This window comes from Geobacillus sp. 47C-IIb (assembly GCF_014679705.1).
Taxonomy (GTDB): Bacteria; Bacillota; Bacilli; order Bacillales; family Anoxybacillaceae; genus Geobacillus; species Geobacillus thermodenitrificans.
Map to the genome: position 1 here is coordinate 3,230,803 of NZ_CP061473.1, position 115,343 is coordinate 3,346,145.

General features: G+C 49.9%; 99 protein-coding genes, 1 tRNA gene, 8 pseudogenes and 1 riboswitch (2 of these 109 only partly in view). Of the genes and pseudogenes, 84 read left to right on the forward strand and 24 right to left on the reverse strand.

All coding sequences use genetic code 11. The features are described 5' to 3' along the window. Both mutL and IC804_RS16350 read left to right on the forward strand, forming a co-directional pair. On the forward strand, nucleotides 1-757 hold the 3' end of the coding sequence (gene mutL, locus IC804_RS16345) for a DNA mismatch repair endonuclease MutL (RefSeq protein ID WP_081157111.1). 1,181 nt of this gene lie to the left of the window's left edge; the window shows 757 of its 1,938 coding nt (coding positions 1,182-1,938); the start codon falls outside the window, past its left edge; its stop codon occupies nucleotides 755-757. A 292-nt stretch (nucleotides 758-1,049) separates the two neighbouring features. Then, nucleotides 1,050-2,093, forward strand: a complete 1,044-nt coding sequence (locus IC804_RS16350; RefSeq protein ID WP_029760502.1) for a C40 family peptidase — start codon at nucleotides 1,050-1,052, stop codon at nucleotides 2,091-2,093. A 235-nt stretch (nucleotides 2,094-2,328) separates the two neighbouring features. Here IC804_RS16350 and IC804_RS16355 read toward each other — a convergent pair whose 3' ends face one another. Continuing rightward, nucleotides 2,329-3,849, reverse strand: coding sequence for a glycine betaine uptake BCCT transporter (locus IC804_RS16355; RefSeq protein WP_029760503.1), 1,521 nt, complete (start codon nucleotides 3,847-3,849; stop codon nucleotides 2,329-2,331). Between the two features lie 197 nt (nucleotides 3,850-4,046). Here IC804_RS16355 and IC804_RS16360 point away from each other — a divergent pair, with 197 nt between their 5' ends. The 13 genes from IC804_RS16360 (at nucleotide 4,047) to IC804_RS16420 (ending at nucleotide 20,421) form a co-directional block, all read left to right on the forward strand. Beyond that, nucleotides 4,047-5,396 carry an MDR family MFS transporter gene (locus IC804_RS16360; RefSeq protein ID WP_008879549.1) on the forward strand — a complete coding sequence of 450 codons (1,350 nt, stop codon included), beginning with the start codon at nucleotides 4,047-4,049 and terminating at the stop codon, nucleotides 5,394-5,396. Nucleotides 5,397-5,509: 113 nt separating this feature from the next. After that, entirely contained in the window at nucleotides 5,510-7,201 is a 1,692-nt protein-coding gene (locus IC804_RS16365; protein ID WP_008879548.1) for a methyl-accepting chemotaxis protein, read from the forward strand. A 200-nt stretch (nucleotides 7,202-7,401) separates the two neighbouring features. Continuing rightward, nucleotides 7,402-8,349, forward strand: coding sequence for a tRNA (adenosine(37)-N6)-dimethylallyltransferase MiaA (miaA, locus tag IC804_RS16370; RefSeq protein WP_029760505.1), 948 nt, complete (start codon nucleotides 7,402-7,404; stop codon nucleotides 8,347-8,349). Between the two features lie 34 nt (nucleotides 8,350-8,383). Next, nucleotides 8,384-8,611: an RNA chaperone Hfq gene (gene hfq / locus IC804_RS16375; protein ID WP_008879546.1), complete on the forward strand. Its 228-nt coding sequence runs from the start codon at nucleotides 8,384-8,386 to the stop codon at nucleotides 8,609-8,611. Between the two features lie 320 nt (nucleotides 8,612-8,931). Beyond that, nucleotides 8,932-9,864, forward strand: coding sequence for a stage V sporulation protein K (gene spoVK / locus IC804_RS16380; protein ID WP_008879545.1), 933 nt, complete (start codon nucleotides 8,932-8,934; stop codon nucleotides 9,862-9,864). 133 nt (nucleotides 9,865-9,997) lie between these two features. Continuing rightward, nucleotides 9,998-11,548, forward strand: coding sequence for an IS1182 family transposase (locus IC804_RS16385; RefSeq protein WP_013399800.1), 1,551 nt, complete (start codon nucleotides 9,998-10,000; stop codon nucleotides 11,546-11,548). 262 nt (nucleotides 11,549-11,810) lie between these two features. Continuing rightward, nucleotides 11,811-13,385 (forward strand): fatty acid--CoA ligase, encoded by a 1,575-nt coding sequence (locus IC804_RS16390; protein WP_011887180.1) that lies wholly within the window; start codon nucleotides 11,811-11,813, stop codon nucleotides 13,383-13,385. Nucleotides 13,386-13,406: 21 nt separating this feature from the next. Beyond that, entirely contained in the window at nucleotides 13,407-14,555 is a 1,149-nt protein-coding gene (locus IC804_RS16395; protein ID WP_216367167.1) for an acyl-CoA dehydrogenase family protein, read from the forward strand. A 15-nt stretch (nucleotides 14,556-14,570) separates the two neighbouring features. Next, the gene (locus IC804_RS16400; RefSeq protein ID WP_008879542.1) at nucleotides 14,571-15,644 is read left to right on the forward strand and encodes a CaiB/BaiF CoA transferase family protein; all 1,074 of its coding nucleotides are present in this window, start codon (nucleotides 14,571-14,573) and stop codon (nucleotides 15,642-15,644) included. Nucleotides 15,645-15,647: 3 nt separating this feature from the next. Beyond that, nucleotides 15,648-17,267, forward strand: coding sequence for a long-chain fatty acid--CoA ligase (locus IC804_RS16405; protein ID WP_011887183.1), 1,620 nt, complete (start codon nucleotides 15,648-15,650; stop codon nucleotides 17,265-17,267). A 13-nt stretch (nucleotides 17,268-17,280) separates the two neighbouring features. Next, nucleotides 17,281-18,126 (forward strand): 3-hydroxyacyl-CoA dehydrogenase family protein, encoded by an 846-nt coding sequence (locus IC804_RS16410; RefSeq protein ID WP_011887184.1) that lies wholly within the window; start codon nucleotides 17,281-17,283, stop codon nucleotides 18,124-18,126. Nucleotides 18,127-18,237: 111 nt separating this feature from the next. Further along, nucleotides 18,238-19,386, forward strand: a complete 1,149-nt coding sequence (locus IC804_RS16415) for a thiolase family protein (RefSeq protein ID WP_081157244.1) — start codon at nucleotides 18,238-18,240, stop codon at nucleotides 19,384-19,386. A 156-nt stretch (nucleotides 19,387-19,542) separates the two neighbouring features. Continuing rightward, a complete protein-coding gene (locus IC804_RS16420; RefSeq protein WP_060475767.1) occupies nucleotides 19,543-20,421 on the forward strand; it encodes a DMT family transporter in 879 nt (292 codons plus the stop codon). Between the two features lie 56 nt (nucleotides 20,422-20,477). Here IC804_RS16420 and IC804_RS16425 read toward each other — a convergent pair whose 3' ends face one another. Both IC804_RS16425 and IC804_RS16430 read right to left on the reverse strand, forming a co-directional pair. Next, nucleotides 20,478-20,939 (reverse strand): YjdJ family protein, encoded by a 462-nt coding sequence (locus IC804_RS16425; protein WP_223812832.1) that lies wholly within the window; start codon nucleotides 20,937-20,939, stop codon nucleotides 20,478-20,480. Between the two features lie 530 nt (nucleotides 20,940-21,469). Continuing rightward, complete coding sequence (locus IC804_RS16430) at nucleotides 21,470-22,075, reverse strand: trimeric intracellular cation channel family protein (protein ID WP_008879536.1); 606 nt, start codon at nucleotides 22,073-22,075, stop codon at nucleotides 21,470-21,472. A gap of 152 nt (nucleotides 22,076-22,227) precedes the next feature. Here IC804_RS16430 and hflX point away from each other — a divergent pair, with 152 nt between their 5' ends. From hflX to glnA, 4 genes are all read left to right on the forward strand, one after another. After that, nucleotides 22,228-23,475: a GTPase HflX gene (gene hflX / locus IC804_RS16435; protein ID WP_008879535.1), complete on the forward strand. Its 1,248-nt coding sequence runs from the start codon at nucleotides 22,228-22,230 to the stop codon at nucleotides 23,473-23,475. A 13-nt stretch (nucleotides 23,476-23,488) separates the two neighbouring features. Further along, the gene (locus tag IC804_RS16440) at nucleotides 23,489-24,760 is read left to right on the forward strand and encodes a methionine gamma-lyase family protein (protein ID WP_008879534.1); all 1,272 of its coding nucleotides are present in this window, start codon (nucleotides 23,489-23,491) and stop codon (nucleotides 24,758-24,760) included. 76 nt (nucleotides 24,761-24,836) lie between these two features. Then, nucleotides 24,837-25,238 (forward strand): MerR family transcriptional regulator, encoded by a 402-nt coding sequence (locus IC804_RS16445; RefSeq protein ID WP_081157245.1) that lies wholly within the window; start codon nucleotides 24,837-24,839, stop codon nucleotides 25,236-25,238. A 39-nt stretch (nucleotides 25,239-25,277) separates the two neighbouring features. Beyond that, nucleotides 25,278-26,612 carry a type I glutamate--ammonia ligase gene (glnA, locus tag IC804_RS16450; RefSeq protein ID WP_060475769.1) on the forward strand — a complete coding sequence of 445 codons (1,335 nt, stop codon included), beginning with the start codon at nucleotides 25,278-25,280 and terminating at the stop codon, nucleotides 26,610-26,612. Nucleotides 26,613-26,675: 63 nt separating this feature from the next. On the opposite strand, the gene lexA is transcribed toward glnA, so the two are convergent. Next, on the reverse strand, nucleotides 26,676-27,299 hold the full coding sequence (lexA, locus tag IC804_RS16455) for a transcriptional repressor LexA (RefSeq protein WP_008879531.1): 624 nt from the start codon (nucleotides 27,297-27,299) through the stop codon (nucleotides 26,676-26,678). A 157-nt stretch (nucleotides 27,300-27,456) separates the two neighbouring features. Here lexA and yneA point away from each other — a divergent pair, with 157 nt between their 5' ends. The 8 genes from yneA (at nucleotide 27,457) to IC804_RS16495 (ending at nucleotide 35,513) form a co-directional block, all read left to right on the forward strand. Further along, the gene (gene yneA, locus IC804_RS16460; RefSeq protein WP_008879530.1) at nucleotides 27,457-27,762 is read left to right on the forward strand and encodes a cell division suppressor protein YneA; all 306 of its coding nucleotides are present in this window, start codon (nucleotides 27,457-27,459) and stop codon (nucleotides 27,760-27,762) included. A gap of 18 nt (nucleotides 27,763-27,780) precedes the next feature. After that, complete coding sequence (locus IC804_RS16465; RefSeq protein ID WP_008879529.1) at nucleotides 27,781-28,434, forward strand: YneB family resolvase-like protein; 654 nt, start codon at nucleotides 27,781-27,783, stop codon at nucleotides 28,432-28,434. A gap of 133 nt (nucleotides 28,435-28,567) precedes the next feature. Further along, nucleotides 28,568-28,798 (forward strand): DUF896 domain-containing protein, encoded by a 231-nt coding sequence (locus tag IC804_RS16470; protein WP_008879528.1) that lies wholly within the window; start codon nucleotides 28,568-28,570, stop codon nucleotides 28,796-28,798. A 119-nt stretch (nucleotides 28,799-28,917) separates the two neighbouring features. After that, a complete protein-coding gene (tkt, locus tag IC804_RS16475; protein ID WP_060475771.1) occupies nucleotides 28,918-30,924 on the forward strand; it encodes a transketolase in 2,007 nt (668 codons plus the stop codon). A 187-nt stretch (nucleotides 30,925-31,111) separates the two neighbouring features. After that, nucleotides 31,112-31,549 (forward strand): sporulation inhibitor of replication protein SirA, encoded by a 438-nt coding sequence (gene sirA, locus IC804_RS16480; protein WP_008879526.1) that lies wholly within the window; start codon nucleotides 31,112-31,114, stop codon nucleotides 31,547-31,549. Nucleotides 31,550-31,637: 88 nt separating this feature from the next. Beyond that, complete coding sequence (locus tag IC804_RS16485; RefSeq protein ID WP_008879525.1) at nucleotides 31,638-31,850, forward strand: YneF family protein; 213 nt, start codon at nucleotides 31,638-31,640, stop codon at nucleotides 31,848-31,850. Between the two features lie 125 nt (nucleotides 31,851-31,975). Continuing rightward, nucleotides 31,976-33,715, forward strand: a complete 1,740-nt coding sequence (locus IC804_RS16490; RefSeq protein WP_011887192.1) for an ABC transporter transmembrane domain-containing protein — start codon at nucleotides 31,976-31,978, stop codon at nucleotides 33,713-33,715. 19 nt (nucleotides 33,716-33,734) lie between these two features. After that, a complete protein-coding gene (locus tag IC804_RS16495) occupies nucleotides 33,735-35,513 on the forward strand; it encodes an ABC transporter ATP-binding protein (protein WP_081157246.1) in 1,779 nt (592 codons plus the stop codon). Nucleotides 35,514-35,535: 22 nt separating this feature from the next. Here IC804_RS16495 and IC804_RS16500 read toward each other — a convergent pair whose 3' ends face one another. Next, the gene (locus tag IC804_RS16500) at nucleotides 35,536-35,715 is read right to left on the reverse strand and encodes an aspartyl-phosphate phosphatase Spo0E family protein (protein WP_008879522.1); all 180 of its coding nucleotides are present in this window, start codon (nucleotides 35,713-35,715) and stop codon (nucleotides 35,536-35,538) included. Between the two features lie 170 nt (nucleotides 35,716-35,885). Between IC804_RS16500 and IC804_RS16505 the strand changes: the two genes are divergently transcribed. The 3 genes from IC804_RS16505 (at nucleotide 35,886) to IC804_RS16515 (ending at nucleotide 37,676) form a co-directional block, all read left to right on the forward strand. Beyond that, entirely contained in the window at nucleotides 35,886-36,593 is a 708-nt protein-coding gene (locus IC804_RS16505; RefSeq protein ID WP_011887195.1) for a cytochrome c biogenesis protein CcdA, read from the forward strand. Between the two features lie 62 nt (nucleotides 36,594-36,655). Continuing rightward, complete coding sequence (locus IC804_RS16510) at nucleotides 36,656-37,012, forward strand: response regulator (RefSeq protein WP_011887196.1); 357 nt, start codon at nucleotides 36,656-36,658, stop codon at nucleotides 37,010-37,012. A 181-nt stretch (nucleotides 37,013-37,193) separates the two neighbouring features. Then, complete coding sequence (locus IC804_RS16515; RefSeq protein ID WP_011887197.1) at nucleotides 37,194-37,676, forward strand: CcdC family protein; 483 nt, start codon at nucleotides 37,194-37,196, stop codon at nucleotides 37,674-37,676. Between the two features lie 267 nt (nucleotides 37,677-37,943). Here IC804_RS16515 and IC804_RS16520 read toward each other — a convergent pair whose 3' ends face one another. Next, entirely contained in the window at nucleotides 37,944-38,378 is a 435-nt protein-coding gene (locus IC804_RS16520) for a DUF2621 domain-containing protein (RefSeq protein WP_008879518.1), read from the reverse strand. A gap of 357 nt (nucleotides 38,379-38,735) precedes the next feature. On the opposite strand from IC804_RS16520, the gene IC804_RS16525 reads away from it, so the two are divergent. The 6 genes from IC804_RS16525 to IC804_RS16550 all read left to right on the forward strand — a co-directional run bounded on the left by IC804_RS16525 (nucleotide 38,736) and on the right by IC804_RS16550 (nucleotide 45,097). Further along, nucleotides 38,736-39,386, forward strand: coding sequence for a cell wall hydrolase (locus IC804_RS16525; RefSeq protein WP_008879517.1), 651 nt, complete (start codon nucleotides 38,736-38,738; stop codon nucleotides 39,384-39,386). Between the two features lie 119 nt (nucleotides 39,387-39,505). Continuing rightward, nucleotides 39,506-42,190: a sigma-54-dependent transcriptional regulator gene (locus tag IC804_RS16530; RefSeq protein ID WP_008879516.1), complete on the forward strand. Its 2,685-nt coding sequence runs from the start codon at nucleotides 39,506-39,508 to the stop codon at nucleotides 42,188-42,190. 156 nt (nucleotides 42,191-42,346) lie between these two features. Beyond that, nucleotides 42,347-42,649, forward strand: a complete 303-nt coding sequence (locus IC804_RS16535) for a PTS sugar transporter subunit IIB (RefSeq protein WP_008879515.1) — start codon at nucleotides 42,347-42,349, stop codon at nucleotides 42,647-42,649. A 16-nt stretch (nucleotides 42,650-42,665) separates the two neighbouring features. Continuing rightward, nucleotides 42,666-44,021: a PTS cellobiose transporter subunit IIC gene (celB, locus tag IC804_RS16540; protein WP_029760512.1), complete on the forward strand. Its 1,356-nt coding sequence runs from the start codon at nucleotides 42,666-42,668 to the stop codon at nucleotides 44,019-44,021. 15 nt (nucleotides 44,022-44,036) lie between these two features. After that, nucleotides 44,037-44,774, forward strand: a complete 738-nt coding sequence (chbG, locus tag IC804_RS16545) for a chitin disaccharide deacetylase (RefSeq protein WP_081157247.1) — start codon at nucleotides 44,037-44,039, stop codon at nucleotides 44,772-44,774. A gap of 11 nt (nucleotides 44,775-44,785) precedes the next feature. After that, on the forward strand, nucleotides 44,786-45,097 hold the full coding sequence (locus tag IC804_RS16550) for a PTS lactose/cellobiose transporter subunit IIA (protein WP_008879512.1): 312 nt from the start codon (nucleotides 44,786-44,788) through the stop codon (nucleotides 45,095-45,097). A 236-nt stretch (nucleotides 45,098-45,333) separates the two neighbouring features. Here the strand turns inward: IC804_RS16550 and IC804_RS16555 are convergent, their stop codons facing one another. Continuing rightward, nucleotides 45,334-45,480: a small acid-soluble spore protein P gene (locus IC804_RS16555; protein WP_080320012.1), complete on the reverse strand. Its 147-nt coding sequence runs from the start codon at nucleotides 45,478-45,480 to the stop codon at nucleotides 45,334-45,336. Nucleotides 45,481-45,607: 127 nt separating this feature from the next. Between IC804_RS16555 and IC804_RS16560 the strand changes: the two genes are divergently transcribed. After that, the gene (locus IC804_RS16560) at nucleotides 45,608-45,868 is read left to right on the forward strand and encodes a hypothetical protein (protein WP_011887203.1); all 261 of its coding nucleotides are present in this window, start codon (nucleotides 45,608-45,610) and stop codon (nucleotides 45,866-45,868) included. 71 nt (nucleotides 45,869-45,939) lie between these two features. Here IC804_RS16560 and sspO read toward each other — a convergent pair whose 3' ends face one another. Then, entirely contained in the window at nucleotides 45,940-46,089 is a 150-nt protein-coding gene (gene sspO / locus IC804_RS16565; RefSeq protein ID WP_008879509.1) for a small acid-soluble spore protein SspO, read from the reverse strand. A 234-nt stretch (nucleotides 46,090-46,323) separates the two neighbouring features. Here sspO and acnA point away from each other — a divergent pair, with 234 nt between their 5' ends. Then, nucleotides 46,324-49,044: an aconitate hydratase AcnA gene (acnA, locus tag IC804_RS16570; protein WP_008879508.1), complete on the forward strand. Its 2,721-nt coding sequence runs from the start codon at nucleotides 46,324-46,326 to the stop codon at nucleotides 49,042-49,044. Nucleotides 49,045-49,080: 36 nt separating this feature from the next. On the opposite strand, the gene sspL is transcribed toward acnA, so the two are convergent. Further along, nucleotides 49,081-49,218, reverse strand: coding sequence for a small, acid-soluble spore protein L (sspL, locus tag IC804_RS16575; RefSeq protein ID WP_008879507.1), 138 nt, complete (start codon nucleotides 49,216-49,218; stop codon nucleotides 49,081-49,083). Nucleotides 49,219-49,299: 81 nt separating this feature from the next. On the opposite strand from sspL, the gene IC804_RS16580 reads away from it, so the two are divergent. After that, entirely contained in the window at nucleotides 49,300-49,776 is a 477-nt protein-coding gene (locus IC804_RS16580) for a divergent PAP2 family protein (RefSeq protein ID WP_008879506.1), read from the forward strand. Between the two features lie 96 nt (nucleotides 49,777-49,872). On the opposite strand, the gene IC804_RS16585 is transcribed toward IC804_RS16580, so the two are convergent. Further along, nucleotides 49,873-50,799 (reverse strand): DMT family transporter, encoded by a 927-nt coding sequence (locus IC804_RS16585; RefSeq protein ID WP_060475776.1) that lies wholly within the window; start codon nucleotides 50,797-50,799, stop codon nucleotides 49,873-49,875. Between the two features lie 232 nt (nucleotides 50,800-51,031). Between IC804_RS16585 and IC804_RS16590 the strand changes: the two genes are divergently transcribed. Both IC804_RS16590 and IC804_RS16595 read left to right on the forward strand, forming a co-directional pair. Beyond that, nucleotides 51,032-51,697, forward strand: coding sequence for a ribonuclease H family protein (locus IC804_RS16590; protein ID WP_008879504.1), 666 nt, complete (start codon nucleotides 51,032-51,034; stop codon nucleotides 51,695-51,697). 6 nt (nucleotides 51,698-51,703) lie between these two features. Continuing rightward, nucleotides 51,704-51,919, forward strand: coding sequence for a zinc-finger domain-containing protein (locus IC804_RS16595; RefSeq protein WP_008879503.1), 216 nt, complete (start codon nucleotides 51,704-51,706; stop codon nucleotides 51,917-51,919). 227 nt (nucleotides 51,920-52,146) lie between these two features. Here the strand turns inward: IC804_RS16595 and IC804_RS16600 are convergent, their stop codons facing one another. Beyond that, entirely contained in the window at nucleotides 52,147-52,416 is a 270-nt protein-coding gene (locus IC804_RS16600; RefSeq protein WP_008879502.1) for a DUF2564 family protein, read from the reverse strand. 131 nt (nucleotides 52,417-52,547) lie between these two features. Continuing rightward, nucleotides 52,548-52,748 (reverse strand): cold-shock protein CspD, encoded by a 201-nt coding sequence (cspD, locus tag IC804_RS16605; RefSeq protein ID WP_003251474.1) that lies wholly within the window; start codon nucleotides 52,746-52,748, stop codon nucleotides 52,548-52,550. 322 nt (nucleotides 52,749-53,070) lie between these two features. On the opposite strand from cspD, the gene IC804_RS16610 reads away from it, so the two are divergent. The 6 genes from IC804_RS16610 to IC804_RS16635 all read left to right on the forward strand — a co-directional run bounded on the left by IC804_RS16610 (nucleotide 53,071) and on the right by IC804_RS16635 (nucleotide 58,504). Continuing rightward, nucleotides 53,071-53,322, forward strand: a complete 252-nt coding sequence (locus IC804_RS16610) for a hypothetical protein (RefSeq protein ID WP_008879501.1) — start codon at nucleotides 53,071-53,073, stop codon at nucleotides 53,320-53,322. Between the two features lie 198 nt (nucleotides 53,323-53,520). Beyond that, nucleotides 53,521-53,922, forward strand: a complete 402-nt coding sequence (locus IC804_RS16615) for a sporulation protein (protein ID WP_008879500.1) — start codon at nucleotides 53,521-53,523, stop codon at nucleotides 53,920-53,922. A 202-nt stretch (nucleotides 53,923-54,124) separates the two neighbouring features. After that, entirely contained in the window at nucleotides 54,125-54,949 is an 825-nt protein-coding gene (locus IC804_RS16620; RefSeq protein WP_081157248.1) for an MIP/aquaporin family protein, read from the forward strand. 66 nt (nucleotides 54,950-55,015) lie between these two features. Next, entirely contained in the window at nucleotides 55,016-56,509 is a 1,494-nt protein-coding gene (gene glpK, locus IC804_RS16625; protein ID WP_081157249.1) for a glycerol kinase GlpK, read from the forward strand. Between the two features lie 354 nt (nucleotides 56,510-56,863). Then, a riboswitch (SAM riboswitch) is annotated at nucleotides 56,864-56,968 on the forward strand. A gap of 72 nt (nucleotides 56,969-57,040) precedes the next feature. Continuing rightward, nucleotides 57,041-57,376: a hypothetical protein gene (locus tag IC804_RS16630; protein WP_008879497.1), complete on the forward strand. Its 336-nt coding sequence runs from the start codon at nucleotides 57,041-57,043 to the stop codon at nucleotides 57,374-57,376. Nucleotides 57,377-58,021: 645 nt separating this feature from the next. Continuing rightward, nucleotides 58,022-58,504 (forward strand): PaaI family thioesterase, encoded by a 483-nt coding sequence (locus IC804_RS16635; RefSeq protein ID WP_008879496.1) that lies wholly within the window; start codon nucleotides 58,022-58,024, stop codon nucleotides 58,502-58,504. Between the two features lie 183 nt (nucleotides 58,505-58,687). On the opposite strand, the gene IC804_RS16640 is transcribed toward IC804_RS16635, so the two are convergent. Then, nucleotides 58,688-59,104, reverse strand: coding sequence for a PaaI family thioesterase (locus IC804_RS16640; RefSeq protein WP_008879495.1), 417 nt, complete (start codon nucleotides 59,102-59,104; stop codon nucleotides 58,688-58,690). Nucleotides 59,105-59,247: 143 nt separating this feature from the next. On the opposite strand from IC804_RS16640, the gene hutG reads away from it, so the two are divergent. The 6 genes from hutG to IC804_RS18930 all read left to right on the forward strand — a co-directional run bounded on the left by hutG (nucleotide 59,248) and on the right by IC804_RS18930 (nucleotide 66,978). Next, nucleotides 59,248-60,216, forward strand: a complete 969-nt coding sequence (hutG, locus tag IC804_RS16645; protein ID WP_035499195.1) for a formimidoylglutamase — start codon at nucleotides 59,248-59,250, stop codon at nucleotides 60,214-60,216. A gap of 4 nt (nucleotides 60,217-60,220) precedes the next feature. Beyond that, nucleotides 60,221-61,696 (forward strand): helix-turn-helix domain-containing protein, encoded by a 1,476-nt coding sequence (locus tag IC804_RS16650; protein WP_081157250.1) that lies wholly within the window; start codon nucleotides 60,221-60,223, stop codon nucleotides 61,694-61,696. 169 nt (nucleotides 61,697-61,865) lie between these two features. Then, entirely contained in the window at nucleotides 61,866-63,521 is a 1,656-nt protein-coding gene (gene hutU, locus IC804_RS16655; protein ID WP_369802843.1) for a urocanate hydratase, read from the forward strand. A gap of 15 nt (nucleotides 63,522-63,536) precedes the next feature. Then, entirely contained in the window at nucleotides 63,537-64,811 is a 1,275-nt protein-coding gene (gene hutI / locus IC804_RS16660; protein ID WP_081157251.1) for an imidazolonepropionase, read from the forward strand. 96 nt (nucleotides 64,812-64,907) lie between these two features. After that, entirely contained in the window at nucleotides 64,908-66,236 is a 1,329-nt protein-coding gene (locus IC804_RS16665) for a YjiH family protein (protein ID WP_081157252.1), read from the forward strand. Between the two features lie 415 nt (nucleotides 66,237-66,651). Then, nucleotides 66,652-66,978 (forward strand): DUF4871 domain-containing protein, encoded by a 327-nt coding sequence (locus IC804_RS18930; RefSeq protein WP_255505862.1) that lies wholly within the window; start codon nucleotides 66,652-66,654, stop codon nucleotides 66,976-66,978. Between the two features lie 330 nt (nucleotides 66,979-67,308). Here IC804_RS18930 and mscL read toward each other — a convergent pair whose 3' ends face one another. Then, nucleotides 67,309-67,704, reverse strand: coding sequence for a large conductance mechanosensitive channel protein MscL (gene mscL / locus IC804_RS16675; protein ID WP_011887221.1), 396 nt, complete (start codon nucleotides 67,702-67,704; stop codon nucleotides 67,309-67,311). 147 nt (nucleotides 67,705-67,851) lie between these two features. Here mscL and IC804_RS16680 point away from each other — a divergent pair, with 147 nt between their 5' ends. From IC804_RS16680 to IC804_RS16690, 3 genes are all read left to right on the forward strand, one after another. Then, nucleotides 67,852-69,072, forward strand: coding sequence for a YeeE/YedE family protein (locus tag IC804_RS16680; RefSeq protein WP_190300627.1), 1,221 nt, complete (start codon nucleotides 67,852-67,854; stop codon nucleotides 69,070-69,072). Between the two features lie 123 nt (nucleotides 69,073-69,195). Beyond that, a complete protein-coding gene (locus IC804_RS16685; protein WP_223812834.1) occupies nucleotides 69,196-70,134 on the forward strand; it encodes a carbohydrate kinase family protein in 939 nt (312 codons plus the stop codon). Next, complete coding sequence (locus tag IC804_RS16690; protein ID WP_081157255.1) at nucleotides 70,134-71,039, forward strand: pseudouridine-5'-phosphate glycosidase; 906 nt, start codon at nucleotides 70,134-70,136, stop codon at nucleotides 71,037-71,039. Before IC804_RS16685 ends, IC804_RS16690 begins: the two co-directional genes overlap by 1 nt. 125 nt (nucleotides 71,040-71,164) lie before the next feature. Here IC804_RS16690 and IC804_RS16695 read toward each other — a convergent pair whose 3' ends face one another. Continuing rightward, nucleotides 71,165-71,932 carry a DODA-type extradiol aromatic ring-opening family dioxygenase gene (locus IC804_RS16695; RefSeq protein ID WP_029760528.1) on the reverse strand — a complete coding sequence of 256 codons (768 nt, stop codon included), beginning with the start codon at nucleotides 71,930-71,932 and terminating at the stop codon, nucleotides 71,165-71,167. 377 nt (nucleotides 71,933-72,309) lie between these two features. Between IC804_RS16695 and IC804_RS16700 the strand changes: the two genes are divergently transcribed. The 6 genes and pseudogenes from IC804_RS16700 to IC804_RS16725 all read left to right on the forward strand — a co-directional run. Next, nucleotides 72,310-72,849 (forward strand): cupin domain-containing protein, encoded by a 540-nt coding sequence (locus IC804_RS16700; RefSeq protein ID WP_008879483.1) that lies wholly within the window; start codon nucleotides 72,310-72,312, stop codon nucleotides 72,847-72,849. Between the two features lie 305 nt (nucleotides 72,850-73,154). Beyond that, nucleotides 73,155-74,413, forward strand: a pseudogene (locus tag IC804_RS16705) (MrcB family domain-containing protein); the annotation flags it as partial. Continuing rightward, a complete protein-coding gene (locus IC804_RS19145; protein WP_327997423.1) occupies nucleotides 74,403-74,759 on the forward strand; it encodes a hypothetical protein in 357 nt (118 codons plus the stop codon). The pseudogene IC804_RS16705 and the gene IC804_RS19145, both read left to right, overlap by 11 nt. Before the next feature lie 197 nt (nucleotides 74,760-74,956). Beyond that, nucleotides 74,957-78,203: pseudogene (locus IC804_RS16715) on the forward strand (helicase-related protein). Between the two features lie 71 nt (nucleotides 78,204-78,274). After that, on the forward strand, nucleotides 78,275-78,970 hold the full coding sequence (locus IC804_RS16720) for a DUF4391 domain-containing protein (protein WP_255505863.1): 696 nt from the start codon (nucleotides 78,275-78,277) through the stop codon (nucleotides 78,968-78,970). Nucleotides 78,971-78,983: 13 nt separating this feature from the next. Continuing rightward, nucleotides 78,984-79,679 (forward strand): annotated as a pseudogene (locus tag IC804_RS16725) (site-specific DNA-methyltransferase); the annotation flags it as partial. Nucleotides 79,680-79,763: 84 nt separating this feature from the next. Here IC804_RS16725 and IC804_RS16730 read toward each other — a convergent pair. Beyond that, the gene (locus IC804_RS16730; RefSeq protein ID WP_190300628.1) at nucleotides 79,764-81,431 is read right to left on the reverse strand and encodes an IS1634 family transposase; all 1,668 of its coding nucleotides are present in this window, start codon (nucleotides 81,429-81,431) and stop codon (nucleotides 79,764-79,766) included. A 142-nt stretch (nucleotides 81,432-81,573) separates the two neighbouring features. Between IC804_RS16730 and IC804_RS16735 the strand changes: the two genes are divergently transcribed. The 7 genes and pseudogenes from IC804_RS16735 (at nucleotide 81,574) to IC804_RS16760 (ending at nucleotide 90,680) form a co-directional block, all read left to right on the forward strand. Next, nucleotides 81,574-82,815 (forward strand): DNA methyltransferase, encoded by a 1,242-nt coding sequence (locus tag IC804_RS16735; RefSeq protein WP_223812959.1) that lies wholly within the window; start codon nucleotides 81,574-81,576, stop codon nucleotides 82,813-82,815. A gap of 3 nt (nucleotides 82,816-82,818) precedes the next feature. Further along, nucleotides 82,819-83,298 (forward strand): annotated as a pseudogene (locus tag IC804_RS18755) (DEAD/DEAH box helicase family protein); the annotation flags it as partial. A 114-nt stretch (nucleotides 83,299-83,412) separates the two neighbouring features. Next, nucleotides 83,413-84,648, forward strand: coding sequence for an IS256 family transposase (locus tag IC804_RS16740; protein WP_013400931.1), 1,236 nt, complete (start codon nucleotides 83,413-83,415; stop codon nucleotides 84,646-84,648). 255 nt (nucleotides 84,649-84,903) lie between these two features. Beyond that, on the forward strand, nucleotides 84,904-87,342 hold the full coding sequence (locus tag IC804_RS16745; RefSeq protein WP_223812837.1) for a restriction endonuclease: 2,439 nt from the start codon (nucleotides 84,904-84,906) through the stop codon (nucleotides 87,340-87,342). A 278-nt stretch (nucleotides 87,343-87,620) separates the two neighbouring features. After that, a pseudogene (locus IC804_RS16750) lies at nucleotides 87,621-89,278 on the forward strand (IS1634 family transposase). 156 nt (nucleotides 89,279-89,434) lie between these two features. Continuing rightward, complete coding sequence (locus IC804_RS16755) at nucleotides 89,435-89,953, forward strand: hypothetical protein (protein ID WP_060475782.1); 519 nt, start codon at nucleotides 89,435-89,437, stop codon at nucleotides 89,951-89,953. A 651-nt stretch (nucleotides 89,954-90,604) separates the two neighbouring features. Next, a tRNA-Arg gene (locus IC804_RS16760) sits at nucleotides 90,605-90,680 on the forward strand. Nucleotides 90,681-91,263: 583 nt separating this feature from the next. On the opposite strand, the gene IC804_RS16765 is transcribed toward IC804_RS16760, so the two are convergent. Next, entirely contained in the window at nucleotides 91,264-92,499 is a 1,236-nt protein-coding gene (locus tag IC804_RS16765) for an IS256 family transposase (protein ID WP_190300630.1), read from the reverse strand. Nucleotides 92,500-93,643: 1,144 nt separating this feature from the next. On the opposite strand from IC804_RS16765, the gene IC804_RS16770 reads away from it, so the two are divergent. Continuing rightward, nucleotides 93,644-95,158 carry a malate:quinone oxidoreductase gene (locus IC804_RS16770; protein WP_181372671.1) on the forward strand — a complete coding sequence of 505 codons (1,515 nt, stop codon included), beginning with the start codon at nucleotides 93,644-93,646 and terminating at the stop codon, nucleotides 95,156-95,158. 333 nt (nucleotides 95,159-95,491) lie between these two features. After that, nucleotides 95,492-96,040, forward strand: a complete 549-nt coding sequence (locus IC804_RS16775; RefSeq protein ID WP_011887232.1) for a YpiB family protein — start codon at nucleotides 95,492-95,494, stop codon at nucleotides 96,038-96,040. A 129-nt stretch (nucleotides 96,041-96,169) separates the two neighbouring features. Here IC804_RS16775 and IC804_RS16780 read toward each other — a convergent pair whose 3' ends face one another. The 3 genes and pseudogenes from IC804_RS16780 to IC804_RS16790 form a co-directional block, all read right to left on the reverse strand. Next, complete coding sequence (locus tag IC804_RS16780) at nucleotides 96,170-97,294, reverse strand: NAD(P)/FAD-dependent oxidoreductase (RefSeq protein WP_008879468.1); 1,125 nt, start codon at nucleotides 97,292-97,294, stop codon at nucleotides 96,170-96,172. 114 nt (nucleotides 97,295-97,408) lie between these two features. Beyond that, nucleotides 97,409-98,156: pseudogene (gene speD, locus IC804_RS16785) on the reverse strand (adenosylmethionine decarboxylase). A gap of 232 nt (nucleotides 98,157-98,388) precedes the next feature. Then, nucleotides 98,389-99,228, reverse strand: coding sequence for an MBL fold metallo-hydrolase (locus IC804_RS16790; protein WP_081157580.1), 840 nt, complete (start codon nucleotides 99,226-99,228; stop codon nucleotides 98,389-98,391). A 370-nt stretch (nucleotides 99,229-99,598) separates the two neighbouring features. On the opposite strand from IC804_RS16790, the gene IC804_RS16795 reads away from it, so the two are divergent. After that, nucleotides 99,599-100,324 (forward strand): DUF3784 domain-containing protein, encoded by a 726-nt coding sequence (locus IC804_RS16795; RefSeq protein ID WP_223812838.1) that lies wholly within the window; start codon nucleotides 99,599-99,601, stop codon nucleotides 100,322-100,324. 202 nt (nucleotides 100,325-100,526) lie between these two features. Here IC804_RS16795 and IC804_RS16800 read toward each other — a convergent pair whose 3' ends face one another. Continuing rightward, nucleotides 100,527-101,285: an SDR family oxidoreductase gene (locus IC804_RS16800; protein WP_011887236.1), complete on the reverse strand. Its 759-nt coding sequence runs from the start codon at nucleotides 101,283-101,285 to the stop codon at nucleotides 100,527-100,529. A gap of 583 nt (nucleotides 101,286-101,868) precedes the next feature. On the opposite strand from IC804_RS16800, the gene IC804_RS16805 reads away from it, so the two are divergent. From IC804_RS16805 to IC804_RS16830, 6 genes and pseudogenes are all read left to right on the forward strand, one after another. Then, entirely contained in the window at nucleotides 101,869-102,117 is a 249-nt protein-coding gene (locus tag IC804_RS16805; protein ID WP_216367225.1) for a hypothetical protein, read from the forward strand. Nucleotides 102,118-102,576: 459 nt separating this feature from the next. Continuing rightward, nucleotides 102,577-103,020 (forward strand): MarR family winged helix-turn-helix transcriptional regulator, encoded by a 444-nt coding sequence (locus IC804_RS16810; RefSeq protein ID WP_008879462.1) that lies wholly within the window; start codon nucleotides 102,577-102,579, stop codon nucleotides 103,018-103,020. Nucleotides 103,021-103,118: 98 nt separating this feature from the next. Then, a complete protein-coding gene (locus tag IC804_RS16815; protein ID WP_223812839.1) occupies nucleotides 103,119-103,781 on the forward strand; it encodes a class I SAM-dependent methyltransferase in 663 nt (220 codons plus the stop codon). Beyond that, nucleotides 103,778-104,335 carry a DUF6431 domain-containing protein gene (locus tag IC804_RS16820; RefSeq protein ID WP_087960120.1) on the forward strand — a complete coding sequence of 186 codons (558 nt, stop codon included), beginning with the start codon at nucleotides 103,778-103,780 and terminating at the stop codon, nucleotides 104,333-104,335. Before IC804_RS16815 ends, IC804_RS16820 begins: the two co-directional genes overlap by 4 nt. 140 nt (nucleotides 104,336-104,475) lie before the next feature. Then, nucleotides 104,476-105,725 (forward strand): annotated as a pseudogene (locus IC804_RS16825) (IS481 family transposase). Continuing rightward, a pseudogene (locus IC804_RS16830) lies at nucleotides 105,718-106,517 on the forward strand (ExeA family protein). The pseudogenes IC804_RS16825 and IC804_RS16830 overlap by 8 nt, the downstream one beginning before the upstream one ends. Before the next feature lie 913 nt (nucleotides 106,518-107,430). Here the strand turns inward: IC804_RS16830 and IC804_RS16835 are convergent. Together IC804_RS16835 and IC804_RS16840 are read right to left on the reverse strand one after the other, a co-directional pair. Next, on the reverse strand, nucleotides 107,431-109,092 hold the full coding sequence (locus IC804_RS16835; RefSeq protein WP_060475790.1) for a LolA family protein: 1,662 nt from the start codon (nucleotides 109,090-109,092) through the stop codon (nucleotides 107,431-107,433). Nucleotides 109,093-109,107: 15 nt separating this feature from the next. Beyond that, entirely contained in the window at nucleotides 109,108-109,692 is a 585-nt protein-coding gene (locus tag IC804_RS16840) for an RNA polymerase sigma factor (RefSeq protein WP_223812840.1), read from the reverse strand. 215 nt (nucleotides 109,693-109,907) lie between these two features. Here IC804_RS16840 and IC804_RS16845 point away from each other — a divergent pair, with 215 nt between their 5' ends. The 4 genes from IC804_RS16845 (at nucleotide 109,908) to IC804_RS16860 (ending at nucleotide 112,191) form a co-directional block, all read left to right on the forward strand. Then, complete coding sequence (locus tag IC804_RS16845) at nucleotides 109,908-110,390, forward strand: DUF2935 domain-containing protein (RefSeq protein ID WP_081157321.1); 483 nt, start codon at nucleotides 109,908-109,910, stop codon at nucleotides 110,388-110,390. Nucleotides 110,391-110,445: 55 nt separating this feature from the next. Beyond that, nucleotides 110,446-110,760 carry a YbjQ family protein gene (locus tag IC804_RS16850; RefSeq protein ID WP_029760937.1) on the forward strand — a complete coding sequence of 105 codons (315 nt, stop codon included), beginning with the start codon at nucleotides 110,446-110,448 and terminating at the stop codon, nucleotides 110,758-110,760. 181 nt (nucleotides 110,761-110,941) lie between these two features. Continuing rightward, nucleotides 110,942-111,250, forward strand: coding sequence for an ArsR/SmtB family transcription factor (locus IC804_RS16855; protein ID WP_029760936.1), 309 nt, complete (start codon nucleotides 110,942-110,944; stop codon nucleotides 111,248-111,250). A 14-nt stretch (nucleotides 111,251-111,264) separates the two neighbouring features. Then, nucleotides 111,265-112,191: a cation diffusion facilitator family transporter gene (locus IC804_RS16860; RefSeq protein WP_081157320.1), complete on the forward strand. Its 927-nt coding sequence runs from the start codon at nucleotides 111,265-111,267 to the stop codon at nucleotides 112,189-112,191. A 31-nt stretch (nucleotides 112,192-112,222) separates the two neighbouring features. Here IC804_RS16860 and IC804_RS16865 read toward each other — a convergent pair whose 3' ends face one another. Beyond that, nucleotides 112,223-113,119, reverse strand: a complete 897-nt coding sequence (locus IC804_RS16865) for a LysR family transcriptional regulator (RefSeq protein WP_008879453.1) — start codon at nucleotides 113,117-113,119, stop codon at nucleotides 112,223-112,225. A gap of 237 nt (nucleotides 113,120-113,356) precedes the next feature. Here IC804_RS16865 and IC804_RS16870 point away from each other — a divergent pair, with 237 nt between their 5' ends. After that, nucleotides 113,357-115,186: an assimilatory sulfite reductase (NADPH) flavoprotein subunit gene (locus tag IC804_RS16870; RefSeq protein ID WP_081157319.1), complete on the forward strand. Its 1,830-nt coding sequence runs from the start codon at nucleotides 113,357-113,359 to the stop codon at nucleotides 115,184-115,186. Between the two features lie 24 nt (nucleotides 115,187-115,210). Then, nucleotides 115,211-115,343 carry the 5' end (the start) of an assimilatory sulfite reductase (NADPH) hemoprotein subunit gene (gene cysI / locus IC804_RS16875; protein WP_081157318.1) on the forward strand. Its footprint extends 1,589 nt past the window's final position, so 133 of the gene's 1,722 nt are visible here — the first part of the coding sequence; it begins with the start codon at nucleotides 115,211-115,213; the stop codon falls past the right edge of the window.

Genomic DNA, 115,343 nt, shown 5'->3' on the forward strand with positions numbered 1-115,343 from the left:
TGATGCGCCTGCCGTTTCGGAAGAAGCCGAAGCGTCGGTGTTTTCGGAAAGAAGGACAGGCGCTGTCAACGATTTGCCTGCTGCTGAGTTGAAGCGGGATGCCGAGGTGGAGGAGGAACCGACCGAGGCGTGCCTGCCAGCTGATGAGCAAGCAGAGGAGAAACGAGCAGTCGACCGCCTCCCGCCGCTTTATCCGATTGGGCAGTTGCACGGCACTTATATTTTGGCGGAGAACGAACTCGGACTCTATATGATCGACCAACATGCGGCGCAAGAACGGATCAACTACGAATATTTCCGGGAAAAACTTGGCGAAGTCACCAATGAGGTGCAAGAGCTGCTCGTCCCGCTAACGTTTGAATATCCGGCCGACGAATATGAGCGAATCGCCGCTTGCCGCGACGAGCTCGCCCGTTGCGGCGTGTTTCTTGAACCGTTCGGCCCGCGGGCGTTTCTCGTTCGTTCCCACCCTGTGTGGTTTCCAAAAGGGAAAGAAAAAGAGATCATCGAGGAAATGATCGAACACGTACTGACCGCCAAAACGGTCGATATAAAGCAGCTGCGCGAGCAAGCCGCTATCGTCATGAGCTGTAAGCGCGCCATTAAAGCGAATCAACATTTGCGCACCGACGAAATCTTCGCCTTGCTCGAAACGCTGCGGCAAACGACCGATCCGTTCACTTGCCCGCACGGCCGGCCGATCATCGTCCATTTTTCAACATATGAAATTGAAAAGTTATTTAAACGAGTAATGTAAATGGCGAGGGTGTCTCAACAGCAACGAGCCCCCCTTTCTTCACTTGTATATGGGCGGCGAATGAATTCACCATTCTATTGCTTCACTAAAGGACAGGCTCCTTTTTGAGTCAGTCCTGTTTTTTTTGTAATCATTTTGTAATCTACTTTTATTCTTTCTGTTACAGACGAGTTGTTTTTATTTTACTATAATGGCTCATGTGCGGGAATACATGGCGATTTTTGTAGAGTGATAGCGAAATTTACCTAAGGAAATAGAGAAATGTCAAATTGATGTCATAGGGGGATATAAAATGAAAAAAGCACTTGTATTTACCGGGACATTGATCGGATCATTATTAGCCAGCCATGCGGCCTCAGCAGCAAGCCACACGGTGCAAAAAGGCGATACGCTCTGGGGAATTTCGAAGAAATATAATACGACCGTCGATCGATTAAAACAACAAAACAATTTATCTTCCGATCTCATTTTTCCAGGCCAAGTATTGCAAGTAAATGGACAAAGCGGAAGTGGACAAGTAGCTTCTCATACATACACTGTCCAGCTCGGTGACACATTAAGCGGGATTGCTAAGAAGTTTGGCACAACGGTAGAAGCGTTGGTCAAACTAAACCCAAGCATTACGAATCCGGACTTCATCCGCGACGGCCAAGTGCTCAAAGTAACAGGCGGACAAGAAAGCACCAATACATATACTGTTCGGCCGGCGGCCACGGCTGTGAACGGTCAGTACATCGCCCAAAAAGGGGATACATTATCGGAGATTGCGAACAAGTTTCAAACGACCGTTGACCGCTTGTTGTCGCTCAATCCGCAAATTACGAACCCGAATATGATTCGCGTTGGCCAAGCCATTAAAGTAACGGGTGGAACAACCGCTGTTCGCACCGAGCAACAAGGATCGACCGCCCAACAAACGAAACCGGCCGCTAAACCGGCTGCGTCTGAATCGTCTGCTTCACTTGCCGACAAAATCATCAAAATCGGCGAAAAATATTTAGGGGCGAGATATTTGTACGGAGCAGATCCATCGCGCACCGATGTGTTCGACTGCTCTTCGTTTACAATGCGTGTTTTTAGCGAAGCAGGCATTTCGCTGCCGCGTACATCGTCAGCCCAAGCACAAGCTGGCAAAGCGGTGTCGTTCAACCAATTGCAAAAAGGTGATCTTGTCTTTTTTGACACTGACTCGAACGGCACGATCAACCATGTTGGCATTTACGCTGGCAATGGGCAAATGATTAATGCGACTGTTTCGTTGGGCGTTACGTATTCGTCGCTCACTTCATCGTATTGGAAAACACGGTTTGTAAAGGCGGTTCGCGTGCTTAACTAACGGGATGCTTACGGACATTTTGCCTGTTGCTTAAACATAGCCGAATGCGACAGAAGGCTGCTCGCATAAAGCACATGTGAGGCTTTAGCGGGCAGCTTTTTCTTATGCATCCTGTGCAAAGATTTCGCTTCAGCTACTGATCGACAGAACTGAGGGAATCATAAGGCCTGTCAATCATTTCATCCATCCCATCATAAGAAAAGGTGTCCCGTTGCTTGAGGGACACCTTTGGTCATTATTGGATAGGTTTTTTCGCTTTTCGCGTCACTTCTTGCTGGAATGAACGGATAAGAGATAGAACGATCAAGATCATGATGATCGCAAACGGAAACGCAGCGATGATGGACGCTGTCTGCAGCGATTCAAGGCCACCTACAAAAAGGAGGATGGCCGCGGTCGCTGATTGGATAACGCCCCAGATGAATTTGACCGAGTTTGGCGGGTTTAGGCTGCCGTTGGTCGTCTGCATGCCGAGCACAAACGTTGCCGAGTCCGCCGATGTGACAAAAAACGTACAAATGAGCAAAATAGCGATTCCTGAAAGCAGCGTTGAGAGCGGGAAATGTTCGAATGTAAAGAACAAGGCTGTCTCCATTCCTTTTTCATTCATCACTTCACCAATGCCGGCATGTTGGAACTGTTCCAGATAAAGGGCCGAACCGCCAAAAACGGAAAACCAGAGGGCGCTGAAAATCGTTGGAACCGCCAAGACACCGATCATAAATTCACGGATCGTGCGTCCACGGGAAATGCGAGCGATAAACGTTCCCACAAACGGCGCCCACGCGATCCACCACGCCCAATAAAAAACGGTCCATACTTTCGGCCAATCATTTTGTTCAAACGGATTGAGCCGGAAACTCATCGACGGGAGGTTTTGTAAGTACGTTCCGATCGTCGCTGTGAACACATCCATAATAAAATTCGTTGGGCCGGCAAACAGCATGAAAAACATGAGCAGCAATGCGAGTGCAATATTAAGGTTGCTCAACAATTTTATTCCTTTGTTGAGACCGCTCTGCGCTGAGAGCATAAACAGCACAGTGACGACCGCAATGATGAGCAATTGCGTCGAAAAGCTGTTCGGAACGCCAGGAAACAGCTGATGCAACCCCCCGCCGATTTGAATGGCTCCCAATCCTAATGAAGTGGCGACGCCAAAAACCGTTGCATATACGGCTAATGTATCAACAGCGATGCCGAGGCCACCCTCTGTCCGCGCGCCAAACAGCGGGCGCAGTGTGCGGCTAATGATGCCGGCTTCCTGCTTGCGAAACTGGAAGTAAGCGAGCGCCAAGGCAAGGATGCCGTAGATCGCCCATGGATGTAGCCCCCAATGAAAAAATGAGTAGCGCATCGCCAAACGGGCCGCTTCCGCCGTTGCCCCTTCCCCTGTTGGCGGCGTGTAATAGTGGGACACCGGTTCAGCCACTCCCCAAAACACTAACCCGATTCCCATTCCGGCGCTAAACAGCATAGCAAACCATGTCATATAGCTGTATTCCGGTTCTTCTCCGTCACGGCCGAGACGGATATTCCCATAGCGGGAAAAAATGAGAAACAAACAAAACGCTAAAAACAACGAAGCGCTAAGCAAATAAAACCAGCCGAATTTATCGATCAGAAACGAGTGCACCGCGCTGCTGACCGCCTTTAAATTGTAGCGTGGCAGCAAAGACTCCGGAACGACTCCCCAAATAATAAACACAATGGCAATCACAATCGAGATCCAAAAGATGGCTGTTGTTTTCTTCATTTCTCTCCTCCTTATTCTTATTATGTGCTGATATGATGGGAACCATGTTAGCGGTTTTGGGGGGCCGCTTCTTAGAGTAACAAAATTCGACAACGAATACAAATGATCCAAATTTTTGACGCATATCATTTTGTGCCATGATTTTTTATCGTGTAAAATAAAATACTTGTAGTTTACTAAAAAAGGAGGTTATTTGCATGAACAGCCGTCTGTCGGTCATGGTCAGCATCGTGCTGGCGATGCTCGTCGCATCGATGGATACGACGATCATGAACACGACCATGCCGATCATCGCTAAGGAACTGGAGGGATTTTCCCTTTATGCGTGGACGTTTGCGTCGTACATGATTACGACAACCGTTCTGTCGCCGATTGCCGGTCGCCTGTCGGACTTATTCGGCCGCAAAAAAGTTTTCAGCTTTGGCATTATTTTATTTTTAATCGGTTCGCTTCTTTGCGGATTGTCGCAAAACATGGTGCAGCTCGTTTTGTTCCGCGCCTTGCAAGGGGTGGGGGCGGGATTTATGATGCCGTTTCCTGCGATTATTGCCGGTGATTTGTTCCCCGTAGAAAAGCGCGGAAAAATCCAAGCATTTTTTACTGCCATGTGGGGTCTTTCCGCTGTTTTAGCGCCGCTTTTGGGCTCGCTGTTTGTCGAGTATGCGACATGGCGCTGGATTTTTTATGTCAACATTCCGATTTGTGTGCTCTCGCTTTTAACGTTGCTTCCGTATAAAGAAGTGTATGAACCGAAGAGAGCGGCGATTGACTATGTGGGTGCAGCGCTGTTTGCGACGGCGATCAGCCTGCTTTTGCTCGTCACGGTCGTTGAACAGGGTCAATGGTGGTATGGTGCGGCTGGGGTGTTGTTGCTTGTCATCTTTTATTATTTCGAAAAACGGCAGCCATCGCCGCTCGTCCCGTTGTCGCTTGTTCATCACCGGACGCTCAAATGGATGAACATTAACGGGTTTGTCAGCTGCGTCGCCTTGTTTGGGACGTCAAGCTACATTCCGCTCTTTTTGCAAAATGTTGCCCACTTGTCGGTGTTTATGAGCGGGGTCGCTTTGCTCGGCTCGTCTGTCGGCTGGATGATCGCCGCTGTGCCGGCGGGGAAATGGATTTTGCGCTATGGTTACCGTTCTCTTCTCATCATCGGTAACGTGCTACTTGTCGCTTCCGGCCTTTTTCTCGCCTTACTCAACGAGAGCCATGGGTTTTGGTATGTCTTTTTCATCATGTTCTTACAAGGGCTGTCGTTTGGCTTGACATCGACCGTTGGCGTCATTGGCTCGCAACAGCTTGCGGATGCTCATGAAAAGGGGATTGCGACTTCCTTTTTTATGTTTTGCCGCAATATCGGCACAGCGATTGGCGTCACGGTGATGGGAGCGTTTTTGGCGCAGGCGTCGACATTTATGGCCGGTATTCGTCACCTGTTTTTATTTGGCTTAATCGGCAGCATCATCGCCATGATTACCTCACTTTTTATTCGTGATGAAACGGAAGCCGACCGGAACAACCAGCAGTCAGAAGGGATGGCATAAAGTCGGGCGGCATGCCACCGCATGGCCGCCAAAAAAACGGTTAAACATTGGCGGCCATCATCCGATACTATAAGTGGAACGACCGATTTCTTTTAAAAACGGGGGATGTATTAATGAAGATGACGGTTCGCAAAAAATTGTTGGCTGGCTTCGGTCTCGTCTACGTGTTAATCGCACTGCTGGTCGGTTTTGCCTGTTATGAGATGTCGACGCTTGACCGTACATACACAGACGTCATCGATAATCGGATGCCAAAACTTGTTGATGCGAAACAGCTCGAAGTGCTCATCCGCCGCCAAGTCGGCAGCATGCGCGGCTATTTGTTGAGCGGCGATGAGACCGAGCGGGAGAATTTTGAAAAGGCACATGAGGAGTATAAAAAAACAAGTGAAACGCTCGATGCTTCGCTAACACAAGAGAAAACGAAACAGTTGCTTGCCGAGCTCGATTTGCTTGAGCAACAGTTTTACGAGCTCTCCCAAAGAGCGTTTGAGTTAAAGGAGCAAAACAAACCGGAGCAATATAATGCGCTTGTCATAACAACAGGGCGCGATATAACGGCTCAATTTGATGTGAAAATGAACGAATTTGTCGCCCTGCAGCAACGAGAATTAGATCGGGCAAGCCATAACGCGAGCGCCTCAGCCGAACGTGTTCTTCGGCTTGTTCTTATCGTCAGTGTGTTGGCGGTGGCGGCTGGAGCGATCGTCAGCTACTACATCAGTCGTTCGCTTTCTCTCCCGTTGCTTGCGCTGTCAGAAGCGGCGAAGCGGATTGCTGCCGGCGACTTGACCGAGACGAAAACCGGCGTGCGCAACCGTGATGAAATCGGCGAGCTTGCCGCTTCGTTTGAACAAATGGCGAAAAATTTGCGCGGCGTGTTGCATGAAGTGGCGCAAAACGCCGAACAAGTCGCCGCTTCCTCGGAAGAGCTAGCGGCGAGCGCCGAACAGACGAGCAAGGCGACTGAGCAAATCGCCATGACGATCCAAGGTGTTGCTTCCGGTGTGGACAAACAAATGCAAAGCGTCGAAGAAACGTCCGCCGCTGTCAACACCATGTCTGAACAAATCGGGCAAATCTCCGAGCGGGCGCAAAGCGTAGCGGCCATCGCTGCCGAAACATCAAAACAGGCAGCGGATGGTGGGCAAACGATCGAGGCGAGCGTCGCACAAATGAACAAGGTGAACGGCACGGTTGAACAGCTGGCCGAAGTGATTAAAGGGCTTGGCCGCCGTTCCGAGCAAATCGGCTCGATTATTGAGGCGATCCGCAATATTGCGGCGCAGACGAACTTGCTCGCTTTAAACGCTGCCATTGAGGCTGCACGTGCCGGCGAGCACGGACGCGGCTTTGCGGTCGTCGCCGATGAGGTGCGGAAGCTGGCTGAGCAATCGGCCGAATCAGCGCGGCAAATCGCTGAATTGATCGCTGCCATTCAAGAAGAAACGGCTCACGCCGTCCAATCGATGGAGTCAGTCGTCAACGAAGTGACAGCCGGAACGGGAGTCATCCGCACTTCGGGCGAAACGTTCAGCCAGATCCGTGCTGCCGTTGACGAAGTGGCCAAGCAAATTCGCGACGTATCCGCTTCGGTTAGCGAGATGGCTGCCTCCTCGGAACAAATTGTGCGTTCCGTTCAGCTTGTCGCTGATGTCGCAGAATCGACATCCGCCGGCACGCAGGAAGTATCGGCGGCGACCGAAGAGCAGCTGGCGTCAATGGAAGAAATTTCGGCTTCTGCCGCATCGCTATCGAAAATGGCTGATGATTTGCAGGCGATTGTTAGAAAATTTTCGCTCTGATGAGGAACGCCTTTTACGGCGTTCATTTTTTTTGGGACAGTTCAGGGGGGTGAAAGGAAAGAACGGCGATTTTTCGTGTTGCTATGTATAAAACGGAGGGGGGATGGCGAAAACGTAGGAAAGAAATTGTTTCATGTGTTGCCGTTTTTATGTATAATGGTGTTTGATACGAGTTCAGCAACAGAAAGCAGTGGCACACCATGACAGAAAAAATTGTTGTCATTGTCGGACCGACAGCAGTCGGCAAAACGAAGCTCGGCATTGCATTGGCGAAGAAGCTAGGCGGGGAGATCATCAGCGGCGACTCGATGCAAATTTATAAAGGGATGGACATTGGCACCGCGAAAGTCAAGCCCGATGAAATGGAAGGAGTTCCACACCATTTGCTTGACATTAAAGAGCCGTGCGAACCGTTTTCCGTCGTCGAATTTCAGCGGCTCGCCCGCGCGCTCATCACCGATATTTCCGCCCGCGGCCGACTGCCGATCATCGTCGGCGGCACTGGGCTGTACATTCAAGCTGCCATTTACGATTACCGATTTTCCGACGCCCCTTCCGATGAAGCATACCGTCGGGCGCTTAGGCAGTTGGCGGCTGAACAAGGAGCCGAGGCGCTTCACGAGCAGCTTAAGGCGGTCGACCCGGAAAGCGCGGCGCGCATTCATCCGAACAATGTCCGCCGTGTCATTCGTGCGCTCGAAGTGTACCATTGCACGGGGAAACCGTTCAGTGAATGGCAGCGCGGACAGCAACGGCAACTGTTATACGAAACGGCCCTCATCGGGCTGACAGCGGAGCGGAGCGTGCTTTACCGACGCATTAATGAACGGGTTGATGAGATGATCGCTGAAGGGCTGATTGAAGAGGTAAGGTCGCTATACGATCGCGGCCTGCGTGATTGTCAGGCAGTGCAGGCGATCGGCTACAAAGAGCTGTACGACTATTTTGATGGCCGCGTCTCCCTCGACGAAGCGATCGAGCAGCTGAAGCAAAATTCGCGCCGCTACGCGAAGCGGCAGCTCACGTGGTTTCGCAACCAAATGCCGGTAGAATGGTTTGACATGACGGATCCCGAAAAGTTTGCCGTCAAGGTGGAGGAAATTTTTCGCTACATAGCAGGAAAGCTTCGACTTGAAGCGAATATATAACCATATCCTTAGAGAGAAAAGAGGAGGACGTTCCATGAAAAATACGATCAACATTCAAGACCAGTTTTTAAACCAGTTGCGCAAAGAAGGTATCCAAGTAACGGTGTTCTTATTGAACGGCTTCCAGCTGCGCGGATACATTAAAGGATTTGATAACTTCACCGTGTTGCTTGAAGTGCAAGGAAAACAGCAGCTCATCTACAAACATGCCATTTCGACGTTTGCGCCGGAACGGAACATCCAGTTTGAAACCGAGCAATGATGCCGCTGGTACATAAGCCGCGACAAAAAAGACGCCTCCTTTGGGGCGTCTTTTTCCGTATTTCTCGACTTGCACCGCCCTCTCTCCTGCTTTTTTGCCCCGACTCGCGTCGCTTTTTCATTTCCGATGCGTAAACGACCGCTGATCTGAATAAAAATATACAAACTTTCCCTTGCTACAATTGACCGACCGGCTGATCGTTTGGGTGATTGTCACGGATTGGCGGCGGCGTACGTATACTAATAAAGAAAAGGCGAGGCGTCGACAGCCAGGTCGGAATGGGTGCGGATGGCAGAAAACGGGAAGCGAGGTGACGCCCCTTGTCAGAATTGACGATGAACAAAGCGAAAGGGCAAATTAATATTGTGTTGAATTCGAAAACAGTGAATCATTTAGTGAAAGAAGAGCGAAACGACTGGCTTGATGGGGAAGAGCATCAGGCGCTTCGCAATATTCAAAAAGAACTAGACCAATTGATCGGGCTTGATCATGTCAAAAAAATCGTCAAGGAAATTTACGCCTGGCTGTACATTAGCCGGAGGCGCAAAGAAAACGGCTTAAAAGCAAACCGTCAAGCGCTCCATATGATTTTCAAAGGAAATCCCGGAACGGGAAAAACGACAGTGGCGCGTCTGCTTGGCAAACTGTTTTTTGAGATGAACGTGCTGTCGAAAGGACATTTCATTGAGGCCGAGCGGGCTGATTTAGTAGGGGAATATATTGGGCATACAGCAAACAAAACGCGCGACTTGATCAAAAAAGCGCGCGGTGGCGTTTTGTTTATCGATGAAGCGTATTCGCTCGCCCGCGGCGGTGAAAAAGATTTCGGTAAAGAGGCGATTGATACCCTCGTCAAAGGGATGGAAGACTACTGTGATGACTTGGTCGTCATTTTAGCCGGCTATCCGAGGGAAATGGATTATTTTTTGTCATTAAATCCCGGCTTGCCGTCGCGTTTTCCGTTGACGATTGAGTTTCCGGATTATACGGTCGAGGAGCTTGTGCAAATCGCCAAGCAAATGTTGCGTGAGCGCGAATATGAAATGACGCCAGAGGCGGAGCGGAAGCTGTACGTCCATTTAGAGGGGACGCTCGAGGCAGCAGGTCGGATGAAGTTCAGCAATGGTCGCTACGTCCGCAATTTAATTGAGAAAGCGATTCGCAAGCAGGCGGTTCGTCTTCTTCATGAAGGACGCTACGACAAAAAAGAGCTGATGACGATCCGCGATCGAGATTTAGTCATTTACTCTTAAAAAGAGGATGTCCCAAAAGTGTTCGCATAGCGTTCGCTTTTGGGGCACTTTTTTGGGCAAAAAAAGAAGAAAACCGTTCCTTTTTTGGTATAATAGAGTCACCACAACCCTACCAAGAAAGGACGGTTTTCTTATGTACATTTATTATAACCGAGATCAACTCATTTTGCCAATGGATCTTGAAATTCTCATTCCCAAACATCATCTTTGCCGGATCGTGGATCTAGCCGTGGAAAAAATGGATCCAGCTCTGCTCGTTTCCCTCTATCCCGGCGGAGGCCGCCCAGCCTATCATCCGAAAATGATGTTGAAAGTCATCCTGTATGCCTACGCCAATCGGATCTATTCCTCTCGCCAAATCGCCAAGCAATTGAAAGAAAACATTTATTTTATGTGGCTATCCGGCCATCAAACACCGGATTTCCGCACCATCAACCGATTTCGGTCGGAACGGATGAAGGACATCATTTACGAAACGTTTTTCTCCATTGTCGATCTTCTGCGTCAAGAAGGGTTGGTCAAACTAGAGGATTACTTTCTGGATGGAACGAAAATCGAGGCCAGCGCCAACAAGTACACGTTCGTTTGGCGCAAATCAACGGAAAAGTACGATCAGAAGTTGGAGGAGAAATTCCGGAAAATCGTAGCCTCGATCGAACAGGTGGTAAAAGAGGATGAAGAGTCGGAACAAGAAGGAGATTTTCAAGAAAAGCTGGAAGCTTCACCGATCACGTCTGAAAAGATCGAAGCCGTGATCGAACAAGTGGAAGAACATCTAAAGAAAGAGCCGAAGAATCGCACGTTAAAGAAAGCAAAACAGCAATTGGAACAAGACATTCTCCCCCGTAAGAAAAAATATGAAGAATACAAAAAAGTGTTAGGCGAACGAAACAGTTTTTCGAAAACGGACCCCGATGCGACGTTTATGCGGATGAAAGACGACCATATGAAAAACGGCCAGCTCAAACCGGGATATAATGTGCAGATAGGGACAGAGAACCAATTCATCACTGGATTTAGCGTGCATCAACGGGCGGGGGATGCCGGATGCTTCATTCCACATTTGGAGCAATTGGCCGCCTATGGGCGTCCCATGCCTAAACGAGCGATTGCGGATTCCGCCTATGGGAGTGAGGAGAACTACACGTACTGCGAGAAAAAGCAGATCGTCGCGCTGATCAAGTACAACACATTGGACCGGGAACAAACGAAAGCGTGGGCGAAAGAGATCGGCCGAATCGAGAACATGACGTACGATGAGGAATTGGATGAGTGGATTTGCGCGAAAGGGGAACGGCTGGTGTTTGTGTATAAACGGAAGGAAACGACCGACAACGGGTACGTCATCGTCAAACGGACGTATCGTTGTACAGCATGTGCCGGATGCCCGTTTCAAGCAGCATGTGCCAAAGGCAAAGACACGAAAACCATCCGCGTTTCCTTGAAAAATCAACAACAACGGCAAGAAATCCGGAAACGGCTGTCCACGGAAGAAGGGGCGACGACATATCGAAGACGGCAAATCGAAAACGAGCCGGTGTTTGGGCAAATCAAGCATAATCAGCAATTTCATCGGTTTTCATTGAGAGGCCTCCCAAAAATTACCTTGGAGTGGGGTCTAGTTTGTGCTGCCCACAATTTGAGAAAGTGGGCCACAACGACCGACCCAACAAGGAAAAAATAGGATAAAATTCGGAAATAAGGAGAAATTCCTGCCTCAAAAAAGGAATAAATAACCAAATGGTAAGAAAAAGAAACAGAGGCTACTCTCAAAAGGTCGGTTTAGACGACCTTTTGAGACAGCCTCTTTTTTTGGCTGCAAAAGAGGAATGTCGTTAAAAAGGGCGAATACATAAACAACGAGGGCTAATGTACTAATTAATCTGAATTATCTGTCTAGTGAACCTGCCTGCCCTATGTCCATTTGGAAAAAGGGGGAAAGGCGCTTGTACGTAACGATTGGGGACATGTTTTCCCAGACGGTAAGGAAATTTCCGATGCGCGAGGCGGTCGTAGAGGTGGCGACCGGACGCCGTTACACGTACGCAGAATGGGAGGTGGAAGTGAACCGATGGGCGAACGCCTTTCTTGAAGCCGGCGTCCGCAAAGGAGATCGCGTCTCGACAGTGCTATACAACACGCTCGAGCTCGCCACCGCCTTGTTTGCCTGCGCAAAAATTGGCGCGGTGTTCAACCCGATCAATTTTCGGTTGAAAGCGGAGGAAATCGCCTATATTTTGATGGACGCCGAACCGAAAATCGTCATATTTGAGCGGTCGGTCGAGCCGCAGCTTGCCGCAATCAGCAGCCGTTTTCCGCACGTGTCATTTTGGTCGATCGATGGCGATCCGCCGCCGTTTGCCAAAAACGCCTATGAGCAGGTAGTTCAGGCTACGGATGAAGCGCCGCACGTTCATGTGGAAGAAAGCGACCTTTACGCCATTATGTACACAAGCGGCACAACCGGGCGGCCAAAAGGGGTGATGCACCGGCATCGTGACATGATCGAACAAAGTGTCGTTTGCCAAGGCGTGATGCGCATCCGGGAAACGGACCGCGGGTTGGCGGCAGCGCCGCTGTTCCATTGTGCCGAGCTGCATTGTTGCTTGCTGCCGCGCGTGCATGCCGGAGCAGCGAGTGTCATTTTGCATCATTTTGACGCCAAGCTCGTTCTCGAAACGATCGAACGCGAACGAATTACCCTCATGTTCGGCGCCCCAACAATGTGGAATATGATATTGCAGGAGAATGTAAGCGGTTACGACATCTCTTCGCTCCGCCTCGGATTGTACGGCGCCGCTCCGATGGCTCCGGCGCTTGTAAGGCAATGTCAAGAGCGGCTCGGCATCGGGCTCATTCAAGCGTACGGTATGACGGAAATGGGGCCGGCAGTCACGTTTTTGTTGGAAGACGAGCAGCTGAAAAAAGCCGGTTCTGCTGGCCGTGCTTGCGTGAATCATGAAATTCGCGTCGTCCGCGCGCGGGAAGACGGACCGTCCGACCCGGACGATGTGCTGCCGCCAGGTGAAGTCGGTGAGATCGTCATGCGCGGGCCGTGCATGATGGCGGGGTACTACAAGCGCGAAGAGGCGACGGAAAAGGCATTGTACAAAGGTTGGTACCATTCTGGCGACCTCGGCTACGTTGACGAAGACGGCTACTTGTACGTCGCTGACCGGGTTGATGATATGATCATCAGCGGTGGAGAAAACGTCTATCCGCGCGAGGTGGAGGATGTGCTGTATGAGCATCCCGGCGTGCTTGACGTTGCCGTGCTCGGTGAGCCGGATGAGCTGTGGGGGGAAAAAGTCGTCGCCTTTGTTGTCAAAAAAGACGCTCTCCTCACTGCTGACGAACTTGAGCAGTTTTGCAAAACGAGCGATCGTCTCGCTCCGTACAAGCGGCCGCGCGCCTATTATTTCATCGACGTCCTGCCGCGCAACGCGAGCGGCAAAATTCAAAAGTTTTTGCTGCGCGAGCGGCTGAAACAGCAGGCGGCGGGCGGGACAAACAAGCAGTGACAGAACGGAAAAGAGGGATACATGGTGACAGCCCGCTATTTGCGAGAAGAGCACCACATCTTCCGCGAGGCATTCCGCAAGTTTTTGGAGAAAGAGGCATATCCGTATTATGACGAATGGGAACAACGCGGCATCATTCCGCGGTCGTTTTGGGCGAAAATGGGAGAAAACGGTTTTCTTTGCCCATGGGTGGATGAGAAGTATGGGGGGTTAAACGCCGATTTTGCCTATTCGGTCGTCATCAATGAAGAGTTGGAAAAAGTCGGTTCAAGCCTTGTCGGCATTGGACTGCATAACGATATTGTGACACCGTATATCGCGTCGTATGGAACCGAAGAGCAAAAGCAAAAATGGCTGCCGAAATGCATAAGCGGCGAGCTCATTACAGCGATCGCCATGACTGAGCCGGGAGCTGGGTCGGATTTAGCGAACATTTCGACAACGGCGGTCAAAGACGGTGACTACTACATCGTCAACGGGCAAAAAACGTTTATTACAAACGGCATTCATGCCGATTTGATCGTCGTCGCTTGCAAAACTGATCCGCACGCAAAACCGCCGCATCGCGGCATTAGTCTGTTGGTCGTTGAACGTGACACGCCGGGGTTTACGCGCGGGCGGAAGCTCGAGAAAGTCGGGCTGCACGCCCAAGATACGGCGGAGCTGTTTTTCCAAGATGCGAAAGTGCCGAAAGAAAACTTGCTTGGGGAGGAAGGAAAAGGGTTTTACTATTTGATGGAAAAGCTCCAGCAGGAGCGGCTCGTGGTCGCCATCGCCGCTCAAACGGCGGCCGAAGTGATGTTTTCGTTGGCGAAGCACTATGTAAAGCAGCGGTCAGCGTTCGGCAGGCGGGTGAGCGAGTTTCAAACCGTTCAGTTCCGCCTTGCCGAAATGGCGACTGACATCGCTATCGGGCGCACGTTTGTCGATCGTGTCATCGAGGAGCATATGGCCGGAAAACAAATTGTGACGGAAGTATCGATGGCGAAATGGTGGATCACGGAGATGGCGAAACGTGTCGCGGCTGAAGCCATGCAGCTCCACGGCGGCTACGGCTATATGGAAGAATACGAGATCGCTCGGCGCTATCGCGATATTCCAGTGAGCGCCATTTACGCCGGAACGAACGAGATGATGAAAACGATCATCGCCCGGCAGCTAGACTTATAGAAAGAGGGACACACCATGCTGAATGGCGTTGTTGTGCTTGACTTTTCTCATTACTTGCCCGGCCCGTTTGCGAGCTGGCGTCTTGCCCAGCTTGGAGCCGAAGTCATTAAGATCGAGCCCCCATCTGGTGACCGGCTGCGTCCGTTCGCTGGTGGGAAGTTGTTTGCCTCGTACAATACCGGCAAAAAAAGCGTCGCCTTGGACTTAAAGACGGACGGGGGGCGCGAACAAGCCAGGCGTCTCGCCGCTCGTGCCGATGTGTTGATCGAGAGCTTCCGTCCCGGAGTGATGGCGCGGCTCGGGCTTGGTTATAACGACATTTGCCGCATAAACGAGCGCATCATCTACTGTTCGATCAGCGGTTTCGGTCAACAGAGTGATCGCTCGTTGCTTGGAAGCCATGACGTAAATTATATGGCGCTTTCGGGAGTACTTGCGCAGTTGGTGGATAAAAGTGGCCGCCCGGTTCATCCAAAAGTGACGTTCGCTGATTTTATTGGTGGCATGGCGGCGGCCGAGCGCATTTTAGCTGCACTGTTTGCCCGCGAGCGAACCGGCAAAGGCGCACATTTGGATGTCTCGCTTGTCGACGGCTTAACAGCAATGATGGCCGGCCATTTTGCCATCGAGCATGGCGGAGGGCCAAAAAACGGCCTTATGGAGCTTGCCGGGGAGGTCGTCTGTTACCAGTTATACGAGACAAAAGATGGCCGCTATATGAGCTTGGCCGCGCTTGAGCCGCACTTTTGGCGCCAGTTTTGTGAAGCGGTTGGCCGCCCGGAGTGGACCGAAGCGCAGTGGGCGCCGGCTCGTCCGGGAGAGGCGGTATATGACGGGCTGGTCGCTTTGTTTCGCGAAAAAACGTTTTCTGAATGGAGCGCCTTTGCTGAAACGGTTGACGCTTGCCTCGCCCCAGTGCTCGAAACGGATGAAGCGAAGCAGCTGTTTGCCGACGACCGGCTTCGTCATCTTGTTCGGCTGCAGCCAGATGGCGTGTGGGCGGCCGCGCATGGGCCGGATGGGCAGTGGGGCGGCGGAGTGTCGCCACAAGTGAACGAACACGCATATTTATTGGTGGGGGAGGAATGACCGATGATGAAAACACCGTTAAACATTTCGATGATGCTTGAGCGGGCGGAAATGTTTTTTCCGAAAAAGCAAGTCGTCTCCCGCATGAAAGGCGGCATCGTCCGCCATACATATAAGGAGATTGGCGAGCGGACGCGCAGACTCTCAAGCGTGTTGAAGCGGCTTGGGGTGGAAGTTGGCGACCGCGTTGGCACGTTTGCTTGGAACCATCACCGCCATTTGGAAGCATATTTTGCTATTCCAGGCATCGGAGCGGTGCTTCATACGATCAATATCCGCCTCTCCGCGCAGCATATCGCTTATATCATCAACCATGCCGACGACCGCGTCTTATTGATTGACGACGATTTGCTGCCGGTCATTGAAGCGGTGAAAGACGAGATTCCAAATGTTCGTGCCTTCATTGTTATGACAGACGCCGACGAACTGCCGGAGACGACGCTGTCGCCGGTGTATCATTATGAGAAACTGCTCGCTGAAGGCGATCCGTCGTTCCCATTCTTAAAAGACCTCGATGAATACCAACCGGCTGGTATGTGCTATACGTCGGCGACAACGGGAAATCCAAAAGGGGTCGTCTACACGCATCGGAGCACCGTCTTACACGCGATGGCGTTAGGATTAGCCGATACACAAGGGCTTTGCGAGCGCGATGTCATTATGCCAGTCGTGCCGATGTTTCACGTCAACGCCTGGGGGTTGCCGTTTGCCGCTACGTGGTTCGGTTCGACAATCGTTATGCCGGGGCCGGCGTTTACGCCGAAAGTGCTTGCCGAGCTGATTGAGGCTGAGCGGGTGACAATAACCGCCGGTGTGCCGACAATTTGGCTTGGGCTGCTGCAAGAATTGGAGAAAGGAAGCTATGATGTGACAAGCCTAACGCGCGTCGTTTGCGGCGGTTCGGCCGCGCCAAAAGGAGTGATCCGCGCCTTTGAAGAAAAATACGGCATTCCGTTCATTCACGCCTATGGGATGACGGAAACGAGCCCGCTTGTGCTCGTCTCGCGCCCGAAAAGTTATCAAGACGCATTGCCATATGAAGAGAAACTTGACATCCGCGCCAAGCAAGGGTTGCTTGCTCCAGGGCTGGAGATGAAAGTCATCGGCCAAAATGGACCGGTTCGTTGGGACGGCCAAGAAATGGGCGAACTTTGCTTGCGTGGGCCGTGGATTGCCGCTGAATATTATAACGACGAGCGGACGAAAGAGGCGTTTCGTGACGGCTGGCTCCATACCGGCGACGTCGTCACCGTTGACGAAGAAGGGTTCGTCAAAATCGTCGACCGGACGAAAGATGTTATTAAAAGCGGCGGCGAATGGATTTCTTCCGTTGATTTGGAAAATGCGCTCATGGCCCATGAGGCGGTGTTTGAAGCCGCGGTCGTCGCCGTTCCGCATCCAAAATGGCAGGAGCGCCCGATCGCCTGCGTTGTGTTGAAAGAAGGAAAGAGTGTCACGAAAGAAGAGCTGTACGACTTTTTGCGCCCGCAGTTTACGAAATGGTGGCTGCCGGATGACATCGTCTTTCTTGACGAAATTCCAAAAACGAGCGTTGGCAAGTTTTTGAAGAGGAAACTACGCGATGAGATGGCGGCGCGCTACGCCGATGCGGCAACAGAATAAAGGGGGAGACGTTATGGCTGAAACGATCGCAGTGATCGGATCTGGGGTGATGGGAAGCGGCATCGCGCAAACAGCGGCGATGGCGGGAAAAACGGTGTATCTATATGATGTGTCCGAAGCGGCCTTGCAAAACGGGCTCACTTCGGCTGAAAAAAGCTTGCGCCGCTTTGTCCAATCCGGCCGCATGTCCGAACAAGAAGCACAGGCGGCGCGTGGCCGTCTCCGTCCTACGACGGATTTGGCAGAAGCGGTCCGTGAAGCGGACGTTGTCATTGAAGCGGTGCCGGAAAACTTGGCATTGAAAAAAGAGGTGTTTCAAAAGCTTGATGAATTGGCAAAGCCAAGCGCCATTTTGGCGACGAACACATCAGAGTTGAGCGTTACCGCGCTTGCGGCCGCGACCAATCGGCCGGAGAACGTCATCGGTATGCATTGGTTCAATCCAGCACCGGTGATGAAGCTAATTGAAATTGTTAAAGGTGAAACGACGGCTGACGAAACGGTCGACGCCATCCGCCGCCTGTCCACAGAGCTTGGCAAAGAGACGGTTGTTGTCAAAGACCGTCAAGGATTTGTGACGACGCGGGCGATCGCCGCCCACATGATTGAATGCATCCGCATGTACGAAGAAGGAATCGCTTCTGCCGAGGATATCGATAAAGCGGTGCGGCTCGGTCTCAATTACCCGATGGGGCCGTTGGAGCTCGCCGACATGGTCGGGCTTGATACGCTCTTGTTTGTGAGTGAAAACATGACCGAGGCGTACGGCGACCGCTTCCGGGCACCGCAGCTGCTGCGCAAGCTCGTCGAAGCCGGACATTTAGGACGGAAGACCGGGAAAGGCTTTTATACGTATTGACACCCATTCGTCGCCTTGAAGGGCGGCGTTTAACGAAAGGGATAGTTGTTGTGAGGCGGATAACGGGAAAAGGAGCAATGACGAAGCGAAGCAGAAGGAGGAAATGGCATCATGCGTGAAGCGGTGATTGTTGAAGCCGTCAGAACGCCGGTCGGTAAACGGAACGGCGTTTTTCGCGACGTTCATCCGGTCCATTTGGCCGCTACGGTACTTGATGAAGTCGTGCGTCGGGCCGGCATTGAAAAAGGGCAGGTGGAAGATATCGTCATGGGCTGCGTGACGCCAATCGCCGAACAAGGATACAACATCGGCCGGCTTGCGGCGTTGGAGGCTGGATTTCCGATCGAAGTGCCAGCCGTGCAAATCAATCGAATGTGCGGCTCAGGACAGCAGGCGATCCATTTTGCTGCACAGGAAATCCGTTCAGGCGATATGGATGTCACCATTGCTGCAGGAGTCGAAAGTATGACGAAAGTTCCGATTTTAAGCGATGGCAACGAGCGGACCATTCCGCCGTCGCTTCATGAAAAGCACGAATTCATCCATCAAGGCGTCTCGGCGGAGCGAATCGCCAAAAAGTACGGCTTAACGCGCGAACAGCTTGACGCTTACGCCTACGAAAGCCATCAGCGCGCTTTGGCCGCCTTGCGTGAAGGGAAGTTTCGCGCCGAAATCGTTCCGGTCAAAGGGCTGGACCGCGATGGTCGTGAAATCCTTGTCACCGATGACGAAGGGCCTCGTCCCGATACATCGCCGGAAGCGCTCGCCACGCTTAAGCCGGTGTTTCAAGAAGACGGCGTCATTACCGCCGGCAATGCGAGTCAAATGAGCGATGGGGCGGCCGCCATTTTGCTGATGGAGCAAGAGGTGGCGCGCCGATTCGGACTGAAACCGAGAGCGCGAATTATCGCGCAAACGGTCGTCGGCTCTGACCCGACGTATATGCTGGATGGTGTCATCCCCGCGACAAGGCAAGTGCTGAAAAAAGCCGGGCTCACGATCGAGGACATCGATCTCATTGAAATTAACGAAGCGTTCGCCCCAGTTGTGCTCGCCTGGCAAAAAGAAATCGGTGCTCCGCTGGAGAAAGTGAATGTCAACGGCGGCGCCATCGCACTCGGCCATCCGCTCGGCGCAACCGGCGTGAAGCTGATGACATCGCTCGTTCATGAGCTCGAACGGAGGAAGGGGCGCTACGGGCTGCTGACGATTTGCATCGGCCACGGCATGGCGACAGCAACAATCATCGAGCGTGAGTAAGGCGTGACAATACACATTGAGCTCGCACCATCAGCAGCGGGAGCGGCCAACAAGCCGCCAAGCCCGCTGCTTTTTTGCTTATGAAAAACCGTAGGACGGAGGGCGGGGATGTGATAAGATGAAGAAAAGCAGATAAAAAGGGGGGCGCTGCGCAAGATGAAGCAGCCCGTTCTTGCTTCCGTCTATTTGTCACTCGCTGCCAGCATTTGGGGCGGGATGTATGTCGTGAGCAAATACGTGTTGGACTACATCCCGCCGTTTACGCTCGTCTGGCTGCGTTATGCCATTGCCTTGGTTGTGCTTGTCGCGATTGTTGCGGCAAAACGGGAGCCCCTCCCAAAACATGGGCGCGACTGGGGGATGGTAATCGCAATCGGTGTCATCGGTTATATCGTTTCCATTTCGCTGCAATTTGTTGGCACGAAATGGTCGAATGCCCATACTGCTTCCCTCATTACCGCTTCAACACCGGCGTTTGTCGTTTTATTTGCCCGTTGGCTTCTTGGCGAAGCGCTCACATGGCGGAAGCTTGCCGCATTGTTGTTGGCGACAGCGGGGGTCATCGTCATCGTCGGCCTCGGGGGCGGTGGGGAGTCGACATTTGCCGGAAATATGGCGTTAGTTGGCGCAGCGGTCACTTGGGCGCTGTTGTCGGTGCTGGTGAAAATGGCATCGGCTCGCTTATCCGTCCTTTCCATCACGACATTCGCCATCTTGGTGGCGTTTATCGGCATGACGCCGATGCTGATGGTGGAAAGTCCAGAGCTGACCGCTGTTCACTGGAATGCACTCGTCGTGTTGGGCGTGTTGTACCTTGGCATCGTGTCAACAGCAGGCGCGTTTTTCTTGTGGAACAAAGGGTTGGAAATGATCGACGCCGGCATCGGCTCGCTCTTTTTCTTTTTCCAACCACTCGTCGGTTCGCTCTTTGGCTGGCTGTTTTTGCATGAGCAGCTTGACGTTAGCTTTTGGATAGGCGGGGTGCTGATTGTTGCTGGGGTCGTAGTGGCCGTGCGAAGCGAGCAAAGCGCGTAAGAAGGAATACGAAACAAAAAGCGAAGCGCCTGCGTTGGGCGTCTTCGCCTTCATGCTTACGATTTTGCTTGTCGAACGGAATGGTTTTTGATGGTCATTGCTCCGAGTGCCGCGCATACGAGGGCGCATCCGGACAAAACGATCGCTAGCCATGTTCCGCCCGCTGTCGTCGCATCCATGAAAGGAAGCGCAAGCCCAGGAAGCGTTGCACTGAAGACAAACAACACATAGGCAAATGTGCGTTGATTCAAATAAGATGCAGCGAGAATAAGCAAATAGACGGTGCAAACGATGAGCAAACTTGGAAAAACAGGGCGGAATTTGGCGGCATATACGAAATAGTCAAGCTGAGAAATGTCGTGCTCATGAACTACTGGGCCGGCGAGCCAGTGTGAAAATGGCGTTGAGTATTTCCATTCCCAAGGATCGTCGAGAATCGCGCTTCCTTCATACCAAGATACTAAAGCAGAAAAGAACCAAATCATCGCAACGACGCCGAATTGGATGAGTCGATACATATCGATGGTCTCCTCCTTTTCATATAAGCCATTTTGCTTCCATGCGCCTTTATTACGATGAACGCGCAGGGAGAAGACATGTGTCCGATTCGCCGAAATAATCATCCCTGCTGGATGTCCTAGAAACGATCAGATTGTGTCAAGATGGATGGGAGAACGATGAACCGACATCCAACAAGCGCTCTTGGAAGATCGTGCTTATGTGAAAGTCGAATGCACCGATGCCATTCGTCGGGCAAAGCCAGCCCGTTGTCATAAAGAAAAAGTTGCTTGTTGCTTGGAGTTATGCGGAGGTGTCCCAAAAGGAGCGGGACACCTTTTCTTGTTACCGCATGCAACACAATCAAGAAAGAACAGATGTTGTGTTTTGTTGAAAAAACATGACCGTTTCGGATCCGCCTTTTCTTTGGGCGTTGGTATGATTTTACGAGAATCGTATATCGTCATCACTAAGTGAAGGGGATGTTCGAATAAGGATTACAAAAATTGAAAAATGGAAGACAATATTGAAAGAACGGTCATGTTTTCAATCACTCTCCTCCAACCGCTCGGCGCGGCAGTTTCCAGCCATATGTGTACGACAAAATACGAAGGGCGGCGACGACAGTAAACAGTACATACAGTTCCACTGGCGACTCTGTCCATTTCAACCCGATAGCGAGACCGGCTAAAATCGCCCAGACGGCGTAGATTTCCGAGCGCAACACAAGCGGCTTTCTTCCCGCCAACACATCGCGGATGATGCCGCCGCCGCTACCGGTCAACACAGCGGCGACGATGACTGCGCTTAACGGATGTCCCATGTTCACGGCATACAGTGCTCCTTGAATGGAAAATGCTGACAGGCCGAGAGCATCAAAAAAGTTGCCCCATCGCTTCCACGGCGGGAGCATTTGTTTTGGGAACAAATACACAACAGTCATCGAAGCTAAGGCGACAAGAAAAAGCGGACCTTGTTGCCATAACGCGGATACAGGAATCCCGATCAACAAATTGCGCACTGCCCCTCCGCCAAAGGCGGTGACGATCCCTAAAATGTACACCCCAAGCAAATCGTACTCTTCTTCCATCGCAACGATCGCCCCGCTGATGGCAAAGGCAATGGTTCCGATGATGCTTAACACTTCCCACGTCATTCTCGCTGTTCCTTTCCATGCTGTTTTCCTGTATCATTGTAGGGGCAAAAACGGCGGGAAATCAATCATTTTTTGAACGAACTGGCAGGGTGGCAGCTGGATTTGGTATGATGAGAGCAGAGAAAAAGGACCGTTAGAAAGGAAGGGATGTCATGGGCCGAGAACAAGCGATCGTCGTCGGCTGTCAACTCGCCGGTGTTGATGACGAACGGTTCCGCTATTCAATGGAGGAGCTCGCTTCACTCGTTGCGACAGCGAGCGGCGAAGTGGTGGCGGAACTTGTGCAAAAACGCGAATCGCCGCATCCGGCAACGTATATCGGCAAAGGGAAAACAGAAGAGCTTGCCGCCATCGTCAAGCAGCTGGAGCCGGATCTCGTCGTCTTCAACAGCGAGCTGTCGCCAAGCCAAGCCCGCAATTTGACGAACATGCTTGGTGAGGTGAAAGTCATTGACCGGACGCAGCTCATTTTAGATATCTTTGCTCAGCGTGCCCGTTCGAAAGAAGGAAAGCTGCAAGTTGAGCTCGCCCAGCTCGAGTATATGCTGCCGCGCCTTAGCGGCCAAGGGGCGGCGTTATCTCGCCTTGGTGGCGGCATCGGCACGCGCGGCCCGGGGGAGACGAAGCTTGAAACGGATCGCCGTCACATTCGCCGCCGCATCGATGACATTAAAGGCGAGCTGCGGCGCGTCGCCGAGCATCGCGGGCGATATCGGGAGCGTCGGCAAAAAAACCGCGCATTTCAAGTAGCGCTTGTCGGTTATACAAACGCTGGCAAATCGACGCTCTTTAACCGGTTGACCGCTGCCGACTCGTTGGAAGAAAACTTGCTGTTTGCCACGCTCGATCCGCTGACGCGCAAGTGCATTTTGCCGTGCGGGTATACGGTGCTTCTCACCGATACGGTCGGATTTATTCAAGATTTGCCGACGACGCTTGTCGCCGCGTTTCGCTCAACGCTTGAAGAAGTGAAAGAAGCGGATTTACTGCTTCATGTCGTCGACTCGTCGCATCCGGATTACGCCGAACATGAGCGTACCGTATTGCAGCTTTTGGCGGAACTAGGAGCTTCTTCGATTCCGACCGTCACCGTTTACAATAAAAGCGACCGGCAAGCGCCACAATTTCTCCCGACAACAACTGATGCAATCGTGATGAGCGCACTCTCGGCCACCGATGTTGACCGGCTCCGCCGCTTTATCGAAGAAGCGGTGAAACAGCAAATGAGTCGTTACGACGTATCAATTCCGAGCGGAAAAGGAAAATTGCTTGCTCAGTTAAAAACGGACACAATTTTGCAGGAATGGCATTATAATGAACAAGGGGGCACGTACGAGTGCCAAGGGTACGTGCTGCCGACGCACCCGCTATATGGGGAGCTTCAATTATTTCAACGATAGAAAGGGTTTATCTATGTTTTGGACACAGTGGAGATACGGAGAAACAATCGCTGCTCTCATCGAGGAAGTTGAAGCACAAATTGCGCCGATCCACCGCTCCATCGATGAACGTGTCGAGGCGAACCAATATCGCGTGCTCGACAGTTTTCGCCGCCATCAAGTGAGCGACGGCCATTTCATCCCGACGACTGGCTACGGTTATGACGATACAGGGCGCGATACGCTTGATCGCATTTACGCGGATGTATTTGGCGCAGAAGCGGGCCTTGTCCGTCCGCAAATCATTTCTGGCACGCACGCGATCGCCATCGCGCTGTTTGGCGTGCTGCGCCCGGGCGATGAACTGCTTTACATCACCGGGGCTCCGTACGACACGCTTGAAGAGATCGTCGGCGTTCGCGGCAGCGGCGTCGGCTCACTGAAAGAGTTTGGGATTCGTTATCGGAGCGTACCGCTTACGGCGGACGGAGCGGTTGATTTTCCAGCGGTGCGTGAAGCGATGAACGAACGGACGAAAATGATTGGCATTCAGCGCTCGCGCGGCTACGCGACACGTCCATCGTTTACGGTCGACGAAATCGCCGAGATGATCGCTTTTGTCAAGGCAATCAAGCCAGATGTCGTCGTGTTTGTCGACAACTGCTATGGCGAGTTTGTCGAGGAGAAAGAGCCATGCCATGTCGGCGCTGATCTCATGGCCGGCTCGCTCATTAAAAACCCAGGAGGGGGACTGGCAAAAACGGGTGGCTATCTTGTCGGAAAGCGGAAGTATGTCGAAGCGTGCGCCTATCGGATGACTTCACCGGGCATCGGCGCCGAAGTCGGCCCGTCGCTGTACAGCCTGCCTGATATGTACCAAGGATTTTTCCTGGCTCCACATGTTGTCGGACAGGCGCTCAAAGGAGCGGTGTTCACCGCCGCAATGCTTGAGCGGGTGGGACTCGAGACATCGCCGGCATGGGACGCCAAGCGCACCGATCTTGTACAGTCAGTTCGTTTTGACGATCCAGAGCAAATGGTTGCTTTTTGTCAAGCCATCCAAGCTTCTTCCCCGGTGAACGCCCATTTTACTCCATACCCGAGCGAGATGCCCGGCTATGAGGACAAAGTCATCATGGCCGCTGGTACGTTCGTGCAAGGAGCGAGCATTGAGTTGACGGCAGACGGGCCACTGCGCCCGCCATATGTCGCATACGTTCAAGGCGGTCTTACGTATTCACACGTGAAAATCGCTGTTTGTTCGGCGGTTCACCGCTTGCTTGAACAGCAGTTGATTTGTTTGTGAGAAAATGTAACATCTCATTGACTCATTTCTTAACATTATGGTAAAATAAAGGTATCAAAAGCGAGGAGGAATTGGCATGAGCAGCCACATTCGTCGTTCCATGCCATTGTTTCCGATTGGGATCGTGATGCAGCTGACGGACTTATCAGCGCGCCAAATCCGCTATTATGAAGAGCACGGCCTCGTTATGCCAGCGCGCACCGAGGGCAACCGGCGGCTGTTTTCGCTCAATGATATCGACCGTTTGCTTGAAATTAAAGATTTAATTGACCAAGGTGTCAACCTTGCCGGCATTAAGCGAATTTTTGCCGCTCAGCAAGAGGGGCACCATGAACCGTCAGAAAAAGTTGGAAAAACAGAAAAACCGAAGCTGTCGGACGAGGAGTTGCGCGAAATGTTGCGGACGGAGTTGCTGCAGGCCGGACGGTTTCAGCGCGCATCGCTTCGCCAAGGAGATCTCGCTCGCTTCTTTCATTAATGATGGAAAATGATTTCGGAGCCGGGGAGGAGTTTAGATATGGCAAAATATACGCGCGAAGACATTATGCGCATCGTCAAAGAAGAAAACGTCAAGTACATTCGCCTGCAATTCACCGATATTTTGGGTACGATCAAAAACGTCGAAATTCCGATCAGTCAGCTTGAGAAGGCGCTTAACAATAAAATGATGTTTGACGGATCATCGATCGAGGGATTTGTCCGCATCGAAGAATCGGACATGTATTTATACCCTGATTTAGATACATTTGTCATCTTTCCGTGGACCGCGGAAAAAGGGAAAGTCGCCCGCTTTATTTGTGACATTTACAATGCGGATGGCACACCGTTTGAAGGCTGCCCGCGCTACAATTTAAAACGCGTGCTGAAGGAAATGGAAGCGCTCGGCTTTACGGCGTTCAACTTAGGGGCGGAGCCGGAATTTTTCCTCTTTAAGCTCGATGAAAATGGGCGTCCGACGATGGAATTGAATGACCGCGGCGGCTATTTCGATTTGGCGCCGACCGACTTGGGAGAAAACTGCCGGCGCGACATCGTGCTTGAGCTTGAGGAAATGGGGTTTGAAATTGAAGCATCGCACCACGAAGTCGCCCCGGGGCAGCACGAGATCGATTTTAAATATGCCCATGCTATTAAAGCATGTGATGACATTCAAACGTTTAAGCTCGTTGTCAAGACGATCGCTCGCAAACATGGGCTGCACGCGACGTTTATGCCGAAGCCGATTTTCGGCATTAACGGTTCGGGAATGCACTGCAACTTATCGTTGTTCCGCAATAACGAAAACGCCTTTTTTGATCCGAACAGCGATTTGCAGTTGAGCGATACGGCGCGGCAGTTTATCGCCGGTGTGCTGAAACATGCGCCAAACTTTACGGCGGTGACGAACCCAACGGTCAACTCGTATAAGCGGCTTGTTCCAGGCTATGAGGCTCCATGTTATGTTGCTTGGTCGGCGCACAACCGCAGCCCGCTCATCCGTATTCCGTCTTCGCGCGGCATGAGCACCCGCATTGAAGTGCGCAGTGTCGACCCGGCGGCGAACCCGTACTTGGCGATGGCCGTGCTGTTGGCGGCTGGGCTTGACGGTATTCGCAACAAGCTCACTCCTCCGGCGCCGGTTGACCGAAATATTTACGTCATGACAAAAGAAGAACGGCTTGAAGAAGGGATTGTCGATTTGCCGGCGACGCTGATCGAAGCGCTCGACAATTTAAAATCGGATGAGGTGATCATCCAAGCGCTTGGCAAACATTTATTCGAGCATTTCGTCGAAGCGAAAGAAATCGAGTGGGATATGTATCGGACAACGGTCCATCAATGGGAATTGGACCAATATATGGAGCTGTACTAATCATAAAAGCTGCCCCGACAAACGGGGCAGCTTTTGTTATGGAGCACGGCGCTGAACGGACTTTTAGTTGATCAGACGATAGACGCCAATCACTTTACCGAGAATCGTGCAGTCACGGACGATGATCGGTTCGAGATGGACGTTTTCCGGCTGCAGGCGGATATGGTCTTTTTCTTTGAAAAATCGTTTCACCGTTGCTTCGTTTTCCTCCGTCATGGCAACGACGATGTCACCGTTGTTAGCGGACGACTGCTGGCGGACGATCACGTAGTCGCCGTCCAAAATGCCGGCCTCGATCATGCTGTCGCCCATCACTTCAAGCATAAACAGCTGTTCTTCGCCGGCAGCAAGCCGTTTCGGCAGCGGGAAATAGTCCTCAATATTTTCAACGGCGGTGATCGGCTGGCCGGCTGTCACCTTGCCGATCATCGGCACGGAAATGACCTCCTCTTTTTCCCTTTCTTTTGTCAGATCGCTGTCCAAAATTTCAATGGCGCGCGGCTTCGTTGGGTCGCGACGGATGTACCCTTTGCTTTCTAGACGCGCAAGGTGGCCGTGGACGGTTGAACTCGATGCCAAACCGACTGCTTCCCCGATTTCCCTTACCGACGGAGGATAGCCTTTCGTTTTCACTTCTTGCTTGATAAACTCTAAAATTTGTTGCTGCCGTTTGGACAGTTTCGTCATCCTTTTTCACACCCTCTTGCCACATCATTTGTTTTCATTATAGCACGGGCGAAATGGAAAAACAAACATAAGTTCGAGTTTTTATTGACGAGAACAAACGTTCTTGATTATAATGAAAGAAAAGGCGAACACACATTCTAGAAAAAGGGTGGGGGAAATGAAGAAAACGTTGCTGCATTACCTCATTTTTTCGTGTTTGCTCGCACTCGTCTTGGTAGGATTCGTCTACGCCAGCAGCCCGATTGACAAAAAACAATACATGACGGTAACGGTCGCCTCCGGCGATACGCTTTGGGGGCTCGCGAAGCAATACGAGCCGGCGCACGGCTTGTCGCCGGACGAATTTATTCGTTGGGTGGTCGATGTCAATCGTTTGCCGAGCTCGCGCCTCACCGCCGGTGAACAAATCGTCATCCCTGTGTTAAAATCAAAGCAGGACGGCTCATTGGCCGTCAAGCGGTGATAGAAAGAAGGGATGGTCATGAAGGCGGTCATTTACTGCCGTGTCAGCACGGATAAAACGGAGCAGGAAACATCGCTTGCACGGCAGCGCACCGAACTGGAGAAGCTGGCGAAAGAGTGCGGCTTTGACGTCATCAAAGTGATCGCCGAGCAGGCGAGCGGCTACGAAGCCGACCGTGACGGAGTACTCGAGCTGCTTGCGCTTTGTGAAGAAGAGGAGGTCGACGCCTTACTCATTCAAGATGAAACACGACTCGGGCGTGGCCATGCGCGCATGGCAGTGTTGCACTGCTTGAAAAAAAGAGGGGTGAAAATATACAGCGCCAGCCACCATGGAGAGATGCCGCTGTCAGAGGCTGATGAGATGGTGCTGTCGATTATTGCCATCGTCGAGGAGTATCAACGGAAAATACATAATGCGAAGATTAAGCGCGGGATGCAGCGGGCCATTGCCCGTGGTTACCGGCCGGAGCGGAACTTAACGCGCCGTGGGGAAAACGCTGGGCGCGATCGGATTGAGCTGCCAGTCGAAGAGATCGTTCGCCTGCGCGAGCGCGGCTTGACGTTTGCGGACATCGCTGCGACGCTCCGGAGCTTTGGTTACGAGGCGTCCAAAGCGACCGTCCATCGCCGCTATCAAGAGTATATGGATGAACAGCAAGGGCGGCATTGACTGCGTGTTGTCCTTGGCTCTGAAGGTGCGGATCGGCAAAGAAAGAAGGTCAAGATGTCATCGTTGCCATCTCCCCGTGTCATCGGATAAGATAAAACAGAACGATAATATGGTAGATAGGAGAAGATGCTCAATGCTTGCCAAACATAAATTGGCCCGCATCAATGAGCTGGCCAAAAAGGCAAAAACGGTCGGCTTGTCGCCGGAAGAAGTGATGGAGCAGGCAAAGCTGCGCCGCGAATACATTCAGGCGTTTCGCAAAGCGATGACCGATATGCTTCACACGGTGAAGGTCATCGACCCGAACGGCAATGACGTGACGCCTAAAAAATTAAAGGAAAGCCAGCGCCATCGCCTCCATTAACCGGCAGTTAAGAAAGGCGAAGGCTCCTTGTTTTTTGACAGCGAAAATAACGTTGTACAAAGAAGTCAATTTTCTATATGATAGTAAATGACACCATATTGACGAAGGGGAGGAAAATGATGGCGCATTCGATTGAACAACTAGCGATTACGACGATTCGAACGCTGTCGATTGACGCGATCGAAAAGGCGAAATCCGGGCATCCGGGCATGCCGATGGGCGCGGCGCCGATGGCGTACACCCTTTGGACGAAATTCATGAATCATAATCCGGCGAATCCAAACTGGTTCAACCGCGACCGGTTTGTCTTGTCAGCTGGGCACGGGTCGATGCTGCTTTACAGCCTGCTTCATTTAAGCGGCTACGACGTATCGATGGACGACTTGAAACAGTTCCGCCAATGGGGAAGCAAAACGCCAGGGCATCCGGAATACGGCCATACGCCGGGAGTGGAAGCGACGACCGGCCCGCTCGGCCAAGGAATTGCGATGGCAGTCGGTATGGCGATGGCTGAGCGGCATTTGGCGGCTACATACAATCGTGACGGGTTTGATATGATTGACCATTATACGTACGCGATTTGCGGCGATGGTGATTTAATGGAAGGAGTAGCGAGCGAAGCTGCATCACTCGCTGGTCATTTGCAGTTGGGCCGCTTGATCGTTCTGTATGATTCGAACGACATTTCCCTGGACGGAGAGCTCAACCTATCGTTCTCGGAAAACGTCGCTCAACGGTTCCAAGCGTACGGTTGGCAATATTTGCGCGTCGAAGATGGCAACAACATCGAGGAAATCGCCAAAGCGCTTGAAGAGGCGCGGGCTGACCTCAACCGGCCGACGCTCATTGAAGTGAAAACGACGATCGGCTACGGCTCGCCGACGAAAGCAGGCACATCGGGCGTTCACGGCGCTCCGCTCGGTGCAGAAGAGGCGAAATTGACAAAAGAAGCGTATCGCTGGACGTTTGCCGAAGATTTCTATGTGCCGGAAGAAGTGTATGCCCATTTCCGGGAAACGGTACAAGAAGTCGGGGCGAAAAAAGAAGCCGAATGGAATGAACGATTGGCCGCTTACGAGCAGGCGTATCCAGAATTGGCCGCCCAGCTGAAGCAGGCGATCGAAGGGAAACTTCCAGACGGTTGGGAAGCTGCGCTGCCAGTGTACGAAGCTGGAAAAAGTTTGGCGACTCGGTCGTCGTCCGGGGAAGTCATCAATGCCATTGCCAAAGCGGTGCCGCAGTTGTTGGGCGGTTCAGCGGACTTGGCAAGCTCGAACAAAACGCTTATTAAAGAAGGCGGCAATTTCTTGCCGGGCAGCTATGAAGGGCGCAACATTTGGTTTGGTGTGCGCGAATTTGCCATGGGAGCGGCGTTAAACGGCATGGCGCTCCATGGTGGGGTGAAAGTATTTGGTGGCACGTTCTTCGTGTTCTCCGACTATTTGCGTCCGGCGATTCGATTAGCAGCGCTCATGGGGCTGCCGGTTACCTATGTTTTGACGCATGACAGCGTTGCTGTCGGTGAAGACGGCCCGACGCACGAGCCGATTGAACAGCTCGCTTCCTTAAGAGCGATGCCGAATTTGTCAGTCATCCGACCGGCTGACGCGAACGAAACGGCGGCGGCATGGCGTCTGGCGGTTGAATCGACGGACAAGCCGACCGCGCTCGTTCTGACGCGTCAAAACATACCGACGTTGCCGACAACGGCTGATTTGGCATATGAAGGCGTGAAAAAAGGTGCGTACGTCGTCTCGCCGGCGAAAAACGGTGCTCCGGAGGCGCTGCTTTTGGCAACCGGTTCGGAAGTCAGCTTGGCGGTGCAAGCACAAGAAGCGCTCGCTGCCGAAGGGATTCACGTCTCGGTCGTCAGCATGCCATCGTGGGATCGCTTTGAAGCGCAGCCAAAAGCGTACCGTGATGAAGTGATTCCGCCGGCGGTGACGAAGCGGCTGGCCATTGAAATGGGCGCCTCGCTCGGTTGGGAACGCTATGTTGGTGCGGATGGCGACATTTTAGCCATCGATCGGTTTGGCGCCTCCGCTCCGGGAGAAAAAATTATGGCGGAATACGGCTTTACCGTCGATAACGTCGTTCATCGCGTGAAAGCGTTGCTTGGCAAGTAATTCAATGACCGTGAGAACAGGTTGCCCTTGTGCTGTTGCAAGGGCAACTTTTTTGCCCTATTTGCGGCCGCTGGTCACTATAAACAAAAATCGACAATGTTAGTGAAAAAAATTGCCGTTAATAGACATATTTTTCTCCCCTTCTTTTCTATAATAGAGATAGATGAGATGAAATGGGGGATGGGGCATGGTTCGGTATTGGATTTATTTATTAAATGACGAAGTGGCGGCGCACTATCGCCATCGGACGGAAAAAGTTGTCGAATTGCTTCGGGAACATCAATATGCCAAAGCGCCGTTAAAAACGATTTGCCGCAAACAAGTCGAATTTATTACCGAACGGTTGTCGTTTTCACGTCTTGAGTTAGGCTTAAAGCAATATTTTAGCGGGCATGTCGGCAAAAATTTAGAGCGCAACATGTTCATTTTGCGAAATGACGTCGGTGAGGAAGCGCTGCTTGTCGTGCAAAAGCGCCGCCTGCTCCTTGTTGCTGATAGCGCGTCGCTGGCGGCTGACATCGGACAGGCGCTCGCACAATTAGCGCCGTCGTTTTTGGCGGTTGCTGCTGATTTTGCCGACTACCATTGGTTATCTGCGCCGGCGCAAGGAAGAAAATTCGCGTAACGTGAAGATTTTTGGCGCGAAATATTGTCTAATGGCACATCGTTTAGTACACTGTTAGGGAGACAACAAGAAGGAGGAAAATCGCTGTATGTGGGACACGATTCTCGTTGGTGTACTAGCGCTTATCGCTGGTATGGCGCTCGGGTTTTTCATCGCCCGCAAAACGATGATCAATTATTTGAAAAAAAATCCGCCGATCAATGAACAAATGATTCGCATGATGATGATGCAAATGGGCATGACCCCGTCGCAAAAGAAAATCAACCAAATGATGAAAATGATGAACAACCAGCTGAAATAAACGAAACAGACACTCGATCGAGAGTGTCTTTTTATTTTAGAAAAATGTTCTTTCTAAATTTTCCTAGTTTTGCTACAATGGTATAGCGGTTGTTCATTAGCGAAAATGAAAGGGGGGATGGCCGCATGAGCGTGTTCCGCGATTTGTTTTGGTTTTTTCGCCAAGAGAAAAAGGCGTATATCACCGGTATTCTATTACTCGTGATCGTTGCCTTTTTGGAAACGATCCCGCCGAAAGTGATCGGTATTTTAGTTGACCATATGAAAAACGGCACGATGACGAAAGAGGTGCTCATTCGTTGGATGGTTGCCCTTGCTGCCATCGCGGGGGCGCTCTATGTGCTCCGCTACGTTTGGCGTATTTGCATTTTCGGATCAGCCGTCAAGCTTGCCCGCCAGCTGCGCAACGAGCTGTACGCCCATTTTACGAAAATGGCGCCGTCGTTTTACCAGCGGAAGCGGATCGGTGATTTGATGGCCCATGCGACCAATGATTTGCAGGCGATTCAGCAAACGGCCGGAAGCGGCATTTTAACGCTTGTTGATTCGTTGACGCTCGGCGGGGTTGTGCTGGCGACGATGGCGTTTTCGATCAGCTGGAAGCTGACGTTGATCAGCCTGCTGCCGCTGCCGGTGATGGCTATAGCGACAAGCCGCTATGGAACGATGCTTCACCGGCGATTTTTAACAGCGCAAGAAGCGTTTTCGGCGCTAAATGATAAAGTGCAAGAAAGCATGAGCGGCGTCCGCGTCATCAAAGCGTTCGGCTATGAAGAAAAGGATGTCGAAGCGTTCCGCCGCCAATCGGAAGACGTCGTAGCGAAGAACATTGCGGTTGCTAAAGTGGATGCGCTCTTTGATCCGACGATCGGGTTGCTTGTTGGGCTGTCGTTTTTCCTCTCCGTTGCGTTCGGCAGTCAGATGGTCATTGCCGGCGAGTTGACAATCGGAGAGCTCGTGTCGTTTACGACGTATCTTGGCTTGCTCATTTGGCCAATGCTGGCGTTTGGCTGGCTGTTTAACATTGTCGAGCGCGGGCGCGCTTCATACGACCGCGTGCGGGCGCTGCTTGCCGAAGACGATGAAATCAAGGAAATGCCAGGCGCGCTTGCCGTTCCGCCGCAAGGGAGCATCGAGTATGATATCCGCCGGTTTGTCTATCCGGGCGAGACAAAACCGGCGCTTGTCGATGTTCGTTTCCGGCTTGAACGCGGGGCGACGCTCGGTGTCGTCGGCAAAACTGGATCCGGGAAAACGACGCTGCTGCGCCTATTGTTGCGCGAGTTTGACAACTATGATGGTGACATTCGCTTCGATAACCATGACATTCGACACTATACGCTTTCTGCCTTGCGGATGGCGATCGGCTATGTGCCGCAAGACCATTTCCTTTTTTCCGCCTCTGTCCGCGACAATATCGCTTTTGCTAAGCCGGAGGCGAATGAGAAGGAAATTGTCAAAGCAGCAAAGCTGGCTGACATTCATGATGACATTCTCCAATTTCCGGACGGTTATGAGACGGTCATCGGTGAGCGCGGCGTCTCGCTGTCAGGGGGGCAAAAACAACGGCTGTCGATCGCCCGCGCCTTGCTCATGGAACCAGAGCTGCTCATTTTAGATGATGCATTGTCGGCGGTCGATGCAAAAACAGAGGAACGGATTTTAACGACGCTGAAGCGCGAGAGGCGTGGGAAAACGACGATTATTGCCGCTCATCGTTTAAGTGCGGTCGAACATGCTGATTGGATTCTTGTCCTTGATGGCGGCCGCGTCATACAAGCGGGGACGCACGAAGACTTGATGGCTGAAGACGGCTGGTATCGTGAAATGTATCGGCGCCAACAGCTTGAGGAGCTTATGGAATGACATGGATAGGAGGGAGCGTATGAACGAACAAATATTGACGTCCAAAGAGCAACGGCGCATCTTGTGGCGGTTGCTCGCTTATATGGGGCGATACAAAAAAGAAGCTGTGCTCGCTTTTGCGCTCCTTCTATTGGCGACCGCGGGGGAGTTGGCCGGCCCGTATCTAGTGAAAGTGTTTATCGACGACTATTTGATGCCGAATCATCTCGCTCCGGGCCCGGTGGCGGCGCTAGCTGCCGCCTATATCGGCGTGCTCGTCGGAAAAACGATCATCGGGTATTTCCAGCTGATCGGGTTTCAGAGGCTCGCTTTATATATTATCCAAGCGTTGCGGATGGACGTCTTTTCCAAGGTACACCGGCTCGGGATGAGCTACTTTGACCGGACGCCGGGCGGAAGCATTGTCTCGCGGGTGACGAATGATACGGAAGCGATCAAAGACATGTTTATCAGCGTTTTAGCGGTGTTTGTGCAAAACGGTCTGTTTGTCATCGGCGTTTATATTGCTATGTTTTCACTCAACGCTCAGCTTGCGCTGTTTTGCCTGTTCATTATTCCGGCCATCGGATTGATTATGAAAACATACCGCCGTTACAGTTCGGTATTTTACCAACAGATGCGTGAACGGCTGAGCGAGCTGAACGCCAAATTGAATGAATCGTTGCAAGGGATGGCCATCATACAAGCATTCCGCCAACAGCATCGCTTATACCAAGAGTTTGCCGCCGTGAATGAGGCGCATTACGAAGCGGGAATGAAAAACATTCGGCTTGACGGGCTGTTGCTCCGGCCGGCGCTCGATGTAGTCTATCTATTGTCGATCATGGCCGTGCTCAGCTTTTTCGGTATCTCGGCGCTTGAGAGTCCGGTCGAGATCGGAGTGCTGTACGCATTTGTCAACTATTTGGAACGTTTTTTTGAACCGGTGACGCAAATGATGATGCGGTTGTCGCTCTATCAGCAAGCGATCGTTTCCGCTTCCCGTGTCTTTGCGCTCCTTGACCATGATGAAGAGGCGCCGTTCAATCCGGAACAAGCACCGTATACGATTGAGCGCGGAGAAATTGAGTTCCGCGATGTCAGTTTTTCATATGACGGCAAGCGTGATGTGCTAAAACGGTTGTCATTTACCATCCGTCCGGGGCAGACGGTGGCGTTTGTCGGCCATACGGGCAGCGGTAAAAGCTCCATCATCAACTTGCTAATGCGGTTTTATGAATTTGATCGCGGCGACATTTTGCTTGACGGCCGGTCGATCCGCGATTATTCGCGCGCCGAGCTGCGGCGATGTTTCGGTCTCGTTTTGCAAGATCCGTTCTTGTTTTACGGAACAGTGAAAGAGAACATTCGCATGTATAACGAGCAATTAAGTGACGAGGAGATTGAGACTGCCGCTCGCCTCGTGCAGGCGGACGCGTTCATCCAACAGCTGCCCGGCGGCTATGACCATCTGCTCGCTGAGCGGGGAGCCACGTTATCGAGCGGGCAGCGCCAGCTTCTTTCGTTCGCTCGCACCATTGCTGCCAAACCGAAAATATTAGTTCTTGATGAGGCAACCGCCCATATTGACACCGAAACGGAGGAGGCTATTCAAACGGCGCTCACGCAAATGCGAAAAGGGCGAACGACGATCGCTATTGCCCATCGTCTGTCGACGATTCAAGACGCCGACCAAATTTTTGTCCTCCACCGCGGTGAAATTGTGGAGCGTGGTACACATCAACAGCTGTTGGCACAAAAAGGGCTATACTACCAAATGTACTTATTGCAAAATGGGTTAGTCGACGCTCATGCATAAAGAAAAAAGCGCCTTTTCTCGCTTAGCGGGAGGCGCTTTGTTTTTGTTGTTTCCCTTGTTCACGCTGATAGGCGTTCAGCAGCGTATCGAGCTCTCTGCTCACTTTCATCGCTGCTGCGGAGTTTAATCCAGTCTTCGCTACGGTGTCGACAAGTTCCATTCGTTTCTGTTCAATCAAGATTAAAAGATTACGTTTCGGCACGAATAAACCGTCCTTTTCATCAATGTGGTGTATAGTATTTTATACTATTTTACCAATGAATGCAAAAATGGAAAATAGAAAAATTGACCAATGAAAACGAGAAATACGTTACGGAAAAGCGGATTTTTGCTAAAATAAAAGTAAAAAATGAGGCAGGGGCTGATTTAGTGATGAATGATTTAAATATATTTTTAGCGTTTGGCGCCGGATTTTTGTCGTTTATTTCTCCGTGCTGTCTCCCTCTTTACCCGGCGTTTTTGTCCTATATTACCGGGGTGTCGGTCAGTGAGTTGAAAGAGGAAAATGCGATGATGAATCGTCGCAGCTTATGGCATACGCTCTGTTTTTTGCTCGGTTTTTCACTCATTTTTATTTCGCTCGGTTTCGGCACATCGTTTCTCGGCCGATTGTTTGCTGACTATCAAGATGTGATCCGTCAAATCGGCGCGATTGTGATCGTCGCTTTTGGCCTTGTCGTCGCCGGGCTGTGGAAGCCGGCATTTCTATTAAAAGACCGACGCATTTCGTTCCGTGAACGGCCGTCAGGTTATGCTGGTTCGGTGCTGATTGGGATGGCGTTTGCTGCCGGTTGGACGCCGTGCATGGGGCCGATTTTAGTGGCGGTTATCGCCTTGGCGGCAGCCAATCCGGGTTCAGGGATGATGTACATGCTCGCTTATACGCTCGGTTTTGCTGTTCCGTTTTTCATTCTGTCGTTTTTTATCGGCAAACTGCAATGGATTCGGCGCCATAGTGCATCCATTATGAAAGCAGGCGGATATGTCATGATGGCGATGGGGGTCGTCCTTTATTTTGACTGGATGACGAAGATCATTGCCTATACCACAAGCATATTTGGTGGATTTACCGGCTTTTAGCGCAGCTGAAGCCGCCTTTTGTGCTGCCGGAATAGAAAACCGTTCAGGGGGACGTTGGAAAGATGGCTGCCATTTTGGTTGTCGATGATGCGAATTTTATGAGGGTGACGTTAGCGCGCATATTGCAAAAAGCGAACCATACCGTAGCCGGTGAGGCGAAAAACGGTAAAGAGGCGGTCGAACTGTATCGCCGGCTGCATCCGGAACTGGTCATCATGGATATTACCATGCCAGTCATGAACGGAATCGAAGCTGTACGGGCGATCAAGGAAATCGATCCAGGGGCGAAAATCATTATTTGTTCGGCGTTAGGGCAGCAGCGCATGATCGTTGAGGCGATTGAAGCTGGCGCTGCTGACTTTATTGTCAAGCCGTTTGAAGAAAGCGATGTGCTCGAGGCGGTGGCACGCCTTTTATAGACGGCTGTCGGCGTAAGGGGGAGACCATAGATCGAAAGCTCACTTTTGTTCTTTCCTTACCGATAGGAGGAGGGAGCAAGAACTTCCCGGCGCAGCTGGAGCGTTTGAAGAGGCGGTAGGCAACCAGAGCAGTTTTTGCTATAATAACAGTATTGTCCGTGAATTTTATGTGAAGAAGGTGATGGCTTTGTTGGCGCTTATTACATCGCTCATCGCCGTTGTGATGACTTTGTTCGTCTTTTTTGTGCGCATGAAAGCGGCAGAAAAGCCGACGAACGCCAAAAAAATCATTTTACCGCCGTTGTTTATGAGCACAGGGGCGCTCATGTTCATCGATCCGGTTTTTCGTGTTACGCGTGGGGAACTCATCGAAGCGGTTGTTCTCGGTTTGTTTTTCTCGCTGTTTCTCATTAAAACATCGAAATTTGAAATCCGCGGCCATGATATTTACTTAAAACGTTCGAAAGCGTTTGTTTGGATTTTGCTCAGTTTGATCGTCATTCGCTTTGGCTTAAAGACGTATTTGGGACGGACGATCGATTATGGCCAACTAAGCGGCATGTTTTATTTGCTCGCGTTTTCCATGATTGTCCCATGGCGGATCGCCATGTATGTGTCGTATAAAAAACTGGCCGCGCAGCTGAAGCCGCCGATGCTCACCTGATCTTCTCCTTCACTTGTGTCTACGGCGTCAAAACGAGAGGGTTCCGGTCGAGGGAAGAGGAGATGGAAGATAAAGAAAAAGCAACGCGATACCCCTTTTTTCATACAAATCGGACAACTTCGCGGTCTTGTACTTTGTTTTTCGCTGGAGGGCAAACGACCTTTTTGGTCAGCCCTCTTATTTTTTGCCGTCTAGCGTTCTTTTTGCCGAAGATTGTGCGGCCAAACAGGCGAAAGCCGCTGACATCCGACTGAAAGTGCGGAACGGTCAGCGGCTTTCTAATAAATGTTGATACGGAGCGAGATCGATGTTTTTCGCCTGCAATGTGCGAATTAAAAACTTATGGTCGCGTTTTGGCGTAGCGATAATATAACCGCGGATGAGCAAATCGCGCGTAATGCGGGGGGCTTGTTCCTTCAGGGCAAGCTCGCCAATTTTGCCGGCGATCTTTTGCCGTGCGACATCGCGGAACAGTTCCGGTACCGGGCGTACGAGTTCCTCAAGCAATGCCCTTTCTTCTTCTCCCCATAAATGACGTGTCTGTTCGATGTAATACTCCTGCCAGTCAAGCTCCGATTTTCCGTCTTCTTTCGGCAGCCGTTTTAAAAACTTACGGAACATAAAAAAGCCGCCAATCGACATCATGACGAGCAAAAAGACGACCCAAAACAAAATAAACCAAAGAAACCATCCGGTCAGCACGATGCCCACCTCAACGATCATCGGTAGTTTGTGCCGCCCAGCCTTCTCAAGCAGCTAGGCGGTTCATACAAGGTTCGTCTATTATTATGTCGAAAAGCGCACAGTTTGGCAAGTTTCAAGACGCAACTCTTGGAGCCTAAAAAACGGGGGGAAAACAGCCATTTTGACCTGTCATCAATTGTCACGCAACTGTAATGCAACTGTAAAAAATCTTGTCCCATCTTAGAATATCAAGCGCTTGAGCGATGGCAGACAGCGTCAATGGAAATGATAGACAGTGACCTTCCTTTTGCCCCCTGTTAATCTAGTAGACAAAGGAAGCAGGCTGAAACATCGCAATCAGGAGGGATGGAAGGAATGAAAAAAACGATTGTCGCTCTTGCTGCTGCCTGCTGCATGGCGTTCGGCTGGCAGGCGTCGTCAACAGAAGCAGCCAGTTCGTATACATACTATCAAGTGAAAAAAGGCGATACCTTATGGAAGATCGCCAAACAATATCACACAACTGTTGCAAAGCTAAAGTCGCTAAATAAGTTAAAAAGCGACATGGTTCATATTGGCAAGAAACTGAAAGTGCCGACTGTGGCGAAAACGACAACTAAAGCGTCTGCGAACAAAAAAGCGATTTCGTTAAGCGCCGTCGACCGGAAGCTGCTCGCCCAGCTTGTGCAGGCGGAAACGGGTTCGAGCGAGCCGTTTGCCGGCAAAGTGGAAGTAGCGCTCGTCATTTTTAACCGTGTTAAACATAAGGAGTTTCCGAATACGGTGCGCGGCGTCATTTATCAAAAAACAAAATCCGGCTATGCGTTTGCACCGGTCAAAACGGGAAAATTGACTCGCATTCAGCCGACGAAGAAAGATTACGAGGCGGTGGACAAGGCGCTTGCCCTCTTCCCAAACGACCGCCGCGGCTCGCTTTACTTCTATAATCCGAAAATCACGAAAGACAAATGGATGCTGTCGCGTCCGGTGACGATTCGCATCGGGAATCATGCCTTTGCAAAGTAACGGGGCCAACGAGGCCTCGTTTTTTTTGGATGTGTTGCTGTTGCCGAGCGGTTTTCCCACCAAATTGGCAGGAGTTTTCGGCCGCTGCTGCGAATGTGTTTAGCAAGGGGGGAGCGGCCGTGAAGAGAGTGGATCTTGTTTATGAAACGCTGCGAGAGTGGGAGCGAAGCGGAAAGCGGTGGGTGAGTGCCGAGGAACTGGCCAGTGTCCTTGGGCTTGACCGAGCCAACGTCAGTCGCGATTTAAACCGCCTTTGGCGGGAAGGAAAAGTGCAAAAGCAAACCGGGAGGCCGGTTCGATTTGCGTTGGCGTGCGGCTCGACCGCCGAGACGCGCCTCGATCGGATTGCCAAGCAGCAGCCGAGCTTGGCGGCCGCTGTTGAACAAGGGAAGGCTGCCGTCTTATATCCGCCCAAGGGGCTGCCGATGTTGATTGTTGGAGAGACGGGAACTGGGAAGTCGATGTTCGCTGAGCTGCTTCACGAATTTGCCGTTGCGGTTGGCCGTTTTCCGCGGTCCGCCCCGTTTGTGACGTTTAACTGCGCTGATTATGCCAACAACCCGCAGTTGCTGCTTGGGCAGTTGTTTGGCATCCGCAAAGGGGCCTATACGGGGGCGAATGAGCAAAAAGGGCTGATTGAAAAGGCAGACGGCGGCGTTTTGTTCTTAGATGAGGTGCATCGTCTGCCGGCGGAAGGGCAGGAAATGTTGTTTACGTTTATTGACCGCGGCGTTTACCGTCGGCTTGGCGAGACGGATGTGGAGAGAACGGCTAATGTGCTGCTGATTTGCGCAACAACAGAAGATCCGGAATCGAATTTGTTGAAAACGTTCCGGCGCCGCATTCCCATGCATATTTTGTTGCCGCCGCTTGAGAAGCGGACGCTTGATGAACGCTGCCGGCTTGTAATGCAGTTTTTTCAGGAAGAGGCGGTGCGGCTCGGGAAGGAAATTTGTGTCTCCGCTAATGCCATCCGTGCTTTTTTGTTTTATGCGTGTCCGAACAACGTCGGGCAGCTGAAGGCGGATATTCAGCTCGTTTGTGCCAAAGCATACGCCGATTATGTCACTGGAAAGAAACAAGCGGTGAGCGTCCATCGCGCGGATCTGCCCCTTCAAGTGCAAACCGGACTTTTGCTTGAGAAAAAACATCCGCGCTCCGCTTCCTATTCGCTGCCGCATCGATGGTATGCTTTCTCGCCGCATGGGGGCGAAGCGGATGTTGGCGGCGGACCAGTCGAATCTGAGTCGGTTTACGGCGCCATTGAGCGCAAATACGGCGAACTAAAAGAGCGGGGCATCGCCGGCGATGAGCTCGATTTATTGTTGGAAATGGACATTAAGCATTATTTCTCGCAATACATGAAAGGGGTGGATCGGCGCATCCGCAATCGCCGCGACCTCGAGAAAATGGTCACTCCGGATGTCCTAGCATTAACGGAAGCCATGGTCGTCTATGTGGAGAAGAAACTCGGGCGACGCCTTGCCAAGAAGGTGACGTATGCGCTTGCTTTGCATATTCAAACCGCAATCAATCGCCTGCGGGCCGGGACAATTGTTTCCCATCCAAAGCTGAATGAGGTTCGAGCGGCCTATAAGCATGAATTCGCGGTTGCGCTCGACTGTCTCCATCTGATGGAAGAGAAGATGCACATTGATCTCCCGATTGATGAGGCGGGGTTTTTGACGATGTTTTTTGCGCTCCATGAGGAACGTACTGAAGAGCGCGAGGAACGGGTGGCGGTCGTTGTGGTTATGCATGGCAACGGCGTTGCTTCGGCGATGGCCGATGTCGTAAATCAGTTGTTGACCGCTGCGTGTGTGTATGCGGTCGATATGCCGCTTGATGCCGACCCGAAACATATTTATGAACAGGTGAAAGCGGTATTGCAGCCTGTCGTATCGCAAAAAGGGGTGTTGTTGCTTGTTGACATGGGCTCGCTTGTATCATTTGCTAGCTTTTTGGAAAAGGAGCTCGCCGTTCCGGTAAAAGTAGTTTCTGCCGCCAGTACGCCGCATGTGCTCGAAGCAGCCCGCAAAGCGATGCTCGGCTATGCGCTCAATGACATCTACGAAGAAGTGAAAGCAGCGGCGCCGTTTTACGTCCGCGAACCGCTTTGGGAAGAGGAAACAGCGGATCAGGACATGCTGGCGATCGTTACTGCTTGTTTTACTGGAAAAGGAAGCGCATTGGCACTAAAACATATATTGGAAACGTATTTACAGCTAGATGAACACATGTGGCGCATCATCCCGATTCAAATGGCGGATGTCAAAGAAGCGCGCCAAACATTATCGAGTATCGCGAAACACTTTCGCATCGTCTGTGTTGTCAGTCATATTTGCCTCGATGAGCGAATCCCGCACTTCCCGCTTGAGGAGGTGCTTAGCTTGAGAGCGATGAAAGAAATACAGGCATTAGCTGATGTTGAAGAAATTCATGTGCATATGGCAAGAGAGTTGGCCGGCCACCTTCGCCATCTCTCACCAACGAAGGCCATTCACGCCATTCGCGCTGCGCTGGCAGCGATTGGCCGGGAACTTGGCTTAGATCCGGATGGTCGGGATATGGTGGGGCTTGTGCTCCATCTTTGCTGCTTGCTTGACCGTCTGCTTTCTGGAGAGAAGACGAGCAGTGGCCAAGGGACAGCGATCGAATGCAGGCATGAAGATGAGACGCTTTACAGGGTAGTCAAAGAGGGGCTGTTTCCGCTTGAACAGCGATACGGCGTTTGCATCGGTGAAGATGAACTGTGTCATATCGTTCATTTTTTTCGTTCGCTGCAAGGGAAACAAGACACGTAATGCGTAAGATTTAACGAGATTTGAAAACGCTTCCATTACACAGTTTCCGGCTGTTGACACACAACTGTTCCATCCGCTTCACTGCTGCTTTTTTCGACGTTGGCATGGAATTTGCTTAAACGATAATGAACGATTGCTAAAAAGGAGGAGAAAGTGATGAACATTTTGCTCATTTGCGCTGCCGGCATGTCAACCAGTTTGCTTGTGACAAAAATGCAAGAGGCGGCAAAAGAAAGAGGAATTGAAGCGAATATTTGGGCCGTCTCCGCGGACGAAGCGAAAAGCCATTTCGACCAGGCGGATGTCGTGCTCATCGGCCCACAAATTCGTTACAAGTTTGCCGCGTTTAAGAAGGAAGGCGAGGCGCGCGGCATCCCGGTCGATGTCATCAACCCGGCTGACTACGGGCGTGTCAACGGCGCCGGCGTGTTGGATTTTGCGCTGCGGTTAAAAAAATAAACGGGGGGAGAGGCGGATGGATCGGTTTATTCGGGTGTTGGAAGAACACGTGATGCCAGTGGCCGGCAGAATAGCTGAACAGCGCCATTTGCAGGCGATTCGTGACGGGATTATTTTATCGATGCCATTGTTGATCATTGGGTCTTTATTTTTAATCATTGGTTTTTTGCCGATTCCCGGTTATAACGAATGGATGGCGAAATGGTTTGGCGAGCATTGGCTTGATAAGCTGCTGTATCCGGTTGGGGCGACGTTCGATATTATGGCGCTTGTCGTCAGCTTTGGGGTTGCCTACCGGCTAGCGGAAAAGTATAAAGTGGACGCGCTTTCTGCTGGCGCGATTTCGCTGGCTGCCTTTTTGCTGGCAACCCCCTATCAAGTGCCGTTTACACCGGAAGGAGCAAAAGAGACGATCATGGTCAGCGGCGGCATCCCGGTGCAATGGGTCGGCAGCAAAGGCTTGTTTGTCGCCATGATTTTAGCGATCGTATCAACCGAAATTTATCGAAAAATTATCCAAAAAAATATTGTGATTCAGTTGCCGGATGGGGTGCCGCCGGCAGTAGCACGCTCGTTTGTCGCCTTGATTCCGGGAGCGGCCGTTCTTGGCGTCGTTTGGGTAGTCCGTCTTATTTTAGAAGTTACGCCGTTTGAAAGCTTTCATAATATTGTATCGATGCTGCTCAACAAACCGCTAAGCGCGCTCGGCGGCAGCTTGTTCGGGGCGATTGTCGCTGTGCTCCTCGTTCAGCTGCTATGGTCGACCGGGTTGCACGGAGCGGCAATCGTTGGCGGGGTCATGGGACCCATCTGGCTGTCGCTGATGGATGAAAACCGGATGGTGTTCCAGCAAAACCCGAATGCCGAGCTACCGAATATTATTACCGCACAGTTTTTTGATCTTTGGATTTATATTGGCGGCTCAGGGGCGACGCTGGCATTGGCGTTAACGATGATGCTAAGGGCTCGCAGTCGACAGCTGAAAAATTTAGGGAGGCTGGCCATCGCGCCTGGTATTTTCAATATTAATGAACCGATCACGTTTGGCATGCCGATCGTCATGAATCCGCTTCTGATTATTCCATTCATTTTAGTGCCGATTGTGTTGGTCATTGTGTCTTATGTGGCCATGGCGACCGGACTTGTCGCCAAACCGAGCGGGGTGGCGGTGCCGTGGACGACGCCGTTCATTATCAGTGGTTATTTGGCGACAGGAGGCAAAATTTCCGGCAGCATTTTGCAAATCGTGAACTTTTTCATTGCCTTTGCCATTTATTATCCATTTTTGATGATCTGGGATAAACAAAAAGCGGCTGAAGAGCAAGCCGATGCGACGATATCCGGCGGAGCTGGAACGACTCATTCGATGTAAAGGAGATGGAGCGAGATGCCGCGCTATTGCATTGTCAATGCCGATGACTTTGGCTACTCGAAAGGGGTCAACTACGGGATTTTGGAAGCGTTTCAACACGGTGTCGTTACATCGGCGACTTTGATGACTAACATGCCAGCGGCAGAGCACGCCGCCCGACTGGCGAAAGATCATCCGGAGCTTGGCGTCGGTATTCATTTCGTGCTGACGTGCGGCCGTCCGTTGACTGATGTTCCAACCCTTGTGAACGAACACGGGGAGTTTCCACGGCGTGGGGAGGCGCTTGACAGTGCCGAACGCAGCGACATCGAGCGGGAGCTTCGCGCCCAATTGGAGCGGTTTTTCTCGTTTGGGCTCACCCCGACGCATATGGACAGCCACCATCACGTCCATGAGCATCCAAACGTGTTTCCGGTGATCGAGCAGCTGGCTGAATGCTATCGGTTGCCGATCCGCCCGGTACGAACCGCGCGGCCGCACCGGCTGGCCACCGTCGATGTCTTTTTTCCGGATTTCTACGGCGATGGGTTGACGAAAGACCGCTTTTTAGCCCTGATCGACCGGATTGACGATGGCCAGACGGCGGAAGTGATGTGCCACCCAGCGTACATCGATGTTCCGCTTGCGCAAGGAAGTTCCTATTGCCAGCAACGGGTTGAAGAGTTGGCTGTGCTGACCGACCCGGCGCTCGTTGAGGAGCTCGCAAAGCGTGGCGTTCAGCTGATTACGTACCGTGAATTTTACAAATTATAGGAGAGGGGCTTATGCAGACACAAGAACAGACGATCTTTCAACTCATTCTTCACGGCGGCAATGGCCGCAGCTATGCCATGGAGGCGATCGCTGCCGCGAAACAAGGGGAATTTGCCGAGGCGCACCGGCTGCTTGAGCGGGCTGGGGCGGAGCTGCAAGCCGCCCATGAGCTGCAAACCGCGCTGTTGCAGCAAGAGGCTGGGGGGCAATCGACTGTTGTGACGCTGCTTATGGTGCATGCCCAAGACCATTTGATGACAGCGATGACAGTGAAAGAGCTAGCATCTGAATTCATCGAACTGTATGAACGAATCACTCCGTAAAGACAACCTTCACCGGAGGACGAGTAAGAGGGGAGGTAATGAGTAAACCATAAAATAATTATGTAAATTTATCAGTTCAAATCGAGAAACCCGGCTTTCAAGCAGGGATGGAAGCAAAGTGTGCTCCAACGCGCGAATGTGGTCTTTCGTTTCATTGCGGTGTGTAACATATGCCCCAAAGAGGGAGGAGCGGCGCTCAAGATCAAGAAGAAGCGCTAAGCGCCGCTCTGAGGCGTCTACATGTCATGGCTTGTGTTATGCTTTTGCCGGGTATGATTGCGGTTTTTCACTTTTTTCGAGCCGTCAAGCGGTTCCGGCTGCCCGGGATTGTCACCTTTTGGCGCGTTTTTGCGCATGTCTTTGCTGTCGTTTTTATTCGTCATTGCCTTGTCCCTCCTTTTGTTGATTATCATGCCGACGATGGTTGCCGCTTATTCGGTGTATAATTTGCCGGCCGTTTGAAACGATAAGTAATGAATAATGGGCATGATCGCAAAGGAGGAACGAGCCATGGTGTATCATAAAGCGAAGCAAGACGCGTTTCAGGCGGCGCAAAAAGCGACGATGGAGGCTAAAGAATGGCACGATCATTTAGTGCGTGACCAGGCGGACTACGGCCACCAGTTAGCCCATTTGCGGCAAGAAGTGAATGAGGCGTTTGCACAAATTGAAAACGCGCTCGAGGTCGCTTCAGAAAAGCAGCGTGTTCAGCTAGAGAAATTTCGCAACGATTTGCAAGGAATTGTGGCAGAAATCAATCAAGACGAGTAAGGGAATGTCGGCGGCGGACATTCCCTTTTCTGATGGCTATGGCAAGCCGGGATGGCGGAACGGCCGCCACGCTATTGGTTCTTTTTTCTTTTTTTGTTGTTTTGACGCTGGGCTTCTGTCAGCGGTTCATTGGAGAATTCTTCGTTGTATCCGGCGCCCATCCCTTGTGCTTTGGCGGCGTTCATACCGGGGATGACATGATTCGCTTTCCGCTTCGCCATTTGTTTCACCTCCGTTTCTAGTTTGTGACGAAACGGGCGCCTTATTCTTTTTTCGACCGCTGTTAGAAATGAAAATGGCGAAATGATGGAAATCATTATTTACAACTTGTCCTGTTATATAATAAGATAAAAGCGTGCCGAACTTTATGGGGATTGGGAGAATTCATGCTATTTTTTCGACTTTTGCGCGAAAAAATAGTATAGTATTATTGTGAAGTGAAGGGGGTTATACATATGGCGAAACATGATGTATTTAACGCCCGTTCTTCATTCGAAGTAAACGGTAAAAAGTACAACTATTACCGTTTGCAAGCGCTTGAAGAAGCGGGAATCGGTCGGGTAAGCCGCCTGCCGTACTCGATCAAAGTATTGCTTGAATCGGTGCTCCGCCAAGTTGACGGCCGCGTGATTACGAAAGAACACGTGGAGAACTTGGCGAAATGGGGAACGCCGGAAATGAAAGACATTGACGTGCCGTTTAAACCGTCGCGCGTCATTTTGCAAGACTTCACCGGCGTGCCGGCCGTCGTCGATTTGGCGTCCATGCGCAAAGCGATGGCGGATTTGGGCGGCGATCCGTACGAAATTAATCCGGAAATTCCAGTCGATCTCGTCATCGACCACTCGGTGCAAGTTGACCGCTACGGATCGGACGATGCGCTTGAGTACAACATGGACTTGGAATTCCAACGGAACGCTGAACGGTACAAGTTTTTGAAATGGGCGCAAAAAGCGTTTGACAACTACCGTGCCGTTCCGCCGGCGACCGGGATTGTCCACCAAGTGAACTTGGAATATTTGGCCAGTGTCGTTCATGCGGTCGAAGGAGAAAACGGCGAATACGAAGCGTTCCCGGATACGCTTGTCGGTACGGACTCGCATACGACGATGATCAACGGCATCGGCGTCCTCGGTTGGGGGGTTGGCGGAATTGAAGCGGAAGCAGGCATGCTCGGCCAACCGTCATACTTCCCGGTTCCAGAAGTGGTCGGAGTCCGTTTGACGGGCAAGCTGCCGGACGGCTCAACGGCTACTGACTTGGCACTGAAAGTAACGCAAGTGCTGCGGAAAAAAGGCGTTGTCGGCAAATTCGTCGAATTCTTCGGTCCAGGGGTGGCGACCTTGCCGTTGGCTGACCGGGCGACGATCGCCAATATGGCGCCGGAGTACGGAGCAACGTGCGGTTTCTTCCCGGTTGACGCCGAAGCGCTCGACTATTTGCGCTTGACCGGCCGTGATGAACATCATATTCAAGTCGTTGAAGCGTACTGCAAAGCAAACGGCTTGTTCTACACGCCGGATGCACCGGAACCGACGTTTACGGACGTCGTCGAAATCAACTTGTCGGAAATCGAAACGAACTTGTCCGGCCCGAAACGGCCACAAGATTTAATCCCGCTCTCGAAAATGAAACAATCGTTCCGCGAAGCGGTAAAAGCGCCGCAAGGCAACCAAGGCTTCGGTCTGACGGAAGCGGATTTGGAACGGGAAATTACGGTGACGTTAAACGGCGAACAAGTGAGCATGAAAACGGGTGCCGTCGTCATCGCAGCGATCACAAGCTGTACGAACACATCGAACCCATACGTGCTTGTCGCCGCAGGTTTAGTGGCGAAAAAAGCGGTGGAAAAAGGCTTGCAAGTACCGAAGTATGTCAAAACGTCGCTGGCACCGGGATCGAAAGTTGTCACCGGCTATTTGCGCGATTCGGGCTTGCTCCCGTATCTCCAACAGCTCGGGTTCAACGTTGTCGGTTACGGCTGCACGACATGTATCGGCAACTCCGGCCCGCTTGCTCCAGAGTTGGAAAAAGCGCTTGCTGAAAGCGATTTGCTTGTGACAAGCGTCCTGTCCGGCAACCGGAACTTTGAAGGCCGCATCCATCCGCTGGTAAAAGGTAACTATTTGGCGTCGCCGCCGCTTGTCGTCGCTTATGCGCTCGCCGGCACGGTCGACATTGATTTGTTGAACGAACCGATCGGTAAAGACAAAGACGGCAACGATGTCTACTTCCGCGACATTTGGCCGTCGATGGAAGAAGTGAAAGAGGTCGTCAAACGGGCGGTCGATCCAGAATTGTTCCGCAAAGAATATGAGCGCGTGTTCGACGGCAATCCGCGTTGGAACGCCATCGAAACGACGGACGAGCCGCTTTATCAATGGGATGAACAGTCGACGTACATCCAAAATCCGCCGTTCTTTGAAGGGTTGTCTCCGGATGTGCGCAAAGTCGAGCCGCTCACTGGCTTGCGCGTCGTTGGCAAGTTCGGCGACTCGGTTACGACTGACCATATTTCACCAGCTGGTTCGATCGGCAAAAGCACGCCGGCAGGCCAATATTTAATCTCGAAAGGCGTCGAGCCGAAAGACTTCAACTCGTACGGTTCGCGGCGCGGTAACCATGAAGTGATGATGCGCGGCACGTTCGCCAACATTCGCATCCGCAACCAAATCGCGCCGGGTACAGAAGGCGGTTATACGACGTACTGGCCGACGGGTGAAGTGATGTCGATTTATGATGCGTGCATGAAATATAAACAAGATGGCACCGGACTTGTCGTCGTTGCCGGCAAAGACTACGGTATGGGTAGTTCGCGTGACTGGGCGGCGAAAGGAACGTTCTTGCTCGGCATCAAGACGGTCATCGCCGAAAGCTTTGAACGCATCCATCGTTCGAACCTCGTCTTGATGGGTGTCTTGCCGCTTCAATTCAAAGAAGGCGAAAACGCAGAAACGCTCGGTTTAACAGGCAAAGAAGTGTTCGAAGTCCAGATTGATGAGAGCGTCAAACCGCGCGATCTTGTCAAAGTGACAGCGACGAACCCAGACACGGGCGAGAAAAAAGAGTTTGAAGTCATTGTCCGCTTTGACAGTGAAGTGGAAATCGATTATTATCGCCATGGCGGCATTTTGCAAATGGTATTGCGCGAAAAATTGGCGAAAGTGAAACAATAATAGCAAAAAGCAGGCTTCCGCACCGGGAAGCCTGCTTTATTTTGTATTGAGCTTTTTCGCAGCATTTTCGAGCTTGCTTTTCGGGTCAGGGGTAAGCGTCCCGTCTTGGCCAAAGCCTTGCGGATTGACGCCCGGCGCCTTCGTGCCGCGGTTTTTGCCGCCGTTTTTCGCCATCGTTTTCACCTCCACTCGGATAGTATGGCCGCTTCGGGTGAAAATATAAGCAAAGCGCGGTCGGCAAAGGAGGGAAGAACGATGAACAAAGGGTTAAAAACGGCGCTCGCGACGATCGCGCTGGCGCAGTTTTTAAAAATTCCGATTAAGCAGCTGGAGACAGGCCGATGGGACTGGCGGCTCTTTTTTGAAACGGGCGGAATGCCAAGCTCCCACTCGGCAGGTGTTTCTGCTTTAGCGACATTTATCGCCCTTGAGCGAGGCGTGCGCACGATCGATTTTGCCTTGGCTGCGTTATTTGGATTGATCGTTATGTATGATGCACAAGGGGTGCGGCGCCAAGCGGGGGAACTCGCCCTGCGCCTCAACGAACTGGCCGAGGAAGTGAAAAAGCTGGAAGACGATCCGAAACAAGACGTATACAAAAAACGACAGCAACAGCTCCGCGCCCGTCTTGGCCATCAGCCGATCGAAGTTGTTGGTGGAGCGTTCCTCGGGATCATGACTGGTGCTGTTTCGCATTGGCTGTGTCGCCGCAGACGAAGGGGTAGGGAGTGAAGCGAATGGAGCGCTTGCTTCAGAGGATCATGACAGCGAAACGCCCAACGTGACGAAAAAAGCTGTCCCACTGTTCACGCAGGACAGCTTTTGCTGCTACGAGGAGATATTCCGCTTTTCCCGCCACCGTTTCCCCCATGAGCGCGCACTTGGAAGTTCGGAGAGGATCATGCCGGCCAAAATTGCGATGCCGCCGAGCCAAGCAGATGGCGACAGCCGTTCGCCAGCCCAAAGATAGGCGGTCAAAGCAGCAAATACCGGCTCCATAGCGAAAATGAGTGCTACACGAGTTGGCGTCGTATATTTTTGCACCCCTGTTTGGATTAAAAAAGCGGCTGTCGTCGCCAGTAGCGAAGTGATCGTGAGCGCTCCCCACACTTCCGGACGGCGGAGCACCGTCGTATCCCACATGTTCGTTGCCTCTTCAAGACAAAAGGCGAAGATGAAGCAAAGGATGGCGACGGTAAAAATTTGCACCATCGTTAACAGCAATGTTGAATAACGCGACGAATATTGACCCGTCACGATAATGTGCATGGCAAAGGAAATGGCGCAAAAAAAGACGAATACGTCACCGCGGTTGAATGACAACTCGGCTCCGCCTGTCAGCCAATATAAACCGAAGGCGGCAAGCACCGCTCCGATGGCCGCATTCGTGGTCGGGTTTTGCTTTAAAATCAAAAACGAAAACAGCGGCACGAGAACAACGCTCAGCCCGGTAATAAAGCCCGCTTTCGATGAAGTTGTATACAAAAGCCCGACCGTTTGAAGCGCATAGCCGCCAAACAACCATAGCCCCATCCAAGCACCTGCACCGATGACCCGCCACGATAACTGCCTGAGCAGCGGGCGGGAAACGATGGCGATCCATGCGAAAAGGAACAAGCCAGCAAAACTGAAGCGGATGGCGTTAAACGACAGCGGTTCTAAAAAGGAAATGGCATTTTGGACGACGACGAACGTCGCCCCCCAGACGAACGCGACTGCCAGCAAACTAAGATCAGCGACGGTTTGCTGCTTCAATTCAATTCCCCCTTGTTTGTCTGTTCACATCTAGTCATTTGATACGCTGCTAGCCGCTAGTGTATCATAAATCAACCGAAAAAAGACATATTTTTTTGAAAAAAAGTGGGGGATGTAAGAAAACGGTTGATACAACCGTTCGTCGTGCATAAAAATAAGTAATGAACAAGGGGGAAAGTGTGGTAAAATAAAAACCAGCTCTGATCATTGCGACACGGAAGGGTGACAACAGTTGGATGTGCAAATCCAATGGACATATATCACACCGAAAAAACAAGAAGCCGTTCTCGTGTCAGATTGGACCGATGCCAACGAGGCGCTGGTGTTGGCCGACGATTTTGAAAAAACCGGGCGCACGAAGGCGCTTGAGTTCATCGACCGAAACGGAATCTCGTGGTCAAAAAAAGAACTTCAGAAGCTATTGAAAGAAATCGAAAGCGAGCCGCATGACGTCGTTGCGTATTTTGATGGCGGCTTTGACCATGAGACGACCCAAGGCGGCGTCGGTGCGGTCATATATTATAAGCAAAACGACCATCGCTATCGGCTGCGTGCTAACCGCCAGCTTGGCGAAATCAGATCGAACAACGAAGCGGAGTATGCGGCGTTTTGGTTTGTGATGCAGATGCTTGAGGAGCTTGGCGTCCGCCATTTGCCAGTGACGTTTCGCGGCGACTCCCATGTTGTGTTAAAGCAGCTGTCGGGCGACTGGCCGTGTTTTGAAGAAGATCATAACGCCTGGCTTGACCGCATTGAGGCTAAAATGCGCGATCTCGACATTCAGCCGACGTATGAGCCGATTTCACGAAAGCAAAATAAAGAGGCTGATTCCCTTGCGCGCCAAGCGCTCGACGGGCAACTAATCACAAGCCAAATGGAATTGACGGAGAAAGGGTAAGGTTGTATGGGAAAAAAGCGAAACCGACGCAAAGAAATATTGGAACAAATCGCCTGGCTTGAAGAAACGTACTGTGACGGCTGTTTTTTAAAAAGCACATTCCGGAAAGAGTACGGCAAGACGTACGCCCAGTCGTTTTGCATCCAGCAATGCACGGTTGGGGAACAAATGCGGCAGTACGGGGAGATGCTGCTTTCCGCATCGCCGCGCCCGCGCCAGTGACAGGCGGCAAAGGGCGACAGCGTTTTTCTCAGGGGCGGTTTGTGCGGGTGATAAGGCGCCAAACGGCGTTTCACGCGCTTAGAGACAACAAGGCTGCAGCGCGTATCACACGGTGAGCAACGATAACGAAAAGCGCTTCGTCCGGCGTGTAAAACGGGGGAACGGGTACGTCCGAAGATGCGGACAGCAAAAAGAGCTTCGCGTGGCGAAGCTCCGTCTGATTCGGATTATTGTTGCGCCTCGCGAAGCTGGTGTTCAGCGCGGGTCAATTTTTGTTCGCACCGGGCAAGAAAGTCACCGTCTACGCCAGTCGCTTCCTGCCGGGCACGGGCGAGTTGGCGGCGGGCATTTTCGACCGCTTGTTCTGCATGGTTAAGCATCTCCGGATCAAGTTGCATTGTCGCTTGACCGACCATTTTTTCCGCCGTCTCGACGAACATTTCGACTTGCTTCAAGTCGTTGTATCCTGTATGTACGTCGGCATCGCGTTTTGCCATATGAACACCTCCCTTTTGTTATTGTTTGCCGCCTTGTCGGAACTATGCAAAAGGAAAACGAAAAAGGCATCCTTGCTTATGCAGGATGCCTTTTGTTCCGCTGCCGTTCTTTCGTCTATGTCAACGAAGCATTATAATTTGACAACGTTCGCTGCTTGCGGTCCGCGGTTTCCTTGTACGATTTCAAACGAAACTTCTTGGCCTTCTTCTAACGTTTTGAACCCTTCACCTTGGATTGCCGTGAAGTGAACGAATACGTCCGAACCGCCTTCCACTTCGATAAAACCGTAGCCTTTTTCGTTGTTAAACCATTTTACTTTACCACGTTGCATAATACTGAATTCCTCCTAATACCTTTAGCCAGCCTGGCTAACCTCAAGATTTTTTATCAAATAACAAAATATACTCCACAGCAACCCAAGATGAGTATTCGTGTTGAATGCCTGAAATATATTCTGTTATGTGATGACTTTACTATACACTACCAAAGGTCGCTGCGTCAAGCAAAAGAAAGGAAATTTCCGAAAAAGAGGCTTGCTCTTCGAAAAAGCGCCACAAAGAAAAGGAAAACGGGCCACCGAAGGAGAAAAAAGTCATGAACGACCGAAAAAAACCATACATTGGAATAGGAACGACGAAAAGGGGGAGAAGCGGATGTACCGCGGAAAAATCGCGGGTCAAGAAGTGATTGTCCGGCTGGGCAACCGAGTCAGCCGCCGCTATTTCAGCAACAATAAAATTTACCACATGGTTCTTTCGTATGGCGAATCGGCGTTTCGTAAAGGACAGGACACGTTTTGCATCTATAATGATCGCGTCGGTCTGATCGTCGCGGAAGTCGAGCAGCAGGATGTCCCGGTCATCCGGATCGACTACATTATTGAAAATGAAAATGTATACGAATAACTGATTGACAAGAGAAGGCGAATGCGGTAATCTCTGGTGTAAGCGGTAACAAAAAATGCATTCGTCTGTTTCATCCCGAGACAGACTTTTGCCGTGCAGGCAATCGTCTGTTTATTTTTTGGCTTTGGTTGAAACGGGCGGCGGCTGTTTTTCGTATATTGGAATGACAAGAGTGACAGACTAAAGAGGTGACAATTAGTGTTGCTGCGTAAAATGATGTCAAAGGTCGGGGTCGGGTCGGCGCGTGTCGACTTGATTTTAAATAAATCGTTATGGCGACAGGGTGAAACGATTCAAGGGGTCGTTCATATTTATGGTGGAACGGTCGAGCAGACGATCGAGCGGCTCGATGTTGAGCTTGTACAAAAAACGATTGAAAACGGCAAGGAGCGCGATGCGGTCGTAGCTGTCATCCCGGCGGCTGGAGCGTTTGCGATCAAGCCGGGGGAGAAAAAGGAAATCCCGTTTGCTTACACGATCCCAGAGACGTTGCCGATGTCGCGTCCAGGCCGATCATACCGGTTCATCACCCGCCTCGATATCGAGGATGCGGTCGATACGCTCGACTTCGACTACGTGCAAATTTTACCGAAAAAATAGGTTGACAACGCTTACAAACTTGCGCTATCCTAAAGACAAGTTAATCATTTTGTGGCGGAGAAACGGAGACCCACACATGTTTCCTTTGAATAGGGGAAGTGTGTGGGTCTTTGTTTTTTTGCCCAACGTGCAACCTTCCGGAAGGAGCACTGAAGCAGGAAATGGCAGAGGAAATCACGAATGAAAAGGGGGAAGAGACCAAATGTCACCATTTTTAGGAGAACTCGTCGGAACGGCGCTGCTCATCATTTTCGGATCCGGGGTGTGCGCCGGCGTGAACTTAAAGAAATCGTATGCCGCGAATTCCGGTTGGATCGTGATTACGATGGGGTGGGGGCTAGCGGTCGCGATCGCAGCGTATGCCGTCGGTCAATATAGCGGCGCTCATCTCAATCCGGCCTTAACCGTGGCGTTGGCCATAAGCGGCGACTTCCCATGGGACGATGTACTGATGTATGTCATTGCTCAGGTACTTGGGGCGATGATTGGGGCGGCTGTTGTTTATCTCCACTATTGGCCGCATTGGAAAGAAACGGATGATCCTAGTATTAAGCTCGGTGTATTTGCTACTAGTCCGGCCGTGCCGAATGTGTCTGCTAACTTGCTGAGCGAAATGATCGGTACGTTTGTGCTCGTCCTAGGGATTTTAGCCATTGGTGCCAACCGATTCGCCGATGGCCTCAACCCGTTTATTGTCGGCTTTCTCATTATCGCCATCGGCTTGTCGCTCGGCGGTACGACCGGGTATGCTATCAACCCGGCACGTGATTTCGGACCGCGCCTCGCCCACTTTTTGTTGCCGATCCCGGGAAAAGGACCATCAAATTGGTCGTACGCGTGGGTGCCGATTGTCGGGCCGCTGCTTGGCGGTGCGCTTGGCAGTCTAGTATATAAAGCGTTGTTTTTAGGAAAGACAAGTGCGGCGCTATGGGGCGTGCTCATTGCCGCGGCGGCGGTGCTGGCTGGAGCTGGCATGATGAAAGGAAAAGGGGCGGGCTCGGCGGTAGCGGGTCGCCGTTCAGTTTGACAGGAGGCACGGTGTTTGCGGCGGTGTCATTGAGCTGAAAAAATCGAGTAGGAGAGGAGAATGTTCATGACAGATCAATATATTTTAGCGATTGACCAAGGCACAACAAGCTCGCGTGCCATTTTGTTCAACCGTGGTGGAGAAATTGTTCATATGGCGCAAAAAGAATTTACGCAATATTTCCCACAGCCCGGCTGGGTTGAGCATAATGCGAACGAAATTTGGGGCTCGGTGCTTGCGGTCATTGCCAGTGTCTTGTCTGAGGCGCAAGTGAAGCCGGAACAAGTGGCGGCGATCGGCATTACGAACCAGCGGGAAACGACCGTTGTCTGGGAAAAAGAGAGCGGCAATCCGATTTACAACGCCATCGTTTGGCAATCGCGGCAAACGGCTGATATTTGCGACGAGTTGAAAGCGAAAGGGTATGATCCGCTGTTTCGCGAAAAAACGGGGCTGCTCATTGACGCTTATTTTTCGGGAACGAAAGTGAAATGGATTTTAGATCATGTCGACGGAGCGCGTGAACGGGCGGAGCGCGGCGAGCTGCTGTTTGGCACGATCGACACGTGGCTTATTTGGAAGCTGTCCGGCGGCCGCGCTCATGTGACTGATTACTCGAATGCGTCGCGTACATTGATGTTTAACATTCATACGCTTGAATGGGACGATGAGTTGCTTGCAATTTTAAACGTGCCAAAGGCGATGCTCCCTGAGGTGCGGCCGTCCTCGGAAGTATATGCGAAAACCGTTCCGCATCATTTCTTCGGCGTGGAAGTGCCGATCGCTGGGGCGGCGGGTGACCAGCAGGCAGCCTTGTTCGGACAGGCGTGCTTTGCCGAAGGGATGGCGAAGAATACATACGGCACCGGCTGCTTTATGCTCATGAACACCGGAGAAAAAGCGGTGCAGTCAAAACACGGGCTGTTGACAACAATTGCTTGGGGCATCGATGGCAAAGTCGAATATGCGCTTGAAGGCAGCATCTTCGTCGCCGGTTCGGCCATTCAATGGCTGCGCGACGGCTTGCGGATGATCAAAACGGCGGCTGACAGCGAAACGTACGCCGAAAAAGTCGAGTCAACGGACGGGGTGTACGTTGTCCCGGCGTTCGTCGGTCTCGGCACGCCGTATTGGGACAGCGAGGTGCGTGGAGCGGTGTTTGGCCTCACACGTGGCACGACGAAAGAACATTTCATCCGTGCGACATTGGAATCGCTCGCCTACCAGACAAAGGACGTGCTCGCCGCTATGGAAGCGGATGCCGGCTTGCCGCTGACGACATTGCGCGTCGACGGAGGAGCGGTGAAAAACAACTTGCTCATGCAGTTTCAAAGCGATTTGCTCGCTGTGCCGGTCGAGCGGCCGATGATTAGCGAGACGACCGCGCTTGGAGCGGCGTACTTAGCTGGGCTGGCGGTCGGCTATTGGGGCAGTCGTGAAGATATTGCTGCCCAGTGGCAGCTTGAGCGCCGCTTTGAGCCGCAGATGACTGACGATAAGCGAACGGCACTCTATGAAGGCTGGAAAAAAGCAGTGCGGGCGGCGATGATGTTTAAATAACGGGAAGAAAACGGATACCCTTGGCTGAGGGTGTCCGTTTTTTGGTGGTTCAAAACAGGAGCAAAGCTGATGGTAGCGAAGGGCAGGGATGTCAGCGCACGCCCTGACAAGCCTTTACTTGTTCGCAACCCGTCTGGAAAAGAGAAAGACAACCGCTATCTTATTTTATAAAACTATGTGCTAAATATTCAACAACCATAAAAAAGCAACAGCTGGCAAAAACCAAAACAACCTATCATCTCGCTTGCGTTGCAACATCAAGCAGCCAGCGCCTCAAAGTAACTAAAATAGGCAGAAGAAACAAAAAGTTTGCACTTTTGTTTCCCCATGGTAATATAAGAGTAAATTGCATATGTCTTATCAAGAGTGGGCGAGAGAACGGGCTTGATGACCCCACAGCAACCTGCCGCTGGCAAGGTGCTAAAACCCGCAAAGCGAGTTCGCTTTGGATGATAAGAACGGTTCCACCCCTTTTCGCATCATTCCGAGGCGAAAGGGGTTTTTTGATGGATGGGAGGTGAGGAAGAAACAATGGCGGAACGATTTTCGATCCGCGCTTGCATGGCGGCACATTTGCCGGCTGCGGCGTTTGCGGTTCACGTTATGCGTTGCGTGCGGGCGGAACTCATTCAGTTTGATTCACAGGCGGTCGTGCATGTCGACCGTGAGGACGGGTATGTCCATTTGTATGGGGAAGCACAAGGAACGATATTTTCTATCCTGCTAACGAACGCTGAGGTGGATGAATGGAAAGCGGAAGGTCCGTATGCCCTTGACCGCTATATATGGATGGAGCTAGGAAAAAAAGAAATTTTGCCTACGCGAATGACACCGTATTTGCGAGCAGTGTTTTCCATTGAGTCCTAAAAAGGAAGAACAACGAATGACCGCAAAAAAATGGGCATATGCCATCATCCAAGTATCGCAGCACCAAAAGCATGTTATCAAAACGCCGTCGGTTTCGAACGGTTAAGCGGGATCATACATACAAACGAGACGCCGAAATGAACGTTTTTACAACTTGACGAGTCGGTTATCGGCGAGCTGATTGAAAGGATACAACACGAATTTGCCCGCTGAAGGGAAATGACATCACTTCGCATAAGGCAAGGCATTGAGCAAAAGAAAGAGAGGCTCGTGTCGGTTGGCGGTTCCATTTGTCCGAGGAAGAGATGACGAGCCGAAAGAAAGCAAGAAGCCTCATCGTCTGGGCCACCTGTTACCATCGATCTTTGGGCGTTAGGTCATGGCTAACGCCCCTTCCGTTTTCTTGCCTCGACCGCATGCCGATCGATGGCATGAGTTTATCAGCTTTGTTTGATACAGGGGGGAGTTGGGGCTGAATCAGGAACGATTCCCGGTGAGGGGTCAACTCCTTGTTTGCAACGCGCGTTCGGGTTATTAAACGAAGGGCGGTGTGGACGGAAAGGGACGTTGATGTAAAAAGAGCTCTTTGGGGGTCGTGGTCTTTTCGATCCGATGATATACTAGAAAAAGAGGGGAGGAGATTTAGTGGAAGAAACGATCGTTCACGCCATTCAAGATGACTATCCGGATGAATTTGCTTGGTGCTATGGCTGTGGCCGACTGAATGAACATGGCCACCATTTCCGCACTGGATGGCAGGGAGACAAGACGGTAACCGTATACACTCCGCGCCCAGAACATACGGCCATCCCTGGATTTGTGTACGGTGGACTGATCGCCTCGCTGATCGACTGCCACGGCACCGGCTCAGCAGCGCTTGCGTTGCACCGGAAAAATGGCCATGAGCCGGGCAGTGGGGAAGCGCCGCCGCGCTTTGTCACCGCTTCACTGCATGTCGATTTTCTCAAACCGACGCCGCACGGTGTGCCGCTTGTGGCCATCGGCACGGTGACGGAAATTCATCCGAAAAAATGGCAAGTCGACGCCGAAGTGTTTGCGAACGGCGAATTGTGTGCCCGCGGACAAGTCGTAGCTGTCGTCATGCCAAAAACATTTGTCCGTCCTTAACAGACAGCGAAAAGCGCCGGAGAGCCGCTGTTTTTTGACAGCGCTTTCTTCGGCGCTTTGCAGCTGGAGTTCGACTAAGGACGGCAATGTTGCTTTCGCGTTTAGTTTCTCTATTGGAGAAATCACGTTGTTGTATATTATCAACCTTCTAGCGTCCAAGAACGTTTAGTAGACATTGTTCTTTCATCGTTTGTCCATAATCAGCACCGATGACGTAGCGCTTGCTACCTCTTTGCCGTTTTGCCGTACGGTGGCGGTCACATAGGCGATAGTCCGGCCGAATTTTTCCACTTGTGCCTCGATTTCTGCTTCTCCGGCTTCCATCGGACGATGAAATGTCGTTTGCAAGTTGATTGACGCATGGAGTTGATCATCGCGAAGCAAGGTCGTCACCGCATAAGCCATCATAATGTCTGCCGCCGCTCCGACAAATCCGCCCATGATCACCCCATTGCCGTTAAGCAATGATTCGCTTACCGTCCATACACCTTTCGCATAGCCGTCCCGAGCTTCCGTCAAGTGAACGCCAAGTGTTACGTCGCATGGCGGCGGCGCGCTTTGACCAGTGATCACCTCGTGCAAGTTCGTCAATTGCTTCATCTCTAACACCCTTTCTGTTATGAATCATGGTGGTTGTATTCGCCAAACAGCGACGATTTCCTCTTTTCTCGTTGGGAGGAAGGAGAATGGAAAAGAGAAAGCGAAAAAGTCCAATCGAGGAAAACCGAAAGGAGGAAGAGTGGATGTACCAACCACCAGAGGCGAGCTGCTGGACGGGGCGGGTGGACAGTGTGAGCGATGAACGGGCGTTTCGTCTCCATCAGCGCATTCGCCTATTAGATTTATCGGGGCCATTAACGCCGTTGGAACAAGCAGCGGCTTTTATTGGATTTGTGTGCGACGAGGGAGTGCGCCGCAATCAAGGACGCCAAGGAGCGAAAGAGGCGCCAGCCGCCGTGAAAGCAGCGTTGGCGCGGTTGCCATGGCATCTTCCATCAGGAGCGTCGATCTACGATGCAGGCGATATCGTTTGTGCTGACGGACGTCTCGAACAAAGCCAGGCCGAACTCGGAAAAGCCATCGCCCGCCTGTTGCAGAGCGGGGTGGCGCCGGTGGTGATCGGCGGCGGCCATGAGACGGCGTATGGCCATTACTTGGGCGTCCGTGCAGCGCTTGGGCCGAACGCTCGATTGGGCATCATCAATATTGACGCTCATTTCGATTTGCGTCCGTACGACAACGGGCCGACGTCAGGGACGATGTTTCGGCAAATATTAGATGAAGATAAACAGGTGGGGTATTGCTGCTTAGGGATTCAGCGGCTTGGGAACACGGCAGCGCTGTTTGCGGACGCGGAGAGGTACGGATGCGAATACATACTCGAAGAACAGCTAACGGCGGGAGCGATCGAGGCGGCTTATGAACGAATTGAACAATTTGCCTTGAGGCATGACAGCATAATATTGACCATTTGCATGGACGCGATCAGTGCGGCTGCAGCGCCAGGAGTGAGCGCGCCGTCGCCGTTTGGACTCTCTCCATCATTGGCACGTGCGCTCATTCGCCGAATCGTTTCCCACCCGAAAACAATCAGTGTGGATCTTTGCGAAGTCAATCCGCTCGTTGATGAAGGCGGAAAAACAGTGGCGTTAGCCGCCGCCTTCTGCATGGAAGCGCTTCTTCATTTTCGACGTTTGCAACCGAGGCGGTGAGAAGATGAAATTGGTCATTGCCGAACGGGATCACAACGAACGGGAGGCGATCCGCTGGCTTGTGTCTGCGTATTCACTGCCGATTGAGCAAGTGTACACGGCGGCCACGGTGGAGGAGATGAGGGCGCTTCTAGAGCGGGAGGCGCCGGAGCTATTGTATGTCGAATTAGATATGATTCCGTATGAACAATGGGGGAAAGCGACGTCTTGCATCCGTTTGTTTTGCCAGCGGGTGATTGCGGTGACCGCCGAGGCGACATTCGCGCGGGCAAAACAAGCCATCGATTTACAATGCGTCGATTTGCTTGTGAAGCCGCTTGAGCCCGCCAAACTGAAACAAGCGTTGAGAACGGCGGCTTCGCTTTCCGCTGGCGGTGAACGCCCCCGTCTTGATGCCCATTTTGACGATTATCGCCCGTTATTTTACGAGGACTTTGCTGACGTCTCCTTCCATGTATGGCTGGTGCAAGCGGAACAGCCTTCCCTATCTGCTGAGGTGGTTCGCTTTTTAACGAGCTATCCGTTTCGCCGGCGTGCGCGCGTATTACCGTTGACTCATATGGCGGTGTGCCTTTTTCCCGAGCTGCCGGGCAATGGAAAGGAAGAAGCATGGAAGATGATGCGCGATTGGGAGGAGGAACATCATGAACCGTTGGCGGTGGTCATCATGCCACCGGATGGTCAGCAATCGGTGCGTATGCGCTATCAAGCTGCCCGCCGGCTGCTCGAGACGACATTTTTTATCGGCTACCAGCAAGTGATTGCTCCAGCGCCTGAATATGAACGGTGGCGTGAGTTGGATCCGTTTTTGACGCCGGAAGAGCAACGACAATGGGTTGAAATGCTTGAGCAGTTTGACCACGAGGCGGTCAAACGATGGTTGCAGAATGAATTTTCCCATTGGACGCCGCCGTTTCCGAGCCCAGAGATGGTGCGCACGCGGCTGACGAGCATCTTGGCGCAAATCCGGCGATTTATGAAAACATACCGTCTTGACCACGGCACGATGGAATGTGAGTACATGCGTCTATTTCAAGACATTTTGTACAATCCTGTGCTGTATCGTATCGTCCAAGAATTGATTTTGTTTTTATACCGGCTGCTCCACGAAGCGAGGAGGGCTGAGGAAGGTGCGCGTGTCGACGCCATCGAACGGGGGCTTCGCTATATGGAAACGCATTTTCGCGATCCGTCGCTCACGCTGGAGCGGACCGCGGCAGCAGCCGGACGCAGCCCTGCGTATTTCAGCCATTTGTTGTCGACAAAGCGCGGTGTGACGTTTCGCCAATGGCTGACGAAACGGCGACTCGAGGAGGCAAAGCGGTTGCTTCGACAAACCGACTTGTCTGTGAAAGAAATCGCCGAACAGACTGGGTTTCGGACAGCTCATTATTTGACGCGCGTCTTTAAAGCCGAACTGAACCGGACGCCGACCGCCTACCGTGATGAACAACGGCTCCATCGGTCATCACCGCAGTAGACAGTTTTTTCGAAAGAAATGAACATATATCAAAAGAAATGGACGGATGTGGTATAAAGAAATATGAAATTTCTAAAAAAACGGATCAACTTTAAAAGAAGAGCATCTATCTCCCTCCTCTTGGCTTCCTTCATAATAAAAAGCAAAGAGGAAAAAGAGGGGGATGACGATGGGAAATAAACGGATGGTTCAAGCGCTTTCAGGAACAACGCGGCAAGCGAAAGGATGGATTCAGGAAGCAGCGCTCCGCATGTTAAACAACAACTTGCATCCGGATGTCGCCGAACGACCGGATGAATTGATCGTCTACGGCGGCATCGGTAAAGCGGCGCGCAACTGGGAATGTTATGAGGCGATTGTGGACACTCTTCTTCGTTTAGAAAACGATGAGACATTGCTCATTCAATCGGGGAAGCCGGTCGCGGTGTTTCGCACCCATCCGAACGCGCCGCGCGTGCTCATCGCCAACTCTAACCTCGTGCCGGCATGGGCGACGTGGGACCATTTCCATGAACTCGACAAAAAAGGATTGATCATGTACGGGCAAATGACGGCCGGCAGCTGGATTTACATCGGAAGCCAAGGCATCGTTCAAGGGACGTACGAAACGTTCGCCGAAGTGGCGCGCCAGCACTTTGGCGGCACACTGGCGGGAACGATCACGGTCACGGCTGGCCTTGGCGGCATGGGTGGGGCGCAGCCGTTGGCAGTGACGATGAACGGCGGCGTCTGTATTGCTATCGAAGTCGACCCGGCTCGCATCCAGCGCCGTCTTGACACGAAATATCTTGACACGATGACTGACAGCCTAGACGTCGCGCTTCAAATGGCAAAACAAGCGAAAGAAGAGAAAAAAGCGCTGTCGATCGGTCTTGTCGGCAATGCGGCCGAAGTGCTGCCGCAGCTCGTTGACATAGGCTTTATTCCTGACGTTTTGACCGATCAAACGTCCGCTCATGATCCGTTAAATGGCTACATTCCTGCTCGTTTGACACTCGAGGAAGCCGCCGAGCTGCGGGTTCGCGATCCGAAGCAGTATGTTGCTCGTGCCAAACAATCGATCGCTGAGCACGTAAGGGCGATGCTTGTGATGCAAAAACAAGGGGCAGTGACGTTTGATTACGGCAACAACATTCGTCAAGTGGCGAAAGACGAAGGAGTCGAGGATGCCTTCTCCTTCCCGGGGTTTGTGCCAGCTTACATCCGCCCGCTCTTTTGCGAAGGAAAAGGCCCGTTCCGTTGGGTGGCGCTCTCCGGCGACCCAGAAGACATTTATAAGACGGATGAAGTCATTTTGCGCGAATTCAGCGATAATGAACGCCTTTGCCATTGGATTCGCATGGCGCAAAAACAAATCAAGTTTCAAGGGCTGCCGGCGCGCATTTGCTGGCTCGGTTACGGCGAACGGGCGAAGTTCGGGAAAATCATTAACGACATGGTTGCTCGCGGCGAATTGAAGGCGCCGATCGTCATCGGCCGCGATCATTTAGATTCGGGATCTGTCGCCTCGCCGAACCGAGAAACGGAAGGAATGAAAGATGGAAGTGACGCCATTGCCGACTGGCCGATTTTAAACGCGCTATTGAATGCGGTCGGCGGTGCGAGCTGGGTGTCGGTTCACCATGGCGGCGGCGTCGGTATGGGCTATTCGCTTCATGCTGGCATGGTTATTGTCGCCGATGGCACGAAAGAGGCGGAAGAACGGTTGGCGCGTGTGTTGACGACCGATCCGGGACTTGGTGTCGTCCGCCACGCTGACGCGGGGTATGAGCTCGCCATTCGCACGGCGAAAGAAAAAGGTATTGATATGCCAATGCTGAAGTAGAAAAGGGGAGATAAGATGCGCCCACTCTTTATCCGCCGCGCTCGCCAACTCGTCACGCTGGCGGGAAGCTCCGCGGCTCCGCTTGTCAGAGAAAAGATGAACGACCTTCAAATCATTGAAAACGGAAGCGTCTGGATCGAGCGGGGGGTGATCATTGCCGTTGGTCCGGACGATGAACTGGCTCACCGATTTGCCGATCGGATCGGTGAGGCGGATGTGATTGACGCCCGCGGCAAAACGGTCACTCCTGGACTCATCGACCCCCACACTCATCTCGTGTACGCCGGCAGCCGTGAACATGAATGGACGATGCGTCTCCGTGGGGCGACGTATATGGAGATCATGAATGCTGGCGGCGGCATTCATGCGACGACAAAAGCGACACGCGAGGCGTCGGAAGAAATGCTGTATGAGGAAAGCAAGCGGCGGCTGGATCTGTTTTTGCTTCATGGTGTCACAACCGTTGAGGCGAAAAGCGGCTACGGTTTAAGCTTTGAAGGCGAAATCAAGCAGCTCGAAGTTGCCAAGAGGCTTCATGACACCCACCCGGTTGATGTCGTTTCCACTTTTCTTGGTGCTCATGCCGTCCCGCCGGAGTGGAAGGACGATCGGGATGGATACATCCGCTTGATCATGGAAGTAATGATTCCTGAGGTCAGCCGTCGAGGCTTGGCCGAGTTCAACGATGTTTTCTGTGAGCGTGGTGTGTTTACCCCTGATGAGGCGCGCCGCATCCTCGAAGCGGGCAAGGCGCACGGCTTGACGCCGAAAATCCACGCCGATGAAATCGAACCGTACGGCGGTGCCGAACTGGCTGCTGAGGTTGGGGCGATTTCGGCCGACCACTTGCTCCGTGCGTCTGATGAAGGCCTCCGCCGCATGGCGGAGCGCGGCGTGATCGGCGTTCTTTTGCCAGGTACGGCATTTTTCTTAATGACCCAGGCCGCTGACGCCCGCCGCTTGATCGACAACGGCGTTCCTGTCGCCCTAGCGACTGACTGCAATCCTGGTTCATCGCCGACCGTTTCACTGCCGCTTGTCATGAGCCTTGCCTGTTTGCATATGCGCATGACCCCGGCTGAGGCGCTCGCCGCCGCCACAATCAACGCCGCCCACGCCATCGGCCGCTCTCACGTGATCGGCAGCCTTGAACCGGGCAAGAAAGCGGATTTGGCCATTTTCAACGCCGCAAACTATATGCAAATCATGTACTATTACGGCGTCAACCATACGGAGATGGTGATTAAGGATGGGAAGATCGTGGTGAATGAAGGCAAGGTATGCATCTGAAGGGGAATAGTCTTCCGTGGAGGTGTTTGGCGACCGGGAGCGGGATGCTTCCGGTTGCATCGTCTTGTGTAAGAAGAACAATGGGGGTGGAGGAAAATGAAAACGGATACAAATGTACCGCCATCCGTACCGACACCAACGCCAACAAGCGGTGCATGGAAGTTTTTCGTCTTTAGTGCCATCGGTATTTTCGTATTTTTTGTCCCGGTGTCCATCGGAGGCACATCATCGATTTTACTCGATCATATTGTTACATGGATTCGCGCGCAGTTCCCGGGACTCGTACCGTATTATGCGCTTATTGTTATTGCTCTTGGAGCGATCCATCCATTCCATAATAAGACGTGGAACAAAGACGCGGTCACTGCTGTTTTTTCCATTTTCAAAGTACTTGGCTTGATCGTGGCTGTCATGCTTGTGTTTCAGATTGGTCCGGCATGGCTGTTTCAGCCGGATATGGGGCCGTTTTTGTACGATAAGCTCGTCATTTCCGTCGGCTTGCTTGTGCCGATTGGTTCCGTTTTTCTCGCTCTGCTTGTTGGTTACGGGCTTCTTGAATTCGTCGGTGTTTGGATGCAGCCGATCATGCGGCCGATTTGGAAAACACCGGGCCGCTCGGCCATCGATGCTGTTGCCTCCTTTGTCGGTAGCTACTCCATTGGCCTTTTGATCACGAACAAAGTGTTCAAAGAGGGCAAATATACGGTGAAAGAGGCGGCAATCATCGCCACCGGTTTTTCCACCGTATCCGTCACATTTATGGTGGTTGTCGCCAAAACGTTAGGGCTCATGTCGATATGGAACACGTATTTTTGGGTGACATTTCTTGTCACATTTGCCGTTACAGCCATCACCGCACGGATTTGGCCGCTAAGTCGCATGAGCGATGAGTATTACGACGGCAAGGGGGACCCCGAGCAAAGAGTGACGGGGAACTATATGAAACAAGCTTGGTCTGAGGCGATGAAAGCGGTAGCGCAGTCAAAAGGAATCGGGACGAACATATGGGAAAACTTGCGCGATGGCTTTATGATGACGATGGGCATTTTGCCTTCGATTATGTCGGTCGGACTGATCGGGCTGCTGCTCGCTGAATATACGCCGTTGTTTGATTGGCTGGGGTATTTGTTTTATCCGTTTACTCTTCTCTTGCAAATTCCAGAGCCGTTGTTGGCAGCGAAAGCCTCCGCTATCGAGATTGCCGAAATGTTTTTGCCGGCCTTGCTTGTCACCGAAGCTCCGCTCGTAACGAAATTTATTATTGCCGTTGTATCAATTTCCGCCATCTTGTTCTTTTCCGCTGTCATCCCATGCATTGTATCGACCGAAATTCCACTTAGCTTGCCGAAATTGCTCGTCATTTGGTTTGAGCGGACGGTGTTGACGCTCATCCTCACCGCACCGCTGGCATACTGGCTTCTTTGACAACCGGTTGATGCTGAAGAGAGTGATCAGATGCTTTTCCTACAACAAGAACAATTGTCAATGAAGGTAGCGACCGTTTGCTCATCATGCTTGTCGGAGCGGTCAAATGAAGCGCACTGAAGATGAAAATTCATCCAGGCCCAAAGACTCTTTCCTTTTTATAATAGTGATTAGCGAAAACAAACAGGAACTAGGAAGGAGAGGGTGTATGGTGTATTTACTCAAGCCCTTGCTCGTGATGGTCATCCTTTTTTCCTTATCCGCATGCAGTATATGGGAAAAGAATGAAAGACAAGTTCATTCCCCTCCGTCTACCGTTAGTGATATTGAAAAACTACCTATAAAAATAGATCAGAACATCATTGAGCGCATCAATTGGGAAGTAAGTCCGGTTTTTCAATCTGGAAATTGTTTGATGCGCGGAGTGCCGAATAAAGTGGGGTTCATTGATGCACCGTTTACAGCCAATCAAGGGAACAAATACATGTGGCATTTCTGGGGGGATTCCATTCCAGAAGGAAAGCTGACAATCGTGGCCGTGAAAAAAGGAAGCAACGATGTCGCCCCTGCGTTAACCGTAGACGGAAAAAGTGTTTGGACAACGTCAGTTCCAGGGAGTCCGAACAATGAGGCGGACGCCCATATTCCATCAAATATGAAACTGAGAGAATCCGGAACATGGGCCTTGCTTATTTATCTCGGAAACACGTACTGGGACTACGTTGTCATCGACGTCCATTGAACGGCGAGAGACTCCTTGATACAAACTGACCCACATAATCAGTGAAGCTAAAGGTGTTACCGCCTCTTTGCCCTGGCTATAGACCGTTGGTGTAAAGGTGGTCAGTGCAAGTGGAAGACAATCATCCACCCCAACGCTTCGTTCGCTTGAGGGTGGATGATTTCGTTTGATCGTACCAGTATGGAAACTCCAAAACTTGTGAAAGCGATCGTAACCATCAATGCTTCAAATATCGTCATTAGCACCACTCTTCAATCGACTATGTCATGTATCGTCAAGAGAATTGATGAACATCGGTTTTGAAAGCCCGTCCACATCATAGACAACCGCTCACATCGTTTCTCGTTGTTGCTTTAACAAATCGCGGATTTCAGTGAGCAGCTCTTCTTCTTTTGTCAAAGTCGGTTCTGTTTCCTCCATCTCTTCTTGTTTTTTCACACGCTCATATAGTTTGTTAATCAGTTTGACAAACAGGAAAATCGAGAAGGCAATGATCAAAAAATCAACGACCGTTTGAATAAATGCGCCGTATTTGACTACCGCCTTGCCGACTTTCCATGATAAGTTGCTAAAATCGATGCCGCCTAAAAGCAACCCGACAAGTGGCATGATGATGTCATTGACGAGCGAGGAAACGATTTTGCCAAACGCTCCACCGATGATCACCCCAACGGCTAAATCGATGACATTGCCGCGGATGGCAAATTTTTTAAATTCGTTCCACATACGAATCCCCTTCCTTAGAATGGTGTTCTTCCGCATTATATCATAAATCGCCACGTGGCATTTCTCCAGCCCAAATCATAGAAAATCCATCATATTTATAGTATTATAAAATATATTAAATTAACGAATAAAAGGGGGATATGCACCGTGGAAATGACTGCGCAGCGAGATGTTCGCGCGAAACAGGCAGCAAACGCCCCGAAAAATCCAACCGCATGGATCATTGCGGTCTCCTGTTTTGTGTTAATCGGCGGAGCACTGTTCTTATATAGCCGCGTGTCTTGGCAACAGGCGCTTTTGTACGTGCTGGGTGCGTTTGGCGGCTTTGTGCTTTATCAAGCCCATTTCGGTTTTACTTCGGCCTGGCGGAAATTCATTTTGTACCGTCAAGGGGAAGGCATTCGAGCACAGATGGTCATGATGGCGGTGGCAAGTGCGTTGTTTTTGCCGTTGCTGATAAAAGGATCGATATTCGGCCATTCCGTTGCTGGGAATGTGCATGAAGTCGGCATTGCTGTCATGATTGGTGCCTTTATTTTCGGGATCGGCATGCAGCTGGGTGACGGCTGCGCGTCCGGGACGCTGTACCATATTGGCGGCGGTGATACGAACGGTGTCGTCACCTTGATCGGGTTTATCGCTGGATCGGTCATTGCGACGACGCATTTTGATGTTTGGATGCGTATGCCGCACGTCGATCCGATTTCGCTTATTGCTTCGTTTGGTGCATGGGGCGGCTTTCTGCTGCAACTTGTTTTGCTGGCGGTTGTCTATTATGTCGTGACGGTGATGGAAAAGCGGCGCCACGGCAAGCTGTTGACGACACCGCTTGAACACCGCCACGGATGGAAAACCATTTACAAAGGCCCATGGTCATTGTTGGTTGGCGCGTTATTATTGGCGCTGATGAACGTGCTTGTTCTCATATTCAAAGGTTCGCCGTGGGGCATCACATCCGCATTCGCCTTGTGGGGAGCGAAGTTTGTCCAGCTGTTTGGTGTCGATCCGACGGCTTGGGCGTATTGGCAAGATGAGGCGAAACGGCAGGCGCTCGCCAATCCGCTCTACTACGATACAACGACGGTCATGGACATTAGCTTAATGTTCGGCGCCTTATTGGCCGCAGCGCTCGCTGGCCGCTATGCGAAACCCGTGCAATGGAAGCGGCCGACGCGCATGACAATCGGTGCACTCATCGGTGGATTGATGATGGGATACGGTGCCCGGTTGGCGTTCGGCTGCAACATCGGCGCGTATTTCAGCGGCATCGCTTCCTTCAGCGTCCATGGTTGGATTTGGTTTGTGTTTGCTTTCCTTGGCAGCTTGATCGGTGTCAAGTTGCGTCCGTATTGCGCATATAAAAACTAGCAATCTTGCATCCCGCTTATACGCGGGATGCGTTTTTCATTTGTAGGGGCTGTATGATACAATAGTAAAGATTGGAAGCAGAGGCGTCATTTTCGAATGGATGCGATGGAAAGGATGAGAGACATGCGAACGAAAGGTTCCATCGTCTGCATCGGCGGGGTGAACGTCGATCGGAAAGCGCGGCTGCTTGTGCCGTTTGAGCTCGGCACGTCCCATCCTGTTGTGAGCACGCAAACAGCAGGTGGGGTGGCGAGAAACATCGCCGAAAATATCGGTAGGCTCGGGCAAAACGTTGTGCTCCTCAGCGTAGTCGGTGGCGACCATGACGGTCAATGGCTCATTGATGCCACGAGTCCATATGTTGACACAAGGATGGTCACACGAATACCGGAAGCGAACACCGGCGCATATACGGCGGTGCTCGATGAGCGTGGCGAGATGGTGCTCGCCTTGGCCGATATGGCGATTTATGATACAGTAGGGAACGAATGGCTGAAGCAGCGATGGTTGAAATTCGGTCCGATTTCTGCTGTCGTGCTCGATACGAATTTTCCGACTGATGTCATCTCATGGGTGATCGAGCAGTGCCGCCAAGACCGCCTTCCGCTTTGCGTCGTGACTGTGTCCGTGCCCAAAGTGAAGCGGTTGCCGACGGTTCTTTCCGGTGTCACTTGGCTTGTCACGAATCAGGCGGAAGCCATGGCGCTTGCGGGGAAACGCCGCCTTGATGATGCGATCGAATCGCTTTTTCGTTTGGGAGTGGAAAATGTCGTCATCACGCGCGGGGCTGAGGGCGTCGTGTACGCGACAAGGAAAGGGGAGAGGGGAGCGATTGCAGCTCCTGTGGTCAAGGTTGCCGATGCTACCGGGGCGGGCGATGCGTTCGCAGCTGGATTTTTGTATGGCGTCTTGAACGGACATATGGTGGAAGACGCCTGCCGCCTCGGGATAAGCAACGCGGCTTTGACGCTGCAAACCGCCGAAACGGTAAATCCCGCTTTGACGGAACAACGGTTGCGAGCGGCGTATGAACAGTATTTTCACGAGGGAGGAGAATCATAATGAACGACATCCTTGTTTTTTCTGAAGAAGTGGCCGCAGCGAAAGCGGAACGCAAGCCAATCGTCGCTTTGGAGTCAACGATCATTTCCCACGGCATGCCGTACCCGGAAAACGTCCAAACAGCGAAAGAGGTTGAACAACTGATCCGCAGCCGCGGTGCTGTGCCGGCGACGATCGCCATCATCGATGGAAAGATGAAAATCGGGCTAACGGATGACGAGCTTGAATTTTTAGGCACAAGCTGTGACATTGAAAAAGTGAGCCGCCGCGATTTGCCATATGTCGTCGCAAAAAAGAAACATGGGGCGACCACCGTGGCAGCGACGATGATTTGTGCGGCGATGGCGGGCATTAACGTGTTTGCGACCGGCGGCATCGGCGGGGTACACCGTGGGGCCGAGCGGACGATGGACATCTCAGCTGACTTGCAAGAACTCGCGCAAACAAACGTCGCCGTCGTCTGTGCAGGGGCGAAATCGATTTTGGATTTAGGCTTGACGCTCGAGTATCTAGAGACGCACGGTGTTCCGGTCCTTGGCTATCAGACGGACATCCTGCCAGCCTTTTACTCACGGACAAGCCCGTTTCGCGTCGACTACCGTTTAGACAGCGCAGAAGAAATCGCCCAGTTCATTGAAACGAAATGGGCGCTCGGCTTAGACGGCGGCATCGTCGTCGCCAATCCGGTTCCGCAAGAAGACGAGCTCGAGGAATCGTACATTACTTCCATCATTGAACAAGCGCTTAAGGAGGCAGAAGAAAAGCACATCACCGGCAAAGCGGTCACCCCGTTTTTGCTAGATCGGGTGAAAACATTAACTGAAGGGAAAAGTTTAAAAGCGAACATCGCCCTAGTGAAAAACAATGCTGTTTTAGCGGCGGATATTGCCCGGGCGCTTTCGTAAGGAGTGCTGTGACCAGCGATTCTCCCTGATTTTCGTGATCGCTTCACAGTCGGGGGCTCCTCGCTGATTTCTCAGAGGAAAAGACGGCCCGCCCTGCATGTTTCAAGCAAGGTCGGGCCGCCTCGTTAAAAGGCTACCGCCATGAGGCTTAAGTTTCCATACTGATAGTCGCGGAACAAGACGCGCGGTGCTTGGTTGTGATCACCTGCGCCGTAAGCGATCCAGTATGGTGCGAGGTGCTCGGGGGTCGGTACGGCCTGCTTGGCGTAAGGTGCTTTTTCTTCATAATGGAATACATCCTCACTGCGGGCGGCTGACTCGCGCAGCAGCCAGTCATCAAAAGCAGTCGCCCATCTTTCTGCCTCTACATGCCCTTCCCAGCGAAGCGCCATCAAGTTGTGCACCGTCCCGCCACTTCCGATGATCATCACCCCTTCATCGCGCAACGGGCGCAGCGCTTCGCCGAGCTGGAACAATTGCTTTGGCGTCCACCACGGCACGACCGATGCTTGCACGACCGGGATGTCCGCCCTTGGAAACATGCGGTGGAGCACCACCCATGAACCGTGATCAAGCCCGCGCGTTTGATCGACGGCTACTTCCGCCACACGAGCAAGGTGCTCCCGCACGCGTTCCGCCCACTCGACCGATCCGTGTGCCGGATAAACGATTTCATACAAGTCGCGCGGAAATCCAGAAAAATCATAAATCATTCCATACGTCCCTTCCACTGCTGAAACCGTCGGTTTGCGCGTCATCCAATGCGCCGTAAAGACGACGAGCGCCTTGGGGGACATTCCTTCCCCGAGCTTCTCCAAAAAGGAGGTATACGCATGATCCTCGATCGCCAACATCGGCGACCCATGAGCGAGAAACAAAGCAGGAGCTTTCATTGTCCATTCCTCCTCAAATAAGAGAACTTGACAGCGTCCCGTCGTGCACGCCTGAGTTGATTGCCTTATCCCCATTGTAGCACATCCCTCTCTCGTCATCATCTCGAGTTCTAGACATGAGCGAAATGGAAAATCGGTATTTTCCATCAACGATCTTTTGAACCAGCGGAACCGTCGGATATCCCCTGATGTCTTGGCCCATCACTCGCCATCGGGCAGGCCTCCAATCGTAGATGGGAGAACATTGCGCATTTACCGCCGATGGCAGCCTTTTTGTGAGCAGGAGGAGGCACAGAAAAGATATGCCTAAAACACGAGTCAACTTCTTTGTGGTTGTGCATAAGATGACGGTGACTAATCAGTGAAGAGGTGGAGCGATGTATACCGTGTCTTTTTTACCTTCCTATCCTTCTGTCTACCCGTATATGCATCCGTATCCAGCTTATGTTTATCCACCGGTGCACAATTACGGCGGGTTGCCTTACGGTTCGGTTCCGTACAAAGAGAATATCAAGCTGAAAGATTACGGGCCGGAGCCGTTTGTCATTTCGATTAGCGAGGCGGCAAAACAAAACAATACGTACCGCACCGCTTTATGGACCGGACCGCATTTGCAAGTGACGTTAATGAGCTTGAATGTCGGGGAAGATATCGGATTGGAAATTCACCCCTATGTCGATCAATTTTTGCGCATTGAACAAGGAGAAGGAATCGTCCGAATGGGCAGAAGGAAAGACAAGTTGACGTTTGAGAGAAACGTACGTGCCGGTTCCGCGATCATGGTTCCAGCCGGAACATGGCATAATGTTATCAACACCGGAACGATCCCGCTCAAGCTCTATTCCATCTATGCACCCCCGCAGCACCCGCACGGCACTGTGCACCGAACAAAGGCCGATGCCCTCGCAGCTGAATAGAAAACAAGCGGCTTGAGAAATGAGCGCTATATCTCAAGCCGTTTTTTTTGTCCCACATTCTCCGATTGCCTGTCCTCGTGCGTTGGGGAGTTCAGAGCCCTATCAATCATTGGGCGATGAAACCATCCGTCTTGTTCGAACGGACGCAAAGAAGGGAGGTATCGTTGGTAAGTGAAGAGCAGCGATGTTCTGTGCATTGATGCATAAAGCGGCTCTCCTGCTAATGGGAGAAGCCGCTTTTTTAGTAGAATAGAAGAAAAGTAGAAAAGAAGAAAGGGGAATTTTGCGAGAAGGAGACGTTTCTGATGGCATTGCATGATTTTTTCCGCCAAGTCATGGCCATTGATGAAGAAGAAAAACGCGAAAAACTGTCAAAAGAGCGGTGGGCGTTTCAACTCGTGACAAAAGCGATTCCGAAAAAGATAAAAGCGCTGCCGTTTGTTGAGCCCGACCGATATATCGTCAAAGGTTCAGTCGGCCAAGGAGTGTGGACCGATGCGCCGTGGGTGGCGGTGATGGACAAAAAGGTGACGGATTCTACACAGCGCGGCTATTATATCGTCTACTTGTTCAGCGAGGATATGTGTCGGCTCTATTTGACACTCGCCCAAGGAGTGACAGAAACGAAGCGAGATGAAATGGAGCGGGTGAAGCGGGATATCCGTCAGCAGATTCCTGTTGGGGGTCGCGTGCAAACTGATAACGCCATCCGTCTCAGTGCAAGCAAACGGGCGAAAGAATATGAGCGGTCAGTGGCGGTGTATATTGCCTATTCGTTTGACAATCTGCCGTCCAATGAACAACTCGTGAGCGACTTGAAAACGATGATCGGCTATTACCGACAATACGTGGAACGAACAGAAAAGATGACGCCGTTTAAGCAATCGCTCTCCGATCGGTCAGTCGTCGAACATATTCATTTCTACATAACCGCTAAAGGATTTTACTATACGCAAGAAGAAGTGATGAATCTTTTTCTTTCACTAAAAACAAAACCGTTTGTCATTTTGTCCGGCATTTCCGGAACAGGGAAAACGAAAATCGCCCAATGGCTGGCTGAAAGCGTCGGTGCGACGGAAGACAACGGGCAGTTCATCTTAATTCCCGTTTGCCCAGATTGGAACGATGGCTCTGACTTGCTTGGCTATGTCGACATTAAGGGCGATTTCAAGCCTGGGCCGCTCACCAATGTCATTACCGAAGCCGAGAACCATCCGGACAAGCCGTATTTCGTTGTGCTGGATGAAATGAACCTCGCTCGCGTCGAGCATTATTTCAGCGACGTCTTAAGCGTGATGGGAAGCCGCCGTTGGGAAAATGGCCGCATTATTTCGTCGCGGCTACTGCCGAAAGAAACGGCGGGGCGTGATCTCTTTCTCCCGCCAAACGTCTATATCATCGGCACCGTCAACATGGACGAAACAACCCACCCCTTCAGCAAAAAGTGCTTGATCGGGCGAATACGATCGAGTTCAATCGCATCCGGCTCGACCATCTTGACTTTTTGCGCGACTTGCCAACCGTCGCACCGCTGTCAGGCGGACAAGAATGGTTTGCGGCTCGGTAGTCGGGTCGGCTACGGCATCGCCGTCTATGCGATGACGACGCTTAATACAATCAAACAAGCAAAAGAGCTGCCCGAGCTGTTCATGAAATCAAGCGAGGAAATTGCCCTTTGGCGCTTGCTGCGGCGGCTGTCTGATCGTGTCCGATTCGACCTTGACGCCCGTTACTTGGATCAGGCGTCAAAAATCACGGCATACTGTGTCAAAAACTTGCTCATCCACCTTGAAGACGGCCTACTCACAATCATGGACGGCACGAAGCAAAAAACGATTGCCGCTAAACTGCTTCGCAAACAGCCATCAACCGTGTTTCGAGAAGTTGTGGGGATGATGGGAGAGGTGTAGAAAACGAAGAACTTATTATTGTAAGGTAAGGACGTAGGAAAGACAAAACTGATGTTTTTTGTGAATGAAGGTCTATTTCCAACAAGAATTTTGCCTGTAAGACGATTTATTCGACGAATTTCGACAATGCTCGATTGTTTTTTTTAGTAAAATAGAATTATGTTAACGAAAGAGATAAAAGGGAGCATCGGTTTTTGATGAAAGCAAAAGGAATAATTGACAATAGACAAAACGGTTTAGTAGGCGACGTTCTAAAAGCGCATATGACAAAAGGCAGCAAATTATCAATTGCTGCTGCGCACTTTACTTTATATGCGTTTGCGGAGCTAAAAAAAGAGCTATCACAACTCGATGAATTCCGTTTCATTTTCACAGAACCTACCTTTGTGCACGGAAACCGCTTGTTAAAAGGGCTAATGGAGAAAAACGAAGCGGCACTGTATGGGGTAGAAGAAGAGAGAAAATATAAAGTAGAGTTAAACCAAGCATACATAGCAAAAGAATTAGCGAAATGGCTGAAACGAAAAGCACAAATTAAATCCGTCACCAATCAGCGCATTCAAGGCGGTTTGTATCATGTCAAGAACAACGATGGAGCGCAAATCGGCTTAATTGGTGGTGCACCGTTCTCCAGCTCTGGACTAGGCTACAGCAACTCTTCCAATATTTATATTAACCATATTGTCGACGATGAGCATGCCAATACCCAACTGCTTCGTCAGTTTGATGCCATTTGGCAAGATGAGCAGGCGTTGCAAGATGTGAAAGATGAAATATTGCGACGCTTGGAAGTGATGTATAAAGAAAATTCACCGGAGTTCATTTACTTCGTGACGCTCTACAATCTATTTAAAGGCTTCTTACAAGATGCGAAAAACTATGAATCCCTACAAACAAGAACAGGATTTGAAAATACGGTCATTTGGAACAAACTTTACGATTTTCAGCGCGATGGGGTAATTGGCGCCATCAATAAAATCGAAACGTATGGGGGATGCATCATCGCCGACAGCGTTGGACTTGGAAAAACGTTTGAGGCGTTAGCGGTCATTAAATATTACGAACTGCGCAATCATCGCGTCCTCGTGCTGGCGCCAAAAAAATTAAGGGAAAACTGGGCTATTTACCGTTTAAATGATAAGCGCAACATTTTGGCTGAAGACCGCTTTTCCTATGACTTGCTCAACCATACCGATTTATCGCGCGAGCGCGGATATAGCGGCGATATTAATTTGGAACATGTGAACTGGGGAAATTATGATTTAGTTGTTATCGACGAATCGCATAACTTTCGTAACAACGATCCGCGCAACGACCGGGTGACGAGATATTCCCGCTTGATGAACGACATTATTAAAGCGGGAGTGAAAACGAAAGTGTTAATGCTTTCTGCCACTCCTGTCAATAACAAGCTCGATGATTTAAAGAACCAGATTGCCTTCATTACGGAAGGTAACGATAAAGCGCTAGCGGAAACGGCGAACATCAAAAGCATCAGCCAAACGATCCGCCGAGCGCAGTCGCAGTTCAACAAATGGAGCAATCTTCCTGAAGAAGAGCGGACTACTGAGCGGTTGTTAGATATGCTAAACTGGGATTATTTCACCTTGCTTGACTCATTAACCATTGCCCGTTCGCGCCGTCATATCGAGAAATATTACAATGTAAACGCGATCGGCTCGTTTCCGATCCGCTTGAAGCCAATCAATATTAAAGAAACGATTGACGCCAAAGATGAATTTCCGCCGCTGGAGAAGATCAATAATGAAATATTGCGGCTGCGGTTGGCGGTATATTCGCCGATGCAATATATTTTGCCTCATAAAAGGGCTATTTATAACGAAAAGTACGATACGAAAGTGGCAAACGGAAGAATTTTTAAACAAACCGACCGGGAAAATAACCTTGTCTATTTAATGAAGTCCAACTTGTTGAAACGATTGGAAAGCAGCATTCATTCCTTTTCTTTAACATTGGAAAACATCATTCATCAGATTGATTCGCACATTCAAAAAATCGATCAATATGACCCGAAAAACGAAACGATCGGAGATATTAACAATATAGATATGGAAGATCCAGACTTAGAAGATGCGTTAATCGGCTCGAAAGTGAAAATTTTCATCAAAGATATGGACTTAATCCGCTGGAAGCAAGACATATTATATGACCGCGAGATTTTGGAGAAGCTGCTTGCCCAAGCGCGAAAAGTAACGCCGGAGCGTGATAAAAAATTATTGGCATTGAAAAATGTCATTCAAAACAAAATCGAAAATCCGATTAACGGCCAAAACAAGAAATTGCTCATTTTTACCGCGTTTGCGGATACGGCGAAATATTTATATGAAAACTTGCACAAGTGGATTTATCGTCATTTTGGTTTGCACACTGCTGTTGTAACTGGCTCGGATCATCCAAAGACAACATTAAAAATGAAAAAAGTCGATTTTAATAATGTCTTAATGAACTTTTCACCTATTTCGAAGGAACGGGCAAAAATAATGCCCGAGATGAAAGAAGAGATTGACATACTGATCGCTACCGACTGTATTTCCGAAGGACAAAACTTGCAAGACTGTGATTATCTCGTTAACTATGATATCCATTGGAATCCAGTTCGTATTATTCAACGTTTTGGTCGTATCGATCGGATTGGCAGCAAAAATGAACGAATTCAACTCGTTAACTTCTGGCCATCGATAGAACTTGATGAATATATTAATCTCGTCAACAGGGTAAAAGACCGAATGACCATTCTTGATATTTCTTCCACCGGAGAAGAAAATGTCATTGCCGACAACAGCAATGAAATGAAAGATTTGGAATACCGCCGTAAACAGCTCGAAAAACTGCAAAATGAAGTCATTGATCTAGAGGACATTTCCGGAAACATTTCTTTAACCGATTTTACGTTAGACGACTTCCGCATGGATTTATTAAATTTCATGAAGGAACATAAAGAAGCCGTAGAAAAAGCGCCACTAGGGCTTTTTAGCATTACCGTGAATAAAAACGAAAAGCTAAAAGACGAAATTCAACCTGGGGTTATTTTCTGTCTAAAACAAATCGATCACGTTGCATCATCAAACGAACAAAACGCGCTCCATCCATATTATTTAGTGTACGTGCGGGAAGACGGCACGGTGTTGTATAACCATGTCCACGTAAAGAAAATTTTGGATTTATACCGTTCGCTATGCAACGGAAAAAAAAGAAGTGGAGTGGGATTTATACGAAACGTTTTACCAAGAGACGAAAAACGGAAAAGACATGGGGCAATATAAGACGCTGCTGGAAAAAGCGGTGGAAGATATCGTTGGCAAAATCGATCAGCAAATAACGCTGAACATATTTAATCTCGGAAACTTGGATAGCTTAGTGACGAACGCGAATACGAGTTTGCAAGACTTTGAGATTATCTCTTATCTTATCATTAAAGGGTGAGAGCGGTGGATGGATTCACATTTTATGCTAGAATAGGGCTGGACGATAAAGTCCGCCCTTTACATAAGAAGTTGGATAAAAAAATGTTTTACGATTTTGCCGATTTAACGAAAAAGGAAAAAGACTATATTACGAAATACGTCGATCGGATCGAGCTAACGTATTTACTGACTCCGAGTGTGGTGAATATCCAGCCATTCATCAATGAGGATTACCATTACGAAGGAGTTATGTTTATCACGATTCGATTAAGGCAGGAAACGAAAGATGCCCACCTTTCTGTCATTGGCGAAATTATCCAAGGAGCATTGCCAAACCCTGTCGTCATTGTATTTGAAAAAGAAGGAAATATTCAGGTTGGTACGTGTTTAAAGCGATTAAACAAAATCGATAAAACACAAGTTGTTTTAGAGGAATTTGCGTATACTCCGTGGTTTTCATCCAACAGTGATGATGAAGCGGTTCAGCAATTTATTGATGCGATTCATATAACAGCGCTATCTTTTTCCCACTTCTTTCGGTTTTATCAAGACATTCATATCGCGGTACAGGCGTTTCAGCACGCGAAAGCGGTCGGCGCGTTTTACATTGCTACTGACGAAGAATCGCGTCAACTGATTGCGCAAATTGAACAAGCGGAAGCGGAAATTGCGAAATGGAAAAACAAGATTAAAAAAGAAACGCAGTTTAACCGGAAAGTAGAGTATAACATGAAAATTCAACAGCTAACGAAGCAAATCGAGCAGTGGAAACAACAATTACAATGAAAGGGGAAGCACGATGGAAAAACTAGATGGAAAATCGATGGATATTGTAAAAGCGAATATCGAGGCGTTAAAGCAACTATTTCCGGACGTGGTCACCGAGGGAAAAATCGATTTTGAAAAATTAAAACTGATTCTTGGGGAAGAGATCGAAGCACGCAATGAAAAATATGAATTCACATGGCATGGCAAAACACAGGCAATGAAACTCGCGCAAACGCCGTCCACTGGCACGCTGAGACCGGACAAAGCATCCAGCAAAAACTGGGATACAACGGAAAACCTTTATATTGAAGGCGACAACCTCGAAGTATTGAAGCTGTTGCAAAAATCGTATTTCGGAAAGATTAAAATGATCTATATCGATCCGCCATATAATACAGGGAAGGATTTTGTGTACAAAGATGATTTTCGCGATAATATCAAAAATTACAAAGAAATCACGCAGCAGACGACAAAAGCGAATACGGAAACAAGCGGACGGTATCATACCGATTGGTTGAATATGATGTATCCGAGATTGAAATTAGCAAGGAATTTATTAACAGATGACGGGGTAATTTTTATTAGTATCGATGATACGGAAGTAGCAAACTTAAGGAAAATACTTGATGAAATTTTTGGCGAAAATAACTTTATTGCGTCAATTACTCGTAATACAAATAGTTCTAAAAATCAATCTTTATTTGTTTCTGTTAGTCATGCCCGAGTTCGACAGTCACTAGGCAAACAAAATGCCTCTCGCCCCTTGATACAAAAGGGATCGGAGGCATTTGGGCACACTTCGGGCGTGTATCTAGGTGCGAGGGTGGATGCCTAGAATCTTTGGAGGAGGTTCCAGCCCTAGAGCCGCAAGGAATAGCGCTTGTTTGGCCGTCAGTTCGGTTCGTTGATAAAGGTCGCCGTTTTTTGAAGAAAAATGTCCAAGCATGAGACGCTCGCATTCGTCTCTTACTTTCGGCCACGATTCATGAGTTCGGATCTCCACGATCCGAACCAGCAAGAGAGCCAGCCAACTGAGCAGCACATGCGCCCGGATACGGTCTTCCAAGCGATGATACATGGGGCGCAGCTCGAGTGTTGATTTCAACGTCCGAAAGGCCTGCTCGATATCCACCAGTTGCTTATACCCGAGCGCGACATCCTCGGCAGACAAGGTGTCATCGGAGGTTCGGATGAGATATTTGCCATCGTACTTTTCCGCTTCACGAACCGCTTGCTTGTCGATGCGAAGCGTTCCATCCTTCAATTGACGCAAGTATTTTCCGTAGGACGGATGGGAACGCAGCCGGCAGGTGGCCTTATGATGAGCTTCATTGGGGAGTTGGCGAAGCCCCTCCAACTCCTCTTTCAGCGATTCGAGCAGCGTTTCCCGTTCCTTGCGTTGGCGTTCGGCTTCGCTGGGATTGTACACGAGAACATAGCGCTGACGCGCTTCTCCGTCGCCCACGATGATTTCTTTGATATGCAAGTTCTCGCGAACTTGTTGGTAGCGCCCGCGACGGTTTAGGGCCTCTTCGACGGCGGCTTTGCCGGACCGCATTTTTTCGCCGACAATGTAGTGTCCCCCGGCCTGTTGCAAGATTCGCAAATTCTCTTCAGACGAAAATCCGCGGTCCATCACGCTGATCACACGCCCAAGCTTCCAGCCAATCAAGTCTTGTTTCACCTGTTTGATGACCGTCATATCCATCGTATTGCCAGGCCATACCCAAGCGCGAATGGGGACTCCTTCCCGGGTAACGGCCAGTCCAATGACGATTTGGACCAAATCGGGACGCTTATCTTTGGAAAACCCCTGCTTTCGAAGCGATTCTCCTTCTGGTGTTTCGGATGGATCCACTTCGAAGTACGACGAAGTCGTATCAAAGTAAATCAAATCGACTTCCAGGTTCAATAAATCGGCCACGGCATGGAACACTTGGCGTTCCAATTCCGGCTGCACAGCCAGCAGCTCATCCATCGCCCGGTACAACTGGTGGCTGGCGACTTGGGGAAGATGAGGGATATGCACGTCTTTCTCCACCCACTCCTCCATCGCCAACTTGCTTGACGGATGAAGGGCACGATTCGCCACCATGGCAAAAATCAGCCGTTCCAACGGAATCTGATGATGTCGGGAGGCAAACAAGGAGTGGAGAATCTCTCCCAATCCCAGTTGTCTCCAGAGCTGATCCAAAAGCCAAGCGCCACCAAGGCGTTTGCTTGATTGAAACTGAAAGTCATCCGACACTTCTCCTGTCAACGTCTCGATTTCCCAAGCCTGCTCAGGAGAAAGGAATCGCGAAATGCTTTTGGCCAGACGCTCCAAGACAGCGCGATCCACCTCGTCTTCGCGCCCAAACGAATAAATCACCTTCGCTTTCGCATATTTGGCCTTCGGATCCCATTCGTTGTGAGCAAGCTGGAGATACGCCACGGTCGTTCCATCTTTGTTTTTGCGTGTTACTCGCCGTATGTACATGCCTATATTATAACCGATATTCAGCTGTTTTAAAAGTTAAAATAAACAAGTCGTGTGCCTATGAAATTCAGTGTTTTTTTCTAGGATCCGCATCGCGAAATCTTTGATATAACAGCATTTTGGCCATTTTCATTTGCCTAAAATGGCCTCAAAACTGTCGAACTCGGGTCATGATTATTGTTTAATTTATGCAAGAGATATTTCTGTATTATCCACTAAGCATGCTGAAAATAAATGGTCGGTTCCTAAAAATAATATAGAAGAGTATAAACGTAAAATCGAAGAGTTGAAAAATCTGGGGTTAAGTAATGAGCAAATAACTGAAGAATTAAAACAATTAACTAAATATCCAAGGTTTATAGATTTTGTTAATTACTGGTATGTTGATGAGAGAGGTGTATATCGTAAAGATAATTTAGGAGGGGTAAAGAATGGAAATATGACCCCAATTATTAATCCTTTAACTGGAAAAGAAGATCCTGTGCCACCCGGAGGATTTAGATATAGTCCTGAAAAATTGAATGAACTAATTAAAGAAAATAGAATACATTTTCACACAGATGGTAGCCTACCAACGATAAAAAGATATTTAGATGAAAATCTCACACAAAGACCTAAATCAATCATGTCCGATGATCAAAGACCAGATAATGCATTACTAAAAGAATTTAATACGCCATTTGATAATCCTAAACAGCTAGCATTTATGAAAAGAATATTAAGTGTGGGTGATAAGGATTCGATTATTTTAGACTTTTTCTCCGGCTCTGCAACTACCGCTCACGCAGTAATGCAATTAAATGCAGAAGACGGCGGAAATCGCAAGTTTATTATGGTGCAGTTGCCAGAGAAGACCGATGAAAAATCGGAGGCGTATAAAGCAGGGTATAAAAACATTTGTGAAATCGGCAAAGAACGCATCCGTCGTGCGGGTGAGAAAATCGTTCAGGAAACAGGAAAAACGGATTTAGATATTGGTTTTAAAGTGTTTAAGCTCGATTCTTCCAACGTGAAAACATGGGATCCTGATTTCGACAACTTGGAGCAAACCCTTTTCGATTTGCAGGATAATATTAAAGAAGACCGCACGAAAGAAGATTTGTTGTATGAGATTTTGCTGAAAATCGGTCTGCCGCTTACCACACCAATTGAAGAAATTGATTATAACGGCAAAACGATTTATAACGTTGCCTACGGTTCCGTGTTGGTATGTCTAGAAGACGACATCGACTTGGATATCGTTCAGGAGATGATGAAATATCAATCCGAGCATATGCCGCCGAAAGTCATTTTTAAAGAGTCCGGCTTTATAAGCGACGCGGTGAAAACAAATGCCTTGCAAACGTTGAAAAAGCACGGCATTACGGATGTTAGGAGTGTGTAACCGATGAAGCTGAAGTTTATCGCGGACTTGGATTATCAAAAACGGGCGATTGATTCCGTTGTGCAAATTTTTAAAGGGCAAGAAATGAGTCAGTCCAACTTCACCGTTTCGTATGGACCAAACGCAGGGATGCTTCAAACGGATTTAGGCGTAGGGAATCGGCTCGACCTTACGCCTGAAGAAATTTTAAAAAACGTGCAGGACATTCAAATGAAAAACGGCCTGCCGCGTAGCGAAAAGTTGGACGGAATGCATTTTACTGTCGAAATGGAAACGGGGACGGGGAAGACATACGTTTATTTACGGACGATTTACGAATTGCATAAACATTACGGGTTTACGAAATTTGTCATTGTCGTTCCGTCCGTGGCGATTCGCGAAGGGGTATACAAGTCGCTGCAAATTACGCGGGACCATTTCAATGAACTGTATGACCATACGCCAGTCGAATACTTTATTTACGACTCACAAAAACTCGATCAAGAGTTAAGTCCATATAATTGTGTAAAAAGGGAAATAGAAAAAGAGCCATGTTGCTTCCCCTTTGGTAGAATAAACAGTGGACCAAAAACACCAAACATAAGGAGGTATGCAACCATGGCTCAATATCATATTACCCTAAATGATGAACTTTTGCACGGGTTATTCACCAGAGATGAGGGATTAGCTAAGCTATTGGAACAAGTCCTCAATCAAATCCTCGAGGCACAAGTAGAAGAACAGCTGGGAGCTCGCCGTTATGAACGAACGGAAGAACGAAAAGGCTATCGAAACGGTTCGTATCCACGCCAGCTGACGACCCGGGTAGGACGGTTGACCTTGCGCGTTCCACGGACAAGAGATGGGGAGTTCTCTACGGAACTGTTCCAACGGTATCAACGGAGCGAACAAGCACTGGTACTGGCACTAATGGAAATGGTGGTAAACGGGGTGTCTACCCGAAAAATCACTCAAATCACGGAGGAATTATGCGGCACTTCGTTTTCCAAATCCACGGTCTCCTCACTGTGCAAGGGACTGGATCCGATTATCCAAGACTGGAATTATCGTTCCCTTCATGAACACGTGTATCCGTTTGTGCTAGTAGATGCTATTTATACGAAAGTCCGGGAGGATGGACGAGTACGCTCCAGAGCCGTGTTGATCGCTACAGGAGTGAATGAGGAAGGATATCGAGAAATTCTTGGCCTGCAAATCGGAAACAGTGAATCGGAGTCCAGCTGGAGCGAGTTCTTCGGATGGCTGAAAGACCGGGGACTCCGGGGAGTGGACTTGATCATCTCGGATCAGCACGGTGGGCTGGTGCAAGCCATTGAAAAGCATTTCCAAGGCGCTACATGGCAACGATGCCAGACACATTTTATTCGTAATATCCTCGATGCCGCACCAAAGTATATGCAGGATGCCTTGCTCGAGGAGATTCGTGGGATTCTTCATGCTCCAAATAAGCAAACGGCCCGGCTGTTATTGGAACAAGTGCTGGCCAAATGGGAAGAAAAAGCCCCAAAAGCCATGCAAATCCTCGAAGAGGGATTCGAAGACGCCACCGCCGTATTGGACTATCCGGACCGTTATCGTCGGCGTCTGCGCACGACCAACGGAGTGGAACGGCTGAACGAAGAAATTCGTCGCAGAGAACGGGTCATCCGCATCTTTCCGAACCGGGAATCGGTGTATCGCCTCGTTGGTGCCGTGTTGATCGAAATCGATGAAAAATGGATGTCAGGGCGCAAATACTTGGATATGGCTGAATATTGGAAGTGGCGGAAAACGAAAGAGCAAGGAGTCCGATCGGTGAATCAGGAGGCTCCGGCGATCAAGAGAGTGGGATAACCTCTACGCCGTGTCAAGGAGAACGTGGAATACCGGAGCGAAGCGAGGATATGCCGCGAAAGCTCCTTGACACGCCTGTTCCTTGACAACATGATCATTTGTCCGGGAAGGCGACCGGCAGGGAGACTTTCCGGTCTTACCTACCATACGTCAAGTCATCAGGTCCATGTTGTCTATCAAAGGGGAATTTACACAATAATTTGGACTTGACCCGATCAAGTCCGTAACTTTGCGACAGCGACAACAATTCAAATTATGATCATTAATATCGACGCGTTCCGTAAAAGCTTTGAAGATCCGGAAAAAGAAAATAAAGCGAATGTCATTCACCGTCCGAACGACCGCCTGAATGGCTATCGCCCAATCGAATTTATTCAACAGACGAAACCGATTGTTATTATCGACGAACCGCAAAGCGTGGATACGACGCCGAAATCGAAAGAGGCGATCGCTTCGCTCCATCCGCTTTGCACACTGCGTTACTCGGCGACCCATGTGGAAAAATATAATATGGTGTATCGTCTTGACGCCGTGGACGCGTATAATCAAAAACTCGTCAAAAAAATCGAAGTGATGTCTGTTCGTTCTGAACCGTCTTTTAATGTGCCGTACATAAAACTAATCGAGGTAAAGGAAAGAAAAGCGAAGATCGAACTGGACGTCGAATCGCGCGGAAAGGTGAAACGGACGACGAAAACGGTGAAATACGGAGATGATTTATACGATATTTCTGGGGAGCGCGAATTGTATCGCGGTTATATCGTAGAGCAAATCGATTGGACAGAAGGAAACGAAGCGATCGAAATCAATGGCTACCGCTTGCAAATTGGAGAAGCCATCGGCGATTTGGATGACGATGCGATCAGACGGTATCAAATCCGCAAAACGATCGAAGAGCATTTGAACAAAGAGCTGCAGCTTCGCCGCCGCGGCATTAAAGTATTAAGCCTCTTCTTTATCGACAAAGTCGCCCATTACCGCGATTATGATAAAGACGGCAATCCAATTAAGGGAAAGTATGCGGTGATGTTTGAGGAAGAATATAAGAATTTGATCCAAAAACCGAAATACCGCCCGCTCTGGGATGACCCCGGCATTGATCCGGACGTGGAAAAAGCGCACAACGGATATTTCGCGCAAGATAAAAAGGGCCGCCTGAAAGATACAAAAGGAAATACGGAAGCAGACACCGATGTGTACAACCTTATTATGAAAGACAAAGAACGGCTGCTTAGTCTCCATGAGCCGCTTCGCTTCATTTTCTCCCATTCGGCGCTTCGTGAAGGATGGGACAACCCGAACGTCTTTCAAATTTGCACGTTGAAAGATTCCACTGGCACGTATGTATCGAGACGACAGGAAATTGGTCGTGGATTGCGCCTGGCTGTTAACCAAAAAGGGGAGCGTGTGCAAGACTATCATATCAACACGCTAACAGTCATGGCGAATGAATCGTACGAAGAATTCGTGGCGACGCTACAAAAAGAAATCGAAGAAGAAACAGGAGTCAAATTCGGCAAAATCGAAAAACATCTATTTGCCAAACTCGTCTTTGTCGACGAGAAGACGGAAGAGCCGGTGCAAATGGGCTATGACTTATCTGTAAAATTATATGAAGAATTAAAGCAAAATGGCTATATCGACAAACATAGCATGGTTACCTCTGAATTAAAGAAAGCAATAGAAAACTATGACTTGCGCTTAAGCACAGAGTTTCAGCCATGGCTTCCGGCAATCGTCAAAGAAATAAAACGCCACTTACAAGCATTGCCGATCAAAGACGCGACCAAAAAGCAAAAAGTAAAATTAAATATCTCGGTATTCAATCAGGAAGAATTCAGACAGTTATGGGACAAAATCAAGTATAAAACGGTCTATTCCGTCGATTTCGACAGCGAACAATTGATTGAAAAATGTATCAAAAGCATTCAAGATATGGCGCCAATTCACAAAATACGTATTTTAAGCCGCAAAGGAAAAGTGGAAATTGATCGCGTCACGGGAGTACAGGCGCAAACAGTAAGCGAAAGCGTGGAAGATTACGTCAGCTTACACCATACGCTTCCAGACGTAATTACTGAGCTGCAAAACCGCACCAATTTAACACGAAAAACCATTGTCCGTATTTTAACCGGGTGCAAGCGGCTGGATGATTTCAAAAACAATCCACAAAAGTTTATTGAGGAAGTCGCCAATATCATCCAACGGCAAATGAGGCAGCTGCTGAAAGACGGCGTGAAATATCACAAAATTGGCGATGGTGTCTATTATGCGGTTGAGTTGTTCCAAAATGAGGAACTTCTAGCTTATCTGAATGATAATGCCATCCCAAGCCAAAAATCGCCGTTTGACCATATCATTTACGATTCCGATATAGAAGAGCGATTTGCTAGGCGCTTTGAAAACGACGAACACGTCAAAGTGTATGTTAAACTGCCGAGCTGGTTCAAAATCGATACTCCGATCGGCTCTTACAATCCGGACTGGGCGCTTGTCATTGAAAAAGATGGAGAGGAAAAACTGTACTTCGTTCTTGAGACGAAAGGACAGGAATGGGAAGATGAACTGCGTCCTGGCGAATCAAGCAAAATTGCCTTCGCCCGTAAACATTTTCATGCGCTCGGCACAGATGTTGAATTTATCGGACCAGAGAATGATGTGGAGCAGTTTATGTTACGGGTTTTGAGTCGTTGAAAGTGGGGACAAAACAGAAGCCGCAATGGCTTCTGTTTATTTGTGAAAGTGTTGATTGCCTGCGTGGATTTTTAGTGGAATAAGCGTAGCCGACTGTAAATAGGTTTTTGTCATCTTGTTAGAGGAGAAATTTTTACACCAGTGTTGTGCCAAATTTAATATAGTCGAATTTTCCTAACTCACATTTCGCACCCTCTCGACGAAAATCGGGAGGATTTTTTCGTTCCGATGTCGAATGAATCCTTGACACACAAGGAACGTAAAGGAGTTTTTCTCTTATGAACGTTCAAGTCAAAAAGGTCTATCGCAATTCTTATTTGAATATAATAAGTGCCCTATTCAAGAAACTGGGTCTGCCTCAATTGATTGACCATCTCGTGCCCGTCGATCCGCAGTGCCAAACGCGAGTCAGCGATGCCGTTCAGGCCATCCTCTACAATGTGTTTGACGGCCGGCAAGCCCTTGTTCACTTGGAACATTGGGCTCAGGAGGTCGATTGTGAGAAACTCATCCGTCCCGATCTCCATCCTTCCTGGTTGAACGACGATGCGTTGGCCCGTCATCTCGATCGCCTGTATGAGGCTGGCATTCACAACGTCATCAGCACTTGCTTGATTCATATTTATCGAAAAGAAGGCCTTTCCCTCCGAGCCTTCCACGCCGATACGACGGACAAGACCGTTTACGGCGCGTATGAATCGGCCTCGTTAGAGGCCTTACAAATCACACATGGCTACAACCGCCATCATCGTTGGCAAAAACAGATCGGTTTCGGACTGGTCGGCAACGAGGACGGCATCCCGTTTTACGGCGATGTGCACGATGGCAACCTGCCCGATAAAACATGGAATCCCGAGGTGCTGTCTCGTGTCCATGAACAGCTGAAGCAGGCCAAAATCGAAGACGAATGGATTTACGTGGCCGATTCCGCCGCGATGACGAAAGAGACCCTGGCGCAAACCAAAGCGGCCAACGCCTTTTTGATCACCAGAGGCCCTTCGTCGCTCCGGATCGTGAAAACCGCGCTGGCCGAAGCGGATGCTGAGGACACGACGTGGAGCGATCCCTTTACGTTGGCGGAGAGAAACGGCGCCACGTACCGGGTATGGGAAACGGCCTCGACGTATGAAGGCCACCCCGTTCGGCTGATCGTTGTTGAATCGAGCGCGCTCGACCAGCGAAAAGGAAAGACGCTTGAAAAAGAACGAACCAAAGAAGCGGAGCTTCTTCGCGAGAACAAGCCCGTTGGGAGCGTCACCCCTTCTCCTGCCGGGAAGATGCCGAACAAGCCTTGGCGTCCCTCAAGGCGTCCCTTCGCCCCCGGTTTCATCGGGTTGAGGCCGCGGTCGAAGAGATCGTACGCCTGAAAAAACGGCGCGGACGGCCGAAAAAAGGGGCGGAACCCGAGGTGGAGACGCTGTATTTCTTGCACCTTGACGTCGAATTCGACCAAGACGCGTGGGAACAGGCGAGACGGAAAGCGTCCCGGTTTGTCCTTGTCACGACCGTTCCGAAGGAATGGAAGGGCCAACCCATGGATGCCCAAGAGATCTTGAAGCTGTATAAAGGGCAGATCTCGGTGGAAATGAACTTCGCTTTTTTGAAAGATCCGTTTTTCACGGATGAGATTTACGTCAAAAAACCAGAACGGGTCGCAGTATTAGGCTATTTGTTTCTGTTGGCCTTGGCTATTTACCGCGTTTTTCAGCGCCGAGTGCGTCAGTTTATTACTCCAGAACACCCGTTGAAGGGTCCTGGAGGCCGCAAGCTGACCCGGCCGACGGGACAGGCGATTTTTCAGCTGTTTCAATATGTGAACGTCGTCCTGTTCAAGCTGCCGGATGGGCGCATCCAACGCTCACTGGATCGCTCCCTTACCCCTGATCAGCGAAGGATTCTGCAGGGATTGGGCATGGATGAGAGCATCTACGTGTAACGTGATACGGAACGACCAGCGATGGTAAAAAAAGGGATTGCCATCGCTCGTTGTGTTGGTCAAAAAGTTATTCTGAAAAACTAAATAAAAAATCCTTTGTTTTGACCTTGTTAGGGTGCGAAATGTGAGTCCTAAAGTAGTAGGAGGGGGAGCAAGGTGGCTGTCATTCGCAAAGCTGATTATTATTACGGGTCATTGCTTTCTGTGTTGGTCAACGGCGGGCTGGTTCCCGCGCTATTTGAAAAGGAAAACGACAACCGTCAAATTTATGAAGTAACAACGGATAAAGGCACATATCTCATTTATACGAAATACAATACGACTCCATCAGGTTCAAAAGATTTCACCTGGTCGTTTTCATTCAGCGACAATGAGATTAAGGAAATTAACAAACTGCATTTAGAAAGCAGCAAAGAGAAAGAGATTATTTTTGCTTTTATTTGCGCTCAGAGACAGTTAAATGATTCGAATCAAGTCATTGCTATTGTGCATTGGAATGAGTTTCTCGAATGTGTGGATATCCAAAAACAACAAACTCGTGGAACGTCGAGACTCTCCATCAAGGCGGTCAAAGGATCTCCTAAGTTGCGCCTCTACGGCAGCAAACGTGCAGATGTATTGGATGGAAAGGATAATACAATCAAGATTGAAAGAAATCGATTGAACAGCTTATAACCAAAACTCAAGGAATGATGTGTAACGACCTGAACGGATTGCGTAAAACTCTATCATTATTCTACGTCTTGATGAATTCCAAGACACGAACCAGATCAACAGGGCGGTTGTGAGTCGGCTGGTGAAAAAGTATGGTTGCCAATGGGGGGATTGTGAAGCAAGGCATGTATCTGTTTCTGTTCAAAATCTCCCTTTCCCTTCCATCCATAGGGACTTCACAAAATGAAATAGCTCGTTCATGTGGTTTCTCCATTTGAGAAACCGCATGATTGAGTTTCGTAGTCCGCTCAATCACCAGTTTTTCATCCCAATAGGGGATACGCAGAGCGAACGAAATAGAGCCTGACAAAGATGATGATGGGAAAATAGAAGTTTACTTGCATAAAAAGAAGATCTTGTCACCATGGCGAAAAACCGTTATAATACAGGCTGTACGCCTTATAGGCGCGCATCGCGCTGTGTTTCCCCTTATCCAGCCGTAATGGGGAGAGCAGAAAAAGAAAGTGGAACTGCGGAGGCGTTGCCCTACCCGCTGATGTTGATGATGCAAACGAAGCTACAGGCGAGAACATCATTGCCGTGGCTTGCTCCATTACAACGACCCTAGGGTGGCTTCGTTTGCCAAGTTGTTGCAGAGCACAGGATCTGCACGGCCCCGTAGCTCAGTGGATAGAGCGTCGGTTTCCTAAACCGTGCGTCGGAGGTTCGAATCCTCTCGGGGCCGCCACTTACATACGATTCATTTGGATTAACATCCCCGAAACCCCTGATACGACCGCGTTTGCGGTCGTTTTTCATCTTTTAGGAATCCCGAAAAAAACGATAGAATCCAAAAAAATTTTGCATGAATTTTGCACGGTGGGGAAGTGAATAGCTGTTAAACCTTGAAGTACCAATGTTTCTTACGATATGGTTTTCCTCTCACCGTCTTCATACATATTTCATCAAATGTTTTCATCAAGTGTCTGTGACAGGAACCACTTCCCCTCCTTCGAATGTTGTGTTGTCTAGATAACTACCTCCTAAGCGAGAGGAGTAAAAAATGGCCCACTTATTTTCAAAGGCTTTTTACACAACGATATAGACTGAACAATATATGGTCAAGTCCAAATTATTGTGTAAATTCCCCTTTGATAGACAACATGGACCTGATGACTTGACGTATGGTAGGTAAGACCGGCAAGTCTCCCTGCCGGTCGCCTTCCCGGACAAATGATCATGTTGTCAAGGAACAGGCGTGTCAAGGAGCTTTCGCGGCATATCCTCGCTTCGCTCCGGTATTCCACGTTCTCCTTGACACGGCGTAGAGGTTATCCCACTCTCTTGATCGCCGGAGCCTCCTGATTCACCGATCGGACTCCTTGCTCTTTCGTTTTCCGCCACTGCCAATATTCAGCCATATCCAAGTATTTGCGCCCTGACATCCATTTTTCATCGATTTCGATCAACACGGCACCAACGAGGCGATACACCGATTCCCGGTTCGGAAAGATGCGGATGACCCGTTCTCTGCGGCGAATTTCTTCGTTCAGCCGTTCCACTCCGTTGGTCGTGCGCAGGCGCCGCCGGTAACGGTCCGGATAGTCCAATACGGCGGTGGCGTCTTCGAATCCCTCTTCGAGGATTTGCATGGCTTTTGGGGCTTTTTCTTCCCATTTGGCCAGCACTTGTTCCAATAACAGCCGGGCCGTTTGCTTATTTGGAGCATGAAGAATCCCACGAATCTCCTCGAGCAAGGCATCCTGCATATACTTTGGTGCGGCATCGAGGATATTGCGAATAAAATGTGTCTGGCATCGTTGCCATGTAGCGCCTTGGAAATGCTTTTCAATGGCTTGCACCAGCCCACCGTGCTGATCCGAGATGATCAAGTCCACTCCCCGGAGTCCCCGGTCTTTCAGCCATCCGAAGAACTCGCTCCAGCTGGACTCCGATTCACTGTTTCCGATTTGCAGGCCAAGAATTTCCCGATATCCTTCCTCATTCACTCCTGTAGCGATCAACACGGCTCTGGAGCGTACTCGTCCATCCTCCCGGACTTTCGTATAAATAGCATCTACTAGCACAAACGGATACACGTGTTCATGAAGGGAACGGTAATTCCAGTCTTGGATAATCGGATCCAGTCCCTTGCACGGTGAGGAGACCGTGGACTTGGAAAACGAAGTGCCGCATAATTCCTCCGTGATTTGAGTGATTTTTCGGGTAGACACCCCGTTTACCACCATTTCCATTAGTGCCAGTACCAGTGCTTGTTCGCTCCGTTGATACCGTTGGAACAGTTCCGTAGAGAACTCCCCATCTCTTGTCCGTGGAACGCGCAAGGTCAACCGTCCCACCCGGGTCGTCAGCTGGCGTGGATACGAACCGTTTCGATAGCCTTTTCGTTCTTCCGTTCGTTCATAACGGCGAGCTCCCAGCTGTTCTTCTACTTGTGCCTCGAGGATTTGATTGAGGACTTGTTCCAATAGCTTAGCTAATCCCTCATCTCTGGTGAATAACCCGTGCAAAAGTTCATCATTTAGGGTAATATGATATTGAGCCATGGTTGCATTCCTCCTTATGTTTGGTGTTTTTGGTCCACTGTTTATTCTACCAAAGGGGAAGCAACATGGCTCTTTTTCTATTTCCCTTTTTACACAATTATATGGACTTAACTTTCAGAATGCCTTTACTGGCATGGAGCCGGCGTCTCATTTGACGGAACATATTACCGGAGAAAGGAGTAATCTGGCGATTCCCTGCATAAGCGGTTTGCCACGAACATGTTAGTGAGTGCATTTCATGCTCCGTCTAGGCATGAAAATGGCTATTACAGTACGCGTATTTTTTAGGAAAACGATTGTCTTCTCTTTGGCTAAGGGAAGATGGCACGGATAGTGCGGCAGTCGATCGTTTGCAAAGCGACGAAGCTTGACAAGGAGGGAGGGGGGTGAATGGACTCATTCGGTCATTTGAAGAATATCAATGATGACGGTGGCGATATACCGTTCTTTTTTGGGGAGTGAGGCGTGAAGATAGGAAATAAATAGATAAGGGGATACAGAGCTTCGCAATGAATTGACTGTTGTCGGAGCAGGTTTGGCTTGTATCGTGGAATACATTTTAGGTGTTGCTCTGGCTATATAGACATATAGCATCGGCTGTCGCAAGTCTGAGGCTTGTCTTTGGAAACTGAATAAATCGCCCTGCAAAGACCAGAATAGGTCATTGTTAGGCAACCAATCGTGATGCACGGTTGGTTGCTTTTATTTTTTGGGATTCATGCTGTTGGATTGAACGGAAAGACATCGAGGATGCACACAAGTGGGGAAGAAGCAATACAATACGATAGGCGGTGATCAATATTGGACTGATGGACTCTTGGCTGTAGTGGAAGACATGTACTGCTTCTGGATGGAGTTCCATTGCCTGGCGAAAAATTTTTTCTTTAGAGTAGTAGCGAAATATTCAGCTATTTTGTAAAATTAATATAAAAGGAAACTACTAGCTTCTACTATTGAAAGATTTATCATGTAGTGAATATTTAATTATACTAATATATTTTCATGTTTATTAATAATAGTGACATACTATTAGTAAAATGTGTTATAATAAATTGTGTAACCGCCCTCAACAAGGTAAACGGGGGTATCAGTGGAATCATTTCGAGCGGTCGCTCACCGCTTTTGTAAATATTAGTAGATAGGGATGGTAAACATGGGCAACAAACAAACCAAAACTGATGTGATCTTAATCGGCGCCGGCATTATGAGCGCCACGTTGGGAACGTTGTTAAAAGAGTTGGCACCGGAGTGGGACATCACTGTATTTGAAAGACTGGAAGAAGCAGGAGTGGAAAGCTCCAACGAGTGGAACAATGCCGGAACAGGGCATGCGGCTCTTTGCGAGCTGAACTATACCGTTGAGAAGCCCGATGGGTCCATTGACATCAGCAAAGCCATCAAAATCAATGAGCAATTTTACGTTTCCTTGCAGTTTTGGGCTTATTTAGTGAACAGCGGGGTGCTTCGTGATCCAAAAGAGTTCATTCGTCCGTTGCCTCATATGAGCTTCGTGCAAGGGGAAGACAATGTCGCATTTTTGAAAAAGCGGTATGAAACAATGGTGAATAACCCGCTGTTTAAAGGTATGGAATTTTCTGATGATCCGAAAAAGTTGGCCGAATGGATACCGCTCATGATGGAAAATCGCGTTGTGAACGAGCCGATCGCAGCTACGCGGATCGAATCAGGAACAGATGTGAACTTTGGGGCACTGACGCGCAAACTGTTTGAGCATTTAAAACGGAAAAATGTCGAGATTCATTACCGTCATCATGTTGATGACATCAAGCGGACAAGCGACGGTCTATGGGAGTTAAAAGTGCGCGATTTAGATAGCGGCGCTGTTGAACGTCATGTGGCCAAATTTGTCTTCATTGGTGCTGGGGGAGGAAGCCTCCATCTGTTGCAAAAATCCGGTATTCCGGAAGGAAGAGGGATTGGCGGATTCCCGGTCAGTGGATTGTTTATGGTGTGCAACAATCCGGATGTGGTTGAGCAGCACCATGCGAAAGTGTACGGCAAAGCGAAAGTCGGCGCGCCGCCGATGTCGGTTCCGCATTTGGATACGCGGTTTATCAACAATCAAAAAATGTTGTTGTTTGGACCGTTTGCCGGCTTCTCGCCGAAGTTTTTGAAAAACGGGTCGATGCTCGATTTATTTACATCGGTCAAACCGCATAACCTTTTGACGATGTTGGCGGCAGGCGTGAAAAATATGGCGCTTACCAATTACTTAATCCAGCAAGTGATGTTGTCGAAAGAACAACGCATGGAAGAGTTGCGCGAGTTTGTTCCGACAGCCAAAAGCGAGGAATGGGATGTCATTGTTGCTGGCCAGCGCGTGCAAGTGATCAAAGATACGGAAGCTGGCGGCAAAGGAACGTTGCAATTCGGTACAGAAGTCGTCCATGCGGCTGATGGTTCGATTGCGGCGTTGCTTGGCGCCTCGCCAGGCGCTTCGACCGCGGTTCATGTCATGCTAGAAGTAATCACGAAATGTTTCCCGGAACGAATGAAAGAGTGGGAGCCGAAGGTGAGAGAAATGATTCCTTCCTACGGTGTATCGCTCATGAAAAACGAACGACTTTTGCACGACATTCAAGCCGCAACAGCGGAGATGCTCGGTTTAAGAGAAGGACTGGCATTGCAGCTCGTTTGAATGTGTGTGATTCAGTAGATTGCCGGCCTGTGGCGCTCAGCGCCCATAAACAACAAGCTGCCCGAAGACGAAGGGCAGCTTTTTTTTAGCAGAACTTTCCTGTTGTTGGCCGTTGCTGCATGGAAGGCTGAAATGAGCTATACTGTATAGACAAACAGATCAAATCAAACAGGTCGGCTTTTGTCTATATTGGCCTGATTGGTGCCGCGGTTTGGAACGGCATTGGTCAAGTTATCAGACAATGTTGTAGCGGTAAACGAATAGATTAGGATACAATGTCCCCGTGCTTAAAGGCAGAGGGGCCTTGCGCAGGTTTCGTAAGGGGGTGATGTAATGAGGTGGGTGTCGTCATTAGAAAAGCGTCACTTTTTAACTTCGTTTTTGCAAAATTATCGCTTAAAGCATCCGGATGCCCGGTTTGTGCTCAATTATTTGCTTCAACATCCGCATTTGCTTGAAAACGTCCATTTTACCGAAAACGGGCAAAAACAAGCACGGTGGCTGATTATTTCGGCTGCGACGGCGGAGGAAGAAGGGCTTGTTTTTTATCGCGGTGGCCAGAAAAGCACGGGGTTGGCGGCGATTATGGGCGATTTGGCGCTGCGCCCGAATGAACCGTTGTATTTGACGCTTTACTTTCCGGGGAAGGCCAGAAATTTTTCGTATCTTCGGCTGATTGATCATCGGGCATTTGAGAACGTTCGTCGGCATGAGCGCCATGAAAAAATGGCGAAAGAGGCCGAGCAAGTGTTGGATGAAGCGTTAAAGCGTCATGAAATGTCAAGGTTAAGACTGCAAATTGACCAGGCGCTCGACCGTAAAGATATGGATTTGTTTCAGAAGCTGACCGAACAATTAAAAAAATACGAAGGACAAAGCTGACGAGCAGCTATCAGCTTTGTCGAAGCGGCGCAACGCTCTATCGAATTCGCAGTCGATAAGACCTTTGTTTGACGAGTGTGATGGCAATCGGCTCGGTCGGCGGCCGTTTATTTCGAACACGGCGCGGCGTTAGGCAAGCGGGGCGATGGCGCTCGTGACGTCATAGTCATGAGGGTCGAGTTCGGTCGGGATGCCGAGCACGAGCTTGGCTAGTTCCGCCCCTAAATAAGGGCCGACAGTGAGCCCTGAGGAGCCGAGGCCGTTGGCGATGTAAAGGCCGGTAAAGCCGGGAAGTACCCCAAAGATCGGGAGAAACCCAGGTGTGCGCGGACGGAATCCAACCCGCGTTTCGATGTATGTGCAAACGGAGAGCCCTGGCGCAACGGTGAGCGCTTTGTCCAATAATTCGTGCATTCCTCCGGCGGTAGGGCGGACGTCCAAGCCTGCTTCATCTTCGTGTGTTGTTCCGATCACCATTCTACCTCTTGGAAAGGCGAGCATATACTGATTGCTCGGTGGCATGACAACAGGCCAATGGGACGTGTCGTGGTTCGGATGTTCTAAGTGAATGAGTTGTCCTTTTTGCGGTGTGACGAGCAGCTCGATGCCTAGAGGGCGAAGCAACTCGCCGGCCCAAGCGCCCGCCGTGATGATGACAGCTTCAGCGGCATAGGTCGTTCCATCCGCTTCCACGCCGATGATGCGCGTTCCCTGATGGAGAAGGCGAGCATTTCCACGAACATGGATGGCCCCGAGCTTTTGGGCCGCATTGAGAAGCGCAGTGCGCAGCGCTCGGCCGTTGACGCGAGCTCCCCCGCTTACATAAATGGCCTGATACCCATCAGCTAGTAGCGGAAACAACTCTTTTGCTTCCTTCGGATCAAGTTGCACGATGTCCCCGATTTCCGGTGCATCTTCGCGCCGTTTGAGAGCGCGCGCTTTCATCTGCTCAAGCTTTTGTTCATCCGTATGCAAGCAGAGCGTCCCGACGCGCGCATAGCCGGTTTCCGTTTCTCCATATGATTGCAGTTCTTCAATGAGGGAAGGATAAAACTTCGCCCCGCCTTTCGCCAATCGGTACCATTTTTGGTTGCGGCGCTGCGACAACCAAGGGCAAACGATCCCCGCCGCCGCATCGGTCGCCTGTCCTTTGTCACCGCGGTCGATGATCGTCACGGCAGCCCCTTCTTTCGCTAAGTGGTAGGCCACCGCCGCTCCTAAAATGCCAGCTCCGACAACGATGTACGATCCCATACTAACACCTTTTCCTTTTTTCTACTAGCATACCATACATAGTGCAAACGGAGAAGCTGCAGGGGAAGCTTGAATGGCTGATCGGTGAGCACAGTGCCGAAAAGCTTCCTTTTCTTAAAAGCCGCTAGGCATATTTTTTCCGTAAAAAATTTCGTCCAATACTGTTTTCCGTATGTCCGAATAGATAGTTGTCTAAATCAAACTGCCGCAGCTTGCATTTTGTATGGAAAATGTTCTCTTGATAAATGTTCACGTCAATCATATCGTACTTCTCACGAATATCTTCTGGAATATAATTTTGAATCGATGTAATATCATGGTCAATAAACAATTTGTATCCGTGAATGTCACGTGTAAACCCGCGCACGCGGTAATCGATTATCATAATGTCGGCTTCAAACGACTGAATCAAATAATCGAGCGCTTTTAACGGCGAAATTTCTCCGCAGGTGACGACGTCAATATCGGCACGGAACGTACTAATTCCATCACTCGGATGGTATTCTGGGTATGTATGAACGGTAATATGGCTTTTATCAAGCGAAAGCACGACTGCCTCAGGCAACGGCGCCTCGGCTTGCGGCACTTCTACAACCGGCCCTTCGGAAACGAGCATCGTCACACTTGCGCCTTGCGGAACGTAATCTTGTTTGGCGATGTTTAACACATGGGCGCCGATGATGTCGGCGACGTGTTTCAAAATGTTTGTCAGCCGCTCGGCGTTGTAAACATCGTCGATATAGGAAATATACGCTTCCCGCTCCTTGGGTGTTTTCGTATAGCAAATATCGTACATATTGAAGCTGAGCGACTTCGTCAAATTGTTAAACCCGTGCAATTTCACGTGCGGTGTGTCGTTCATGGCTTAGATCATCCCTTTCGTTTTTTCTTAATTTGTCCGATTTGCACCCAATATAGTTGCTGTTTTGTGTAGAAAGGAATGGAGGCCAACTTCTCACTGCTAGATGGGCTCGATGGTTCTGTAAACAATCGGGTCTCTAGGCCAAAGTCGGCAAGAGCGGTGGACAAACACAATTATATAGAAAAAAGGACACCCCTTAGGCCGTTTCATGGCCGTTTGGGGTCGTCCCGCTTCAACTTGCTTGTTTTGCTTCATAGTCCCGAATCACCGAACGGACGATATGCAGCGAATCCCACTCGCCGCCGGAAAAAAAGATGATCGGGTACTTTTTCGGAAACAGGAGCGCCTGAATTTGTTTTGGCGGCGTTCCTTTTTCGTATAGGTCGATGATCGTGCCTTGGAGTTCAAGCAAATAGTCGAGCTTTCGCTGCAACGCCTCACGCCCGTTCAGGAGATAGCCGGCATGGGCGCAAAAGACGTCACCGAAATCGTACGTCAACACGTGTTGCAAGGAGGCGATGATCGTCGGAATGTCCTCCTCACGCAAGATGACTTTCGTTTTCTCTTGGCAGTATAAGTCGCCGCTAAACAGCTGCCCCGTTTCGCGGTTCAAAAAGACGACATGATCGATCGCATGGCCGGGCGTTGGGATCACATCCCACGTTGCGTTCCGGGAGGAAAACGTGGCGCCGATGGGTTTGGCGGCAAACGGGTCACGCTTTCCCCAAAAGATTTTCCGATACAATGGATAGTCCGCCTTTTGCCGGCAATACTCGATCATCGGCTCATTCATATAGATGGGCAATCCCATCGATCGCTGCAAAAACGCCGCACAACCGGTATGGTCTTCGTGAAAATGAGTGATCACGACTTGGTCGATGTCTTGCTGTTGGAAAAACGAGGTGAATTCGTTTTCCATCGATTTTGCGCCGGTGTCAATCAAGACGCCGTCAACGACGAAGCAACGGACGGCAAGCCGAACGCCTTGAAACATGGCCGTTCCTTTGGCGATATGCACATGTTGGACTATGTCCGTTTCAAACCGTTTTTTGATCACTTTATTGATCCACATGGTGAACGTCCCTCCTTTTATGCGGAGATGCTGGCACCATTATACCACAAAGAATGAATGTTCATTCATTTTTTTGTTGTCAAATGGATCGATCAATCATCGTGTATGTCTGGGCGATATCAAAACAAAGCCTACGATAGTTCAACTGATTTCAATGATAAGCTGGTGAATATTCCTTATTTTTGGGGGAGTAGACGTTTGGTCAAGATGAACCATTAGAAAAAAGAAAGGGATGTTTCCTAGTACAGGAAGTATGGTAACATAATAGAAAATGATTTACATAGAAGAAGACACTCCATTTCGGCTTAACTAAACGAAAAAGGGAGAGGAAGAGGCGATGGATGCAGGGATGATAGCCTTTTTCGTGGCCATGGGATTTGCGCTTATTGTGCATGGCGGGCTTTGGTATTTGATTGTGAAGAAAAAGCGATATGAACTTATTTCCGGATTTGCGCTCCGTCCAAAGGAAGAGCAGGAGCTATTAATGGAAAACGGCTATGTGGAAGCAACGGGGAAATTGCTTTTCTATTCATGGTGGCTGCTGTTTATTGCCGTGTTAGCATACATATTTCGTTTACCGTATGTATTTGAGATTGGGTTAGCTGTTTTTCTCGTTTTTTTGCTTGGCGGCACTATTTACATTCAACGTTATGAAGTGAAACGGAAACGAAAAAAATATATTTGGCTTACAAGTGGAATTGCAGTAGCGGTCATCGCTTTGATTGTCGTGCTAGGATATTATGGGTTCCGGGAAAACGAAGTAGTCGTCCAGCCCGGGAAGTTGATTGTCATGGGAGAATATGGGGAAGAGTGGTCGACTCGCGACATTGAAGAGGTTCAATTATTAAAAGAGCTGCCAGAGGTCGTCTTTAAGGCCAACGGATTTGCGGCATATGGCCGATTGAAAGGGGAGTTTGTTCTTGAAAAACCGTACGGCAGGGGCAAGTTGTTTATCGTTAAGTCATCTTCACCGTATTTGTATGTGAAGCGGAGAGACGGGGCATACATCATGCTTAATCGCCGCACACCGGAAGAGACAAAGGAATTGTTCCAAGCGTTACAACAGCAGATAGATGATGAGCGTTCCTCCCAGTAAACGTCGGGCGATAGCAAGGGGAAGGAGGTCAGGATTGCATCCGTCCCATGAACGGTTGGTTATATCATCAGAAACGATGTCGGCACGATCATCGAAAACGAATTCGCCGCTTTTAGGGAAATGAAGAGAAGCATTGTAATGAAGAAAAGCCATTCCGAAAAGGCATGAGTGCGTTCGGAATGGCCTTTTTCCGATTTGGACGTCAGTAGGCTGTCCAGCCGGAATCGGCGACAATGACGGCACCGTTGATGAAGCTCGAGTCATCAGAAGCTAGAAACAGGGCGATTTTTGCGATTTCCTCCGGCTCGCCGGTGCGTGGATTCAAATGGGAACCAGCTGTGGCCCGCTCCATTCCGAACGGATGGGGAGCGGTGATCGTTGCGCCGATGTTGGTGCTCACGCCGCCGGGAGCGATGGCGTTGCAGCGAATCCCTTCTTTCGCGTATTGGAAGCCAACGTTTTTTGTCAATCCGATGACGGCGTGTTTTGAAGCGGTGTAGGCGGCGCCGGCCCGCGATCCGTTAAGCCCGCCGACAGAAGCGATGTTGATGATCACTCCGCTTTTTTTGGAAAGAAAAATCGACAATGCTTTCCGGGTTGCTCGCATTACACTTGTGGTGTTAACGGCAAACACTTTCTCCCACCATTCATCGGTCACATCAGCGGCAGGTACAAAGTTGTCCATTATTCCGGCATTGTTGACTAAAATGTCGAGTGAACCAAACGTTTGCACTGTCTCATCGATCAACCGTTCCACATGTTCCTTATTAGCGACATCGGCGGTGATGCCGATCGCCGTGCCTCCATTTTCCGTAATTTCTTTGACAACCGCCTGTTGTCCTTCTTCATGAATATCCGAGACAACAACTTTCGCCCCCTCTTTGGCGAACAGCTGGGCGATGGCTTTTCCCATACCCGAGGCAGCACCTGTGACGATGGCAACTTTTCCTTCTAACTTCATGTTTTCTCCCCCTTATTGAAAACGATCCATCCGTCTGTATTTACCCGCTATGTACGCTAGGAATCACATTTTTGTTTGTCAAATTTGTGATCATACGATACTAATCGTTGGTGATCGTACACGTTTTTCATAATCATAGAAACAAGACAGGGAATTTTCAGTGTATGGTTCCTTTGAACATCATTCATTCCATCAGCCGATTCATGAACGATCAGGACGGGGAGCGGTTTGTGAAGGCGGACGGCCTCTTCATTTTTCGTCAAAGGAGAGACAATCCTAGCCGCTCATGAAAGATGGAGATGAAACAGCTCAAGCGTAGAATTTGTGAATGAGCGTTATGACATCCTTGAAGGGACGGGGGACGTGTGGGAACACTTCGAAGAATAGCTCCTCAAAAAGCTCCCGCAAAGTATTCATTCACTCTGAAGGAGGATCGGTTTTGCCTATTGACTCATCGGCATGGTAAAATAGAAGGGAATGATAGGAAAAATTTTGGAAAAATAAATGGGGCAGCATTTGAGCCGCTGTGTTCGAGAGTGGAACGGCTTACTTTTGATCGTTGGAGGGATGTTCGGTGAAAACGATGATCCAGGCTTTCGCGATTTCGCTCGTTGCCCATGTCGTGTATATTGCGGCAACGATCAGTCTTGGGTACTGGAAAACAAAGATGTATCAACCTGACATCGCCAGCGCCTGGGAGAGCGTCGATCAGTTGTCGAACGAAGTGGTGTTCGGTCAAGCGGGACCACCGATTGTTTATGTATGGTCATTGATCGGAGTGACGATGATTAGTGCAGTAGTGCTGTATGTGTACAAAGCGGCTCGAAGATAAAGGAGAAGGGGACACAAAGGAGGCGGACAACGTCTTTTTCGCGGATCGGCCTCATACATGCGAGTAGCGCTTGGCATTTGTAGTTGTATTGCTTTATGGGGATGGGTTTCTTTCATACAACGAATGGATTCGCGCACGGGAATATAAAGAAGAAAAAGGAGAACAGGAGATGACTGTTCTCCTTTTTTCATGGTGCAGGCAGTGAAGGTGCCGCTTCCCCTCTCTGTGGAAACCTTTTATCCATGAGACGTGATATTCGTATTCGTTCCCCTTAGCGAGGGGAAAGGGCATCTGTTCATGGACAATGTCAAGTTTCCTTTTCATGAGGAAACGCTGTTAGAAAAGCGAAGCTTTGTAGTATATAACAAAATGGTAAATATAATTTTACTAAACAAGACTTTATTAGTTGAATAAAATTGATAATAGTAATAAAATGTTTACTAAGTGAGGTGTCTGCTTATGACCATGATGAAAGAAATCGCTGAAGAGTTTGTTGCTTTAATATCCAACTTGTTTGGCAGGTTTAGCGAGTTAAATAAAGGGGCAACCGAATTATCACATATGCAGAATCATGTCATGGAATTTATGTATATGCAACAAAGGGCAATGAATCTTAAGGAGATCAGTAAGGGGTTAAATGTAGCAAAGCAACAGTTAACAATCATCATTAGGAACTTAGAGGCTAGAGGCTATTTGACCAAAATGCCGGATCCGAAAGATAAACGGGCTGTTTTAGTTTCTTTGACCCCTAAGGGAAAAGAAGTGATCGAAAAAAAATGGACGTATATATACGAGAGATTTTTGGAAAAGTTCATCCGATTGGATGAGGAAGAGCAGCTGGATTTTCATTTTGCTCTTCATAAACTGAATGTGTTGCTGAAAAAAATGGAGGACGAAGCATGAGTATTCAAGGATAAGATCTAAGTCAGGAATGTTTGCCGCTGAAACGAGATGGGCTCATATCATGATTCTACGTGAAAAGTATGCGGAGGGATTTAACTATGGAGATAAGAGCTGATGGGGTTCACAACATTCATTTGGAAAACGAAAAAGAAACGTTGCTGATTACTCTGTATGCAAAAGCTTTGGATTATCACTCTAAGCATTCCATTCTGAATGATAAAAAATCGGCCGAGTTAGTGAATGCCATTGATTATGACTTTGAGAAGCTCAATCGCTTTCCAAATGGCAATCTCATGGTTGTGAGAGCCAAACAATTCGATACATGGTTGGCCGACTTTCTTCAAATTCACCCGAATGCCACTGTATTGAATCTCGGTTGTGGCCTTGACACGAGAGTATCAAGAATAAATCCTTCATCGAATGTGAGTTGGTTCGATGTCGATTATCCCGAAGTGATCAAAATACGCAAACAGTTTTATTCAAATCGCGACGGATATGAAATGATTGCCTCTTCGGTTACAGAAGAGGGATGGTTAGAAAAGATTCCTAGCGATAAACCAGTAATGATTATCGCTGAAGGACTGTTGGAATATTTTACAGTTGAATGTAAATTATCACTTTATTTCGGAACAAAAGAGCCATTTTTTTGCACATTCCTTCAGAAAGCCCTCTCCCCTTTTCTGAAAGAATGTGCTAAATTTTTTGTGAATTATTTCGGAAGAGAAAATCCATCGGTTCATAGGAGGGGGAGGAGGACGTGATTCAATTTCATGACTTTGACATTGACGTCCAAACGTATGCAGAGCGTGGAAAAGAAAACGACTTCCCTCTTCTGAAAAAGTGTCCGCATTGCCGGGCCAAGCGCCCGTTGCACCGCCACGGTTACTATGAGCGAAACGCATTGACCCCACATGGTGATTATCGCATTTGGATTGTCCGGTATCGCTGTCGGGAATGCTTGAAGACGGTGAGTGTGCTGCCTTCCTTTCTCCTCCCGTATTTTCAGTATACGTTGTCCGCCATATGGCAAGTCGTGAAAGAGCAGTTGGGATTGACCGAGGGGACGAACCGGGCTCCGTTTCTCCCGACAAAGGACGGCATCATCTTTTATGTCCGGCGGTTCTGCCGAAACCTATCAAACCTTCACAGCTTTTTTGCGAGGCGGTGGAGGATCATAGGCCCTATCGTGAAAAAAGAAAAGGAACGGGCTTCCTGGTGGATCCGGACGTTGGAGAAACACGGTCTCTATTCGGTCATCAGAGACATGTGGGAGGACGGATTCCGACACCCTTTTGCGAATCAAATGGGATCCTGATTTTACATACATATCCTAAATTGGAAATAGTTGAGGTTCCCACAAACCTTTCCTATCGACGGAGAAAAAGCGATCCGGTACGATAAGGGCAGACGGACCGGAACGGTCCTGATTCCAAGTGAGACAAGGAGGAGATTCGAATGGATGAGTCGATGAGACACGACATTGCCCTGTTTCGGTACGGGCTAATCGCTCCGTTGGTGAATGGGCAGGTGGAACCGAAGACGTATCTGAAAGAGGTGAGCGAGTGCACCATGTTCCCCACCAGGGCGACAAACGAATCGCAGCCAAGACGATCCTCGATTGGTGCACCCGATACAAAAAAGGGGGCTTTGACGCCTTAAAGCCGAAGCGCCGTTCGGACCGCGGCCACTCAAGGCGTCTGTCGCCCGATGATGAGGATCATATTTTAGCCCTAAGAAAAGAACATCCCACCATGCCCGTGACGGTGTTCTACGAACACCTGATCGAGCAGGGGGAAATCCCAGAAAATCATACCTCTTACTTTACTATATACCGATTGTTGAAAAAACACAACCTTGTCGGGAAAGAAATCTTGCCCATGCCGGAGCGAAAGCGCTTTGCGTATGACCAGATCAATGAGCTTTGGCAAGGGGACTTATCCCATGGACCAACGATTCGAGTCAATGGGAAAGCCCAGAAAACGTTTTTGATCGCCTATATCGATGACTGCTCGCGGTTTGTGCCGTACGCGCAGTTTTTCCCTTCGGAGAAGTTTGACGGGCTGCGGATCGTCACGAAGGAAGCGGTGCTTCGTTGCGGGAAGCCGAAGCGCATTTACTCGGACAACGGGAAAATTTATCGATCCGAGGTGCTGCAGTATGCGTGCGCCGAGATGGGAATTACGCTCATCCACACCCAGCCGTATGACCCGCAAAGCAAAGGGAAAATCGAACGGTTCTTCCGCACCGTACAGACGCGGTTTTATCCGCTGCTGGAGTTGGATCCCCCGAAGTCGCTCGAAGAGCTGAACGAGCGCTTTTGGAGGTGGCTTGAAGAGGAGTATCATCGAAAACCGCACGCCTCGCTGGACGGAAAAACGCCGCATGAGGTGTTTCAATCGCAAGTGCATCTCGTGTCGTTCATCGAAGATAGCGATTGGCTGGATGCGATTTTTCTGAAGCGGGAGCACCGCAAGGTCAAAGCCGATGGAACGATCACCTTGAACAAGCAGCTGTATGAAGTGCCGCCCCGGTTCATTGGGCAATCGATTGAACTCCGCTATGACGAACGGGGCGTCTATGTGTACGAAGATGGAAGGAAGGTGGCGGAGGCCGTTCGGGTTCGTTTGGAGGACAACGCCTATGTAAAACGCCATCGGTCCCCGTTTGCGGCGATTCCGGCGAAGGAGGGAGAACACGGTGTATAAATCGTTTTACTCCCTTTCGCGGGAGCCGTTTGCGAAAGAAACAGACCCGTCCGAGGCGTATCAAGGGGCGCCGTTTCAGGAAGCGTTGCGGGCGCTGGAGTACGTGAAACGAACCCGGGGGATCGGGCTGTTAATCGGAGAGCCAGGGGCGGGCAGACGTTCGCCCTTCGGGCGCTGAAAGAGTCATTGAATCCATCATTGTATCATGTCGTCTACTTTCCGTTATCCACCGGAGGCGTGATGGATTTTTACCGTGGTTTGGCCTTGGGATTAGGAGAGGAACCGAAGTACCGCAAGGTAGACCTCTTCCGCCAAATCCAGCAGGCGATCGAGCGATTGTATCATGAACGGCGGATCACGCCGGTGTTCATTTTGGACGAGATGCATTTAGCGAAGGATGCATTTTTACAGGACATCGCGATCTTGTTCAACTTTGAGATGGATTCGACCAACCCATTTGTCTTGATTTTGGCCGGGCTGCCCCATTTACAGGGGAAGCTGCGGCTCAATCAGCACCGCCCTCTCGACCAGCGGATCATCATGCGATACCGGATGGGGCCGCTGGAGAAGGAAGAGGTGGCGGGCTACATCAAGCATCGGATGAAACAGGCCGGGGCGAAGCACCCGATCTTCACCCCATCGGCGTTAGAGGCGATTGCCCTGCAGTCGCGGGGATGGCCTCGGGTGATCAACACGTTGGCCACGACGTGCCTGTTATACGGGTATCAGCTGAAAAAGGACGCCATTGACGAAGAAGTGGTGCGCATGGCCGCAGAGGAAATGGGGTATTAGCATGAAAGGGGCCGAATCGGCCTCTTTTGTGCTTTTTCTTTTCCATCGGTCCATCAGGCGCGCTGGAAATCTTCATCTGAAAGAGCGTGCAAACGTTCCGAAAGAATGTGCAAAATCCGGAACAATCCGCAAAAATTTTGCACATTATTTCCGAATCCGCCTGAAATAATTTGAAAAAGGGATTCTGAAATAATGTGCTAGTTTACAGTTGAAGAAGTAAAAACATTGTTGAATCGACTCACGAATCATTTTGTTCATGGACAGATTGCATTTGATGTGATGAACTCATTTGCTATAGAATCTGGGAAGGAATCTTTAAAAGAGGTGATAGGCGCCGAACATCGATGGGCTGTTGATGATACGAATGAAGTTGATCAGTTGAATGGAAAGATGAAAAAAATAGCGGACTTATCGATTTTTGAATCAACATTTATTAGTCAACTCCCGTTAAAATATCGTTTCATTTATGCTTTAATGTATAGAATTTCAAATTTTAGAAATATGATACGGTTGCTTTTGTATCGATTTTGATATATAGACTCTCATGGGGCAAAAAATCATCATCAACGGAAGGATGAAAATATATCCCTGTCGAATGATGTCGTCTGAGATTTTATTTTGGGACCCGGATATGTTTGTAGACGTTTGAGACGGACCGTAGTTACATGACACGAATGGCAAATCGGTTGTGAAAAAGCTGAACGCAATATGGTACAGGTTAAGGGAAAGGGGGATGCCTTTAAAATGGAGAAGAGCCGCATTCGGCCCTCTCTCATAGTTCTCCTCTTATAGGCTTGTTCGTTGTCGGAATGGACAGCGGGAACATTGGAGGTTGATGTCAGAAAGAAAGGTGTTTGTCCCCCATCTTGATCAAAAACAAAACCCCACTTTCAAGCGAAAGTGGGGGAGAAGGTTAAGAAGCAGGGTCGTAGCCCACCACTGTCCATATGCCTGTCGCGTCTTGCCGGATCAGCCGTTTCAAGTATACGCGCTTGATAGGCGCGTTGTCGGCGTTCACTTCCACGACGGCTTCCTTGCCATTGTTTTGAACGATGCGCAAGTCTTCATAGCGAATCGGGTAGTCTCCGGTAATCCCTTCAGGAGACATTTGCAGGCTTACAAATACTTGGGCTACAAACACAGGATCTAGTTTCCACGGCGAGCTGCCCGCATCCACACTTTTTTGATCGTTCTTTTCCTGCTCCAAGTCAACAGGAACGTTCACTTTTGGTTTGGACGAGGATGGCTCCTCTTTTGCAGGCATTTCAAAAGCACCGTTTGTCAGCTCTTTCGTGAATGCGACTAAATCCTCCAAATCGGCATGGCCGATGACGGCGTATTCGAACCCGTTTTGCCGCCAGCGAATCGAATGGAGGTCCGTCAGGCCGGCATACGATCCTCCTGCCCCGAGCACGCCTGCCTCTTCCACAACCGGTGATTGAATTTCAGCGGTCTGTTGATGGATTTTCCCGACCATCGCGTTTGGGGCCAGTTTCCATTTGCCGGTGGCTTTTCCTTGGATGATGACGATCTCTTTGTTCGATGCCCGGTAATAGATTTTGACAAGTTTTTTGTCGGGTACGATCGCGATGCGATCTTGGACATAACCGGCTGGAATTTGGTTGATTACGTCAGGCAGAAATCCGATGATCTCATTGACTTCACCGATGTTGGCGACAATTTGTTCTGGGTTTTGGTTGATTTCTTGAAATCCTTTTGGCACATGATAAGCTAGTAGTTTTTCAGGGATCGCATCATTCCATTCGATTTTTGTGTACGTAATTTTATATTGGATTCCATGATGCATCGCATATTGTTTTTGCAACGGAAGATGTGTTTCCTTATCAATCCAGATCCGATAAGGCTCTCCTCCTTGCGGGGTGACTTCAACAACCCAAGATGGACGGTTGGCTGCCTTCTCTTCCCCGATGGTCTTTGTTGATACGGCTTGTTTAATTTCCTTGATTTCGTTCCCAAGTTCAAAGGCAAAACGGTACGGATCCGGAAAGGCAGAAAATCGATGAACTTGTTTTTCGGAATGATGGATCTGCCATTTCGTTTGCCCGTTATTGACGGTAATCAATCCTTTATTTGAACCCTCTAGTTCTTGTATATAATAGCGACCTTGTTTGTCGGCCCAAATTTCCAATTTGGCTTGTGTAGTAGTCTTGCCTTGGGCATTCGTTTCGACAATTTCCAAAAATCCATGGTAGGCGTTGACGTCTTGAAAGGCTTTTTCCATCGCCTTTACGATGTTGGGTTGGTCAAAAAGTGAAACGATATGCATCAGCAGCGATAGGGCCAGCACAGCAGCGATGCCGACGATGCTGGCCATCCAGGCCCGTTTTTTCTTTTTCGGTTTTGTCGGCACTAGCTGATCAGTAACTGTACGAACCAGTTTGGCCGGAAAATTCCGCTCCGGCATGGCAGGCTCCCTGAGACTGCGAACGAGCCTGACGGTATGAAACAGCTCTTGCAACTCGGGATCTGCCGCTGAATGTTCATGCTCTTTTGGTTTTTTCTCGGCGTTCAACTGGTCAATATAATCGGATAAGCGGCGTTCGTTGTCGTGCATCGATAGACTCCTCCTTCACTTCGTCTCGTCATGTAAAATGCGGTTAAGCGCTTGCAATGCCCGATGTTGCATCACGCGAATGGTTGTTTCTTTTTTATTCATGATTCGGGCGGTTTCAGCGACAGAATATCCTTTTATGATTCTCAGTTCGATCACGGTGCGTTGCTCTTTGCTGAGTTGATTTAATGCTTTTTCGATCGCTATGCGCTGTACACTCCATTCCGCAGGATCCTCGGAGGCCACTTCTTTTGGAGCGATGGCTTCCAAATCGGCTGTCGTTCCTCGGCGTTGGTGCTGCCGCCAGCGATCCCGGATGATATTCAAGGCCACTGTTTTTAGAAAGGCCATCTGTTTATCAGGCGGGACGCGGTTTTTTTGTAAATATGGGATGGCTCTGACATACGTTTCCTGTGTGATATCTTCGGCTTCTTCGCGGTTTTGGACCTTAAAATAGATCAATCGGTAAACCGATTCCCAAGTCGAAAGGCATAGCTGTTCAATCCAATTGACGTAGCTGTCTTCATTTATATGAACCATACATCGTAACTCCTTTTTTCCGGCCGGAATATTTACACTAATAAAAACGATAAAGTTGTTCAAAACGTTACCGGCATTCAATGTTTTTGAATCTATGCGCTTTCGCGTGCTTGGCGGCGTTTCCTTAACATGAACGGTTCACTAGCTGTCCTGTATGGGTGCTGCTGAGCTCGTTTTAGTAGTGAACAGGAAGGCGTCATTGTTTTGATCATTGCGCATATCCCTGCCGCTTTGCCCATACACTGAAAAAAGAGAGAAGGCAAGGGAGGGGAGAGAGTATGCAATTTTATTATGGCCCACATATGCCGCTGCGTATTTTGGATGAAATTGAATTTTGGAAGCACCAAGAGGAGGAACATACAGTAGTGATTCGCGAGCTTGTGTCCGGATTGGAAGCACGATATGTAGATGTGTTGAAGAAGTGGGAAGAGGCCTTATCGGTTACGCACCAACAAGCGGTCCGCTATATCGAATCGGTGATCCGGGTCGGTTATTATGTTCCGGAACAACTGTATCAGCAAGTGCTCCATTTCGTTTCATTCTGCTTGCAACAAAGTCTTCAATTCATCGAATTGTGCCGACAAGTGAAAACGAAAAGTGCGGCCGTCGCCCAAAATCCGACGGCGAAAGTCGTGTTAGACCATATTATTCGCGAATCGGAGTATTTTATCGGCATCGCCCAGCTGTTGTTGTACGGAACCCAAACAGCGCCGGCTGCGCCGCGGACAAATTCGCAGGCGACGCCTGACGGCGAAAAGTAGTATAATAGAATCACGCGCTTTATCTATTTATGACGAAAGGCAAGGGGGCATTGTTGTGATTGTTACGACCACCAATACGATTGAAGGAAAAGAAATTGAAGCGTATTTAGGCATTGTGGCGGCGGAAGTCATTTTAGGTGCCAATGTCGTTCGCGATTTTCTCGCCAGCATTACCGATATCATCGGCGGGCGGAGTGGGACGTATGAAAGTAAGCTCGCCGAGGGAAGAGAATTGGCCATTCGCGAAATGGTGAATAAAGCAACGAAGCTCGGGGCGAACGCGGTCATTGGCGTTGATCTCGATTTTGAAACATTGCGTGATGGCATGATGATGTGCATTGCGACCGGGACGGCAGTGAAGGTGAAATAACGGCGTAGCGGATTCCCGTGCCATGGCTGCATGCAAAATAGAAATCGCAATGATAAGCGGCGGATGATGTCCCCCGCTTTTTTTCATGGTCCATCATTGACAAAGAGCACAAATGAGGCATATAATGCATATATATGAACATATGCTCATATATTAATTTGTGTGGAGTGAGGGAATGGCAGTGAAAACGGAAGATCATCTGTTTTTAGAAGCGGAAACAGTCGATGAAGTGTCGCGTCTATTTAAAGCATTAGCGGATCCGACTCGGATTAAAATGTTGTATTTGTTATCGCAGGAAGAGTGTCATGTCGGCCATATCGCGGAAGTGCTCGGCATGTCGCAATCGGCCGTTTCCCACCAGTTGGCGTTGCTTCGGACGTTGCGGCTCGTCAAATACCGCCGCGAAGGGAAGACATTGGTGTATTCTTGCGATGATGACCATGTGATTTCGTTGTTAAAGCAGGCGATTGACCATGCACAACACCGGTGAGGGGGAGTCGATTTATGCACCACCATGCGCACGGCCATTGCGACCATCATCATGGCCATCATCACCATGGCAGAGAAGGAAATAGAAAAGGGTTAGCGATCGCCCTTGGCATAACGACGAGTATTATGGTTCTTGAATTTGTCGGCGGGCTTGTAACGAATAGCCTTGCTCTTCTCTCGGATTCGGGGCATATGCTTAGCGATGCCGCTTCGCTTCTGTTGAGTCTAATGGCAGTATGGTTAGCGGCGAAGCCTGCCTCTCCAAAGAAAACGTACGGATTGTATCGGTTCGAGATTTTAGCCGCACTCGTCAATGGGGTAACATTGGTGGTGATTGCCGCCTGGATTATTTGGGAAGCGGTTGGGAGGTTCGTGAATCCGCCTGACGTAGCGAGCGGGCCGATGATGGCGGTGGCTGCCGTTGGGTTGTTGGCGAATCTCGTGAGCGCTTGGGTGTTAATGCGCAAAGCCGATGTCAAGGGGAATGTCAATGTCCGCAGCGCGTATCTGCATGTGCTCGGTGATGCGTTAGGTTCGGTCGGCGCGATCGGGGCCGGGCTTATCATGTGGCTGTTTGAGTGGTATTTGGCCGATCCGCTTATTTCCGTGTTGGTAGCCATTTTGATTTTAAAAGGTGCGTTCGCTGTCGTTCGGCAGACGGTGCACATTTTGATGGAAGGAACGCCTGTCGCCATTGACCAGACAGAAGTGAAAACGGCGCTTTCAGGCATTGAGGGGGTGCTAGATGTCCACGATTTGCATATTTGGACGATCACCTCAGGTCTCGATTCGTTAAGCTGCCATCTGCTCATTGAAGATGGCCGAGATGCCCAAGCGATTTTGCAGCAGGCGATTGATCTGGTGGAAGCCCGCTTCCACATTCGCCATGCAACCATTCAAATCGAAATGCCACACGTCCGCCATGGGGAGATGGAAGTGTGAAGGGCGGGTCATCAATGACCACGCCCTTCTGTTATTTGTTGGCGCCAGTCCAGTTGGTTTGCAACGTTTCAAGGAAAATGCGAACGTTTTGCTTGTTTTCCATGATCGGCGAATAAATATAGGAAAACATCCGGTAAAACGGTGGGTTTTTTAGACGGATAATCGACAGGTGACCGTGCTCGATGTCGCGGGCGACGACGCTGCGTGACAGGAGGGACAAGGCATTGCCGTTGATTAACGTTTCTTTAATGCCTTGGTTGCTGCTGATGATCATCAGCGACTTCACCTTTAGCCCGTTTGAACGGATAAAGTGATTGAAATATTCGCGTGTGCCGGAACCGATTTCGCGTGCTACCCATGTTTCGTTTTGCAAATCGGTGATCGTCACTTCCTCTTTTTGTGCCAATTCGTGGCAGTTTGAAGCAACGATGACAAGTTCGTCCTGCATGAACGGGTGAACGGACAGTTCTTTATCGTTCGTTTGTCCTTCGATCAAACCGATATCCACTTGGTATGAGCGGACGAGCTCGACGATTTCTTTTGTGTTGCCGATCATGACTTCAAGTTCAAGTTCCGGATAGCGCTGTTGGAAGTCGAGCAAAAACAGCGGCAAAATATACTCCCCGATCGTAAAGCTGGCCCCGATTTTTAATTCGCCTTTCACCGAGTGGTGATGCTCTAAAATGTCTTGTTTCGTCTGTTCGTAGAGTGCCATCATTTGTTTGGCGCGGTCATACAGAAGTTCGCCGGTTGGCGTCATGCGCAGCCGTTTCGGGGAACGGATGAACAGTTTTGTTTGAAACTCTTTTTCTAAATTTTTGATGTGCAAACTGACACTTGGCTGGGAGAGATGAAGGATTTCAGCTGTTTTTGTGAAATTTTTCACTTCTGCCAACGTAATAAACGTTTTTAATTCGTCATAGTACATACTCATTCCCCCTGCCCGCGATGGCACCATCTAGGTGTAGAAGTTGATTAGAAATATTAATAGTCTTAATAATTTATATTTATTTTACTAATGTTTTGTTTTGCGGTAAAGTGTAAATATAATATAGCATTTAAAGTCTACTTGTTTTATAGGAATAATGGATGTTTGGCGGCCACACCGATAAAAGTCAGGAAGGAATTCCGCCATCATTCTATTTTATATTGAGGGGTGGACACGTTGCAGCTGCAAGTAACTAACAGTCCGTTTAGTCAGGAGCAGATCGAGCTCCTGAACCGTTTGTTGCCGACATTGACGCCGTCGCAAAAGTTTTGGCTGAGCGGGTATTTGGCCGCTGCCGAGACCGCGGTGGGCGTTCTCGATGCCGAGGCGCCGGCGCTGTTTGCCGGGGGCGGCAAGCCGGTTTCGAAAGAAGTGACCGTTCTTTACGGTTCACAAACCGGCAATGCGCAAAAGTTGGCTGAAAAAGCCGGCAAGGCGCTCAAAGAGCGCGGTTTTGAGGCGAAAGTATTGTCCATGCTTAATTTTAAGCCGAACGAATTAAAGAAAGTGGAGACGTTGCTCATTGTCGTGAGCACGCATGGGGAAGGCGATCCGCCGGATAATGCCGTATCATTTTACGAGTTTCTCCACAGTAAGCGGGCGCCAAAACTAAATCATCTTCGTTTCTCCGTCTTAGCGCTCGGCGATACGTCATATGAGCATTTTTGCCAGACGGGGAAAGATTTTGATAAGCGACTGGAGGAGCTTGGAGGAGAGCGTTTTTATCCGCGCGTCGACTGTGATGTCGACTACGAAGAAGCGGCGGCGAAATGGCTCGATGGTGTTCTTGGTGAGTTAAGCAAACAAGCAAATGACAACGGTGGAGCAGCTCCGCTCTTGTCGGCTGTGGCTGCGGCGCCGAAAGCGGAGCCGGCTGTCGTCTATTCGCGGAAAAACCCGTTCCTAGCTGAGGTGTTGGAAAACATTAACTTAAACGGTCGCGGATCGAATAAAGAAACGCGCCATCTCGAATTGTCGTTTGAAGGATCGGGTTTGAAATATGAGCCGGGCGATGCGCTTGGCATTTTCCCGAAAAACGATCCAGAGCTTGTTGACCTTGTCATCCAAGAAATGAAATGGAACCCGGAAGAAACAGTGACGATTGACAAGGACGGAGAAGTGCGTTCGCTGAAAGAAGCGCTCACGTCCCATTTTGAAATTACCGTTTTGACGAAAGCGCTGCTGCAAAAGCTGGCGCCGCTATCGAAAAACAGCGCGCTTCAAGAGCTTGTTGCCCCGGGCAATGAGACAAAATTAAAAGAATATGCCAAAGGCCGCGACTTGCTCGATGCACTGCGCGATTTTGGTCCGTGGGACGCTGCGCCGCAACAAGTCATTTCCATCTTGCGGAAAATGCCGCCACGCCTGTATTCGATCGCGAGCAGCTTAGCCGCATATCCGGATGAAGTGCATTTGACGATCGGTGCGGTTCGTTATAAGTCTTACGGCCGTCTGCGCAAAGGGGTATGCTCGACGTTCTGTGCCGAACGTATTCAAATCGGCGATACGCTGCCGGTCTTTATTCAGCCAAATCCGAACTTCAAGCTGCCGAAAGATCCGTCGACGCCGATCATTATGATCGGACCGGGCACGGGGGTGGCTCCGTTCCGCGCCTTTATGCAAGAACGTGAAGCAACGGGAGCGAACGGAAAATCATGGCTTTTCTTCGGCGATCAGCATTTTGTGACTGACTTCCTGTATCAAACCGAATGGCAAGCGTGGCTGAAAAGCGGCGTGCTCACAAGAATGGATGTCGCCTTCTCACGCGATACGGAGAACAAAGTATACGTCCAACATCGGATGCTTGAACGAAGCAAAGAGCTGTTCGGTTGGCTCGAGGAAGGCGCTGTCGTCTACATTTGCGGTGACAAGCAGCACATGGCGCGCGACGTCCATCAGACGCTCATCGATATTATTGAAAAAGAAGGCGGTATGAGCCGCGAGCAAGCGGAAGCTTATTTGACCGAAATGCAAAAACAAAAACGGTACCAACGTGACGTCTATTAATCTCAAAGAAGGAGTGGAATCGAAATGGCGAAAGTCGTGTTAAAAGCGCCGGATGGACCGCCAAGCGATGTCGAGCGCATTAAACGGGAAAGCCGTTATTTGCGCGGCACGCTCGCCGAAACGATGGAAGACCCGATCAGCGCGGGCATTCCGGACG

Bases quoted from the DNA above. Each gene is read 5' to 3' on its own strand.
- IC804_RS16350 (WP_029760502.1), top strand. From the start codon at position 1,050: ATGAAAAAAGCACTTGTATTTACCGGGACATTGATCGGATCATTATTA.
- IC804_RS16355 (WP_029760503.1), bottom strand. From the start codon at position 3,849: ATGAAGAAAACAACAGCCATCTTTTGGATCTCGATTGTGATTGCCATT.
- IC804_RS16360 (WP_008879549.1), top strand. From the start codon at position 4,047: ATGAACAGCCGTCTGTCGGTCATGGTCAGCATCGTGCTGGCGATGCTC.
- IC804_RS16365 (WP_008879548.1), top strand. From the start codon at position 5,510: ATGAAGATGACGGTTCGCAAAAAATTGTTGGCTGGCTTCGGTCTCGTC.
- miaA (WP_029760505.1), top strand. From the start codon at position 7,402: ATGACAGAAAAAATTGTTGTCATTGTCGGACCGACAGCAGTCGGCAAA.
- hfq (WP_008879546.1), top strand. From the start codon at position 8,384: ATGAAAAATACGATCAACATTCAAGACCAGTTTTTAAACCAGTTGCGC.
- IC804_RS16385 (WP_013399800.1), top strand. From the start codon at position 9,998: ATGTACATTTATTATAACCGAGATCAACTCATTTTGCCAATGGATCTT.
- IC804_RS16395 (WP_216367167.1), top strand. From the start codon at position 13,407: ATGGTGACAGCCCGCTATTTGCGAGAAGAGCACCACATCTTCCGCGAG.
- IC804_RS16400 (WP_008879542.1), top strand. From the start codon at position 14,571: ATGCTGAATGGCGTTGTTGTGCTTGACTTTTCTCATTACTTGCCCGGC.
- IC804_RS16405 (WP_011887183.1), top strand. From the start codon at position 15,648: ATGATGAAAACACCGTTAAACATTTCGATGATGCTTGAGCGGGCGGAA.
- IC804_RS16410 (WP_011887184.1), top strand. From the start codon at position 17,281: ATGGCTGAAACGATCGCAGTGATCGGATCTGGGGTGATGGGAAGCGGC.
- IC804_RS16415 (WP_081157244.1), top strand. From the start codon at position 18,238: ATGCGTGAAGCGGTGATTGTTGAAGCCGTCAGAACGCCGGTCGGTAAA.
- IC804_RS16420 (WP_060475767.1), top strand. From the start codon at position 19,543: ATGAAGCAGCCCGTTCTTGCTTCCGTCTATTTGTCACTCGCTGCCAGC.
- IC804_RS16425 (WP_223812832.1), bottom strand. From the start codon at position 20,939: ATGTATCGACTCATCCAATTCGGCGTCGTTGCGATGATTTGGTTCTTT.
- IC804_RS16430 (WP_008879536.1), bottom strand. From the start codon at position 22,075: ATGACGTGGGAAGTGTTAAGCATCATCGGAACCATTGCCTTTGCCATC.
- hflX (WP_008879535.1), top strand. From the start codon at position 22,228: ATGGGCCGAGAACAAGCGATCGTCGTCGGCTGTCAACTCGCCGGTGTT.
- IC804_RS16440 (WP_008879534.1), top strand. From the start codon at position 23,489: ATGTTTTGGACACAGTGGAGATACGGAGAAACAATCGCTGCTCTCATC.
- IC804_RS16445 (WP_081157245.1), top strand. From the start codon at position 24,837: ATGAGCAGCCACATTCGTCGTTCCATGCCATTGTTTCCGATTGGGATC.
- glnA (WP_060475769.1), top strand. From the start codon at position 25,278: ATGGCAAAATATACGCGCGAAGACATTATGCGCATCGTCAAAGAAGAA.
- lexA (WP_008879531.1), bottom strand. From the start codon at position 27,299: ATGACGAAACTGTCCAAACGGCAGCAACAAATTTTAGAGTTTATCAAG.
- yneA (WP_008879530.1), top strand. From the start codon at position 27,457: ATGAAGAAAACGTTGCTGCATTACCTCATTTTTTCGTGTTTGCTCGCA.
- IC804_RS16465 (WP_008879529.1), top strand. From the start codon at position 27,781: ATGAAGGCGGTCATTTACTGCCGTGTCAGCACGGATAAAACGGAGCAG.
- IC804_RS16470 (WP_008879528.1), top strand. From the start codon at position 28,568: ATGCTTGCCAAACATAAATTGGCCCGCATCAATGAGCTGGCCAAAAAG.
- tkt (WP_060475771.1), top strand. From the start codon at position 28,918: ATGGCGCATTCGATTGAACAACTAGCGATTACGACGATTCGAACGCTG.
- sirA (WP_008879526.1), top strand. From the start codon at position 31,112: ATGGTTCGGTATTGGATTTATTTATTAAATGACGAAGTGGCGGCGCAC.
- IC804_RS16485 (WP_008879525.1), top strand. From the start codon at position 31,638: ATGTGGGACACGATTCTCGTTGGTGTACTAGCGCTTATCGCTGGTATG.
- IC804_RS16490 (WP_011887192.1), top strand. From the start codon at position 31,976: ATGAGCGTGTTCCGCGATTTGTTTTGGTTTTTTCGCCAAGAGAAAAAG.
- IC804_RS16495 (WP_081157246.1), top strand. From the start codon at position 33,735: ATGAACGAACAAATATTGACGTCCAAAGAGCAACGGCGCATCTTGTGG.
- IC804_RS16505 (WP_011887195.1), top strand. From the start codon at position 35,886: ATGAATGATTTAAATATATTTTTAGCGTTTGGCGCCGGATTTTTGTCG.
- IC804_RS16510 (WP_011887196.1), top strand. From the start codon at position 36,656: ATGGCTGCCATTTTGGTTGTCGATGATGCGAATTTTATGAGGGTGACG.
- IC804_RS16515 (WP_011887197.1), top strand. From the start codon at position 37,194: ATGGCTTTGTTGGCGCTTATTACATCGCTCATCGCCGTTGTGATGACT.
- IC804_RS16525 (WP_008879517.1), top strand. From the start codon at position 38,736: ATGAAAAAAACGATTGTCGCTCTTGCTGCTGCCTGCTGCATGGCGTTC.
- IC804_RS16535 (WP_008879515.1), top strand. From the start codon at position 42,347: ATGAACATTTTGCTCATTTGCGCTGCCGGCATGTCAACCAGTTTGCTT.
- celB (WP_029760512.1), top strand. From the start codon at position 42,666: ATGGATCGGTTTATTCGGGTGTTGGAAGAACACGTGATGCCAGTGGCC.
- chbG (WP_081157247.1), top strand. From the start codon at position 44,037: ATGCCGCGCTATTGCATTGTCAATGCCGATGACTTTGGCTACTCGAAA.
- IC804_RS16550 (WP_008879512.1), top strand. From the start codon at position 44,786: ATGCAGACACAAGAACAGACGATCTTTCAACTCATTCTTCACGGCGGC.
- IC804_RS16555 (WP_080320012.1), bottom strand. From the start codon at position 45,480: ATGACGAATAAAAACGACAGCAAAGACATGCGCAAAAACGCGCCAAAA.
- IC804_RS16560 (WP_011887203.1), top strand. From the start codon at position 45,608: ATGGTGTATCATAAAGCGAAGCAAGACGCGTTTCAGGCGGCGCAAAAA.
- sspO (WP_008879509.1), bottom strand. From the start codon at position 46,089: ATGGCGAAGCGGAAAGCGAATCATGTCATCCCCGGTATGAACGCCGCC.
- acnA (WP_008879508.1), top strand. From the start codon at position 46,324: ATGGCGAAACATGATGTATTTAACGCCCGTTCTTCATTCGAAGTAAAC.
- sspL (WP_008879507.1), bottom strand. From the start codon at position 49,218: ATGGCGAAAAACGGCGGCAAAAACCGCGGCACGAAGGCGCCGGGCGTC.
- IC804_RS16580 (WP_008879506.1), top strand. From the start codon at position 49,300: ATGAACAAAGGGTTAAAAACGGCGCTCGCGACGATCGCGCTGGCGCAG.
- IC804_RS16595 (WP_008879503.1), top strand. From the start codon at position 51,704: ATGGGAAAAAAGCGAAACCGACGCAAAGAAATATTGGAACAAATCGCC.
- IC804_RS16600 (WP_008879502.1), bottom strand. From the start codon at position 52,416: ATGGCAAAACGCGATGCCGACGTACATACAGGATACAACGACTTGAAG.
- cspD (WP_003251474.1), bottom strand. From the start codon at position 52,748: ATGCAACGTGGTAAAGTAAAATGGTTTAACAACGAAAAAGGCTACGGT.
- IC804_RS16610 (WP_008879501.1), top strand. From the start codon at position 53,071: ATGTACCGCGGAAAAATCGCGGGTCAAGAAGTGATTGTCCGGCTGGGC.
- IC804_RS16620 (WP_081157248.1), top strand. From the start codon at position 54,125: ATGTCACCATTTTTAGGAGAACTCGTCGGAACGGCGCTGCTCATCATT.
- glpK (WP_081157249.1), top strand. From the start codon at position 55,016: ATGACAGATCAATATATTTTAGCGATTGACCAAGGCACAACAAGCTCG.
- IC804_RS16630 (WP_008879497.1), top strand. From the start codon at position 57,041: ATGGCGGAACGATTTTCGATCCGCGCTTGCATGGCGGCACATTTGCCG.
- IC804_RS16640 (WP_008879495.1), bottom strand. From the start codon at position 59,104: ATGAAGCAATTGACGAACTTGCACGAGGTGATCACTGGTCAAAGCGCG.
- hutG (WP_035499195.1), top strand. From the start codon at position 59,248: ATGTACCAACCACCAGAGGCGAGCTGCTGGACGGGGCGGGTGGACAGT.
- IC804_RS16650 (WP_081157250.1), top strand. From the start codon at position 60,221: ATGAAATTGGTCATTGCCGAACGGGATCACAACGAACGGGAGGCGATC.
- hutU (WP_369802843.1), top strand. From the start codon at position 61,866: ATGGGAAATAAACGGATGGTTCAAGCGCTTTCAGGAACAACGCGGCAA.
- hutI (WP_081157251.1), top strand. From the start codon at position 63,537: ATGCGCCCACTCTTTATCCGCCGCGCTCGCCAACTCGTCACGCTGGCG.
- IC804_RS16665 (WP_081157252.1), top strand. From the start codon at position 64,908: ATGAAAACGGATACAAATGTACCGCCATCCGTACCGACACCAACGCCA.
- IC804_RS18930 (WP_255505862.1), top strand. From the start codon at position 66,652: ATGCGCGGAGTGCCGAATAAAGTGGGGTTCATTGATGCACCGTTTACA.
- mscL (WP_011887221.1), bottom strand. From the start codon at position 67,704: ATGTGGAACGAATTTAAAAAATTTGCCATCCGCGGCAATGTCATCGAT.
- IC804_RS16685 (WP_223812834.1), top strand. From the start codon at position 69,196: ATGCGAACGAAAGGTTCCATCGTCTGCATCGGCGGGGTGAACGTCGAT.
- IC804_RS16690 (WP_081157255.1), top strand. From the start codon at position 70,134: ATGAACGACATCCTTGTTTTTTCTGAAGAAGTGGCCGCAGCGAAAGCG.
- IC804_RS16695 (WP_029760528.1), bottom strand. From the start codon at position 71,932: ATGAAAGCTCCTGCTTTGTTTCTCGCTCATGGGTCGCCGATGTTGGCG.
- IC804_RS16700 (WP_008879483.1), top strand. From the start codon at position 72,310: ATGTATACCGTGTCTTTTTTACCTTCCTATCCTTCTGTCTACCCGTAT.
- IC804_RS16730 (WP_190300628.1), bottom strand. From the start codon at position 81,431: ATGTACATACGGCGAGTAACACGCAAAAACAAAGATGGAACGACCGTG.
- IC804_RS16735 (WP_223812959.1), top strand. From the start codon at position 81,574: ATGGCCTCAAAACTGTCGAACTCGGGTCATGATTATTGTTTAATTTAT.
- IC804_RS16740 (WP_013400931.1), top strand. From the start codon at position 83,413: ATGGCTCAATATCATATTACCCTAAATGATGAACTTTTGCACGGGTTA.
- IC804_RS16745 (WP_223812837.1), top strand. From the start codon at position 84,904: ATGATCATTAATATCGACGCGTTCCGTAAAAGCTTTGAAGATCCGGAA.
- IC804_RS16765 (WP_190300630.1), bottom strand. From the start codon at position 92,499: ATGGCTCAATATCATATTACCCTAAATGATGAACTTTTGCACGGGTTA.
- IC804_RS16770 (WP_181372671.1), top strand. From the start codon at position 93,644: ATGGTAAACATGGGCAACAAACAAACCAAAACTGATGTGATCTTAATC.
- IC804_RS16775 (WP_011887232.1), top strand. From the start codon at position 95,492: ATGAGGTGGGTGTCGTCATTAGAAAAGCGTCACTTTTTAACTTCGTTT.
- IC804_RS16780 (WP_008879468.1), bottom strand. From the start codon at position 97,294: ATGGGATCGTACATCGTTGTCGGAGCTGGCATTTTAGGAGCGGCGGTG.
- IC804_RS16790 (WP_081157580.1), bottom strand. From the start codon at position 99,228: ATGTGGATCAATAAAGTGATCAAAAAACGGTTTGAAACGGACATAGTC.
- IC804_RS16795 (WP_223812838.1), top strand. From the start codon at position 99,599: ATGGGATTTGCGCTTATTGTGCATGGCGGGCTTTGGTATTTGATTGTG.
- IC804_RS16800 (WP_011887236.1), bottom strand. From the start codon at position 101,285: ATGAAGTTAGAAGGAAAAGTTGCCATCGTCACAGGTGCTGCCTCGGGT.
- IC804_RS16805 (WP_216367225.1), top strand. From the start codon at position 101,869: ATGATCCAGGCTTTCGCGATTTCGCTCGTTGCCCATGTCGTGTATATT.
- IC804_RS16810 (WP_008879462.1), top strand. From the start codon at position 102,577: ATGACCATGATGAAAGAAATCGCTGAAGAGTTTGTTGCTTTAATATCC.
- IC804_RS16815 (WP_223812839.1), top strand. From the start codon at position 103,119: ATGGAGATAAGAGCTGATGGGGTTCACAACATTCATTTGGAAAACGAA.
- IC804_RS16835 (WP_060475790.1), bottom strand. From the start codon at position 109,092: ATGCACGACAACGAACGCCGCTTATCCGATTATATTGACCAGTTGAAC.
- IC804_RS16845 (WP_081157321.1), top strand. From the start codon at position 109,908: ATGCAATTTTATTATGGCCCACATATGCCGCTGCGTATTTTGGATGAA.
- IC804_RS16860 (WP_081157320.1), top strand. From the start codon at position 111,265: ATGCACCACCATGCGCACGGCCATTGCGACCATCATCATGGCCATCAT.
- IC804_RS16865 (WP_008879453.1), bottom strand. From the start codon at position 113,119: ATGTACTATGACGAATTAAAAACGTTTATTACGTTGGCAGAAGTGAAA.